Annotated in this window: 109 protein-coding genes, 3 tRNA genes, 1 other RNA gene and 1 pseudogene (1 of these 114 running past the window's edge); 54 read left to right on the top strand and 60 right to left on the bottom strand. The window is 53.4% G+C overall.

The features are described 5' to 3' along the window. The 17 genes from lpxC to rsmI form a co-directional block, all read right to left on the bottom strand. A protein-coding gene (gene lpxC / locus Q1A69_RS06235; RefSeq protein WP_299582699.1) for a UDP-3-O-acyl-N-acetylglucosamine deacetylase crosses the window boundary here: on the bottom strand, window positions 1-76 show its start. It extends 836 nt beyond the left edge of the window; the window shows 76 of its 912 coding nt (coding positions 1-76); the start codon lies at window positions 74-76; its stop codon lies beyond the left edge, outside the window. A gap of 391 nt (window positions 77-467) precedes the next feature. After that, the gene (gene ftsZ, locus Q1A69_RS06230) at window positions 468-1,718 is read right to left on the bottom strand and encodes a cell division protein FtsZ (RefSeq protein WP_299582696.1); all 1,251 of its coding nucleotides are present in this window, start codon (window positions 1,716-1,718) and stop codon (window positions 468-470) included. A gap of 88 nt (window positions 1,719-1,806) precedes the next feature. After that, the gene (gene ftsA / locus Q1A69_RS06225; protein WP_299582693.1) at window positions 1,807-3,042 is read right to left on the bottom strand and encodes a cell division protein FtsA; all 1,236 of its coding nucleotides are present in this window, start codon (window positions 3,040-3,042) and stop codon (window positions 1,807-1,809) included. A 113-nt stretch (window positions 3,043-3,155) separates the two neighbouring features. Beyond that, the gene (locus tag Q1A69_RS06220; protein WP_299582690.1) at window positions 3,156-3,962 is read right to left on the bottom strand and encodes an FtsQ-type POTRA domain-containing protein; all 807 of its coding nucleotides are present in this window, start codon (window positions 3,960-3,962) and stop codon (window positions 3,156-3,158) included. Window positions 3,963-3,968: 6 nt separating this feature from the next. After that, the gene (gene murC, locus Q1A69_RS06215; RefSeq protein ID WP_299582687.1) at window positions 3,969-5,432 is read right to left on the bottom strand and encodes a UDP-N-acetylmuramate--L-alanine ligase; all 1,464 of its coding nucleotides are present in this window, start codon (window positions 5,430-5,432) and stop codon (window positions 3,969-3,971) included. Between the two features lie 34 nt (window positions 5,433-5,466). Continuing rightward, window positions 5,467-6,564, bottom strand: a complete 1,098-nt coding sequence (gene murG, locus Q1A69_RS06210; protein WP_299582684.1) for an undecaprenyldiphospho-muramoylpentapeptide beta-N-acetylglucosaminyltransferase — start codon at window positions 6,562-6,564, stop codon at window positions 5,467-5,469. Next, a complete protein-coding gene (gene ftsW / locus Q1A69_RS06205; RefSeq protein ID WP_299582681.1) occupies window positions 6,564-7,787 on the bottom strand; it encodes a putative lipid II flippase FtsW in 1,224 nt (407 codons plus the stop codon). The genes murG and ftsW overlap by 1 nt, the downstream gene beginning before the upstream one ends. Beyond that, entirely contained in the window at window positions 7,784-9,166 is a 1,383-nt protein-coding gene (gene murD, locus Q1A69_RS06200; protein WP_299582678.1) for a UDP-N-acetylmuramoyl-L-alanine--D-glutamate ligase, read from the bottom strand. Before murD ends, ftsW begins: the two co-directional genes overlap by 4 nt. 7 nt (window positions 9,167-9,173) lie before the next feature. After that, window positions 9,174-10,259 (bottom strand): phospho-N-acetylmuramoyl-pentapeptide-transferase, encoded by a 1,086-nt coding sequence (mraY, locus tag Q1A69_RS06195; RefSeq protein ID WP_299582675.1) that lies wholly within the window; start codon window positions 10,257-10,259, stop codon window positions 9,174-9,176. After that, window positions 10,259-11,638, bottom strand: a complete 1,380-nt coding sequence (murF, locus tag Q1A69_RS06190) for a UDP-N-acetylmuramoyl-tripeptide--D-alanyl-D-alanine ligase (protein WP_299582672.1) — start codon at window positions 11,636-11,638, stop codon at window positions 10,259-10,261. The genes mraY and murF overlap by 1 nt, the downstream gene beginning before the upstream one ends. Next, window positions 11,635-13,164: a UDP-N-acetylmuramoyl-L-alanyl-D-glutamate--2,6-diaminopimelate ligase gene (locus Q1A69_RS06185; RefSeq protein WP_299582669.1), complete on the bottom strand. Its 1,530-nt coding sequence runs from the start codon at window positions 13,162-13,164 to the stop codon at window positions 11,635-11,637. The genes murF and Q1A69_RS06185 overlap by 4 nt, the downstream gene beginning before the upstream one ends. Next, a complete protein-coding gene (locus Q1A69_RS06180; protein ID WP_299582667.1) occupies window positions 13,161-14,921 on the bottom strand; it encodes a penicillin-binding transpeptidase domain-containing protein in 1,761 nt (586 codons plus the stop codon). Before Q1A69_RS06180 ends, Q1A69_RS06185 begins: the two co-directional genes overlap by 4 nt. Window positions 14,922-15,102: 181 nt before the next feature. After that, window positions 15,103-15,378 carry a cell division protein FtsL gene (ftsL, locus tag Q1A69_RS06175; protein ID WP_299582664.1) on the bottom strand — a complete coding sequence of 92 codons (276 nt, stop codon included), beginning with the start codon at window positions 15,376-15,378 and terminating at the stop codon, window positions 15,103-15,105. Window positions 15,379-15,382: 4 nt separating this feature from the next. Beyond that, window positions 15,383-16,315, bottom strand: coding sequence for a 16S rRNA (cytosine(1402)-N(4))-methyltransferase RsmH (rsmH, locus tag Q1A69_RS06170; RefSeq protein ID WP_299582661.1), 933 nt, complete (start codon window positions 16,313-16,315; stop codon window positions 15,383-15,385). 11 nt (window positions 16,316-16,326) lie between these two features. Then, window positions 16,327-16,770: a division/cell wall cluster transcriptional repressor MraZ gene (mraZ, locus tag Q1A69_RS06165; protein ID WP_299582771.1), complete on the bottom strand. Its 444-nt coding sequence runs from the start codon at window positions 16,768-16,770 to the stop codon at window positions 16,327-16,329. Window positions 16,771-17,242: 472 nt separating this feature from the next. After that, window positions 17,243-17,596, bottom strand: an RNA gene (gene rnpB / locus Q1A69_RS06160) — RNase P RNA component class A. A gap of 69 nt (window positions 17,597-17,665) precedes the next feature. Continuing rightward, window positions 17,666-18,508 carry a 16S rRNA (cytidine(1402)-2'-O)-methyltransferase gene (gene rsmI / locus Q1A69_RS06155; protein ID WP_299582658.1) on the bottom strand — a complete coding sequence of 281 codons (843 nt, stop codon included), beginning with the start codon at window positions 18,506-18,508 and terminating at the stop codon, window positions 17,666-17,668. Between the two features lie 39 nt (window positions 18,509-18,547). Between rsmI and Q1A69_RS06150 the strand changes: the two genes are divergently transcribed. From Q1A69_RS06150 to Q1A69_RS06135, 4 genes are all read left to right on the top strand, one after another. After that, on the top strand, window positions 18,548-20,461 hold the full coding sequence (locus tag Q1A69_RS06150) for a penicillin-binding protein activator (protein WP_299582655.1): 1,914 nt from the start codon (window positions 18,548-18,550) through the stop codon (window positions 20,459-20,461). Further along, window positions 20,448-20,810 (top strand): YraN family protein, encoded by a 363-nt coding sequence (locus Q1A69_RS06145; protein WP_299582652.1) that lies wholly within the window; start codon window positions 20,448-20,450, stop codon window positions 20,808-20,810. Before Q1A69_RS06150 ends, Q1A69_RS06145 begins: the two co-directional genes overlap by 14 nt. 64 nt (window positions 20,811-20,874) lie before the next feature. Further along, window positions 20,875-21,465: an SIS domain-containing protein gene (locus Q1A69_RS06140; protein ID WP_299582649.1), complete on the top strand. Its 591-nt coding sequence runs from the start codon at window positions 20,875-20,877 to the stop codon at window positions 21,463-21,465. Window positions 21,466-21,468: 3 nt separating this feature from the next. Beyond that, a complete protein-coding gene (locus tag Q1A69_RS06135) occupies window positions 21,469-22,059 on the top strand; it encodes a BON domain-containing protein (RefSeq protein ID WP_299582646.1) in 591 nt (196 codons plus the stop codon). Window positions 22,060-22,163: 104 nt separating this feature from the next. Here Q1A69_RS06135 and Q1A69_RS06130 read toward each other — a convergent pair whose 3' ends face one another. Then, complete coding sequence (locus tag Q1A69_RS06130) at window positions 22,164-23,354, bottom strand: acetyl-CoA C-acyltransferase (protein ID WP_299582643.1); 1,191 nt, start codon at window positions 23,352-23,354, stop codon at window positions 22,164-22,166. Between the two features lie 180 nt (window positions 23,355-23,534). Here Q1A69_RS06130 and Q1A69_RS06125 point away from each other — a divergent pair, with 180 nt between their 5' ends. Then, a complete protein-coding gene (locus Q1A69_RS06125; RefSeq protein ID WP_299582640.1) occupies window positions 23,535-24,131 on the top strand; it encodes a LemA family protein in 597 nt (198 codons plus the stop codon). 3 nt (window positions 24,132-24,134) lie between these two features. Further along, window positions 24,135-26,024: a M48 family metallopeptidase gene (locus Q1A69_RS06120; protein WP_299582637.1), complete on the top strand. Its 1,890-nt coding sequence runs from the start codon at window positions 24,135-24,137 to the stop codon at window positions 26,022-26,024. A 28-nt stretch (window positions 26,025-26,052) separates the two neighbouring features. On the opposite strand, the gene Q1A69_RS06115 is transcribed toward Q1A69_RS06120, so the two are convergent. From Q1A69_RS06115 to Q1A69_RS06105, 3 genes are all read right to left on the bottom strand, one after another. After that, window positions 26,053-26,676, bottom strand: coding sequence for a Yip1 family protein (locus Q1A69_RS06115; protein ID WP_299582634.1), 624 nt, complete (start codon window positions 26,674-26,676; stop codon window positions 26,053-26,055). A gap of 359 nt (window positions 26,677-27,035) precedes the next feature. Next, the gene (locus Q1A69_RS06110; protein WP_299582631.1) at window positions 27,036-27,224 is read right to left on the bottom strand and encodes a PLDc N-terminal domain-containing protein; all 189 of its coding nucleotides are present in this window, start codon (window positions 27,222-27,224) and stop codon (window positions 27,036-27,038) included. Window positions 27,225-27,259: 35 nt separating this feature from the next. After that, window positions 27,260-27,439 carry a DUF1328 domain-containing protein gene (locus Q1A69_RS06105; protein ID WP_299582628.1) on the bottom strand — a complete coding sequence of 60 codons (180 nt, stop codon included), beginning with the start codon at window positions 27,437-27,439 and terminating at the stop codon, window positions 27,260-27,262. 430 nt (window positions 27,440-27,869) lie between these two features. Here Q1A69_RS06105 and Q1A69_RS06100 point away from each other — a divergent pair, with 430 nt between their 5' ends. The 6 genes from Q1A69_RS06100 (at window position 27,870) to Q1A69_RS06075 (ending at window position 33,899) form a co-directional block, all read left to right on the top strand. Next, window positions 27,870-28,061, top strand: a complete 192-nt coding sequence (locus Q1A69_RS06100) for a hypothetical protein (RefSeq protein ID WP_299582625.1) — start codon at window positions 27,870-27,872, stop codon at window positions 28,059-28,061. A gap of 345 nt (window positions 28,062-28,406) precedes the next feature. Further along, window positions 28,407-29,750 carry a sigma-54 dependent transcriptional regulator gene (locus Q1A69_RS06095; RefSeq protein ID WP_299582622.1) on the top strand — a complete coding sequence of 448 codons (1,344 nt, stop codon included), beginning with the start codon at window positions 28,407-28,409 and terminating at the stop codon, window positions 29,748-29,750. Continuing rightward, a complete protein-coding gene (locus tag Q1A69_RS06090; protein WP_299582619.1) occupies window positions 29,747-29,938 on the top strand; it encodes a hypothetical protein in 192 nt (63 codons plus the stop codon). Before Q1A69_RS06095 ends, Q1A69_RS06090 begins: the two co-directional genes overlap by 4 nt. Then, window positions 29,925-31,472, top strand: a complete 1,548-nt coding sequence (locus tag Q1A69_RS06085) for an ATP-binding protein (protein WP_299582768.1) — start codon at window positions 29,925-29,927, stop codon at window positions 31,470-31,472. Before Q1A69_RS06090 ends, Q1A69_RS06085 begins: the two co-directional genes overlap by 14 nt. A gap of 11 nt (window positions 31,473-31,483) precedes the next feature. Continuing rightward, complete coding sequence (locus Q1A69_RS06080) at window positions 31,484-31,945, top strand: response regulator (protein WP_299582616.1); 462 nt, start codon at window positions 31,484-31,486, stop codon at window positions 31,943-31,945. 52 nt (window positions 31,946-31,997) lie between these two features. After that, window positions 31,998-33,899, top strand: a complete 1,902-nt coding sequence (locus Q1A69_RS06075; protein ID WP_299582613.1) for a response regulator — start codon at window positions 31,998-32,000, stop codon at window positions 33,897-33,899. Here the strand turns inward: Q1A69_RS06075 and Q1A69_RS06070 are convergent. The 4 genes from Q1A69_RS06070 to Q1A69_RS06055 all read right to left on the bottom strand — a co-directional run bounded on the left by Q1A69_RS06070 (window position 33,894) and on the right by Q1A69_RS06055 (window position 36,243). Next, on the bottom strand, window positions 33,894-35,030 hold the full coding sequence (locus Q1A69_RS06070; protein WP_299582610.1) for an AI-2E family transporter: 1,137 nt from the start codon (window positions 35,028-35,030) through the stop codon (window positions 33,894-33,896). The genes Q1A69_RS06075 and Q1A69_RS06070 overlap by 6 nt on opposite strands. A 117-nt stretch (window positions 35,031-35,147) precedes the next feature. Further along, a complete protein-coding gene (locus Q1A69_RS06065) occupies window positions 35,148-35,486 on the bottom strand; it encodes a hypothetical protein (RefSeq protein WP_299582607.1) in 339 nt (112 codons plus the stop codon). Continuing rightward, entirely contained in the window at window positions 35,461-35,895 is a 435-nt protein-coding gene (locus Q1A69_RS06060) for a hypothetical protein (protein ID WP_299582604.1), read from the bottom strand. Before Q1A69_RS06060 ends, Q1A69_RS06065 begins: the two co-directional genes overlap by 26 nt. Before the next feature lie 3 nt (window positions 35,896-35,898). Continuing rightward, entirely contained in the window at window positions 35,899-36,243 is a 345-nt protein-coding gene (locus Q1A69_RS06055) for a DUF883 C-terminal domain-containing protein (protein WP_299582601.1), read from the bottom strand. A gap of 463 nt (window positions 36,244-36,706) precedes the next feature. Here Q1A69_RS06055 and Q1A69_RS06050 point away from each other — a divergent pair, with 463 nt between their 5' ends. From Q1A69_RS06050 to Q1A69_RS06040, 3 genes are all read left to right on the top strand, one after another. After that, window positions 36,707-37,273 (top strand): porin family protein, encoded by a 567-nt coding sequence (locus tag Q1A69_RS06050; RefSeq protein WP_299582598.1) that lies wholly within the window; start codon window positions 36,707-36,709, stop codon window positions 37,271-37,273. Window positions 37,274-37,356: 83 nt separating this feature from the next. Further along, window positions 37,357-37,716, top strand: a complete 360-nt coding sequence (locus Q1A69_RS06045) for a DUF4398 domain-containing protein (RefSeq protein WP_299582595.1) — start codon at window positions 37,357-37,359, stop codon at window positions 37,714-37,716. 58 nt (window positions 37,717-37,774) lie between these two features. Next, complete coding sequence (locus tag Q1A69_RS06040; protein ID WP_299582592.1) at window positions 37,775-38,587, top strand: OmpA family protein; 813 nt, start codon at window positions 37,775-37,777, stop codon at window positions 38,585-38,587. Window positions 38,588-39,101: 514 nt separating this feature from the next. Here the strand turns inward: Q1A69_RS06040 and Q1A69_RS06035 are convergent. The 7 genes from Q1A69_RS06035 to zapE all read right to left on the bottom strand — a co-directional run bounded on the left by Q1A69_RS06035 (window position 39,102) and on the right by zapE (window position 45,479). Then, a complete protein-coding gene (locus Q1A69_RS06035; protein ID WP_299582765.1) occupies window positions 39,102-39,497 on the bottom strand; it encodes a ClpXP protease specificity-enhancing factor in 396 nt (131 codons plus the stop codon). A gap of 25 nt (window positions 39,498-39,522) precedes the next feature. Further along, a complete protein-coding gene (locus Q1A69_RS06030) occupies window positions 39,523-40,149 on the bottom strand; it encodes a glutathione S-transferase N-terminal domain-containing protein (RefSeq protein WP_299582589.1) in 627 nt (208 codons plus the stop codon). A 106-nt stretch (window positions 40,150-40,255) separates the two neighbouring features. After that, window positions 40,256-42,490: a ubiquinol-cytochrome c reductase gene (locus Q1A69_RS06025; RefSeq protein ID WP_299582586.1), complete on the bottom strand. Its 2,235-nt coding sequence runs from the start codon at window positions 42,488-42,490 to the stop codon at window positions 40,256-40,258. Next, on the bottom strand, window positions 42,487-43,086 hold the full coding sequence (gene petA / locus Q1A69_RS06020) for a ubiquinol-cytochrome c reductase iron-sulfur subunit (RefSeq protein WP_299582583.1): 600 nt from the start codon (window positions 43,084-43,086) through the stop codon (window positions 42,487-42,489). Before petA ends, Q1A69_RS06025 begins: the two co-directional genes overlap by 4 nt. 302 nt (window positions 43,087-43,388) lie before the next feature. Then, entirely contained in the window at window positions 43,389-43,781 is a 393-nt protein-coding gene (gene rpsI, locus Q1A69_RS06015) for a 30S ribosomal protein S9 (protein WP_299582580.1), read from the bottom strand. Between the two features lie 15 nt (window positions 43,782-43,796). Next, a complete protein-coding gene (rplM, locus tag Q1A69_RS06010) occupies window positions 43,797-44,225 on the bottom strand; it encodes a 50S ribosomal protein L13 (protein WP_299582577.1) in 429 nt (142 codons plus the stop codon). 129 nt (window positions 44,226-44,354) lie between these two features. Continuing rightward, a complete protein-coding gene (gene zapE, locus Q1A69_RS06005) occupies window positions 44,355-45,479 on the bottom strand; it encodes a cell division protein ZapE (protein WP_299582762.1) in 1,125 nt (374 codons plus the stop codon). Between the two features lie 355 nt (window positions 45,480-45,834). Between zapE and Q1A69_RS06000 the strand changes: the two genes are divergently transcribed. After that, entirely contained in the window at window positions 45,835-46,275 is a 441-nt protein-coding gene (locus tag Q1A69_RS06000) for a DUF1043 family protein (RefSeq protein ID WP_299582574.1), read from the top strand. A gap of 73 nt (window positions 46,276-46,348) precedes the next feature. On the opposite strand, the gene sat is transcribed toward Q1A69_RS06000, so the two are convergent. After that, window positions 46,349-47,539, bottom strand: coding sequence for a sulfate adenylyltransferase (sat, locus tag Q1A69_RS05995; protein ID WP_299582571.1), 1,191 nt, complete (start codon window positions 47,537-47,539; stop codon window positions 46,349-46,351). Window positions 47,540-48,191: 652 nt separating this feature from the next. On the opposite strand from sat, the gene Q1A69_RS05990 reads away from it, so the two are divergent. Continuing rightward, complete coding sequence (locus Q1A69_RS05990) at window positions 48,192-49,334, top strand: trypsin-like peptidase domain-containing protein (protein ID WP_299582568.1); 1,143 nt, start codon at window positions 48,192-48,194, stop codon at window positions 49,332-49,334. Window positions 49,335-49,363: 29 nt separating this feature from the next. Further along, on the top strand, window positions 49,364-49,810 hold the full coding sequence (locus tag Q1A69_RS05985) for a nuclear transport factor 2 family protein (RefSeq protein WP_299582565.1): 447 nt from the start codon (window positions 49,364-49,366) through the stop codon (window positions 49,808-49,810). Window positions 49,811-49,828: 18 nt separating this feature from the next. On the opposite strand, the gene Q1A69_RS05980 is transcribed toward Q1A69_RS05985, so the two are convergent. The 6 genes from Q1A69_RS05980 to Q1A69_RS05955 all read right to left on the bottom strand — a co-directional run bounded on the left by Q1A69_RS05980 (window position 49,829) and on the right by Q1A69_RS05955 (window position 55,336). Continuing rightward, the gene (locus Q1A69_RS05980; RefSeq protein ID WP_299582562.1) at window positions 49,829-50,992 is read right to left on the bottom strand and encodes a hypothetical protein; all 1,164 of its coding nucleotides are present in this window, start codon (window positions 50,990-50,992) and stop codon (window positions 49,829-49,831) included. A 48-nt stretch (window positions 50,993-51,040) separates the two neighbouring features. Next, a complete protein-coding gene (gene hisD, locus Q1A69_RS05975) occupies window positions 51,041-52,348 on the bottom strand; it encodes a histidinol dehydrogenase (RefSeq protein ID WP_299582559.1) in 1,308 nt (435 codons plus the stop codon). 15 nt (window positions 52,349-52,363) lie between these two features. Continuing rightward, on the bottom strand, window positions 52,364-52,999 hold the full coding sequence (hisG, locus tag Q1A69_RS05970; RefSeq protein WP_299582556.1) for an ATP phosphoribosyltransferase: 636 nt from the start codon (window positions 52,997-52,999) through the stop codon (window positions 52,364-52,366). A 57-nt stretch (window positions 53,000-53,056) separates the two neighbouring features. Beyond that, a complete protein-coding gene (murA, locus tag Q1A69_RS05965; RefSeq protein ID WP_299582553.1) occupies window positions 53,057-54,319 on the bottom strand; it encodes a UDP-N-acetylglucosamine 1-carboxyvinyltransferase in 1,263 nt (420 codons plus the stop codon). Window positions 54,320-54,361: 42 nt separating this feature from the next. After that, window positions 54,362-54,595 (bottom strand): BolA/IbaG family iron-sulfur metabolism protein, encoded by a 234-nt coding sequence (locus Q1A69_RS05960; protein ID WP_299582550.1) that lies wholly within the window; start codon window positions 54,593-54,595, stop codon window positions 54,362-54,364. An 87-nt stretch (window positions 54,596-54,682) separates the two neighbouring features. Continuing rightward, a complete protein-coding gene (locus Q1A69_RS05955) occupies window positions 54,683-55,336 on the bottom strand; it encodes a phospholipid-binding protein MlaC (protein WP_299582547.1) in 654 nt (217 codons plus the stop codon). Between the two features lie 410 nt (window positions 55,337-55,746). On the opposite strand from Q1A69_RS05955, the gene Q1A69_RS05950 reads away from it, so the two are divergent. From Q1A69_RS05950 to yjgA, 12 genes are all read left to right on the top strand, one after another. Next, window positions 55,747-56,718, top strand: a complete 972-nt coding sequence (locus Q1A69_RS05950; RefSeq protein WP_299582544.1) for a KpsF/GutQ family sugar-phosphate isomerase — start codon at window positions 55,747-55,749, stop codon at window positions 56,716-56,718. A gap of 65 nt (window positions 56,719-56,783) precedes the next feature. Beyond that, window positions 56,784-57,320: an HAD hydrolase family protein gene (locus tag Q1A69_RS05945; protein ID WP_299582758.1), complete on the top strand. Its 537-nt coding sequence runs from the start codon at window positions 56,784-56,786 to the stop codon at window positions 57,318-57,320. After that, complete coding sequence (lptC, locus tag Q1A69_RS05940) at window positions 57,320-57,886, top strand: LPS export ABC transporter periplasmic protein LptC (protein ID WP_299582541.1); 567 nt, start codon at window positions 57,320-57,322, stop codon at window positions 57,884-57,886. Before Q1A69_RS05945 ends, lptC begins: the two co-directional genes overlap by 1 nt. Then, on the top strand, window positions 57,873-58,421 hold the full coding sequence (gene lptA, locus Q1A69_RS05935) for a lipopolysaccharide transport periplasmic protein LptA (protein ID WP_299582538.1): 549 nt from the start codon (window positions 57,873-57,875) through the stop codon (window positions 58,419-58,421). The genes lptC and lptA overlap by 14 nt, the downstream gene beginning before the upstream one ends. 95 nt (window positions 58,422-58,516) lie before the next feature. Continuing rightward, window positions 58,517-59,242: an LPS export ABC transporter ATP-binding protein gene (lptB, locus tag Q1A69_RS05930; protein WP_299582534.1), complete on the top strand. Its 726-nt coding sequence runs from the start codon at window positions 58,517-58,519 to the stop codon at window positions 59,240-59,242. A 192-nt stretch (window positions 59,243-59,434) separates the two neighbouring features. Continuing rightward, window positions 59,435-60,880, top strand: a complete 1,446-nt coding sequence (locus Q1A69_RS05925) for an RNA polymerase factor sigma-54 (RefSeq protein ID WP_299582531.1) — start codon at window positions 59,435-59,437, stop codon at window positions 60,878-60,880. A gap of 187 nt (window positions 60,881-61,067) precedes the next feature. Then, window positions 61,068-61,358, top strand: coding sequence for a ribosome-associated translation inhibitor RaiA (raiA, locus tag Q1A69_RS05920; RefSeq protein ID WP_299582529.1), 291 nt, complete (start codon window positions 61,068-61,070; stop codon window positions 61,356-61,358). Beyond that, window positions 61,359-61,823, top strand: coding sequence for a PTS IIA-like nitrogen regulatory protein PtsN (gene ptsN, locus Q1A69_RS05915; protein ID WP_299582755.1), 465 nt, complete (start codon window positions 61,359-61,361; stop codon window positions 61,821-61,823). A 135-nt stretch (window positions 61,824-61,958) separates the two neighbouring features. Continuing rightward, entirely contained in the window at window positions 61,959-62,819 is an 861-nt protein-coding gene (rapZ, locus tag Q1A69_RS05910) for an RNase adapter RapZ (protein WP_299582526.1), read from the top strand. 20 nt (window positions 62,820-62,839) lie between these two features. Beyond that, the gene (locus Q1A69_RS05905) at window positions 62,840-63,109 is read left to right on the top strand and encodes an HPr family phosphocarrier protein (RefSeq protein WP_299582523.1); all 270 of its coding nucleotides are present in this window, start codon (window positions 62,840-62,842) and stop codon (window positions 63,107-63,109) included. A gap of 132 nt (window positions 63,110-63,241) precedes the next feature. After that, window positions 63,242-64,585 (top strand): magnesium transporter, encoded by a 1,344-nt coding sequence (mgtE, locus tag Q1A69_RS05900; protein ID WP_299582752.1) that lies wholly within the window; start codon window positions 63,242-63,244, stop codon window positions 64,583-64,585. 63 nt (window positions 64,586-64,648) lie between these two features. Then, window positions 64,649-65,164 carry a ribosome biogenesis factor YjgA gene (yjgA, locus tag Q1A69_RS05895; RefSeq protein WP_299582520.1) on the top strand — a complete coding sequence of 172 codons (516 nt, stop codon included), beginning with the start codon at window positions 64,649-64,651 and terminating at the stop codon, window positions 65,162-65,164. 144 nt (window positions 65,165-65,308) lie between these two features. Here the strand turns inward: yjgA and msrB are convergent, their stop codons facing one another. From msrB to Q1A69_RS05860, 7 genes are all read right to left on the bottom strand, one after another. Beyond that, window positions 65,309-65,842: a peptide-methionine (R)-S-oxide reductase MsrB gene (gene msrB, locus Q1A69_RS05890; RefSeq protein WP_299582517.1), complete on the bottom strand. Its 534-nt coding sequence runs from the start codon at window positions 65,840-65,842 to the stop codon at window positions 65,309-65,311. Between the two features lie 107 nt (window positions 65,843-65,949). Further along, entirely contained in the window at window positions 65,950-70,128 is a 4,179-nt protein-coding gene (locus Q1A69_RS05885; protein WP_299582514.1) for a YhdP family protein, read from the bottom strand. Between the two features lie 81 nt (window positions 70,129-70,209). Beyond that, window positions 70,210-71,697 carry a ribonuclease G gene (gene rng, locus Q1A69_RS05880; RefSeq protein WP_299582511.1) on the bottom strand — a complete coding sequence of 496 codons (1,488 nt, stop codon included), beginning with the start codon at window positions 71,695-71,697 and terminating at the stop codon, window positions 70,210-70,212. After that, on the bottom strand, window positions 71,694-72,305 hold the full coding sequence (locus Q1A69_RS05875) for a Maf family protein (RefSeq protein WP_299582508.1): 612 nt from the start codon (window positions 72,303-72,305) through the stop codon (window positions 71,694-71,696). The genes rng and Q1A69_RS05875 overlap by 4 nt, the downstream gene beginning before the upstream one ends. 96 nt (window positions 72,306-72,401) lie before the next feature. Next, window positions 72,402-72,881 (bottom strand): rod shape-determining protein MreD, encoded by a 480-nt coding sequence (gene mreD / locus Q1A69_RS05870; RefSeq protein ID WP_299582505.1) that lies wholly within the window; start codon window positions 72,879-72,881, stop codon window positions 72,402-72,404. Continuing rightward, the gene (gene mreC / locus Q1A69_RS05865) at window positions 72,868-73,710 is read right to left on the bottom strand and encodes a rod shape-determining protein MreC (protein ID WP_299582502.1); all 843 of its coding nucleotides are present in this window, start codon (window positions 73,708-73,710) and stop codon (window positions 72,868-72,870) included. The genes mreD and mreC overlap by 14 nt, the downstream gene beginning before the upstream one ends. Window positions 73,711-73,843: 133 nt before the next feature. Next, entirely contained in the window at window positions 73,844-74,878 is a 1,035-nt protein-coding gene (locus Q1A69_RS05860) for a rod shape-determining protein (protein WP_299582499.1), read from the bottom strand. Between the two features lie 358 nt (window positions 74,879-75,236). Here Q1A69_RS05860 and gatC point away from each other — a divergent pair, with 358 nt between their 5' ends. From gatC to Q1A69_RS05830, 6 genes are all read left to right on the top strand, one after another. Then, on the top strand, window positions 75,237-75,524 hold the full coding sequence (gene gatC, locus Q1A69_RS05855; protein WP_299582495.1) for an Asp-tRNA(Asn)/Glu-tRNA(Gln) amidotransferase subunit GatC: 288 nt from the start codon (window positions 75,237-75,239) through the stop codon (window positions 75,522-75,524). A gap of 72 nt (window positions 75,525-75,596) precedes the next feature. Further along, window positions 75,597-77,042, top strand: a complete 1,446-nt coding sequence (gatA, locus tag Q1A69_RS05850; protein WP_299582492.1) for an Asp-tRNA(Asn)/Glu-tRNA(Gln) amidotransferase subunit GatA — start codon at window positions 75,597-75,599, stop codon at window positions 77,040-77,042. Between the two features lie 11 nt (window positions 77,043-77,053). Then, a complete protein-coding gene (gene gatB, locus Q1A69_RS05845) occupies window positions 77,054-78,505 on the top strand; it encodes an Asp-tRNA(Asn)/Glu-tRNA(Gln) amidotransferase subunit GatB (protein ID WP_299582489.1) in 1,452 nt (483 codons plus the stop codon). Window positions 78,506-78,572: 67 nt separating this feature from the next. Beyond that, the gene (locus Q1A69_RS05840) at window positions 78,573-78,872 is read left to right on the top strand and encodes a PA4642 family protein (protein ID WP_299582486.1); all 300 of its coding nucleotides are present in this window, start codon (window positions 78,573-78,575) and stop codon (window positions 78,870-78,872) included. A gap of 32 nt (window positions 78,873-78,904) precedes the next feature. Further along, window positions 78,905-79,747, top strand: a complete 843-nt coding sequence (gene cysZ, locus Q1A69_RS05835) for a sulfate transporter CysZ (RefSeq protein WP_299582483.1) — start codon at window positions 78,905-78,907, stop codon at window positions 79,745-79,747. A gap of 237 nt (window positions 79,748-79,984) precedes the next feature. Next, on the top strand, window positions 79,985-81,013 hold the full coding sequence (locus Q1A69_RS05830) for a glycosyltransferase (protein ID WP_299582480.1): 1,029 nt from the start codon (window positions 79,985-79,987) through the stop codon (window positions 81,011-81,013). A 236-nt stretch (window positions 81,014-81,249) separates the two neighbouring features. Here the strand turns inward: Q1A69_RS05830 and rhlB are convergent, their stop codons facing one another. Together rhlB and Q1A69_RS05820 are read right to left on the bottom strand one after the other, a co-directional pair. Next, window positions 81,250-82,785: an ATP-dependent RNA helicase RhlB gene (gene rhlB / locus Q1A69_RS05825; protein WP_299582477.1), complete on the bottom strand. Its 1,536-nt coding sequence runs from the start codon at window positions 82,783-82,785 to the stop codon at window positions 81,250-81,252. 49 nt (window positions 82,786-82,834) lie between these two features. After that, the gene (locus Q1A69_RS05820; protein WP_299582474.1) at window positions 82,835-83,452 is read right to left on the bottom strand and encodes a DoxX family protein; all 618 of its coding nucleotides are present in this window, start codon (window positions 83,450-83,452) and stop codon (window positions 82,835-82,837) included. A gap of 137 nt (window positions 83,453-83,589) precedes the next feature. On the opposite strand from Q1A69_RS05820, the gene Q1A69_RS05815 reads away from it, so the two are divergent. From Q1A69_RS05815 to Q1A69_RS05805, 3 genes are all read left to right on the top strand, one after another. Then, the gene (locus Q1A69_RS05815; protein ID WP_299582471.1) at window positions 83,590-84,306 is read left to right on the top strand and encodes an alpha/beta hydrolase; all 717 of its coding nucleotides are present in this window, start codon (window positions 83,590-83,592) and stop codon (window positions 84,304-84,306) included. A 214-nt stretch (window positions 84,307-84,520) separates the two neighbouring features. Beyond that, window positions 84,521-85,909, top strand: coding sequence for an MATE family efflux transporter (locus Q1A69_RS05810; RefSeq protein WP_299582468.1), 1,389 nt, complete (start codon window positions 84,521-84,523; stop codon window positions 85,907-85,909). Between the two features lie 86 nt (window positions 85,910-85,995). After that, a complete protein-coding gene (locus Q1A69_RS05805; protein WP_299582465.1) occupies window positions 85,996-87,495 on the top strand; it encodes a succinylglutamate desuccinylase/aspartoacylase family protein in 1,500 nt (499 codons plus the stop codon). A 4-nt stretch (window positions 87,496-87,499) separates the two neighbouring features. Here Q1A69_RS05805 and Q1A69_RS05800 read toward each other — a convergent pair whose 3' ends face one another. From Q1A69_RS05800 to hemA, 4 genes are read right to left on the bottom strand one after another with little or no spacing between them, the layout of a single operon-like run. Beyond that, a complete protein-coding gene (locus tag Q1A69_RS05800) occupies window positions 87,500-88,405 on the bottom strand; it encodes a cation diffusion facilitator family transporter (protein ID WP_299582462.1) in 906 nt (301 codons plus the stop codon). Between the two features lie 37 nt (window positions 88,406-88,442). After that, window positions 88,443-89,279: a peptide chain release factor N(5)-glutamine methyltransferase gene (gene prmC, locus Q1A69_RS05795; RefSeq protein WP_299582459.1), complete on the bottom strand. Its 837-nt coding sequence runs from the start codon at window positions 89,277-89,279 to the stop codon at window positions 88,443-88,445. Window positions 89,280-89,331: 52 nt separating this feature from the next. Continuing rightward, window positions 89,332-90,414: a peptide chain release factor 1 gene (gene prfA, locus Q1A69_RS05790; protein ID WP_299582456.1), complete on the bottom strand. Its 1,083-nt coding sequence runs from the start codon at window positions 90,412-90,414 to the stop codon at window positions 89,332-89,334. Continuing rightward, window positions 90,411-91,688, bottom strand: a complete 1,278-nt coding sequence (hemA, locus tag Q1A69_RS05785) for a glutamyl-tRNA reductase (RefSeq protein WP_299582453.1) — start codon at window positions 91,686-91,688, stop codon at window positions 90,411-90,413. Before hemA ends, prfA begins: the two co-directional genes overlap by 4 nt. Window positions 91,689-91,921: 233 nt before the next feature. Here hemA and Q1A69_RS05780 point away from each other — a divergent pair, with 233 nt between their 5' ends. The 11 genes from Q1A69_RS05780 to Q1A69_RS05730 all read left to right on the top strand — a co-directional run bounded on the left by Q1A69_RS05780 (window position 91,922) and on the right by Q1A69_RS05730 (window position 100,732). Beyond that, on the top strand, window positions 91,922-93,736 hold the full coding sequence (locus Q1A69_RS05780) for a tetratricopeptide repeat protein (RefSeq protein WP_299582450.1): 1,815 nt from the start codon (window positions 91,922-91,924) through the stop codon (window positions 93,734-93,736). Beyond that, on the top strand, window positions 93,720-94,358 hold the full coding sequence (lolB, locus tag Q1A69_RS05775; protein ID WP_299582448.1) for a lipoprotein insertase outer membrane protein LolB: 639 nt from the start codon (window positions 93,720-93,722) through the stop codon (window positions 94,356-94,358). The genes Q1A69_RS05780 and lolB overlap by 17 nt, the downstream gene beginning before the upstream one ends. A gap of 64 nt (window positions 94,359-94,422) precedes the next feature. Then, the gene (ispE, locus tag Q1A69_RS05770; protein WP_299582445.1) at window positions 94,423-95,325 is read left to right on the top strand and encodes a 4-(cytidine 5'-diphospho)-2-C-methyl-D-erythritol kinase; all 903 of its coding nucleotides are present in this window, start codon (window positions 94,423-94,425) and stop codon (window positions 95,323-95,325) included. Window positions 95,326-95,335: 10 nt separating this feature from the next. After that, a tRNA-Gln gene (locus Q1A69_RS05765) sits at window positions 95,336-95,410 on the top strand. A 364-nt stretch (window positions 95,411-95,774) separates the two neighbouring features. Next, window positions 95,775-96,704 (top strand): ribose-phosphate pyrophosphokinase, encoded by a 930-nt coding sequence (locus tag Q1A69_RS05760; protein WP_299582749.1) that lies wholly within the window; start codon window positions 95,775-95,777, stop codon window positions 96,702-96,704. 202 nt (window positions 96,705-96,906) lie between these two features. Continuing rightward, entirely contained in the window at window positions 96,907-97,527 is a 621-nt protein-coding gene (locus Q1A69_RS05755) for a 50S ribosomal protein L25/general stress protein Ctc (protein WP_299582442.1), read from the top strand. Window positions 97,528-97,532: 5 nt separating this feature from the next. Next, on the top strand, window positions 97,533-98,129 hold the full coding sequence (gene pth / locus Q1A69_RS05750) for an aminoacyl-tRNA hydrolase (RefSeq protein ID WP_299582439.1): 597 nt from the start codon (window positions 97,533-97,535) through the stop codon (window positions 98,127-98,129). A gap of 205 nt (window positions 98,130-98,334) precedes the next feature. Next, a complete protein-coding gene (gene ychF, locus Q1A69_RS05745; RefSeq protein WP_299582436.1) occupies window positions 98,335-99,426 on the top strand; it encodes a redox-regulated ATPase YchF in 1,092 nt (363 codons plus the stop codon). A gap of 70 nt (window positions 99,427-99,496) precedes the next feature. Further along, window positions 99,497-100,453, top strand: a complete 957-nt coding sequence (locus tag Q1A69_RS05740) for a DMT family transporter (protein WP_299582433.1) — start codon at window positions 99,497-99,499, stop codon at window positions 100,451-100,453. An 88-nt stretch (window positions 100,454-100,541) separates the two neighbouring features. Next, a tRNA-Met gene (locus Q1A69_RS05735) sits at window positions 100,542-100,618 on the top strand. 39 nt (window positions 100,619-100,657) lie between these two features. Continuing rightward, window positions 100,658-100,732 (top strand) — tRNA-Gln (locus tag Q1A69_RS05730). 116 nt (window positions 100,733-100,848) lie between these two features. On the opposite strand, the gene Q1A69_RS05725 is transcribed toward Q1A69_RS05730, so the two are convergent. From Q1A69_RS05725 to Q1A69_RS05705, 5 genes are all read right to left on the bottom strand, one after another. Beyond that, window positions 100,849-101,931, bottom strand: a complete 1,083-nt coding sequence (locus tag Q1A69_RS05725) for a sulfite exporter TauE/SafE family protein (RefSeq protein ID WP_299582430.1) — start codon at window positions 101,929-101,931, stop codon at window positions 100,849-100,851. A 150-nt stretch (window positions 101,932-102,081) separates the two neighbouring features. Further along, window positions 102,082-102,789: a SapC family protein gene (locus Q1A69_RS05720; protein WP_299582426.1), complete on the bottom strand. Its 708-nt coding sequence runs from the start codon at window positions 102,787-102,789 to the stop codon at window positions 102,082-102,084. 453 nt (window positions 102,790-103,242) lie between these two features. Beyond that, window positions 103,243-104,619: a S41 family peptidase gene (locus Q1A69_RS05715; RefSeq protein ID WP_299582423.1), complete on the bottom strand. Its 1,377-nt coding sequence runs from the start codon at window positions 104,617-104,619 to the stop codon at window positions 103,243-103,245. A 141-nt stretch (window positions 104,620-104,760) separates the two neighbouring features. Then, window positions 104,761-105,567 (bottom strand): alpha/beta hydrolase, encoded by an 807-nt coding sequence (locus Q1A69_RS05710; RefSeq protein WP_299582420.1) that lies wholly within the window; start codon window positions 105,565-105,567, stop codon window positions 104,761-104,763. A gap of 53 nt (window positions 105,568-105,620) precedes the next feature. After that, window positions 105,621-106,802: an MFS transporter gene (locus tag Q1A69_RS05705; protein WP_299582417.1), complete on the bottom strand. Its 1,182-nt coding sequence runs from the start codon at window positions 106,800-106,802 to the stop codon at window positions 105,621-105,623. A gap of 810 nt (window positions 106,803-107,612) precedes the next feature. On the opposite strand from Q1A69_RS05705, the gene Q1A69_RS05700 reads away from it, so the two are divergent. Then, window positions 107,613-108,245: a hypothetical protein gene (locus tag Q1A69_RS05700; protein ID WP_299582414.1), complete on the top strand. Its 633-nt coding sequence runs from the start codon at window positions 107,613-107,615 to the stop codon at window positions 108,243-108,245. 1,394 nt (window positions 108,246-109,639) lie between these two features. Here the strand turns inward: Q1A69_RS05700 and Q1A69_RS05695 are convergent. Next, complete coding sequence (locus Q1A69_RS05695; RefSeq protein WP_299582411.1) at window positions 109,640-110,038, bottom strand: hypothetical protein; 399 nt, start codon at window positions 110,036-110,038, stop codon at window positions 109,640-109,642. A gap of 45 nt (window positions 110,039-110,083) precedes the next feature. Further along, entirely contained in the window at window positions 110,084-110,989 is a 906-nt protein-coding gene (locus tag Q1A69_RS05690; RefSeq protein WP_299582408.1) for a zinc metalloprotease, read from the bottom strand. 479 nt (window positions 110,990-111,468) lie between these two features. Here Q1A69_RS05690 and Q1A69_RS20345 point away from each other — a divergent pair, with 479 nt between their 5' ends. The 3 genes and pseudogenes from Q1A69_RS20345 to Q1A69_RS05680 form a co-directional block, all read left to right on the top strand. Continuing rightward, window positions 111,469-112,080 carry an MAPEG family protein gene (locus Q1A69_RS20345; RefSeq protein ID WP_366525552.1) on the top strand — a complete coding sequence of 204 codons (612 nt, stop codon included), beginning with the start codon at window positions 111,469-111,471 and terminating at the stop codon, window positions 112,078-112,080. Between the two features lie 564 nt (window positions 112,081-112,644). After that, on the top strand, window positions 112,645-113,409 hold the full coding sequence (locus tag Q1A69_RS05685; RefSeq protein WP_299582406.1) for a tetratricopeptide repeat protein: 765 nt from the start codon (window positions 112,645-112,647) through the stop codon (window positions 113,407-113,409). A gap of 601 nt (window positions 113,410-114,010) precedes the next feature. Beyond that, window positions 114,011-114,346: pseudogene (locus tag Q1A69_RS05680) on the top strand (transposase); the annotation flags it as partial. 559 nt (window positions 114,347-114,905) lie between these two features. Here Q1A69_RS05680 and Q1A69_RS05675 read toward each other — a convergent pair. Further along, a partial coding sequence (locus Q1A69_RS05675) for a hypothetical protein (RefSeq protein ID WP_299582403.1) occupies window positions 114,906-115,343 on the bottom strand: 438 nt, incomplete at its 5' end.

Raw genomic sequence — 115,343 nt, 5'->3', positions numbered from 1 at the left:
GAATAACCTTTTTGCCAGTGTGCAGACCTACGCCAGTGGCGCGAATAGCATTTTTAAGCGTGCGCTGTTTGATCATGAAACTATCTTTTCCCAGTCGGTGGTCTACGCATAATGCGCAGCAAGCCGCCGATATTAGCATAATTGCGACGCCAATACCAATTGTGAGCGTGTGGTCAGATCAACACACCGCCACCTTCCTTGAAAGGATAGTTTAAGCAAAGATTGGAGCGCCACACCTCAGTCGCTGAAACAGCATTCTAAGACCTCTAGCTCCAGGTTCACTGTAAAAAATTGTTAATTAAACTTCTTTTCCTGACCAAAAAGTCAAAATAAATCCCTTTTAAGTTGTCCGCTCTCTACCAGTAACAGTTGACTGGCCTTCCTGGAACAAGCCACACCGCAGAGGCGACACCCAGCCCAGGGGCTGGGCGGACATGAGCAGTGTACTGCCTCTGCGGCGGCTCTCCTCAATCGGCTTGGCGACGCAGGAACGCTGGAATATCCAAGTACTCCATGTCCGCATCTGCCGAGTTCAGAGTCGGAGCCGGGCGCTTTGGACGCTCGACATCCACCCGGGGGCGAGGGTCCGCAGTATTTTCGCGAGAGACCAGCCCCGCCGCGCCGTGGCTTTCACGCATTTCGCGCATATCGCGGGCTTCTCTCGTCTCACGGGGCTCGCGCATATCACGAGACTCCGGACGACGGGTGTTGTCCACCACCTTGGCCGGACGCGCCGTAGGGGTTCCCTCTCCCAGACCCGCGGCCACAACGGTCACGCGCATCTCATCACCCAGCTTATCATCCACCGCGGTGCCAATAACCACCGTGGCTTCATCTGAAGCGATCTCCTGCACGATCTCACCGACCTCTGAGTATTCCCCCAGCGTCAGCTCCTGGCAGCCGGATTCTTCACTGCCGGTAATAATATTGACCAAGATACCGCGGGCACCGGCAAGGTTGACGTTATCCAGCAGTGGGCTGCGAACCGCCTTTTCCGCGGCTTCACGGGCTCGATTCTCGCCAATTGCGGATCCGGAACCCATCATTGCCATCCCCATCTCAGACATCACCGTACGCACATCGGCAAAGTCCACGTTCATAATACCTGGGCGGATCATCAGATCGGCAATGCCCTGCACCGCTCCGAGCAGTACGTTGTCGGCCTCTTTATAGGCAGACTTCATGGTGATCTTGCTGCCCAATACCTCCAACAGGCGATCATTGGGGATAGTGATCAGGGAGTCCACTTTATCGCGCAGCTCGAGAATACCCTCCTCAGCCACAACGGTGCGCTTGCGCCCTTCGATCTTAAACGGACGGGTCACCACAGCCACGGTGAGAATACCGAGTTCTTTGGCAATCTCGGCCACAATCGGTGCCCCACCGGTGCCGGTGCCACCACCCATGCCAGCGGTAATAAAGACCATATCGGCACCGCTCAGGACCTCAGCGATCCGATCGCGGTCTTCCAGGGCCGACTCTCGACCAATATCGGGATTGGCCCCAGCACCCAAACCGCGGGTAATGGTATTACCAAGCTGCAGAATGGTTTGCGCTTCAACATCTTTGAGCGCCTGAGCGTCGGTGTTCGCGCAGATAAAGTCCACGCCCTCCACGTCACTGACAATCATATGCTTTACAGCATTGCCACCGCCGCCGCCGACTCCTATTACCTTGATGACAGGTTTATCCTGTACGCTATCAACTAGCTCGAACATCGCTGTTCCCCTTTCTTGCTCATGTCGAATATTACAGCCACGCTTAAAAAAAATCCCTTATGGGATGGCTAATTCTGGTTGCATGCTATTACAAATTTCCGCGAAACCAGTGTTTCACTTTATCCCACCACTGATTATCGTTGCGCACGGGCTGAGTTTTACCCCCGGCAGACTCGTCTTGCTGCATCGCATACATCAATAATCCAACTCCGGTGGAGTAAATTGGATTACTTACAATATCAGTTAAACCGCAAATTCCCTGAGGCACCGCGAGGCGCACAGGCATATGGAAAATTTCCTCAGCCAGTTCAACCGCACCCTCCATTTTTGAGGAGCCTCCAGTTAAAACCACTCCTGCTGCGCACAGGTCCTCAAATCCGCTGCGACGTAATTCCGCCTGCACCAAAGTAAATAACTCGTCATAGCGGGGCTCCACCACTTCGGCCAGGGCCTGACGAGATAAATCCCTGGGCTCTCTGTCTCCCACGCTCGGCACCTTAATGGTTTCACCTTCCCGCGCAAGTTTTGCCAGTGCACAGGCATACTTTATTTTTAAGTCTTCAGCGTGCGGCGTCGGTGTGCGCAAAGCCATGGCAATATCATTGGTCACCTGATCCCCGGCAATCGGAATGACACCGGTATGACGAATCGAACCTCCAGTAAATACGGCAATATCGGTAGTACCCCCACCAATATCGACCATACATACTCCGAGTTCTTTCTCATCTTCAGTCAGAACCGCATAGCTGGAAGCGAGCTGCTCGAGGATGACATCCTCCACCTCAAGCCCACAGCGACGGATACACTTTTCAATATTTTGCGCGGCATTAACCGCACCACTTACCAGGTGTACCTTCGCTTCCAATCGCACACCCGACATTCCCAGTGGCTCCTTCACGCCCTCCTGGTTGTCGATCAGATACTCTTGCGGAAGGGTATGTAAAATCTTCTGATCCGCGGGAATGGCAACCGCACGGGCCGCATCGATAACCCGATCCAAATCCTGCTGAGTTACCTCACGATCTTTAATCGCCACAATACCGTGTGAATTAAGGCTGCGAATATGGCTACCCGCGATACCGGCGTAGACAGAGTGGATTTCACACCCCGCCATCAACTCCGCCTCCTCTACTGCGCGCTGAATAGATTGCACAGTGGACTCAATATTGACCACCACACCTTTTTTCATACCAGTGGAGCGGTGCGAACCTATACCGACAATATTGAGTGCCCCGTTAGCGCCTACCTCGCCCACGATGGCAACTACCTTGGAGGTGCCGATATCCAGCCCAACAATCATGCGCTGATCGGATACTTGTGTCATTTTTGTTCCAACCTCGCTGGGCCATGCTCCGGGTCTCTTTTTTGAGTATCCGCCGGACCACCGCCTTCGCTTTTAAACTTTATTTTCAACAGCGGCTATCACCGCATCCCTGTTTACTCTTGCTCGCTCTTCCATTGAACCGCTACCGCGTTGCCATAACGGGTATCTACCCCGGCCACTTTTTGTAAATACGGAGCGAGTAAGCCGCGGCTCAATGAGAGAAAGCGGTTAACTCGCTCCAGCAGTGCATCATGCCCGAGTTTTAATTCAATTCCCGACACTAACTCCAGGTGCCAGCCACTAAGGTCATCAAATGACAACCGTTTGACCTCCATGTCCCGTGTAGTCAATAGACTCGCAAGCGCTTGGTACTGAGACATGATTTGCCCCACCAGTTCTTCATCCCCGGCGAGTTCAGGCAAATTACCGACCTGCATTTGCACCGGTCGCGGCAATAATGCCCCACTGGCCACCAGTAATCGGTCGCGCCCCCAAACGGCAAGAGGCTGCGCCTCGCTGACCTCAACAACAACACCCTTAGGCCAGCGCCTATTTATCGATGCCCGAATAACCCACGGGTGCTCCAATAAGGCAAAGCGCATCGCGCGGATATCAGCAGAAAAAAAACCTGCATGCAAATAAGGCAGTAAGATTTCTTTTATCTGCTCTTCAGTCACCGCATTGAACGTTCCGCGAACCTCAACCTGCTCCAGCACATCAACTTTGCTCAACTGAAATGCCGGTAAACGCTGCCACAACCAATAACCGCCGGTGGCCAGTCCGCTGGACAAAAGCACCAATGCAACCAGCAGCAACCAGGGGTGCCAATGAACTCTGCTTTTCGTCGCCTCCCCGAGAGGACTAGCCCCGCGTACAGATGTGCGCTTTGTTCTCGCGGATTTTTTTTCTGAGGGTCTCACTGCCACTCAATCCTCGGTGCTGTTCTCACCCAGACGCCACTGTGCCAGCCTTTGTGAAAGAGCCCCCACATTACCCGCCCCTTGGGTCAAAACCACATCGCCGGGTTCTAGCAAGTCAGCTAGAATCGGGGGCACCTGATCCACGGTCTCAACAAAAATCGGATCGACCTGGCCACGATTGCGCAGGCTGCGCGCCAGCGTTCGACCATCAGCTCCGGCTATCGGCGGCTCCCCGGCACTGTACACGTCCAATAAAATTAATTTATCCACTTCGGAGAGAACCTGAACAAAATCTTCAAAAAGGTCCCGGGTGCGCGTATAGCGGTGCGGTTGATAAATCATAACCAGGCGCCGCTCCGGCCAGCCATCGCGCACGGTTTTAACTGTGGCTGCCACTTCCCGAGGATGGTGGCCATAATCGTCCACCAACATCACTTTTTCTGCGTTACCGTCGTCACTAACAGAGAAATTTCCATAAATTTGAAAACGGCGACCCACCCCCTGAAAACCCTCGAGGCCCTTCTGAATGGCCTCATCGCCGATGCCCTCGTCACTAGCCACGGCAATCGCTGCAGTGGCATTCAGCACGTTGTGAATACCTGGGGTATTTACCGAGACCTCTAGCAGGTCTCCACCGGGGCGCTGCACCGTAAAGTGACTGCGCAATGGCTCCTGATTTACCTCGACGATGCGAAAGTCATTACCCTCAGCAAATCCATAGGTCAACACCGGGCGGGAGAATTTCGGAATCACCTCCTGCACATTGGCATCATCCCCACAAACGACAGCGAGGCCATAAAAAGGCAGGTTGTGAACAAAATCAATAAAGATCTGTTTGACCTTTTCGAAGTCCCCGCCATAGGTCTCCATATGATCCGCATCGATATTGGTTACCACCGTTACCATCGGCTGTAGGTGGATAAAAGACGCATCGCTTTCATCCGCCTCAGCGATCAGGTAGCGGCTCTCGCCAAGCGCGGCATTGGCACCAGCCGCATTGACCAGCCCACCAATCACAAAAGTGGGGTCTTTTTTATCCGCCGCAAAAATCGAAGCGATCAGGCTGGTTGTTGTGGTCTTGCCGTGGGTCCCCGCCACGGCTATGCCATAGCGGTAACGCATCAATTCTCCGAGCATTTCTGCACGGCGCACAATTGGGATACGATTTTCCTGGGCGGCGACCAGCTCGGGATTATCCCCATGCACCGCAGAGGAATTCACGACCACATCCACACCACGAATATTTTCCGCACTGTGCCCGATTTGCACGTTTACCCCGAGCTTGCGCAGCCTATCTGTCACGGTTGACTCGCGCAGGTCGGAGCCGGAAACCTCATAACCCTGGTTCTGCAGCACCTCAGCGATGCCACTCATACCCGCACCGCCAACACCAATAAAGTGGATGCGACGGATGCGACGCATTGCCGGTACCGCGTAACTTTTTTTCGCATTGGCACGCTCAGAAGACATACTCTCTAACCTTGATCCACTTTTGTTGCGTTTATTATCTGGCAAGCGCCAGCTCTTCGGCACAGGCACCAACTACCTGCTCCGTTGCATCAATCTTTGCCACACCCCGTGCAGCTTGCGCCATGGCCAATAATTTCTGGGGGTCAGAGAGCAGTTTCTCTAATAGCTCTGACAGCCCCTGCGCATCCATGGCACTCTGCTGGATAACCACTGCTGCACCAGCATTTTGCAGCCACTCTCCATTGCGTGTTTGGTGATCGTCGATCGCAAATGGAAAGGGCACCATAATCGCTCCGACTCCGGCGGCAGCGATTTCCGATACCGTCAGCGCACCAGAACGGCAAATGATCAAATCCGCCCGGCTGTAAGCATCGGCCATATTCGCAATAAAAGGCACAACTTCAGCTTCTACCCCGGCGGCACTATAGGCTTCTAGGGCCAGCTGTAAGTGGCGCTCTCCAGCCTGATGAACCACTTTCGGGCGCACTGGCGACGGCAACAAGGCAATGGCTTTAGGGACTAATTCATTAATTGCCACAGCGCCGAGACTGCCACCGAGGACCAGCAGTCGCAGAGGCGATTCACTCCCAATACGCTGCTGTGGATCTGGAAGGCCCGCGATCTCAGCGCGCACCGGATTGCCAACCTGTTTCGCACCAGGCAGGCCACTGGGGAAAGCCTCTAGTACCCTGCTCGCAATTCGAGCAAGCAGGCGATTGGTCGTGCCGGCTACCGCGTTTTGCTCATGAATAATCAGGGGAATTCCACTGAGCCTTGCAGCCACTCCGCCGGGACCTGTTGCAAAACCACCAAAGCCCAGCACCGCGTCCGGCGAAACTTTTTTAATCACGGCGCGGGCCTGGGCCACTGCACGCAATATCTGCACCGGCGCCTTCAGGAGGGCCAACTTACCTTTTCCGCGCACACCCACCACGCGAATACAGTGCAGAGGTATTCCAGCCTCAGGGATCAAACGCGCCTCAATGCCACGCTGGGTACCCAACCACTCGACACAGCCCCCTTCCTCTTGCAAAGCCTTTGCCACTGCAAGTGCGGGGAAAACATGTCCACCTGTACCACCGGCCATCATTAAGAATTTCTTGCCGGCAAATATGTTCTCATTATGGGCCATCAAGCCACCTCCCCACGGGCCACTCCACCGCTAGTCCGGCGCCGGATAAAGATGGGAAGGCGGCCAAACAAACCCGGATTTTCATCGCCGCTAGTCAGTGGCTCACGCAACTCGGTGCGAATTCTCAAAGCCAATCCCAGCAGGGCGCAGCACACAATCAAGCTACTGCCGCCAGAGCTGACAAACGGCAGAGTCAAACCCTTGGTCGGTAGCAGCCCTGAGGCCACCCCCATATTCACGAATGCCTGCCCAGCCAGCTGAACCGCCATGCCAAATGCCAGTAAGGCGGCAAAGAATTTCTGCTGAGTTAACGCTTCACGCACCAAGCGCAGCAGTGAACAGGTCAACAATACAAAGAGCCCTACAACAACAAGACCACCAAACATGCCCCACTCTTCCGCGAGGATGGCAAAAATAAAATCGGTGTGCGCCTCGGGGAGATAAAACAGCTTCTGCACGCTGTTACCCAGGCCTACCCCAAACCACTCGCCGCGACCAAATGCGATCAGCGACTGAGTAAGCTGATAACCACTGGCAAATTGATCTCCCCAGGGATCTAAAAATGTCAATAAACGCTGCAGACGATAGGGGCTCATTAGTGCCATCAGCGCAAGTCCACAGGCCGCAGCTGCCACCAACAAAAATGTGTGAGGTAAGCGCGCGCCCCCCAAGAAAACCATGGCCAGCACTGTGCCAGAGAGCACCACAACAGAACCAAAATCCGGCTGTAATAACAGTAGGAAAGCGACAACTGCAAGAATCACCACAGGCACCATAAAGCTGCTCCAGTGATGTAGTTGTTTGCTGCGACGCGTTAAAAAACTGGCAAAAAAGACCAACATACAAAACTTGGCCACTTCTGCAGGCTGGATAGTGATACCCGCAAACACCAACCAACGCCGGCTACCGTTCACCTCTCGCCCAATACCGGGCACCAGTACCACAATCAGCAACAAGCAGGAAAATAAAAGAAGTGGCCAGGACAAACGCGACCAAATGACCAAAGGAATCTGGCTTACAAGTAATGCGGCCATAGCGCCAATTGTCAAAAACACCAAGTGGCGCTTAAGGAAGTACCATGGGTCCGCATAAATATCTGTAGCAAAAGCAATGGAGGCCGAGGCCACCATCACGACACCAATACTCACCAGCGCCAAAACACTAAACGGCAACAGATTGTCGAGGAAGTTGCGCCTACGATTCAGGGAGGGTAATTCACTCATTGCCCCGCCTCTGCGTTCTCACTCAGCGCCGTCACGATTTTACGGAAATCATCACCGCGGGCCTCAAAATTGCGGTACATATCAAAACTCGCACAAGCCGGCGATAGAAGCACATAGTCTCCACTGTGGGCCATTGTGCGAGCCTTGACCACCGCATCGGCCATGGAGTCCGCTCGGATAGTTGTGCATTGATCGGCAAATACCTGGGCGATCTTATCGCCGTCCACACCGATTGAAATCATCCCGCGCAGCGTATCGGCACTCTTTCCCAGGGCGGAAAAGTCCGCGCCTTTGCCATCACCTCCGGCAATTAATACGATTTTTCGTACTGGGGTAGCCAGCCCATTGAGCGCGGCCTGGGTTGCCCCGACGTTAGTGCCTTTAGAATCATTGACATAGGTAACGCCATGCAAATCTGCCACCCGCTCGCAGCGGTGTGTCAGGCCTGGGAAAGTGCGCAATACCGAGAGCATTGCATCCATCGGCAATCCAACCACACGGCCCATTGCCAGCGCAGCCAGAGCGTTGGCAATATTGTGCTTGCCCACCATGGCCAGCGCACCGACGGGCAATAAATTTTCGTTACCCTGCGCCAGCCAACTTTCTCCACCAACTTTGCGCACCCCGAACTGTTTGAGGTCGGGTTGGTCCAGACCGAAACTCGTCTCACGCCGGTCTCGCGACAGCGGCCCCTGACTCAGCGGGTCCTCACGATTGACCACAAACGCCTCAGCACCGCGATAAATACGCTGTTTAGCCCGATGATACTCCACCATGCTGGGGTAGCGGTCCATATGGTCCGCGCTCATATTCAATACGGTAGCCACCGTGGGCGCGAGGGAGTAAGTGGTCTCCAACTGAAAGCTGGACAGTTCCAGCACAAACAATTCGGGCAGCGGGTCATCCAGTAAATCGAGTACCGGCACACCGATATTGCCTCCTACGCGCACGGGAACTCCGGCAACCTCAGCCATCTTCCCAAGTAGAGTCGTTACCGTACTTTTGCCATTGGAGCCCGTAATCGCTGCCAGTTTCGCGGTCGACTGCTTGCGCAGCAGAGCCTGCGCAAACAATTCGATATCCCCCACCACCGGTATACCCTCGGCAATGGCCTGTTGTAGAACAGGCTCTGACAGGGAAATGCCTGGACTGGCAATAATCAAACTGGCGGCAAGCAAAGTGTTCACACTCAGGGGCCCAGTTTCCACCGATATCTGTGGGAACTCCCGGTTAAACGCAGTCAGTCCCGGCGGATTATCGCGGCTATCCACCACCAGCGGAGTGTGACCGTGACGCAGCAGGTAGCGCACCACCGATTTTCCGGTAGCGCCCAACCCAATTACCACTTTGTGCTGCGATGAAGTCGCGATCAGACTCATTGTATTTTTATCGAAGTTTCAGTGTTGCCAATCCGGCTAAAACCAGAATGACCGTAATAATCCAGAAACGCACAATCACGCGCGGTTCAGGCCACCCTTTTAATTCAAAATGGTGATGTAGTGGTGCCATACGGAAGATACGTTTGCCGGTCAACTTGAATGAGGCCACCTGCAAAATTACCGATACCGTCTCCATCACGAACACCCCGCCCATGATAAACAGCACAATTTCGTGACGAGTAATCACCGCGATGATGCCGAGTGCCGCGCCCAGCGCCAGGGCACCTACATCCCCCATAAACACCTGAGCAGGGTAGGTGTTAAACCATAGAAACCCGAGGCCGGCGCCACACAATGCCGCGCAAAAAACGGCCAGTTCACCGGCGCCGGGGATCGAGGGAATGTGCAGGTAATCGGCAAACTCAGCATGTCCTGACAAGTAAGCGATAACCCCCAGGGCTCCTCCCACCATCACCGTGGGCATAATCGCCAAGCCATCGAGACCATCGGTGAGATTTACGGCATTACTCGATCCCACTACTACAAAATAGGTCAATAAAATAAAAGTGACCGGCCCCAAATTAATGGCGACATCCTTAAAGAAGGGCACAAAAAACTGAGTCTCCGCCGGGCTCGTCGCGCTCATAAACAAATAAATTGCCGCGCCCAGGCCGGCAATGGATTGCCAAAAATATTTCCAGCGCGCGATCAAGCCGCGGGGATTTTTGTGTACGACCTTTTTATAGTCATCGACAAATCCAACGGCACCGAAGACAAAAGTCACCAACAGGGTAACCCACACATAACGATTGCCAAGATCCGACCACAGCAGCGCCGAGGCAAAGATCGAGGCAAGAATCAAGGTGCCGCCCATCGTGGGAGTACCGGACTTACTCAGGTGAGTTTGTGGACCATCGTCGCGGATCGCCTGCCCAACCTGCAAACGGTTCAACCAGGTGATCATGCGCGGCCCAACGATCAGGGAAATACCCAGGGCCGTCAGGGCTGCCAGAATGGCGCGCATGGTTAAATAGTTGAACACCGAAAAGGTGCTCACATGTTGTTGTAATAATTCCGCCAGCCAAAGCAGCATTACTTCTCCCCTCTGCTGTTGCCAAGCAGGGCCTCAGCGACCAGTTCCATACGGGCACTGCGAGAACCCTTCACCAAAATGGTGGTATTGTTATCCAGTTCGTGAGTCAGAGCTGCGATAAGCGGCTCCCTGTTCCGGTAATTTCGCAAGGACTCACTGCTCCCCTGATTAAACGCCAAGCTGGCAGCGGCACCCAACGGTCCCAGAGTAAATAGCGCATCGAGCCCGCGCTCCCGCGCCAGGTCTCCGACACTGCGGTGCATCTCCTCAGCATCTGGGCCAAGCTCAGCCATATCCCCCAGCACCAGGATTTTCTTACCCGAGCGCTGCGCCAGCAGTTCAATAGCAGCCCCAACCGAACCCGGGTTGGCGTTATAGCTGTCATCAATGACGGTGGCCCCGGCGATGCCGCGCTGTTCCTGCAGGCGGCCGTCTACGCCTTTCAAAGTACTGAGCCCCTGGACAATTTCTGCTGCAGACAAGCCAGCAGCAAAAGCGCAGGCCGCGGCTACCAGCGCATTGTGCACATTGTGTTCACCGAGTAACTGTAATTGCAGCGGGTGCGCAAGTCCTTCGATAACCAGGTCAAACGCGGCACATCCGGATTTATCCAGAACAATATTATCCGCATAAATTTCACACTGGCTGGCCAGGCCTACTTCCAGGGTTTCTACGCCTTCAGGCATCCGCCCCCGCCAATAATCGGCATAATTATCGTCGGCATTAATAATTGCCGTACCGCCAATATCCAGACTGGTGTAAATCTGTCCCTTTGCCTTCGCAATTGCATCAATAGAGCCAAAGCCCTCTACATGGGCAGGCATTACATTATTAACGACGCTGACCTGCGGCTTCCCGATACTGCACAAGTAGGCAATGTCGTCAGGCCCGTTGGCCCCCATTTCAAGAATCAATACATCGTGCTTTCTAGAAAGACTGAAGAGCGTTAGGGGCAGACCGAATTGATTATTCAGGTTGCCCCTGGTCACACAGGGTGTGTGGCTAAGGGAAAAAATCGCCGACAACATTTCCTTGACCGTTGTCTTGCCACAAGAGCCGGTAATGGCAATAACCGGCCCGCTGAATTGCTCGCGACACAGCAGACCAATTTGGCCGAGCGCCACGGTAGTGTCTTCCACCCGCCACTGGGGCAATCCGCAGTTCGGCACTTCCCGATCAACCACCAAACCCAGTACCTGGCCATCCAGCTCACCGACAAAATCGTGAGCATCGAAGTTATCGCCCACTAGGGCGACAAACAGGGCCTGGGGACTCAGCTTGCGAGTGTCACTACACACCTCGGAAAACTCGACAGAACCATTCACCAGTTCGCCACCAAAGCGCTTCTGCAACTGTTGTAGAGTCAGCGACCCAATCACTCGGTTTCCCCCTCTACACCTTCGCCCTGGGCGGATTTGCCCGTGCGCCGGCGAAGCGCCGCTGCAGCTTGCTCACGATCGCAAAAGTGAATTTTTTCGCTACCGATAATCTGATAATCCTCATGGCCCTTGCCAGCAATCAATACGATGTCGCCCGGCTGCGCCGCAGCTACCGCTCGATCAATGGCCTTGGCCCTATCAATTTCCACTTCAATATTGCTCGCGGCACCCTCAAGGATATCGTCAATAATTTTTTGCGGTTCCTCGCTGCGCGGGTTATCACTGGTTACGATGGCGCGATCGGCCATTTCGGAGGCTATGCGCCCCATAGAGGCGCGCTTACCGGTATCGCGATCGCCACCGCAACCGAACACACACCACAAATTGCCACGGCAATAAGGGCGCGCAGCGGCGAGTGCAGCGCGCAGCGCATCCGGGGTATGAGCGTAATCGACCAGTACGCCCACTTCGTCAGCATCCTCAACCTGCACCCGCTCCATACGACCGGGCACCGCCTGAATAGAGGGGAAAGCCGCAAGAATTTCTGCAAACGGCATCCCCGCAGAACCCGCTGCAGCCACTACGGCAAGAGCGTTATATATATTGAAATCGCCAATCAGTGACGCGTTGAGCTCTCCACTTCCCCATGGGGAGCTGAGCTGCACAGAAAACCCTTTTTCGTGGCGACGCAAATCTGTCACATGCAGGTCACCCGCCTGCAGACCATAAGTCAGTACACGCAGCCCGCGTAACCTACAACGCTCAGCCAACTGCGCACCGAATGGATCATCCAAATTAATAATGCTGCGCTTTAATTTCGGCAGGCCAAAAAGCTTCTCTTTGGCCGCGCCATAGGCCGCCATATTGCCGTGATAATCGAGATGATCGCGGGACAAATTGGTAAAAATTGCCGTATCGAAAATAAGGCCATGTACCCGCCCCTGAGACAGGGAGTGGGAGGAGACTTCCATCGCCGCCGCGCCCACATCGCGATCGCGAAAATCGGCAAAATCCTTCTGCAAGCGCACCGGATCCGGCGTAGTGAGCCCAGTTTCCTGCAGCTCAATCACGCCATTATTCCAAATGCCATTACCAATGGTGCCTATCAGTGCGGCACTGCCAAAATGCTGGGCGAGTAGTTGGGAAGTGAGATAGGCGCAGGTGGTTTTACCATTCGTGCCAGTCACCCCCACCAGATGCATTTTTCCACTGGGATTACCGTGGAAGCGTGCGGCAATCTCCCCCACACGCTTGGCGAGCCCCGGCACAGTGACCACTAGAATATCTCGGTATTCTTTACTCTCCAGCTTATCCCCATCGGCTAGTACCGCTGCAGCACCAGCATCGATAGCCGCATCAATATAGGCCCGCCCATCTACAACTGAGCCACGCAATGCCATAAAAACATCGCCCGCCGCCACTTGGCGGCTGTCGAGCGCCACTCCACTGACCGGCACATCGGGAATACCCGCATAGCCGGGCACCAGCTCCTGCAGGGAAATAAATAATTGTTCGCGCTGAGTCACGACTTTGAACCCCTTTCGCTTAACTGCGCGGCCAGCTGCCGCTCCGCCGACGACTTACGCTCCGGCGGTACCTGCAGCAGGCGCATGGCCCCAGTCATCACAGCGCCAAATACCGGCGCGGCCACTTCACCACCGTAATATTTCGCCTGACTGGGATCGTCTATTACTACAACCGCGGCGAGGCGCGGCTTATCTGCGGGGATAAAACCCGCGAATACTGAACGGTAGCGATTATCGGCATAACCACCACGGCCAACCTTGTGTACTGTGCCGGTCTTTCCCGCCACCCGATAACCCTCAACCGCCGCAAGGCGGCCGGTACCACGACTGCCAATGACCGTCTCCAACATGGCGCTCACCTGCTTAGCGAGGGGGCCTCCGACCACGCGCGCCGCTTCAACGTCCGTTTTGTCACCGGATAAAACCAAAGACACCGGGCGTTTGAGCCCACTGTTGGCCAGTACACTGTAAGCCTGGGCCAGTTGCACCGCATTCACTGTTAAACCGTAGCCGAAGGCAAAATTGGCCCGCTCGATTGGATGCCAGCGACTGCGGCTGGGAAGGATTCCCGGGGTCTCTCCAGGGAAGCCACTACCAATCGCCTCTCCCAGCCCCAGGCGGTAAAAGAGTTCCCGTAACGTATTTGGTTCCAAATCCAGGGCAATTTTTGTAATACCCACCTGGCTCGACTTGGTAATAATGCTGGTCAAATCCAGCTTGCCGTAGTTAACCGGATCCACCAGGGTTTTGCCGGGCACACGGATATAACCCGGACTGGTATCAATTTGGGTGTGGGGTTTGTAGCGCCCGCTCTCAAGGGCGGCCAGTACCGTCAGGGGTTTCACCGTAGAGCCGGGCTCAAACTGATCGATCAGGGCGCGGTTGCGCATTGCCGCGGCCTTCACTCCCTTGCGATTATTGGGATTAAAAGAAGGTTGATTGGCCATCGCCAGGACATCGCCACTGCGGGTATCCAAAATAACCATAAACCCGGAGGCTGCACCGTTTTCCCCCACGGCACGTTTCAACTCCCGATAGGCGAGGTATTGCAGGCGCATATCAATCGACAGGCGCAGCTCTTGCCCCGGCTGGGCCTCCCGCCGAATAGCCAGCTCCTGCACCGTACGGCCTTTCAGGTCCTTGACCACCTGCTGGGCTCCAGGCTCACCGGAGAGCCAGCTGTCATAGGCGAGTTCAATACCCTCCTGCCCCCGATCATCGATATTGGTAAATCCCAGTAGCTGCGCAACCACTTCTCCGGCAGGGTAAAAACGGCGGTATTCCTTTTTACTGTAAACGCCGGCCAAATCGAGAGACAACACCTGCTCCGCCTGCTCGGGCGTCAGGTGGCGCTGCAGGTACATAAATTCTTTATTGCGGTATTTTTCCAGGCGAGCAGACAACGCTCCCGGCTTTATCTGCAGAGCCCGTGCAAGTTCGCTTACCTGGGCAGGACTGCTTTCACGCAGCAGCTTGGGGTTGGCCCAAAGGCTGTGTACAGGGGTGCTCACCGCCAACAGCTCGCCATTGCGATCGACAATGGAGCCTCGGTAAGCCGCTATCTCCTCAGTGCGGATGGTACGCGCGCGCCCCTGGTCCTGCAGAAAACGGTAACCCCGCTCTGCTGCGGGCACGACCTGTAGACGCGCCAGGTGCAACACCAACGCCAGGGCGAGCAGACACAACAGGGCCGCCACCAGCACAAAGCGCCAGCGAGCGATTCCCGGTTGAGTTTGCTTTTTCTTTACTGCGCCCATAATTTTCCAATTGGCGTTATATTTTCATCCTGAGGGCAAACCTCTTCGCGGGAGCATTCGACCACCACCCCCGATTGCGCATCGGCACATAAAATTTTTATGGTTATTTTGCCGCGATTAGATAGAAATCCATTCGCGCCTATAAATACAGAAGCGCAGTGCAAACCCCTGCGCTAAAGCATCACTCTGCCGGAACCAGCACCTGCTCCGAGGGGCTCGGCATATGCATTTTTAACCCTTCTCGCGCCACCTTCTCCACACGGCTGTAGGCAGACCAGGCGCCTCGCTCCAACAACAAGCGCTCCTGTTCATAGCGCAACTCATCGCGGGCCTTTTGTGCCCTACCTAATTCGGCGGTCAACTCCCGATTGCGCTGCGTCGAATACACCACCGCCAAAGCCGAGGCAATTGCAGCGACCCAAAGTGCGGCCAAGGCCAATAGCGATCTAGTGGACACCAGATCAACTCCCGCCCAATTTTTCCGCAACCCGCATTACGGCACTGCGCGATCGCAAATTTTCATCGATTTCCACGGTATTGGCTTTCACCGCTTTACCCAGCGAACGCAGGGTTTTAATAATTTCGCTATCCATCACCGGAAGCCCGCGAGGCAGCTTTGGCCCGCGCTCTTTGTCGCGGATAAAGCGCTTAACCATGCGATCCTCCAGGGAGTGGAAGCTGATAATGACCAACCGCCCTCCAGGTGCCAGCAACTGCAGAGACTTTTCCAGTGCATTGTGCAGATCATCCAGCTCGCCATTCACGTGAATGCGAATTGCCTGAAAGACCCTGGTAGCGGGATGCTTGCCCTTCTCCCAAGCCGGGTTGGCCGCCTTGACCACCTCGGCCAAATCCAAAGTGCGCGCAAATGGTGTTTCCACTCGGCGGCGCCCAATCGCAGCGGCAATACGTCGGGCAAAGCGCTCCTCACCGTATTCTTTAAATACCCGCACCATCTCGGCCTCGGCTTCGGTATTGACCCACTGGGCGGCACTGATACCTCGACTGGTATCCATGCGCATATCCAATGGCCCATCCTGCATAAAACTAAAGCCGCGTTCGGCCTGGTCCAGCTGAGGTGAGGAAACCCCCAAGTCCAGCAGGATGCCACTGACCTTGCCGGCCCGTTCGGCTACGGCGAGATCCATATCGGCAAAAGAACCGTGCCAAATCGAAAAACGCGCCTCACCAGCAAAACGCTCGTGCGCGTAGTCAATCGCCTGGGGGTCTTTATCCACCGCCAGCAGATGCCCGTTAGGGTCTAGCTGTTCGAGGATCGCGGCACTGTGTCCACCGCGCCCGAAGGTTCCGTCCACATAGAAACCCTCCGGATCAGTCACCAAAGCGTCCACGGCCTCACGCAGCAACACACTGCGATGCAATTCTTGAGACACCCGGTGTGCTCCTATAAAGAGAGGGAAGCCATTTCCTCAGGCATTCCCTCCTCGTCTTCACTGTCATCGAGCCAGGACATCCAGCGTTCCTCGCTCCAAAGTTCTAATTTCTTACCCTGCCCCACGAGCATCAATTTTTTCTCCAACCCCGCGTACTCACGCAGGGTGGGGGGAATCAGCACACGGCCATTAGCATCGACTTGCAGCTCACAGGCGTAGCCAATCAGTAACCGCTGGGCACGCCGTGCCACCTTGTTAAAACTGGGGAGAGCCTCCACCTTCGGTAGGATTTGCTGCCATTGAGGCGCCGGATATACCAGCAAGCAGCGCTCTTCCGTATGGGCAGTCACCACCAGACAACCGGCACACTCATCCAGCAAGCGGTCGCGGACCCTCGCCGGAATCGCCAGACGCCCCTTGGCGTCCATATTGATTGCATGGCTACCCAGATACACTTTGTGATATAGCTCGCTTGTTTCGCACTTGTCGCGGCAGGCCTTATTTTGGCGGGCCGATAGCAGGAAAAATTCAAACTTTACCCGCGCGGTGTAAATACCCACTCACCCGCAACGAATAAACCACAAAGTTCCACGATTTTCCACTTTTCCCCACCTTCGACACTATAAAACTGGTCGACACAAAGTCAAGGAAATCGACCGCAAAGTCCCCATAAACCCCAGTAAATTCGCGGTCTGCAGCCCAGATGGAAGCAATGACATAAAAATCACTCCCACAACCCAGCCAAATAGTGCGAGCGCTCACTCACAAAATAATCGATCATCTTAAACCAGCCGCCACTGTGCCGATGCCTGCGCCAACGACAAAAGCCCAAACTTCCTCACTAAATCGCAATGGGGATTCGCGCCAACCAACCAGCGCCAAACTGGGGCCAAAACAAAAAGCCCGGCGGATGCCGGGCTTTAGAATTGTGTGAGCTGGCCTGTAAGCCGGGTTCTGTCGAGGACAATCATTCATCTGGGATGCCTGTCGCCAGACACCTCAAGCGACCTACCCGCCCTCAGTGCGGGTCACACCTATTGAGGGCCTATTTGGTCTTGCTCCGAACGGGGTTTACCATGCCGCGAACTGTTGCCAGCCGCGCGGTGCGCTCTTACCGCACCCTTTCACCCTTACCTGTGCCCGCAAGCGGGCCATCGGCGGTCTACTCTCTGCTGCACTTTCCGTAGGCTCGCGCCCCCCAGGCGTTACCTGGCGTTCCACCCTATGGAGCCCGGACTTTCCTCCATCGCACAAGGCGACAGCGATTGCCCAGCCAGCTCGCCGCGAAGAGTAATGAGGCGACAGCCGGATTGCAACAGCGATTTCCCCACAAAGCGAAAAGATTGCGCCTTATTTCTGTTCCAGGCTCCAGTTATACAGAACCTTCTTGTTCACCCCTGTGATCTCAGCGGCAATAGCGGCGGCCTTTTTGGGTGGCAGCTCGGCCAACAACAGGGACATTACCCGCTGCGCCTCACCATCCAGCTCTGTGTCGCGACGGCGCTCGGCACCGCGCACCAGCAAGACAATCTCACCGCGCTGCTGATTGCTATCGGAGCGCACCCAGCTCACCAGCTCCCCCAGGGGTAGTAACTGGAAAGTTTCGAACGCCTTACTCACTTCCCGCGCGATGACCGCCTCGCGTTCGGCGCCGAAAACCTCTGCCATAGCCTGCAAAGTATCGGCCACCCTGTGCGGGGCCTCGTAGAAGACCAGAGTACGGGTATCCCCCGCCAGCTCCTGCAGTGCCCGCTCCCGCGGGCCGGTCTTGGCGGGCAGGAAACCTTCAAAGCTGAATCGATCACTGGGCAATCCCGCCGCACTCAGTGCCGCCACGAAGGCACAGGCTCCGGGAATCGGCACTACGCGGATGCCCCGTTCACGCGCCTCGCGCACCAGGCGGTAGCCGGGATCAGAAATCAGTGGCGTGCCCGCATCGGAGATCAGCGCCACCGTTTGCCCCTGCTCCAAACGCTGCAGGATCTGGCCGGTGCGCTTGTCGTCGGAGTGATCGTGGTACGCCATCAGAGGCGTATCGATATTGAAATGAGAAAAGAGTCTCTGACTGTGACGTGTGTCCTCTGCCGCAACCAGATCGGCACATTGTAGAACTTCAATGGCTCGCGGTACCATATCGGCCAAATTACCGATGGGCGTAGCGACAATATAAAGTAGCGCCTGATCCGGCCCCATAGCTGTTCACTCCAAATATAAATTTTGCGGGAGAAGAATATGTCCGCCTCTTCCCGGCGTACCTCTACTGTGATAACCAGTGTGGCAACCGCCACACTGGCACTGGCACTGGCTGCCTGCCAGACTCCGGCCTCACGACCAGGGGGCTACCAGCCAACACATCCGGCCAGCCACCAAGCCAGCCGCAGTGATGCCGTGCGCCTGCTGCGCAGGGCAGACACCCTGCCGACACCCGCACGTGATCAACAGCGCCTGCAAGCGGCGGCCATTCTATACGAGCTGGGCGACAAAGAGACGGCCAAAGAAGCTGTTACCAAAATTATTCCCGAGCAGCTCGATAACACCCTCTTTGCCAACTACGCCCAGGTGTACGGCAGCCTGCTAGTCGATGATGACGATTTCTTTGAGGCCCTAGATCTGGCGACTTCACCCCGCCTCGAGGGTGTCTGGCCGCAACTGCCGCGCGACACAGCGCTGCCACTGCGCAACCTGCGCGCCGATCTCTGGGGGCTCTTGGGCAACCTGGACAGCGCCATCAGTGAGCGCCGCGAGATTTCCTACCTGACCCAGTCCGACAAGACCATTACCGAAAACAACAACGGTTTTTGGCAACTGCTGACTCAACTCCCCTCCAGCGAACTCCAGCAGCGCGCCAACACCAGTAGGGACACACAGATGCGCGGCTGGTACCAGCTGGCTCTGCTGGGGCGCGACACCCAGTCCGATATCAGCTCGCAGCTCTCTGCCCTAAGCCGCTGGCGCGAACGCTGGCCAGCCCACAGCGCCAATACCCATCCACCTCAAGCACTGCAGCTACTCGAGCGCTTGGCGGATCAACGCGCCAATAATATCGCCCTGCTGCTACCACTTAGCGGATCACTCGGCAGCGCCGGTCGCGCAATTCGCGACGGCTTTATGGCGGCCCACTACACCGCCCTGACAGCCGGTGCCGCAACGCCAAAAGTAATGGTGTACGACACCGGCACCGAGCAGCCTTTCGAGGAAATCTACCAAGCCGCGGTGGATGCGGGGGCCCAAACCATTATCGGCCCTCTCGACAAAAGCAAGGTCGCCAACCTGTTGGCCACCGAAAAGCTGCCCGTACCCACACTCGCCCTGAACTACGGCGACCAGGGCCGCCTCACTGGCGATCTGGTTCAGTTCGGCCTGGCCATTGAGGATGAAGCGCGCCAGATCGCCCAACACGCCTACCGCCAAGGCCACCGCCAGGCCATGATCCTGACCAGCGATAGCAGCTGGGGGCAACGCGGTGCCGAGACTTTTGTGGAGGCCTGGCAACAACTCGGCGGCTCGGTGAGCATCAACAAAACTTTCACGAAAAGCAGTAAGTTTTCCAATCTGGTTAGTAATGCTTTACTGATCCCCGACAGCAACGCGCGCAAGAAAACGCTGCAGGGCCGCCTGTCCGCACCGCTGGAGTTCACTCCACGCCGGCGCGGCGATGTGGATATGATCTTTGTCGCCGCCCTACCGCAGCAGGCCCGACAGATTAACCCCATGCTGACTTACTACTACGCCAATGACCTGCCGATTTACGCGACCTCACACGTATTCGCCGGCAAAGCTAACCCAAACCGCGATCGCGACCTCAATGGAGTACGATTTACCGCTCTGCCCTGGCTGTTTGAAGACAATGCGACCAAACAGGAGATCGAACAACAGGCGGCCCCACCACCGGCTTTTGCGCGCCTTTACGCCCTCGGCGCCGATGCATTCCGCCTCTATCCGCGCCTGCCCATGTTGCGCCAATTCCCCGCACAAAAGATGCACGGCCTCACCGGCGCGCTGAGTCTAAGTGCGGATGGCCGCATAGTGCGCGAACAGATGTGGGCGCAAATTGAAAAGGGGATACCCGTCCCGGTAACCACTATGGAGCCCCACTTTCCCGCACAACAACCCAGCCTGCAGCCCGGCGAAAGTGAAGCTTTTTAAGGGCTCCGCGGGGAGCGTCGGCGCCCAGATGGAGGAGGCCGCAGCACACTATTTACAGTGTGCTGGACTCTCTTTGATCGAACGAAATTACCGCAGTCGTCACGGAGAGATAGACCTAATCGCTCGCGAAAGCGATACTGTAGTGTTTGTGGAGGTGCGCTTTCGCCGCAACAATCGCTTCGGCGGCGCCGGGGCCAGTGTGGATATCCGCAAGCAACAGAAGCTGCTCGCCACCGCCCAAAACTATTTGCAACAACACAAACTGGACTGTCCATGCCGCTTCGATGTCCTTGCCATAGAGGGCGATGCGCAAAACATTCAGTGGATAAAGAACGCCTTCGAAGCTTGAGGCAAAACCGAGATTTACCTTGCCAAGTTATGGCGAACTGCAGTTCGCCTGTATTAAGGACACAATGGAACAGCGAGTCGTAACCCTTTTTCACCACAGCCTGGAAGCCACCATGAACGCCGGTGAAATACTGGCGCCCCTGATTGCGGAAGCCAGTGAAATGGTGGTGCACACACTGCTGGCAGAGAGCAAAGTGTTGCTCTGCGGCAATGGGGTCAGCGGTGCCCTGGCACAGAGTTTCTGCTCGCAACTGACTGGCGGCTTTCAGCGGGAGCGCCCCGGGCTGCCCGCCATGGCGCTCAACAGCGACGGGGTCTCGATGGGCACAGTGGCACAGAATCACGGCAGTGCGGATACCTTTGCCCATCCGGTGCGCGCCCTTGGCCAACCCGGCGACCTTCTGGTAATTATTAGCAGCGACGGCCGCGATTCCAATTTGGTACAAGCCATGCGCGCTGCGCGGGATCGCGATATGGGCATACTGGCATTGACCGGCGGCGACGGCGGCGACTGCGCAGCCCTAATCGATACACACGATATTGAACTGCGCGTACCATCTGATGTCGCAGCTGAAGTACACCAGGTACACCTTCTGACTATTTTTTGCCTGTGTGACTTAATCGACAGCAGCCTGTTTGGTGGCTACGAGGACTGAACAATGAAAAATAACCGACTTTCCCTGGGAAAACGTCTTCTCTCTGCACTCGCCGCAACCGCGCTTCTGAGCGGCTGCAGCACCGTTATGGAGGCCACGCACGATGGCCCCATTCAGCAAGACCCGGGCAAGCGCTCACTGGGCACTTATATCGATGACGAGAGAATCGAAACCATAGTTACGGTCAATATCAATAAAGCACACCCGGACCTGAAGGCATCGAATATCGATATCACCTCCTTCAATGGTGTGGTACTGCTTACCGGACAGGTGCCCGATCAGGAATTGCGCCTGCTCGCCGGGCGCACCGCAAGCCAGGTGCAGAATGTGCGTCAGGTTTATAATGAGACCCAGGTGCGTGGCAAAGTCACCCTGCTCGCCTCCACCAGCGATACCTGGCTGACCACCAAGGTAAAAACCAACCTGCTCGCGCACAAGGAAATCGATGGTGCCCGCATCAAGGTTGTGACAGAAAACGGCGTGGTTTACCTGATGGGCCTACTGACTCCGGCCGAAGCCGAACGCGCCGCGGACATCACCCGCTCTATTGGCGGAGTTCAAAAAGTGGTCAAGGCCGTAGAGTACATCAACTAAAACTGAAGCGTCGTCGCCGGGCTCAGATGCGACCCGGCGAGAATCGGCAGCATAAAAAACGGAGGCTCAAGCCTCCGTTTTTTATGCAAAAGAGCGCGAGCGATTTATACGCGCTCTATCGCGACCGCAGTGGCCTCACCACCACCGATACAGAGGCTCGCCACCCCTTTTTTCACATCGCGTTTTTCCATCGCCGCCAGCAGAGTAGTCAGGATTCGGGCACCACTGGCCCCGAGCGGATGCCCCAGTGCGCAGGCACCGCCATTGATATTGACCTTCTCCCAGGGCAGGTCCAGCTCGCGCATAGCCGCCATGGTCACCACAGCAAAGGCCTCGTTGATTTCAAACAGATCGACATCGCTAGCAGACCAGCCGCTACTCTCCAGCAACTTGTGCATGGCGCCTACGGGGGCGATGGTGAACCACTCGGGCTCGCGGGCAAACTGGGCCTGGGCCTTGATCACCGCCTGCACTTTAAGGCCGCGCTTCTCCGCCTCGCTTTTGCGCATCAACACCAAGGCCGCAGCGCCGTCGGAGATAGAGCTAGAGTTGGCCGCTGTCACGGTGCCATCCTTGCGGAAAGCTGGCTTTAGCTGGGGAATTTTGTCCGGGCGAGCATTGCCCGGCGCCTCATCGGTGCCAACCTGCACCTCGCCTTTGCGCGAAGTGATAGTGACCGGGGCGATTTCGCGCTCGAAGCCACCGCTCTCGATAGCCGCCTGGGCGCGGGCGAGAGATTCCAACGCGAAGGCATCCTGCTCCTCACGAGTAAAACCGTATTTTTCTGCCGTAGCCTCGGCAAAGGTCCCCATCAACTTGCCATCGGCCGCATTCTCCAAGCCATCGAGGAACATAGAGTCCTTGATCTCACCGTGTCCCAGACGCATGCCGGAGCGGGCCTTGGGTATCAGATACGGAGCGTTGCTCATACTCTCCATACCCCCAGCGACGATAATTTTCCCCTCGCCCAGCAACAGGGCGTCTCGGGCCATCATCACGGTCTTCATACCGGAGCCACAGACTTTATTCACCGTGGTAGCAGGTGTGCCCTCGGGAATGCCCGCCGTCAGTGCCGCCTGGCGTGCAGGAGCCTGACCAACACCAGCCGGGAGCACACAACCCATCAGTACTTCATCGACATCGGCGGGCGCCACGCCGGCGTCCTCCAGGGCTGCGCGAATCGCTGCGGCACCCAGCTGCGGCGCGCTCAGCGCCGACAGGCTGCCCTGCATAGCACCCATCGGGGTGCGCGCCATTCCAACGATCACTACCGGATCTGAGGTTACATCGCTCATTCTGTCTGCTCCCAATTCTGCGCCGCCATCATTGTTGTGGCGGCAATTGTTTTTAATGTCGCGCCATTATAGCCGAAGCTACCCTCCGCTTCGCCAGGGTCGCGCAGTGGTGCATCTCAATTGAAGCAAGGGCCGTGTTACTATCGACGCCAATCACATGAGAAAGTGGCGAGAGAGTATATGGAGATTTCGAGTATCGTCGTGTTGGTTGTTTTGGCCGCGCTACTGTTTTACGGAGTCGGCATCTACAACCGATTGGTCTCTCTGAAAAACCGCAATGAAAATGCCTTTGCGCAAATTGAAGTGCAACTAAAGCGCCGTCACGACCTGATTCCCAATCTGGTTGAAACTGCCAGGGGTTATTTGAAGCACGAAAGGGACACCTTGGAAGCCGTGGTCAGCGCGCGCAACACGGCCATCAGCGACCTAAAAGCCGCGGCGGCCAGCCCCTCCAATGCCGGCGCAATAGAAAGTCTCGGTCGCGCCGAAAGTGCTCTGAATAGTGCATTGGGTCGCTTCAGTGCTGTTATAGAAGCCTACCCGGACCTCAAGGCCAATCAAAACATGATGCAGCTGAGCGAAGAGCTGAGCAGTACCGAGAACAAGGTTGCCTTTGCCCGCCAGGCTTTCAACGACGCCATCACCAGTTACAACATCTACAAACAGAGCTTTCCCCCGGTTCTGCTCGCGGGATTCTTCGGTCACCGCACCGACGGCCGCCTGCTCGAGTTTGCCAACACCGAAGCCATCCAGGTAGCCCCGCGCATAGAGTTTTAAACCATGAATTTCTTTGAGTACCAGGATAGAGCGAGGCGGAACAGCGGCTTGTTAATCGCTCTATTTTCTCTGGCGGTAGTCTTGCTGATTGGATTGACCACCCTGATCGCCGCTGCCGCTGTGGCTTACTCCCGCGGCCAGTTTTTTTCTCCGCTGGACATTGAACAACTGCTGGGCTGGCAAACGGTAGGCTCCATTGCCCTCACCATTACCATCATTGTAGGCCTGGGCAGCCTGTACAAACTGCACCAGCTCGACACTGGTGGCATTGCTGTGGCGGAATCGCTCGGCGGGCGCAAACTCAATATTGCCCCACAGAGTCCCGCGGAGCAGCGCGCTCTGAATGTGGTAGAGGAAATGGCGATCGCTTCGGGCACCCCGGTGCCGGATGTCTACCTGATCGAAGATCAGGCCATCAACGCCTTCGCCGCGGGCTACAAGCCCTCCGACGCGGTAATCGGTCTCACCCGAGGCTGTATCGAGAGGCTCAACCGAGATGAGCTGCAAGGCGTAGTGGCCCATGAATTTAGCCACATCCTCAATGGCGATACACGCCTGAACATTCGTATCGTTGGTTTGTTAAATGGGATATTGATCATCGGCCTGCTCGGTCACTGGCTGGTGCGCGGTATCTATCCGAACCGCAACAATCGCAGACGCGCCGTTTTATTTGGACTCGGCGTCGCCTTGATAGGAGTGGGTTACACCGGGACACTGCTGGGCAACCTGATCAAATCCGCCGTGAGCCGCCAGCGGGAGTTTCTCGCCGATGCCTCGGCCGTGCAATTCACCCGTAACAATTCGGGCATCGCCGGCGCACTGAAAAAAATTGGTGGCAGCAGCGCCGGTTCCAATCTGAGCAACGGCAGAGCAGCGGAATTCAGCCATTTGTTTTTCGCCAGCGGTCTAAAGCGCTCGCTTTTCAACCTCTTTTCCACGCACCCCCCGTTAACCGAGCGCATTTTGCGGCTCGACCCCACCTGGAACGGCCAGTACCCCAGCGGCGCCAGCCCAACCCCACAATTTCAGGGGAGAGAATCGAACCGGCCACAGGCGGCAGGTATCGCAGGGACTGCCTCATTTCAAATGACTCTGGATGCGGTGGACAACAGTATTGCAAACCCCAGTGAACAACAGGTGCAATACGGCCGTCAGCTATTGCAATCCATCCCGGTCAGTCTCCAGCAAGCCGCACATGATCCCTTTATTGCGCGCGCCTTGGTTTATCACTTGTTATTACACAACGAAGCGCCTAAGCAGCGGGCCCAAATGGCACTTCTGAAAAAAATTGCCCACCCTGCCGTTGTGCGGGAAATGGACAAGCTGGCACCGCAAATAAAGGCCCTGCCCGACAATGCTCGCCTGCCACTGTTGGATCTCTGTATCCCTGCGCTCAAAGCGCTGGTTCCTCAGCAGTATCAAATATTCAAAAGAAACCTGATCAAGCTCTTGCGCAGTGATGGAATTATTGAGACCTGGGAGTGGGCACTGTACCGGGTACTAATGCACACTCTGGAACAAACGCCCGATCGACAGCGCCTTTCCAATAAAAAAGGGGCCAGCAAGGATGCCTCCCGCTTTCTTCTGGCCGCTATCGCTCACGCGGGCAACAACCAGTACCTGCCGGCGAAGCGCGCCTACGAACAGGGCCTAAAGTTTTTGTCCCTGGATGTAACGCCACTACCGAGCCGCAAAGACATCGGCCTGCAGCACCTCGATAAAGCCATCGCAATAGCCGGTCAAATGAAACCGCTGGAAAAGCCCGCGCTCCTGAAGGCTATGGTTCATACCCTGAACCACAATGGCGTTATCAAAGCGGAGGAAATTGAATTGTTGCGCGCGGTGGCCGACAGCCTGGACTGCCCTATGCCGCCCTTGCTGCCGGTGAAATAACCAGCGGTGAAACCACGCATCAAATGCCTTAGTGAATATGGTGCTGGTAAATGGGGCCTATACCCACACTCCACAAAATTACAGAGGTAATAAGTACCGTCACCATCATGACCAAGGCGACGGTCAATACCGCACAAGCATAAAGAAATGCCCGGTCCTTATTCATATTCATTAAAATCGGAATGCCAGCAAACACCAGGTAAATAGAGTACATTCCGGCAATCCCCACTGAGGCCATGGTCAGCCAGGGATGGGGAAACAACACCACGATGCTGGCGAGAAAAATTGGCGTACTAATAAATACTGCAAGCGCTGTACCCTCATAATGCCTAGTGGGCTCATCGCCCTCCACCCCGTAAGATCTTGCCATCCAGTTAATAAACTCGCCCAGGCAATAAACGCCAACCAATAGCGCAAAGTAGGTAACGATAGACAAAACCGCTGCGCTCCCCGGGGTCAACCTTGCCAAGTGACCGCCCACCTCAAAACCTACACGGGTCACGCCAAAATAACCGGCGACTGTGGGTATCAACGCCAAAAATGGCACATGGGTCAGGAAAACCTGGAAGAAAGAGTGACGATCCGCCCGTATAGCTTTCCACTCTTTTTCCGGATTGGTCAGAATACCAATTGTGTGACTGAGTAACCGCACGCTAATGCTCCCTTTTATACCCTGCTTTGCAGTATCGGGGGCCGGCGCGGAATTAACCAATGCGAATAAGAAATTAAGCGCCACTTTCAAATCAGGTTGACTTATATCAAGCCTGGGCACACAGGCAGGTAGGCTCTGCAGGCGAATGCCTATGGGCTCTGGCTGCCACCCGGAAGCCTTGTCATCATCTTAAGATCAGGGCCGATACCTCGCCACTCCGAGGAAGAATATACGCCCAAATACCTAGGGAGATGCCACGGCGATTAGAGGATGAAAAGCGTCGCAGCTCTAGAAAGAGCTGCGACGCAGCAATAAGGTCCATCAAAACCTTCTGAAAAAACTACCAAAAGCCTCTAAAATTAAGCCCTGGCACTCTTGGGACCCAAAAGGAACCATAAAATCAAACCGATCACCGGCAAAAACAAGACGAGTAGAATCCAGATCAACTTCGAACCCGTACTACTCCCCGACTGCACAATATTTAAAATGGCCCAAATATCAGCAACCAAAATCAGAAAACCTAATATGCCACCTACTTGAATATCCATGTTTCTTCCTTCTTTTTAATACTGGCAAAAACGAGTTAATCGGCCGGGGGTTCACGCTTCGTCATAAAATGTGCTGCCAGCGAAATTACATACAGTAACGCAAATACCGCAAACAGCACCTTCGCAAAATCAAGAGAGCCGCTGGCAAAGCCAGAGAAACCTATAATCCCGGCAATAATTGACAGCACTAAAAAGGTATTAACCCAAATGAGCATAGGAGACCCCTACTCTCTTTCTAGCAAACAATAAATTTATGACCTCAACTGGTAAAACACTCCACTCAACTTTTATAAAATTGAGCGTTCCTGTGTTTTAGTGAGCAGATTCAGCACCGCCCTCCTTTGACAATGGGTAATTTGCAATCCCCATGCCAACGAATTTCCAAGTATTTTTGCTAAATTTCGAAGGTTTTTTGTAGCTATTACAATTTCAAGCCCAATTGCCAGCCAATTTTTACAGTATGGGCAACTATTACCCACAGCCAAAACGAGAGAATCCAGCGCAACCGCGCAGAATCACTGCATCCCACAAAGTTGGCACACTCCTTGAATAACATTTTATGTAAATGCAGAAAATTGATTTTTTACAGAATAGTTTTCTAGCAATAAAGTTGAAATGTAACTACTAAGAATGAGGACTTACAAAATGACCAAGTTGACCCTGATTTTTTCAATCATGCTCTCCGTTTTTGCCCTGGCCGCTTGCGATATTAACGAAGGCCCTGCTGAGGAGCTGGGTGAGTCTGTAGATCAGACAGCCGATAAAATTGGCAACAGTGTTGAGGACGCCTGTGAAGAAGTAAAAGAAGGCGTGCAAGCTAAAGATACCAACTGCTAATCGATTGGTCTAAGTGGCGCTCGCCGACAAGCTATCGCTGTCGGCAGCCCCGCAATCCTTCCAGCACCCCTCCCTCAGGTTTTCGCTTAACCGCCAAGACATGTCATTGTTGGCACTGCAGTGCTTCACCGCAAAGTCTCAGAATACAAGCCCAATCCGATCAGAAACCCAAAAACTCGCTTTAAATAAAACTTCGAGCCCAGGGGTTGAGTTCGTAAATTTCATCCCAATCTAGACATTCCTCTCAAGATGACGATTTTTTGTATCAACTGCTTGCGGCACGCTCTGCAATCACCGCAAACTACGTTGCCTTTATTTAATCCCTAATCGATAGGAGTTGGGACTTTGCAACGGGTATTATTGGTAGATGACGACAAAGATTTCACGAGCGCAGTTTCCCCCCTAATTGAAAATATGGGATTTGCGGTAGATGTGGCTGACAGGGTAAGCGAAGCCCGCAGTTACTTGGCCCGCAATCGCTACCACACGCTTTTGCTTGACCTAATGCTTCCTGAAGGCAGCGGCTTTGATGTGTTGGACGCCCTCCCCCTCGATCGAACCCCCGATAAAGTCGCTTTTGTCACTGGGCATAGCGCCATCAGATCCATGGTGGATCACCTGGCCGGTCCGAACATGACTTATCTGGTTAAACCGATTGAAATCCAGCAGCTGCAAGATTTGCTACTGCGGAAAAGGGAATCGGCACCGGCAACGTATGAACGGCACTTTGGTGTTTTAGTCGGTGAGTCTCCAGCCATGCAAGCTCTTTACGATATGATCGGCAAAGTCGCGCAAACCCAAGCCAATGTGTTGATCCAGGGAGAAAGTGGTACAGGTAAGGAGCTGGTCGCCCAGGCGGTCCACAATGCTTCTGCCGCACAAGGCCCTCTCGTAGCAGCCAACTGCGGGGCCATCTCCGCGGAGTTGATCGGTAGCGAATTATTTGGTCACGAAAAGGGGGCTTTTACCGGTGCGGTAGCGCGTAAGCCCGGCCTGTTCGAGCGCGCCAATGAAGGCACCCTCTTCCTAGATGAAGTGACTGAAATGCCGATCGATCAGCAACCTAACCTACTGAGGGTGCTCGAGACCGGTAAGGTAACCAGGCTGGGGGGTACCACAGAGTTAGATGTCTCCTGCCGGGTAGTATCCGCAACCAACCGCAGCAATGAAAATATTGCCGATGGCGGCCATCTACGTGAGGATATCTATTTTCGCCTCGCGGTGTTCCCTTTGCAGCTGCCACCCTTGAGGGATCGAAAACAAGACATCCCCCTACTGGCCCAGTCATTTATCGATCAGATGAACGAAGAGTACGCAACCGCCTACGCTCTGGATGACAAAATATTGGCGTCGTTGCAGAGTTACGACTGGCCAGGCAACGTGCGAGAATTGCGCCATACCTTACACCGCGCATTTATTCTGTCTGACCGCAATCAGAATACCCTCAGTCTCCCTCCACAACTGGGCTCTCCTTTTGGGCGTTCCGCCACAACTACGGAACAGACACAGAGCTCAGACTCTTCCAGTAATCTACAGGCGGGCACGACCATCGAGGCCATGGAAAAACGCTTGATCGCGAATACCTTAGAAGCGGTAGATGGCAATAAGAAGCAAGCCGCCGATATGCTTGGGATTAGCTTAAAAACGCTTTACAACCGTCTCAATCAGTACAAGCAGAGTGAGTCATGACCAAACAAGATATTCATCACAAGCTGCGTAATTTGATGAACAACATTGCCATGAATGCGGAGCTGGCCAAACTGCAGATAAGCCAGCAAGCGCCTGCTGAAAAAATCCTGGTCAGCCTGGAAAAAGTCACCGAAAGCTGTCGAAGCTGCGCAGAGGTACTGGATAGTGAGCCGCATGATCATGGATAGCAAACCGTCCAAGCTGCGTTATTTCTGGTCGGCTTTGATCCTGGGACTATGCCTCCTTTTTGCAGCAAACAGCTATTATACCTACCGCAACCTGAATGAGCTCGGGGAAAATGCGGCACGCTCCGGTGAGATTAAAGATATCCTTCAGCTGGCCAGCGATACTTATTTTGCCGTGCATACCGCCGAACTCCAGTTGCGTGAATTCAAACAAAACGAAAATGCTGCAAACTTTACCAAGTATGAGGCCGCAGTTGCTCACGCCTCAGAACTGGTCAACGAACTGCAAGCTCAAAATACCAAAATCCCCAAGTCGGCATTTCGTTTTGACGAACTCGAGCGGCTGCTAAGCAGTCATTACCGAGCAATTGACACCGTGACGACGCCTGCTGATAGCAACCAAAGCTCACAGCTTGTAACAGATTTTAACGCCGCCCAAGATAAGCGCGAAGTGAAAAGTCTTGCGCGAACGATGGAGGCTAGCCACAAGACTCTGGAGATGCTCTCACAGTTTATCAGCACCATCGAAGAGGAAGAATTCCAGCACATTCAATCGCTAATGGATGATTCCGCCCTCCGACGCCGAGAGGTTACGCGTGCCGTTTTATTCGCCAACTGCCTGGGTATAGGCTTAATTTTGGTCATCGCCATGCTTACCAACCGGTCGATGCGGCAACAAAACGAATATGCACAACTTCTGGAACTGAGGGTCACGGAGCGAACCCAGGAATTGGAATTGTACTCACAGGAATTAACACGCAGTAACCGCGAGCTGCAAAACTTTGCTTTTGTCGCCTCCCATGACCTGCAAGAGCCGCTGCGTAAGATTCGTGCATTTGGCGACCGGCTAACGGCTCGGTATAGCGAAAAACTAGGCGACGGCAAGGACTATGTGGAGCGTATGCAAAGTGCTGCAAAAAGAATGTCCAAGCTGATTGAAGATCTGCTCGCCTTCTCCCGTGTTTCTACACGAACGACACCTTTTGAGACAGTCGACCTCAATCTTGTGGTCGAAGAAGTACTGGATGACCTACAAATTAAGCGCGAAGAAACCAACGCACAAATTGACATTCAGCCTCTACCAACGATCCATGCTGATCCGACGCAGATGGCCCAACTGTTTCTCAACTTGATCGGTAATGCGCTTAAATTTATCAAACCCGAATGCCCGCCAATTATTCGGATCCAATGTGAGAAAACAGAAATTTCCCATGTGGACACCAAGGTACCAGGCTATCGCATCACTGTTAGTGACAATGGAATTGGCTTTGACGAGCAGTTTGTCGACAAAGTGTTTTCAGCCTTTCAGCGATTGCATGGTCGCAATGAGTATGAAGGTACAGGTATTGGCCTTGCGATTTGTAGAAGAATACTGGAGCGCCACTGCGGCGAAATTCACGCTGCCAGCGCACCAGGTGAAGGGGCAACCTTTGAACTGCTGATACCGGAAAACCCGCCGGTACAAGTGGAATACAATGATTCTGAACCTCGCTTGCTCGATACGAGTGCGCAGTCACAGCAAGGTCTCAACCTTTAAGAGAACAATTTATGCAAGCAAGTAAATCCATCAGCATCGTCCTCGCAGACGATGACAAGGATGATCAATTGCTCACCCGAGAGGCTCTCGAAGAAAGCCTCGTAAAAAGCGAACTCTCCATCGTTAGCGATGGTGCCGAGTTGCTGTCCTACCTAAAGCGAGAAGGCGAATTTGAACATCTGGCTAATGAGCATCTGCCCGACTTGATTCTGCTCGATTTAAATATGCCTCGCATGGATGGTCGACAAGCTCTGGCAGCGATAAAAGCAGACCCCAATTTACGACGTATTCCAGTCGTCATTCTCACAACCTCCAAGGCCGAAGAGGACATGTTCAAATCCTACGACCTTGGCGCGGCCTCCTATCTATCCAAGCCTGTAACTTTTGAAGACCTGGTGGAATTGATGCGCTCACTGGGGCGTTATTGGGTCGAATTTGTTGAATTCCCTGGTAAGCAACGCAGCTATCAGTAGTAGTTCCCCGATATAAGTTTCGATAAGATAAACAGCAAGGTAGAGTTTTAAGATGGGCGTCACCAGATTACTTCTGGTAGAAGATGACGAAGATGATTTTATTATCGCGAAAGATCTTCTTCAGGATATAGACCCTGAGGGCTACCAGATCGAGTGGGCACGCTCGCCGGAGGAGGCCCACAAATACTTTGCCTCTAATAATTTTGATGTATGCCTACTCGATTACTCTCTGGGTGCATTTACTGGCCTGCAGATTCTCGCTGAGGCGCGACGCCAGGGTTTCGATGCCCCTATCATCATGCTCACAGGCCATGACGATAGCACCCTGGATGCCGAAGCCCTCTCTGCAGGCGCAGTCGATTATTTGGTCAAAACCCAACTTACCGCAGCCCGATTGAGTCGGGCTATCCGCTACGCAGTATCACGTAGGGATATGGAGCGGGAGCGCTTGGAGCGTCTCAAAGCGGAAGCCGAGAACAAATCCAAGAGCGAGTTCCTCGCGCATTTGAGCCATGAATTGCGCACGCCTTTAACTTCTATATTGGGCTATACCGACCTTCTCCTACAAAATCACAAGGGCCAGCAACAGCTCGATCACTTAAGTATTATCAAGCGTAACGGCTATCATTTGTTGAGCCTCTTGAACGATGTACTCGATTTATCCAAAATCGAAGCGGGTCGCCTGGAGGTGCAATTCAGCGAACTGGCCCTCCCCGGCTTTCTTGCCGAGCTCTATCAATTAATCGCAATTAAGGCGGAAGATAAGGGGATCCGCTTTAGTATTGATATTCAGACAGAACTCCCATCGCAGATCATCACGGATACAATCCGCTTGCGACAGATTCTACTGAACTTCCTCAGCAACGCTGTGAAATTTACCGATACCGGTGAAGTCCGCCTCGAAGTTGACGCGACTCGACTTGAACACAGTTGCCAGCTACGCTTTCGTGTCATCGATACCGGCATTGGTATCCCTCCCGCCGAACAGGAAAAACTGTTCACCCCCTTTGTCCAGGCCCACGGCGGTGCCCACCGTTCCGAACTCGGGTCGGGCCTGGGGCTGGCCATCAGCCGGCAGTTAGCCCAGCTGTTGGGAGGGAAAATCTCTTTGCACAGCGAGGAGGGATCGGGCAGCTGTTTCACCCTGACATTAGAGTGCAAGCACCCTGCGCAATACCAGTATCAGACCTGGGATATTCAGCAACCCTCTTCTGCGGTGCATATCCAGACCCCAAGCCTGTCTGGGCAGGTATTGATTACAGACGATCTCAGGGAAATTCGCGAACTGGTAGCCCACTTGCTTGAAAGCGCAGGTTGTAACGTCCAACAAGCAGCGAATGGCCAGGAGGCAATCAATCTATTACTAGCGGCCCGCAATAATGGCAAACCCTTTGATTTAGTCGTAATGGATGTGCAGATGCCCGTTATGGACGGTCTTACCGCCACTCAAGAGCTACGCATGCTAGGGTTCGAAACGCCGGTCATTGCGCTCACAGCTCAGACGATGCTCGGCGAACGCCAACGCTGCCTGGATGCCGGCTGTACCGATCACTTAGGCAAGCCAGTGCAGCCAGATCAGTTATTTGATCTTCTTACTAAGCACCTGCCAGCCCCTGCAATCAATAAAAAGCTGATTCTGGTTGAGGACGATGAAGATGCGCGCAGTGCGACACAGCAACTACTCATCGCTTTAGGCTGGGAAGCTAAAGCCTGTGGCGATGCCCAATCAGCCCTGGAACTCTTCGCAACCTACCAGCCAAATCTGATATTAATGGATATTAACCTTCCAGATATGGATGGTTTCACGCTTGCCAAAAGAATCCGCAAACTGTCTTACACGGGGCGATTACTCGCCGCCACAGGCGAAAGTCCGAATTCTGATAAGCTCACTGAATCGGGGTTCGACGGCATCCTCAGCAAACCCTATGACCTTATCAAGCTGGCCCAGCTATAGTGCTAAGGGCCTCAACGCTTCTTCTTTCGATTCAGCTCTTGGTGGAGCGGGGAAGAGGTTTTCATGAAATATTTTCAGACAAGCCAGAATTGGCGCTGCCATCAAAGCTCCGCCGACACCCCAGATCCAAGTCCAAAAAATTACTGCCAAAAAAACTGAGATGGGCGATAGTTTCAATCTTTGCCCAACCACTGAGGGGGTGATCAATTGCCCTTCGAGCATTGTAATTCCCATAAATGCCGCTGGCGCCAGCAGGCCTGCCCAGAGTGTATCGTAAGAAACCAAGCCAACGATTGAGAGCAAAGAAACAGTAATCAAAGGCCCTACATAGGGGGCAAAATTCAAAAGGCCTGCCAGGCATCCCCATAGAAAGGGATTGGGAAAGTTCAGAGCCCATAAGACTAGTGACGTAACAATCGCCAATGCCAAGTTCACTAATGCGATCGTGTTTAGGTAGGTTGAGATTTGCCTTCTCACCTGGGTAGCAATGCCCATAAGATGTCGGCGCCCACTGAAGTCACGGCCAAACTGGCCAATGTGCCGAGCAATACTTCCGCGGCTTGAAAGCAGGAAAAAGGTCAGAACAATAATCATTAACGCCTGACCAGACAAAGTTGGAATATCATCCGTAACAATACTTTTCAGCCAGCTTTCCTGCTTTACCGATACCGTTACATGACTTTCATCGTTTGACTTACCGAGCTTCACCACCTCGTCACCCGCCTTACGCAAATCGACTAAGGGTTTTTGCACCATATTGAGTTTTTCCTGTACCTCTGCCGTTTTTTGCGGCCAACTTTCTACCCATTCGCTAGCGGGCTCCGCCAGCAAACGCACAGCGAGAAATAACATGGATACGGCAAACAGAACCAAAAACCCCGCTGAAATAGGGTTGGGTATGCCCTTTTGAGATGTCCAGCGCACGAGGGGTGAGAGCAGCAGCGAACTCATCCATGCGAGGGTAAAAGGCAAAAGAATCGTACGCCCTAGGTAAAGGGCTGCGATAATTGCCAGGGCGGTCAGGATGACCGCACAAGTAGCTAGGATCTTAAACTGACGATGGCTCCTAGATTCACTGCTCATTTTAGGTGCTTGTATTGATTCTTGTTCAGGGCTGTCTTGTGCATTCACTCGGGTATCTGCCGTACTTGAATATTAAAAGTGCAAGTTGCCCCATCCCTCAAGGTGACCGGCACTCGCTCACAACAATGCAGTTGCATCTGAGATTTTATTAGACTTGGGGAGTGGTCAAATCTGAGAGGCTTCTGCCTCGCCGGAAGTTTTATCTTCACCGGGTTTTTCATCGGCATAGTCCGACCAAAACTGAAAACCATACTCTGCGAGGGCACTGTAACTGAGCCCTGAAAGCAGGACTTTAAGTCTTTGCTTCCCTACATCGGCAAAAGCCCTGTCCGAAATAAATCCAGCTGCAACCATGGCCGCCAAACTGACTGGCTGTACAGCAACTTTGGCGGAGTAAGTCTTAAGTGAATCTAGGGCCGCTTTGGCACTTACTAGACCTTCTCGCTCAGTTTTGCGTGCTGCCCGCACAGCAGCCTTCTCATTCTTTAGCAGGAGATCCAGCACCAGAAGCCTCACTTTCAAAGATATTCAGGTCAATGGAAATCAACTGTAACAGGCGTCGACTTTGCTTCCATAATAAAAATACGGCCAATAGCTGCATACACAGCACCACGAAAAGTGCCCAGAGCCAGTGATCAAGAAATTTCCAAATGGCAAAACCTGCCCCGAGGGAAATAGCAAACCAACTTAATGCGATGACACAGCCAAGGCTGACCAACATGACAAGTGACAGCGAGATAGCAACAAGACTGAGTCGCCACTGCGCGCCGATCAATGCCAAGCGCCCGCCGGCCACTTGCTGCAATGCTGACAGCAGCGCCTGGGCGCTCACGCCCAGACGCTGCCAATCCGACGCTTCGCCAGAGCCCTCTACCCCGGAGTCGCATTGCTGAGTATTTTCAACGTCCGACATAAATTAGCGACGACGAATTAGTGCGCTGACAATCGCACCTGTAGCGAACGCAATACCCGCAGCAGCCCATGGATTTTTTTTCGCAAAGCCTTCTATGTCTGAACGGGTCTGGCTAGCGGTCTGCTTGATCTGCTCCTGCTTTTGCGAGAGTGACTCAGATGATTGCGCTGCAGATTCACGGATCTTTTCTTCCGTAGCAGCCGCTTTATCAGAGACGCTGTCTACCGCCGAGTGGGCTTTCTCTCTCGCCATTTCGGATAAAAGAACCTCTTCCTGCACCGCATCCTTACCAACTGCACTTTTATTACCGCGGCTTGAGTTTGTTTTTGAGTTAGCTGCTGTAGCCATGAGAATCTCCTAGTTTGCAAAGTTCATTAGTGAACCTGCAGTTAGCATGCCAACTTCTACTTTGACATCTCTCCCTTCTTTATAGGTGCGAAATGGGCATTGTTCTTTTAAATACCCAACGTCAAATTGCACTTTGTATAAATTTTTACAAAACAGAAATAGAACTCTTTGCAATTTTTACATACCAAAAACATTCCTACACCGTAAGAACACCCCTGGAAGCCATCAGTTATTGACCGATATTAAAAAATCTCAACAGTACCTGCCCCCAAAAAAACTCAGCACCCATGCGGCTTAGACACACTTTTGAAATATTTTTCTTCCCCATGCAAAAAAGTTGGCATACCGGTTGCAACCATCAACAACAAGCTTCACAGCTTAGAGATTCGAAACTGAATTCGGTTTTACTCCCAAGAGAAAATACCGAGAAGTAACAAAATATTTTCACATGAGGATTACTATCATGAACTACGGAAAACTAATCGCTGCAATTGCAATGACCACTGGCCTTACTGGTCAAGCTATGGCACAGGATATCTTTGATCGCTCGGAATCAGAGTTCTTTGTAGGCGGCGGCTACGGCCAGTACTCCGTTAAATGGGATGACGAAGAAACGGAATTCGATGAAAAATCTGAAGTCGTGAAAATTTTTGGTGGTATCAAACTGAATGAATACCTCGGTGCCGAAGTCGCTTACTTAAACTTCGACGAAGCCAACGACTTCGACACCAATGCTGAAATTGATGGTTTTACCTTCGCCGGTATTTTGTCTGCCCCCATCCATGAGCGCGCATCTGTGTATGTAAAAGGTGGCTGGTTTACCTGGAATGCTGAAGTGAAGGCTGACCTGCCTGTACTCGGTGGGGTTTCTGAAGATATGGACGGTGGCGACTGGTTCTATGGCGCTGGTGTAAAAGTTGGTCTGCTTGAGAACCTTGACCTGCGTTTAGAGTATGAGCGCTTCGAAATTGAAGATGATATCGAACCAAAACTTGATGTCGCCTCCGCTTCTCTGCAATTCGCTTTTTAAGGACCCGGTAAATATTTAGCCAGAGAGGTACAGGGATGTACCTTCTCTAGCGAACTCTCTATCCACTACAGAAGGAGAAGGAAATGAAGTCAACAAAGCTATTTGGCAGTCTGGTACTGGTCACTGCAATTTCAGGCTGTGCCACCGGAAACATGCCCACAAATGAGATTGCAGAAGCAAAAATACATATCTCCACGGCTGAAGCAGACAAAAGTGAACAGTTTGCCGCTCAACACTTGACTACGGCAAAAGAGCACCTGGGAAAGGCACAGACTGCTGTAGACAAGAGTGAATTTAATAAGGCACGCAGGTTTGCAGAGAAAGCCACAGCCGATGCCAAGCTCGCCAGCGCACAGGCCCGCTCCGAATCCACCAAGCAAAAACTTTATGAATTGAATGCAACCCTCATTCAGCTCAAGCAGACAATCGATCAGGACTCTTAATCTAATCACCCTTCGCAAACTACGCCCACATTTGCCATTTAAAATACAGGATTTGACCATGAATAAGTCGTTAATCGCTCTTGGCATCGCCACTGCAGTAGTCAGCGGCTGTGCCACCACAGAAATGCCAAAACCTCTCGCCGAGGTTGAAGATCAGTACCAGGCTATGAGCCGTAATGATCTGGTTAATCGCCATGCGACAGTGCCGCTCAGAGCTGCGGGTGATAGCGTGAGTGAAGCCAAAACGGCATGGCAGGAAGGCAATGAAACCGATATGGAGCATCAAGTTTACTTGGCGCAAAAAATGCTGGGCGTTGCAAAATACGAAGTTGATATTGCCAAGATGGAAGCTCAGTTTGAAAATGCCGATATGGTGCGTGCAGGTCTAGTACTGCAAGATAAGAATTCAGAGCTGGCCCAGAATCAGCAGGAGCTCAAGATGCTGAAAAAAGAGCTCGAAAAAATGGGAAGCAAACAAAATGCAGATACTAATGTGCTAACTCTTGGTGACGTACTCTTCGCCTTTGACGACCACGAGCTGCAACCCGGTGCCAAACCCACAGTGAAGAAATTAGCTGATTTCTTGAGCGCACATGAGAATACCAAAGCGGTTATTGAAGGTTATACCGATTCTCTAGGCAGCGAAGCATATAATTTGGAATTATCCAAAAAACGCGCGCGGTCGATCCAAAATGTTCTGATCAATTCCGGTGTTGCAAGCGACCGTATTAGCGTTAAAGGTTATGGCGAATCGAACCCCGTGGCCAGTAACGATACTCTCGCAGGCCGACAGCATAACCGCCGTGTAGAAGTTGTATTACTGGGCAAAAACGAAGCCTATGAATCTCCGACCGTTGCCAGCATGAATTAATCCTCCCCGCTACCCCCCCAAGGTAGCCCCGAAGGCCTCCATCCTTCGACCCTTTGCCACGGACATTAAATATCCGTGGCTTTTTTCTATTTATTACCAGCTCCACAGCAAAGCCGTCCGCGCTTTCAATTTGATAAGCTAATTTTACAGAAGCGCCTTCAGTGGCTCTGATCGGCATTGCGTCTCGAAAATCCCTTTAATGACAGCAGCCCCTTACTTAGGCATTTCAACGTTCAAACCGCAGGCTGTATCAGGCAACACCTGAAAAATCTAAAAGTAAAATTAGCGTCAAAATACGATCACTGAATTGAGATTTCTGAGAGAGGAAAAATTAGTCGGTACATTGCTTAGCTGTGAAAAAGCTAGAGTATGAATTTAATGAGAGAAGGAGAAGGAGAAGGAAAAATAGTCCAGGCAATACGGGATGAAATATAGGCCCCAACTGGACATACAGGCTCAGGCCAGTGATACAGAAGAAAAAAAGGAGGCCTAATGCCTCCTTTTTCCAGTGAAGTTACTTCACAACCCGCAACGCGGGCTTCTTCACCGACTTCTTACCCAGGCTGGTGGGTGGTGTGGGCTCTGGTGGCTCTGGAGTTTCCTCCGCCTCAAACACCATTCCCTGACCATTTTCACGCGCGTAAATACCGACCACGGCCCCGACCGGAACCTGAATATCGGTGGGTACCCCGCCAAAACGCGCATTGAAGCGAATCGCGTAGTTATCCATCGTCAGGCCAGCGACAGCACCCTCGGAAACGTTCAGTACAATTTGACCGTCATCGTTGACATGCTGTTGGGGTACCAGTACCCCGGATAGGTGGGTATCCACAAGAATATAAGGAGTGCACCGGTTGTCGGTTATCCACTCATAGAATGCCCGTAAAATATAGGGGCGATTGGATGTCATAGCCGGCTTACTCACAAAAGTATCCTCAACGCATTTCCCGCTCGTACTCGGTCAGGCTCTGCTGGAAGGCTTCGCGAGCGAACAGGCGATCCATATAATCCAGCAACGGCTTAACCTGCTTGGTTTTGGGCAGGCTGATTTCAAACTGCTCAAGACGCCACAACAGCGGTGCCATGCAGCAATCCACCAGAGAGAACTCTTCGTTAAAGAAGAACGGCAGTTCGGTAAACATCGGTGCGATGCCAACGAAGCTATCGCGCAACTCTTTACGAGCCGAAGCCACATCCTTGCCACCGGCAAGAATTTTATCGACCAGAGGGCACCAATCTCGCTCGATGCGGTGCATGATCTGGCGGCTCTGTGCGCGAGCAACCGGATAAACCGGCAGCAGTGGCGGATGAGGGAAGCGCTCGTCCAGGTACTCCATCATTACCTTGGTTTCGAACAACACCAAATCGCGGTCCACCAGAGTCGGCAGCGAATTGTAGGGGTTGAGGTCAGCGAGCTCGGCTGGTTTATCGTCAGAATCAACATCTATGATATCGACGGAAACTCCTTTTTCTGCAAGCACAATACGCACGCGGTGGCTGTAGTGGCTGCGACCATCGGAGAAGAAGGTCATAGAGGAGCGCTTGTTGGTAGGCACACCCATGTTCAAACTACCTCAAACTTTTGGTTAGCGAGTGCCAACCTTTTTATTCAAAATATAAAAGGGTGGAGGACTAACTCCACCACCCATCAGAGAAAAACTGCCACGCTTAGTGTTGCACGTCTTTCCAATACTCCCGGTTCAGTAACCAGGCAAAGATAAAGAACACAAATATAAACGCCAACACATAGAAACCGATGCGCTTGCGATCTTCTGCCATAGGCTCAGCAATATACTCCATAAAGTTAACCAGATCATACATAGCCTGGTCGAACTCGTCTGGAGTCATGGAGCCTTTGATTTTGCCAACCTGCAAGCTGCCACAATCCGCATCCATAATCGGGTTACCCAGCTCATCACGGACAATTTTTCCGTGGTCACGCTTGGGGCCCGGAGCACATTCAGGCAAGCCTTGCAGCTCCATCAACACGTGGGGCATAGCAACGCTGGGAAATACCAGGTTGTTCACACCGGTAGCCCGACTGTCATCCTTGTAGAAACTGCGCAGATAAGTGTAGAGCCATTCCGGGGAGCGTGAGCGAGCCACCAATGTCAGATCCGGCGGCGTGGCACCGAACCATACTTTGGAGTCGTCCGAGCGCATGGAGATCTCCATCAGGTTACCGATCTTATCGTTCCCCAAAATCAGATTCTCCATCATCAACTCTCTGGGGATATCCAGATCAGTAGCAACGCGCTCCCAGCGGGAATAGTTGGCACTGTGACAACCCATACAGTAGTTGACGAAGTACTTGGCACCGCGCTGTAAGGACGGCTTGTCCTGCAGGTCGATATCAATGTGGTCCAGCTCAACACTGGACTCAGCACCCACGGCCTTGATCGGAATAAAGGTCAGCAGACCCACAACAACGATACCAATAAACAGGATACCGAAAGTCTTACCGCCAGACGGGCTGGTGACACGCTCTGGCTCCGGGTATACCTCATCGCGGTTGGTAATCCACGGTAGCGCAGCAAAGAAAGCAGCAAGTAACAGAGCCGAAATACCAACAAAGGTATTCACAAAGCCATTCTTGTCTTGATCTTCATGACCAAAGGTAAAGTTTGCGAATGCCATCCACAGGAACAGGATACCAAAGCCAATACTCACAACCCATGAACCGATCCCTTTGCGCCCCTTTGGATTCGTCCAAACCGGCATAGTCAGGAAGAAGGCAAAGTAGAACAGAGTCGCCAACTGGGAAAGGAAGTTGCGATCCGGAGTTGGAGACTTAACCCCCAGGTAGCCCAGGATAATAAATACCGCTGCGAACAGGAGCAGCAGGCCTTTGGGCAGCCAGCCTTTATAGCGAATCGAACGCACTGGGCTCTTATCCAGCCAGGGCAGCACGAACAGAACAGCAATAGCTGCGCCCATAGCCACCAGGCCGAGGAACTTAGCTGTAAGCGGGCCAATATCCATCGTTACTGCACGCAAAATCGCGTAGAACGGCGTAAAGTACCAAACCGGCGCGATATGCGGCGGGGTCTTCAGCGGGTTCGCCTCTTCGAAGTTAGCGTATTCTAGGAAGAAACCGCCCATCTCCGGGAAGAAGAACACCACAGTGGCGAAGATAAACAGGAAGACCGCGATACCCACCAGGTCGTGGACCGAGTAGTAAGGGTGGAAAGCAATTCCATCTTTAGGAATGCCATTCTCATCCTTGTTCTTTTTAATTTCGATGCCGTCAGGGTTATTGGAGCCCACTTCGTGCAGGGCAAGAATGTGCAATACCACCAGCAGTACCAATACCAGTGGCAGAGCAATCACATGCAGGGAGAAGAAGCGGGTCAGGGTAATACCGGAAATCAGGTAGTCACCGCGAATCCACTCTACCAGGCTGTCCCCAATACCGGGTATGGCCCCAAACAGAGATACGATCACCTGGGCGCCCCAGTAGGACATCTGTCCCCACGGCAGCACATAGCCCATAAAGGCTTCCGCCATCAGCACCAGGTAGATGCACATACCGAATATCCACACCAGCTCGCGCGGTGGCTTGTAAGAGCCGTACATCAAGCCGCGGAACATATGTAGGTACACCACTACGAAGAATGCAGACGCACCTGTCGAGTGGAGATAGCGGATCAACCAGCCCCATTCCACATCGCGCATGATGTATTCAACGGAGGCAAAGGCTCCTTCGGCGGAAGGGGTGAAACTCATCACCAGCCAGATACCTGTCAACAGCTGGTTGACCAGTACTAGCAGGGAGAAAACACCGAAGAAATACCAGAGGTTAAAGTTTTTGGGCGCATAGTACTTGCCCATATGCTTATCCCAGGCCTGGTAGATCGGCAGTCGCTGATCTACCCAGTCACCGAAATTTGCTAGCCATTTCATGCAGCGCCCTCCTGGTCTACACCAATCACGATTACGTCGTCGCTCTCATAGGAATAAGGCGGAACCTCCAGGTTCGTCGGTGCCGGAACACCGGCATAGACCCGACCAGCCATATCGTACTTGGAGCCGTGACAGGGACAGAAGAAGCCGCCCATCCACTCGGCACCACCCAAATCAGCGGCGCCGACTTCGGGGCGGTACATCGGGGCGCAGCCCAGGTGTGTGCACAAGCCAACCAGGACTAACAGCTTCGGTTTGATAGAGCGGTTTTCCGGATTTACATAAACCGGCTGAATGGATTCCTCGGAGTTGGGGTCCCGCAACAGCGGCTCCACTTTCTCCAGGTCCTGCAATATCTCGTCTGTTCGACGAACCACATATACCGGCTTGCCGCGCCACTCAACGGTGACCATCTGGCCCGGCTCGATTTTGCTAATGTTGTACTTAACCGGAGCGCCCGCAGCTTTTGCCTTGGCACTCGGATTCCAGGAGGCGACGAAGGGCACGGCAACCCCAACCGCACCCGCACCACCAACGACAGAGGTAGCAGCGGTCAAGAAACGACGCCGTCCTACATTTACACCGTCATCACTCATGACGTAGTTCTCCCATCACAGCGATCCCGGGAAAACCGGAAATGCGCTGGCCCAAACCCAAAAAGTCTTGAAAGAAGTCCCGCTCCGGCAGATTGCCCGCGCGAATAAACCCCACAAATCAAGCGGATACAAATCCGCGCAATGTTAAAGAAAATGCCATTTTGATACAAGGCAAAGACATGGGGAACGTCAGGAATTGCGTGGTGGAACCATGAGAAATCAAGCAAAACCCAGAACGGCCGCTCAAATCCTCAAACACAGGACAGAAAAAAGCCCGGCAGAAGCCGGGCCAAAAAGAAAGCTTAACGCTTGGAGAATTGCGGTTTCTTACGCGCTTTGCGCAGACCGACTTTCTTACGCTCAACCTCACGAGCATCGCGGGTAACATAACCAGCGGCGCGCAGGGTTTGACGCAGCTCCTCATCGTACTGCATCAGGGCGCGGGTCAGGCCGTGACGGATAGCACCCGCCTGACCAAAAGAACCACCACCTTTTACAGTTGCGATGATGTCGAATTTTTCGACCAGATCAACCTTTTCCAGCGGCTGACGCACGATCATGCGAGCCACCTGGCGACCAAAGTATTCGTCCAGGGCGCGACCATTTACGCTGATCTTGCCTTCACCAGGCACGATAAATACACGAGCGGTGGAGGTCTTGCGGCGGCCGGTACCGTAGTATTGAGTAGTTGCCATCAGATTTATTCCCGTTTAGATCGCCAGTTCAATCGGCTGTTGTGCCGTGTGAGGATGTTCACTACCGCCGTATACTTTCAGCTTTTTGAACATGGCTCGACCCAGAGGACCCCTCGGCAGCATACCTTTAACGGCGCTTTGGATGGTGCGCTCGGGCGCTTTCTCGATCAACTTTTCAAAGCTGATCGACTTCAGACCACCGGGATAGCCGGAGTGGCTGTGGTAGATCTTGTCTTTGGCCTTGTTGCCGGTCACGCGAACCTTCTCGGCATTGATCACAATAATGTAATCGCCAGTGTCCACGTGGGGCGTGTATTCAGGCTTGTGCTTGCCACGCAGGCGGTGCGCGATCTCGGCGGAAATACGGCCGAGGGTCTTGTCCGCAGCGTCAACAATGTACCAGTCGCGTGTTACCGCTTCCGGTTTGGCACTGTATGTCTTCATGTTATAAACACCTGTAATATGACCCCCTGGTATTAGGGGCCGTCCCACAAAAGAGCGCGGATAGTACAAAAGGAGTGCTCGCTTTTCAAGCGGTTTATAGCCCCTAACCTAGGGCCGTATGCACCGAAATCACTCTGGGCGATGTGCCCTCTCCAGGTACTCCCGAGACTGCATTTCCAATAGCCGGCTGACCGTTCGCTCAAACTCAAAACGGAGGTGCTGTCCAGCGTATAATTCCTCAGCCGGCGCCTCCGCAGAAATCACTAACTTGACACAGCGGTCATAAAATTCATCTACCAGATTGATAAAACGGCGCGCCTGGGCATCCATACGCTCATCAAACCTCGGTACCGCGGCCAGTAGAACCGTCTGGAACTCTCGCGCCAACTCTATATAGTCATTCTGGGAGCGGGGACCGTCGCAGAGGTCCACAAAATCAAACCAGGCAACGTCATCGGCCACTTTCAAGGCCCGAATCGGGCGCCCCTCGACCTGTAGCTCCACGTTGTTGCGCATCTCACTGCCATCCACACTCAGACGAGCGAAGCTGCGGGACAGATTTTCATCTGCCTCTCTATCGAGAGGTGCGTGGTACAACTCCAACAACTCCAGAGTGCGCAGGCGGTAATCGGTGCCTCCATCGACATTCACTACCTTGGTGTGACGCTGCAGGAGTTTAATGGCTGGCAGGAAGCGCGCCCGCTGTAAGCCATCCTTATAAAGCCCCTCCGGCTCAATATTGGAAGTGGCCACCAGTGCCACTCCGCGGCGGAATAACGCCTCCAACAGACCCGCCAAGATCATGGCATCGGCAATATCTGACACAAAGAACTCATCAAAACAAAGCACCCGGGCCCGTCCCGCGATCTTATCCGCCACTTTTTCCAGGGGATTCTTCTCCCCGGCATACTCTTTTAGGTCCCCGTGTACCTGGCGCATAAAACGATGGAAGTGTGTTCGTTGCTTCTGGGCAAATGGCAGGGATTCATAAAATGCATCCATAAGGTATGTCTTGCCCCGTCCGACCCCCCCCCAAAAATAGATCCCTCGCTCCGGACCGGTATCCGTACGGCGCAGTCGTGCGAGCATATTTGCCACAAAGCCCCGCTCCCCCCTGGCCACTAAACGTAGATGCAAGTCTTGCAATTCCTGCACGGCCGCCCGCTGGGACAAATCCTCAATAAAGTCGGGACGTTGCAAATCGCTTTCATAGCGCTCAAGAGGAGTAAATCGTTGGGGTTTAGCGGGCAACATAGAGGAAAATATCTTTAACAACTGGATTACTGGCGCGCACTCTACCAAATTCAACACAGAGCCGCCTAGGCGGCAAAGACTCGACGAGCTGAGAGTACTTTTCGCCGCCACCCAGGCTTGATTCGCCAGGCGACACTGGCGATTCGGAATTGTCAGTAAATCGGTGTATCGCAAACCACCAACAATCTTAATTGTCGGATTAATAATCGCGTATACTGGGCCCGCTAACAGGGGGCATCAGCCACTTTAAGGGGCTTCCCGGGGCCTGGGGCGACAATACTCCCCATATACACCGCCATCCATCATGCACCAGGGATCGCCAGTGCCATATAAGAGCAAGTTCAGGAGGTAGGAAGTGCACTCTACATCGGTATTAATTCTAGTTGGCATCCTCGGCATGACGCTGGGTGCATTCTTGGCGTACCTCGCTATTCGCGGACGCTCCAGTGTCGATCGCTCGCAAGAGTTGGAACAGCGCCTACACGAAGCCAATGACAAGCTCGAAGACTTCCAGCTTCAAGTCAATGAACACTTCGACCAGACCTCCCAGTTGGTTCACAACCTGACCGAAAGCTATAAAGAGATACACGAATATCTGTCGAATAGTGCCTTACGCCTATCCAATCAGGATATAGGGCGGCAAATGCTGGAAGCCGGTAGCGGCAAGCTGAAGGAAGATGACACACAGCTTCAGGATATGGGCCCACCAAAAGACTGGGCCCCCAAAGAACCCGGCGCCAAAGGCACCCTCGCTGAAGACTACGGCCTAGAAAAAGAGGCGCACGTAGGTAACTGAGCAAACCTGTCGGGGATCAAAGAAAAAGGCGGGTGATCCCGCCTTTTTTAATGTGTCCGTGTAAATTTAAAATTTACAGGCTCTGGTAGTAATCCATAAGGATCTGAGCCACTTCCGGGCGGGAAAACTCCTGCGGAGGCGCAATACCATCCCCCAGCATCTCCCGCACCTTGGTACCGGACAACAGAATAAAGTCTTCCTTGGTATGATCCGGCACATCCCGCATCATCACTACCTTATTGAGCTTCTTTGAATAAGCGGTGTGGTCGGCACGGAAGATTTCAATTTCCAAAGCACCCTCGGGGACTTTTTCATCAAAGATTGTCTGCGCATCAAAGGCGCCGTAGTAATCGCCAACACCGGCGTGGTCGCGACCTACGATGAGGTGGCTACAACCGCAGTTTTGGCGGAACACCGCGTGCAGAACCGCCTCGCGGGGACCTGCATAGAGCATATCAAAGCCATAACCGGTCACCATTACCGTATTGGCCGGGAAGTAGAGCTCCACCATCTTGCGGATCGAGGCATCCCGTACCGGGGCGGGAATATCGCCAGGCTTCAGCTGCCCCAGTAACATGTGAATCAGTACACCGTCAGCCTCAACCCCATCCAGGGCCATCTTACACAGCTCTTCGTGGGCACGGTGCATGGGGTTGCGGGTTTGGAATGCCACCACCTTACTCCAGCCGCGCTCAGCGAATTCGTTGCGAATTTCCACTGCGGTGCGGAAGGTATCCGGGAAATCATTCAGGAAGTAGCTGAAATTAAGCACTTCGATTGGGCCTGAAATCACCTTGCGACCAGCAGACTTAAACGTGGCGACACCGGGGTGCTTGTCATCCAAAGTACCGAAAACCTGCTCGGCCATCGTATCCATCTGCCCATCGGAAACGGTTTCAATCGCCTCCACATCCATCACCGCCAGTACCGGGTTACCCTCAACATTTGGGTCGCGTAGGGCGATACGGGAGGCGCCTTCAATTGCACGGGTATCCTCTACAACATTCAATACCGGAACCGGCCAAAAAAGCCCATCGACAGTGCGCAGGGTCTCCGCCACACTCAGTGCATCCGCCAAGTTCATATAACCGTGCAAAGGATTAAAGTAACCCGCACCCAGCATTACCGCGTTGGCAGCGGCAGCGGAACTGACCACAATAGAGGGCAGCGATTCCGCTTCATGCATCAACTGGTGATGCCGCTCGCTGTCATAAACAAAGCGAGGTTGCGGCTCAACACTGCCATGGGGGCGAACAAGGGACATTTTGGTCTCCAAATACTTAGGTTGCCGGTTAGTCTTAAAATTGCGACTGGTTATTATACGCATCTGTGCTGGCCGACCAATGTCAAACCTATACAGGATGAGAGAGTATAGCCCCCGCCTGCGGTCAACCTGAGGACCAAATTTACCACCCACCGATATTGACTCGATGAATAAAACAGCCTGAACTCGCATTCTGCGAAAAAGACAATGTCTATGAGCAGCGTCATTGATTAACCACAAAAACACTTATCCCCACCAAGGCTATTCAAACGGCTCAAACAAAATGTCTAAAAACAAGTTATTTAAAAGAGCCTCAGATCCATTCTGTGATAAGTCTTGAAGCCGTAATGAACCTCAGGCAATGAAGAGCCCGTGTGGCAGCCCTGAACAACAACGCCCACTTTTTAAAATGCATTCGCCCAACCAAAATCCATCCAACGACCAGGAATACCAGCGGAGCCTCACGCTCCCCCGAAGCAATACCAATCTGCTGGGAGCTAATCGGAAGCACCGAGAGGGTTACGCTGCGTAAAAGTCGAACGCAGGCTCTTTATCTCCCCTTACTGAGCCCCCAGCCAACAGAGTCGAGCCTCCCCTACTCGGCGAATCCCCGGCAAGACGTGTGTATAATCAGCGCAAAGAGGAGTCTCGAGTGTCCCAAAATCGCTTTTTACAGGACTGGGCCCTGCCTGCCCTGATAGGCCTGACCATGGCCGCCCTGCTGCTGGTGCTATTTCCGCAGTTGCGCGGTGCAAACCCCACCCCGCCGCAGGAGAATTGGCAGGGGCCGGTATCCTATGCCCAGGCCGTCAATATGGCCGGACCTGCTGTAGTGAATATCTATACGCGCATGGCACTGCCACAGCGGCAACATCCGTTATTTAACGACCCCCTTTTTCGCCGGCTGTTCGACAATATGAACGTCCCGCAGAGGGAGCGCATGCAATCGAACCTGGGCTCCGGGGTTATCGTCAGCGACAATGGTTATATTCTCACCAACCACCATGTTGTCGATCAGGCCGCTGCTATCGTTATTCTGCTGGCTGATGGCCGCGAAGCACACGCCCGCATGGTCGGAAGCGACGTCGACTTTGACCTGGCCGTCTTAAAAATTGAACTGGACAATCTCACCTCAATCTCTGTGGGCGAGCCTGAATCTGCCCAAGTGGGCGATGTAGTACTCGCAATCGGAAACCCCTTTGGGGTCGGTCAGACCGTCACCCAAGGTATTATCAGCGCCAAAGGCCGCCACCTGGAAAACTCCGGCACCGGCAGCCACCTACAAAACTTTCTGCAAACGGATGCGGCGGTCAATCCCGGCAATTCAGGGGGGGCGCTGGTAGATTCTCGAGGTCGCCTACTCGGCATCAATACCTCCATACTCAATCAATCCGGTTATTCCGGCGGAATCAGTTTCGCGATTCCCGCCAATATCGCCTTCAAGGTGATGCAGGACATCATCGCTTACGGTCGCGTCGTGCCCGGCTGGCTGGGTATTGAAGCCAGTGCCATCAGCCCACAGATGGCCAAAGAGTTTAAGCTGGCCTCCACCGGGGGCGTTATGATTACCGCAATTTACAATGAGAGCCCAGCCCACAGCGCCGGACTCAAGCCAGGGGATGTGATTACCCATATCGACGGGCTACCCATTGGCGATGGAAAGCAGGGAGAGGCCACCATGGCAACTCTGCGACCAGGAGACACCATCTCCATAACCTTTACCCGCGAGGGTGCATCCCACACCGTAGAGGCAACGGTGTCAGTCAAACCTGACACGACAGCGCCCGAAGAATAATCAATTAACGCAACACGGAAGGTAAATCTATGCGCGCAGTCATCCTCTGTATTCTCTTGGTTTTGACAGCTGGGCAATCCCGAGCGGACGATAAGGAGGAGCTATCACAACTGCTGCATCACTTTATTGAAAATGCAGCCAGCAGTGCCGAGGTTCATCGGCGCTTCTGGGCCGAGGATCTGATTTACACCAGCTCTGCCGGCAAGCGGTTTGGCAAAACACAAATTATGCAGGGAATGGAAGTCTCACCCGACGAGCCGGTAACAGTGCGTTATGCAGCGGAAGATGTCGATATCCGCCTACTGGGCGATACGGCAATCGTGGCTTTCAAACTGGTGGCTAACGACAGAAGCAACGGGGTGAAGAACTATTACTTCAATACCGGCACCTTTGCCAAACGCAAAGGCGATTGGTACGTAGTCGCCTGGCAGGCAACTCAAATTCCCAACGAGGGAAAACCCAGTGAGAAAAAATAATACACGGAGCAGACCCGGTTAATCCTCCACCTGGGCCTCTCGCCAGTTCTCACGAACATTTAGCATAAATTGAGATTCACTGGGGACATCCGCCTGGGCGATCAGCCCCCGCGCAAACGCCTCCACGTCTTGCCTGCTTCTGCCTTGGCCGGAAAAAGAGGCACGTACTTTTATAAACTTATCTTTGCGCACAAACAGGTAAGTATGGGTATCAAACCGCTCCCCATCGGCAGAAAGGAAATAGCCAGAAAGTCTGGCCACCGGGGTGTCCCGCCCTTGAATACGCCAACTTTCTGACGCTTCCTCACTGAGATCCAATACCTGCCACTGCGCCTCCCTTTCCACCAACTGAAGCTCCTCGCGCACTCTGTCCAGTTCGCGCACCTGCGTTAACGCCAAATCCTCCCACTGCCAGTTGGGAATCGGGTACACAAAAACATCTACTGAGTCGAACTGAAAATGGCGATGTATATACCGGGCCTGAGCGCCAAACAAAGGGTGGCTGGCAAGCTCCAGTGGATTGCTCACATATTCGCCGACAGAATCCGGTAAATTCAGCGCAGAATGGTAATCACTTGCACCGATTGAGCGGTAGAGGTACTCCGGAGCCATGGCCCCACTCTCTTGCACGTGGGCAATCAACTTCGATGCCACCACTTGAGCCAGCCCCCTCTTCGCCGCTTCCGGGGGAGTGAATAAATTGACCGTAGTGGTGAAAGGGAATTCCAGCTGATAGCGCTGTAAAGGCAGACCGTGCCAAGTGAGGATTGCATCGACATGAATGTCCCGAGTTGTGCTCATAGGAGCCAACATCATGGTAGCTCCGGCAATCACCGCCTCACCGATATCTTCAACGCCCTCTTCGGTATATCCGGCCGAGGTTATCAGTAATTGATAGGGAACATCCTCATTACCAAGCTGTACCGAACGAAAAGCAGCGGCCCCCTCCAATGCCCGGAGTAACTCGGCATAATCCAACACACCAAACTGGCAGTGCTTCAACAGAGAACTGTCGCCATAGTCATTACAGCGCTGCTCAAAATCCGCCTCAGGCATTTTTGCGAATAGCGAAATGGGCGGGAGGTTCTGCTCGGCCCGGGTGTAATCCGCGGTACTGTACTCATTGTTGACCACACAACCGGTCAATAACAAAACGATTAAAGCCAATAGTATTTTACGCATGATGTGTCTTGCTGGCGCTGATGCCGAAGCGGTGCGCAATGCGCACGCTTACTTCTTGACTCGAAATGCAGCCGAGCGCGCATGTGCCTCCAGTCCCTCACCACGAGCGAGGGTAGCAGCCACACGACCGAGTTGATCGGCACCTTGCGGTGAACAAAAAATAATTGAACTGCGCTTCTGAAAATCGTAAACGCCCAGGGGGGAGGAGAAACGCGCTGTACCACTGGTGGGCAACACGTGGTTGGGACCAGCACAATAGTCCCCCAGAGCTTCAGCAGTATAGCGGCCCAGGAAGATGGCGCCTGCATTACGAATTTGCGCTAACAAAGGCTCTGGATCAGCTACAGAAACTTCCAGGTGTTCCGGTGCAATACCGTTTGAAATTTGCAGTGCCTGCTCGAGGGAGTCCACCAGAATCAGGGCTCCACGATCCAATAGAGATTTGGTCGCTATCTCAGCCCGGGGCAGATCCTCCAGCTGGCGTAGTAGGGATGCCTCCACAGCATCGAGGAACTCACTATCGGGGCATAACAGAATTGACTGCGCTTGCTCATCGTGTTCGGCCTGAGACAGCAGGTCCATCGCGATCCAATCGGGGTCTGTAGCACCGTCACAAATCACCAGGATCTCTGAAGGCCCGGCGATCATATCGATAGCCACATGACCAAAGACAGCACGCTTGGCGCTGGCGACAAAGATATTGCCGGGGCCGACTATTTTATCCACAGAATCAATGGTTTCGGTGCCATACGCCAGAGCCGCCACTGCTTGTGCACCGCCAATAGTAAACACCTGATCGACCCCGGCAATAGCCGCCGCCGCCAAAACCAAATCACTGATTTCGCCCTGGGGAGCAGGGACTACCATGGTCACCGAATCCACACCCGCAACCTTGGCCGGAATGGCATTCATTAACACCGAGGACGGATAACTGGCTTTGCCACCGGGAACGTAAATACCAACGCGCTCCATTGGCGTAATCTGCTGTCCCAATACCGTGCCATCGGCCTCGGTATAGCGCCAGGATTCTTGCTTCTGCCGCTCGTGGTAACTACGCACTCGCCGAGCGGCAATTTCCAGGGCTTCGCGCTCTTCGGCACCAATACGCCCGAGCGCCTGATCCAGCTCCAGTGGCGCCAATAAAAAGTCTTCAGCCACAACAAGATCACGCCGGTCAAACCGGTTGGTATATTCAACTACGGCAGCATCTCCACGGCTGCGCACCTGCTGCAGGATCTCCGCAACGGTTGCCTCAACCTGCTCATTGGCCACCGCCTCCCAGGCGAGCAGCCGTTTTAATTGCGTGTCGAAATTTTTTTCAGCGGCATTCAGCCTGCGAATAATCTTGCGAGTCATGACTTCCGGGGACTTTTAGTTTTGTGCGACCGCCGCTGATAATTTTTCGATCAGCTCACTAATGGGCTGATACTTCATCTTCATCGCGGCTTTATTGACGATTAGGCGACTGCTGATATGGGCAATCATTTCGCGGGCCTCAAGGCCATTGGCTTTCAAAGTATTGCCACTGTCGACAATATCCACTATCTCATCGGCCAGATCCATTAATGGAGCCAGCTCCATAGCGCCATACAATTTAATGATATCCACTTGGCGACCCCGAGCCGCGTAATGACGCTTGGCACTCTCGACAAACTTTGTCGCCACTTTAATCCGACCCGACGGCAGTGCCGCACCCTTCACGCCTGCTGTCATCAGGCGACAGCGTGCGATCTCCAAATCCAGGGGTTCATAGAGGCCATCGGAGTGATGTTCCAGCAAAGTGTCTTTTCCGGCAACGCCGATATCGGCCGCCCCATGCTGCACATAAGTAGGGACATCAACACCGCGCAAAAGGAGTAGTCGAACCCCCTCACGGTTGGTGGGAAAAATCAGCTTGCGACTCTTCCCCAGATCTTCCAGCGGCTCCAGGCCCGCAGCGGCGAGTAGCGGTAAAGTTTCTTGCAGAATGCGCCCCTTGGTCAGGGCGATAGTGATTTGCATAGTCATTATTCAGCCGGCTTGTCTTCGACAGCCGCCCTATTCAAAGACGGCCTTCTCCACTTACTAGCCGGGCACTCGGCGAATATTCGCCCCCAGCTGCTGTAATTTTTCCTCGATACACTCGTAACCCCGGTCAATATGGTAGATACGGTCTACGATGGTCGTACCTTCCGCCACCATACCCGCAATAACCAAACTCGCCGACGCACGCAAATCCGAGGCCATCACAGGCGCTCCCTTAAGCTTTTCCACGCCAGTGACAAACGCGGTATTGCCCTCGAGGGTGATATCAGCCCCCATGCGATTCAGCTCGTGTACTTGTATCAGTCGGTTTTCAAAAATCGTCTCGACCACCGCGCCCTTGCCCTCTGCCACCGCATTCATAGCGGTAAACTGCGACTGCATATCGGTGGGAAATGCCGGGTAGGGCGCCGTGCGGAAACTGACCGCTTTGGGGCGATTACCCTTCATATCCAACTCGATCCAGTCATCGCCGCAACTCAGATGGGCGCCCGCCTCTTCGAATTTCAGTAAAACAGCATCCAGGATATCCGCGCGAGTGTGCAGGAGACGTACCTTGCCTCTGGCGGCTGCGGCCGCTGCGAGGAAAGTGCCAGTTTCGATGCGATCCGGCATAACTGTAAAGGTACAGGAGTTCAGCTTGGGTACGCCGTGAATACGCATAGTGTCGGTGCCGACACCCTCTATTTGCGCCCCCATGGCGATGAGGAATTCTGCCAAGTCGACAATTTCGGGCTCCCGTGCCGCATTGTGCAGTACCGTGGTTCCCTCAGCCAGGGCCGCAGCCATCAACAGGTTTTCTGTCCCACCAACCGTTACTTTCTCCATAACGATATTGGCGCCTTTTAGGCGGCCATTTGAGCGAGCGCGGATGAAACCACCATCAATGGTAATTTCGGCCCCCATCGCCTCCAGCCCCTTCAAGTGAATGTCCACAGGACGACTGCCGATCGCACAACCACCGGGGAAAGAAACATTGGCCACACCGTGACGCGCCAGCAGTGGACCCAGCACCAGAATAGAGGCGCGCATGGTTTTCACCAGCTCGTAGGGTGCTGTCAGATCGTTAACCGAACGCGGGTCTATTTCGACACCCAGTTTTTCATCAATTGTGACTTCGCACCCCATACATCGCAGCAGGGTGATCATCGTAGTGATGTCGTTAAGGTGTGGCAGATTATGAATATGCACTGGGCCATCGGCCAACAAAGTTGCGGCCAATATTGGCAGTGCGGAATTCTTTGCACCAGAAATTCGCAAGGTGCCAGAAATTGGGCTGCCACCCTCTATTATTAACTTATCCATTCGGTCTCGTATATCGGGAGTCGCCTGGTTTCAGGCGACGGGTTAACGACTGGCTTCTTCTGGAGTAAGGGTCTGCATTTGCACGGCGTGTAGAGTGCCATCGGCAATCTTTTCATTCAGTGCTGCATAAACGAGCTGTTGCTTTTTTAAGCGACTGAGCCCTTCGAAGGCACTACTCACCACGGTTACCATCACGTGGCTGCCTTCAAAAGTGACGTCTACATTACTCTCGGGGATATGACCCTCAATCAGGGTTTTGATTTCATCTGGTTGCATAGGTGGGATTTGCGTTAGTTAAAAAACAGCACGCAAGTGTACTTGAATCGAAGAGGGTGCGCAGCTGCACACCCTGAAGTTCACCGACTAGCTCACTTTATCAGCGACATCTTGCCCGGCGGACCAATTGGAGATGACCTTGTCGATATCGCCATAGGTCTGCATAGACTGGGAAAACTGGCTGCGGAAGGTCTTGCCCAGGTTAACGCCGTTTAAGATGACATTGATTAACTTCCACTGGCCCGCGCGATTACGCACCAGGGTATAGGATACTTTGGTAATACCCTCTTTGCTACGCACTTCCTGCAGCACATTGACACGGTTACCGCTGGGTTGCGTTCCAGGGTTAACCACCTTCACATCAAGGTCGCCAAAATTCGCTACGCCGCGAGCAAATGTTGCCACCAGATCACGCCGGAAAGCGCTGGCAAAGCGGGAGCGCTGGGTTGCCGTGGCCTGTTTGGCATAGCGCCCCATTACACCGCGGGCGATAAAGTCAAAATCCACAACCGGCGTCAGCACACCCTCTATTGCACTGTAATATCTCTGTGGATCAGTGTTGGCATATTGCCCATTTGAGCGAATCACACCGAGAAGTTTTTCGGAAACCCCTTCGATCATTACATAGGGGTTTTGATCGGCATTCGCAGCGGGAACCACAGCAGACACCAGTACTGCGCAAAGTAAGAATCTTAGCCATCGGGAAAAACCGTACCGACCAATCCAAAATGATGTGTTCACAAATACTCTCCAATTAGCAAATCATTCCTTGGACGCACACAGCGAAAATAAGTGCCATGACGAGACTACTGGCATTTGCTCCCAGGGAAATGGGAGCTTGTCGTTCATCCTCTGAGTGACATAGCTGACAGCAGCGGCGGCAGACTATACCATGGCCGCGTCCGGTGGTGTGGCAGTGTACGAGCGTGTCATTTGCCCCATCGGCTGGCGGCTGGCTTTCTGAAATGCCTGTTACGGGCTCACAATCAGATTAGCACGACAACAGTGGATCTACTGCGGCCAGGCTCAGGATCTAAAATCTGCATCCCATAACGTCCATGCACGCGAATAACTTGGGCGAAGGAAGCGATCAAAGATACCGAGTAAAATGAGAAGTTATTAAATTAGAAGTCAGTAACCAGAGGCACCCAATGACCCGAGAACTAATAATGGAAGCTGGGCAACGCACTGTTCGCATGGAAACAGAAGCTGTTGCCGCACTGGAACACAGGATCAATGGCGAGTTCCAACGCGCCTGCGAAATGATCCTACAGTGCCCCGGCCGCGCCATTGTGACAGGCATGGGCAAGTCGGGGCATATCGGCCGCAAAATAGCAGCCACCCTCGCCAGCACCGGCACGCCGAGCTTTTTTGTGCATCCCGGCGAAGCGAGCCACGGGGACCTGGGAATGATCACTCGCGACGATCTGGTAATTGCCATCTCAAATTCCGGCTCTTCCGCCGAGGTTCTGACCTTGCTGCCCCTACTGAAGCGCTTGGGCATCCCAATGGTGAGCATGACCGGCAAAGCCGACTCCCCTCTGGCGCAGGCGGCAGAGGCCAACCTGGATATCTCAGTGCAAACAGAAGCCTGCCCCCTTAACCTGGCCCCCACATCCTCGACAACCGTCACCCTGGTAATGGGTGATGCCCTGGCCGTTGCCCTCCTCGAGGCGAGAGGGTTCACCGCCGAGGACTTCGCTTTTTCCCACCCGGGTGGCGCCCTAGGCCGACGCCTGCTACTCAAAGTGGAAGACGTGATGCACGCAGGAGAGGAGTTGCCGCAGGTTCACCCAGAAACCCTCCTCTCCAAAGCCTTACTGGAAATGACCACCAAAGGATTTGGTATGACCACTATCGTTGATCAGAAAGGGGAGTTGCTCGGTGTGTTTACCGATGGCGACTTGCGCCGTGTCATTGACCATAAAATCGAGCTGGATAAAGCCACCATGGAACAGGTTATGAGCCACCGCCCCAAAACAGTTTCCGCCGACACATTAGCCGCAGAAGCGCTGCGCATCATGGAAGACTACAAGATCACGGCTCTGGTGGTGGAAGACGAAGCCCACTTTCCCGTCGGCGTATTGCATATGCACGATATACTCCGCGCCGGCGTAATCTGAGATAATCGAAGAAATTGCGGGGAGAATGAGCACCCCGCTATAAGCAATTAAGGAAGACCCTGGTGATTTCCGAAGATGCATTAAAGAGCGCTTTGCAGAAAGTGCGCTGGTTGGTATTGGATGTAGACGGCGTCCTCACCGATGGCAAACTCTATTTCGACAATAATGGCAACGAGCTGAAAACCTTTAATACTTTAGATGGGCACGGTATTAAGATGCTGCAGAGTTCGGGGGTCCGGGTAGCGATTATCACTGGGCGACGCAGCTCTGTGGTCGAGCGCCGCGCGCACGACCTCGGAATCACCAAACTTATTCAGGGGCGCGAGGATAAATTTTCCGCCCTTCAGGAGCTGTTAGTTGACGAATCCTGCCGCCTCGAAGATATTGCCTATATCGGCGACGATTACCCGGACCTGCTGGTTATGACCCGCATCGGCTGTCCCATCGCTCCCCCAAATGCCGCCCCGCCCGTTCGCGAGCGCGCCCTATGGATCACCCACGCTCGTGGTGGCGAAGGTGCCGTGCGCGAAGCCTGTGATCGCATTATGCAGGTACAGGGGACATTTGACTCGGCACTGGCGCCCTACATAGGAGAGCAGTAGTGCGCACCTGGCTACCACTGTTGCTGGTGGTATCCCTAATCAGCGCCGGACTCTGGCTCTCGGAAAGCCCCCCAGAACAGCTTCTGGGGATGCGCCCCACTCCACAGCAGCATGATAAAGCCGCGGAACTGATCATCCGAAATGCCAAAACGCGCCATTTTAATGAAGCCGGAAACCTGGCTTACCGGGTGGATGCGGAGCAAATAACCTACTACCAGTTTAAACGTCGTGACCGGGCAGACCTTACCGAGCCCCGCATGCTCTTTTATCAGGATGACCAGCCAAAGTGGCGCACCGAATCCCGCCGGGGGGTGGCCCACAATCGTGGCGAGCGGGTTGTTTTACGCGGCAAGGTAGAAATTGATGAACTACCGACCCCTGGTGGTATCAAATTGGAAACGCCAAGTCTTACGATTTTGCCCGGCAAGGAATTCGCCGAGACAGACAAAGTTGTTACTATTAGTTCCGGCCCCAACCGCACCACAGGAAAGGGGATGCGCGCTTACTTAAATGAAGATCGGGTGGAAATACTGTCCGACGTAAAGAGCATCTATGACACTGACTAAATACCGCCATCTGTTGAAAACCTCCGCCATTGCAGCCCTGGTACTCACAGCCTCTAGCGCTGTAGCCCTCCCTGAAGATCGCCAACAACGGATCAATATCAGCTCTGATGCAATGAACGCAGGTCTCAATAATAACTTGGTGGTATATAATAAGAATGTTGTTATAACTCAGGGATCTTTAAAGATTCAGGCTGATCGCGTCGAGGTTTACTTCACCCCGGAGAAAGAGATCAGCCGTGTCGTAGCCATCGGTAAGCCCGCACATTTCCAGCAAAAAATTCTACAAACTGAGCGCCCGGTGAAGGCCAAAGCCCAGAAAATCGTTTATCGGGTAAGCTCTGAGGAACTCCAGCTCACAGGCAAGGCCCATGTGGACCGGGAAGGCAACACGCTGGCCGCCGAGAAAATTGACTACGACCTCACCACCGAGCAAATGAGTGCCCAGGGCCAGACAGGCAAGGGGCGCGTGGAAATGACCTGGAAGCCCGAGAAAAAAGAAAGTACACCCAGTAACGGTGATAACAAGGGACAGTAGGGTCCCTGGGCACCACTCGGGCACCAAAGCTCTAGATATAATTGCACCGGCGGACATTACTATGTCCGCGGCATGGATAGATTTCGGTACACACTATGCCAACGCTCAAAGCGTTACACCTCGCCAAGCAGTATAAAAAAAGAAAAGTTGTCCAGGATGTCAGTGTCAGCGTTTCCAGCGGGCAGGTCGTGGGCCTTCTCGGACCCAACGGCGCTGGGAAAACCACCTGTTTCTATATGATTGCCGGTCTGGTACAGGCCGACGCTGGGCGGGTGATGATTGACGACGAGGATATTACCCGACTGTCCATGCACGGTCGGGCGCGCAAGGGAATAGGCTACCTCCCCCAGGAGGCGTCCGTTTTTCGCCGCCTGAGCGTTAAAGACAACATCCTGGCTATTCTTGAAACCCGCAAAGACCTCTCCAGAGCTGAGCGCCAACAACAGGCACAAGAGCTACTCGAGGAGTTCCACATTACTCACATAGAGCAGAGCCTGGGCATGGCCCTCTCTGGGGGAGAGCGCCGCAGGGTAGAGATTGCTCGTGCCTTGGCCACCAACCCCAGCTTCGTCCTTCTGGACGAGCCCTTCGCAGGGGTAGACCCCATATCGGTCAATGATATCAAAGGGATCATCCGCCACCTTCGGGATCGCGATATCGGAGTCCTCATCACCGATCACAATGTACGCGAGACTCTCGATATCTGCGAGACCGCCTATATTGTCAGCGAAGGCCACATCATTGCTGAAGGCACCCCGAATGAAGTTCTTGCCAACCAGCAGGTTCGCGAAGTCTATTTGGGACACGAATTCACTATTTAAAGTGAATCACCGATCACTGTCCTCTCTCCTGCCAATTTGCATTAAATGAGTCATCAATCCGAATCAAGACCCCCAGCATTCGCTCCGGGGTCGGCACGCTTATTGCTTGTAATGGTTTGGAGAGAAAGGTAGTCTGCGCCATCTCAGGACAATTTGATAATCACTCTGTCGTATGGCCTGCGGCTCTCTATTATGAAGCAGTCTCTCCAGCTCAAACTCGGCACTCAGCTGACAATGACTCCCCAGTTGCAGCAGGCAATTCGCCTCCTGCAACTATCCACTCTCGACCTGCAGCAAGAGGTCCAGGCAGCACTTGACAGCAATCCAATGCTGGAGGCGGATAGTGAAGAACTGCCAGCAAAAACAGAGGACCCGCAGCCCCAAGCAGAGCAAGCGCCCGAAAGTGCCGCTCAACCGCTAGAGGAAAGAGACCTCACTGAGAGGGACTGGGAGCAAAACCTCCCCGATGAACTTCCCGTCGACTCCCGCTGGGATGACATCTACACCAGCCACAGCAGTGGCCACGATGCCGATTCGCCAGCCTTTGAACGCAACGCCACCTCAATCGACCTACAGGACCACCTGCGCTGGCAGCTCAACCTGACCCCCTTATCCGAACAGGATAAGTGGATTGGTGAGAACCTCATAGACGGTATCACCCCCAGCGGTCTGCTGAGTACCCCGCTGGAGGAGGTCACCTCTTCGGTGAATGTCGAGGAAGATGAGGTGCTTGCGGTATTAAAGACCATCCAGCAGTTCGAGCCCGCAGGGTGCGGCGCCAGGGACCTGAAGGAGTGTTTACAACTACAGTTGAAGCAGTTACCGCCAGAAACCCCGTGGCTCCAGCAGGCGCACGATATTGTTGAGAAACACCTGGATCTGCTCGGTAAAAGAGATTTTCGCCAGCTGGGGCGGCGCACCCGCCTCAGTGAGGCTCAGCTCGGGGAGGCAATTCGCCTTATACAAACGCTCAACCCAAGCCCTGGGGAGAGCTTCGGCGGGCAGGAGCCGGACTATGTGATTCCGGATATTATTGTTTCCCGCAAAGCTCTGCACTGGCAGGTGGAACTGAATGCGGAAATCACTCCAAAAATCCGAATCAATGACCACTATGCCTCTTTGGTCAAGCGCGCCGACAACTCTAGGGATAACAACTTCCTGCGAGACAACCTACAAGAGGCGCGCTGGTTTATGAAAAGCCTGCAAAGTCGCCACGAGACCCTGCTGAAGGTGGCCAACTGTATTGTCGAGAAACAACAGGGTTTCTTTGAAGAAGGCCCTGAAGCTATGCGCCCCATGGTGCTCGCAGATGTCGCCGAATCAATCGGTATGCACGAATCGACCATCTCCAGAGTAACCACTCAGAAGTATATGCTCACGCCCCGTGGGGTCTTCGAGCTGAAGTATTTCTTTTCAAGCCACGTGAGCACAGACTCAGGCGAAGATGCCTCCTCTACCGCCATACGCGCATTGATTCGAAAACTGATCGACTCGGAAACCCCGCGTAAACCCTTATCCGATAATAAGATTACCCAGGAACTGGACAAGCAGGGGATTAAAGTGGCCCGCCGAACTGTGGCCAAATACCGGGAATCCATGGGCATCCCCTCCTCAAGCGAGAGAAAGCGCCTAGTCTAAGCGGTCACGGTGTTTGTGGCCAGCCAGCTAACTGCCACGGTCACGCTCTATTTGGCGCCTGTAGCTGCGCCTTCGCAACCGAACTCCGAACTTTGAGTGTATCCTTCCATTCTGGGCCACTTCCTAGTAGGGTTGCGACCCGAAAGGAGGCTCGCCGAAATGTGATGCACCCAATAAGGAGAAATCCATGCAGATCAACATTAGTGGTCACCACGTCGACGTTACCTCGCCAATGCGCAACTATTGTGAAAACAAGCTGGAAAAGCTCACACGTCACTACGACAACATAACCAACGCGCAGGTCATTTTATCGGTAGAAAAACTGATCCAGAAAGCCGAGGCCCGAGTACATATCAATGGTCACGACCTCTGTGCCGGTTCAGAAGATAAAGATATGTACGCGGCCATCGACTCGCTCACCGATAAGTTGGACCGCCAACTGAAAAAACACAAAGAGAAGTTGCAGAACCACCGCTGAATTATGACACTGGAAGCCCTACTCTCTCCCCGCCTCAGCCTTTGCCACCTGGCGGGGAGCAGCAAAAAGAAATTGCTGCTCAATATCGCCCAGGCTATCGCCGAACAATATCCACAGCATGATTCCGACACAATATTCAACCAATTGATTGCTCGCGAGCGTTTGGGCTCTACTGGAATTGGCGAGGGCGTGGCCATACCCCACTGCCGCCTCCCCGGCTGTGAGGAGCCCATAGGCGTGCTCTGTACTATCGAGCCGGCCGTAGATTTCGATGCAATTGATCGCCAACCTGTCGACTTGCTCTTTGTCCTCCTCGTTCCGGAAGACTCAGAGCAACAACACCTGGACACCCTGGCAGAAATCGCCGCGCTCTTTTCCAGCAGCCAGGTTCGGGACAAATTAAGGCAAGCCGATAGTAGTGATGCTCTCTACGCACTGGCCATAGACTCTGCCGCAGCGGCCTGATCTCTGCACTGCACGTCCACCCAAATGCCATTTGCAATATTTTACTGCGTTGCGACGTTTCAATTACCGTTAGGAATAAAAACACTTATTGTTGAATGAACTAGTGGTATAAAGAACAAAAAAGAGAGGGTCTTTATGCGCTTGGTAATTATCAGTGGCCGCTCCGGCTCCGGCAAAAGCTCCGCACTACAGCTACTTGAAGACGCCGGATTTAACTGCATCGACAATCTGCCGACCAGCCTGCTGCCGGAACTCATCAAGCGCGTCGAACAACAACCGCCGAAAGGGGATGCCCGCCTCGCCCTGGGAATAGACGCACGCAATCTCTGGCAGGATATCAAACAGGCTCCGCGAGTAATCGAGTCCCTGCGCGCCAGCGGCGTCCAGTGTGACATCATCTATTTGGATGCACGCGAACCCGTACTGGTACAGCGCTTTAGTGAGACACGCCGAAAACATCCCCTCAGTAATGACTGCACCCATTTACTGGAAGCCCTCAACCAGGAAAGGGAGTTATTAACGCCAATCTCTGCCATGGCCGACATGGTAATTGATACCAGCAGTCTCGGCCTGCACGAGCTGAGGGAGCTGATTAAAAACCGCGTAGTGGGCGGGCACTCGGAGGGAATGGCAATACTGTTTCAGTCCTTCGGCTTCAAGTATGGGATCCCTGTGGACGCCGACCTAATGTTCGACTTACGCTGCTTGCCAAACCCTTACTGGGAGCCAAGCCTGAGAAAAAAAACCGGGCTAGATCCAGAGGTCGCTGAGTTTCTACGCTCGCACCCCGCGACCGGTAAAATGGAAGCTGACATCACCGGCTTTTTGGAAAATTGGCTGCCCTCTTTCCAGGAGAGTAACCGAAGCTACACCTGTATCTCCATCGGTTGTACCGGTGGGCGACACCGCTCTGTATACATGGTTGAACAACTGGCCCGTACTTTTCTACACAAGTTTGGCAATATCCAGGTCCGCCACCGCGAACAACAGAGATAACCCCACACCCTCCGGCCCCTATGCAAAAACAGCGCCTTACCATCATCAACAAGCTCGGCCTACACGCCCGTGCAGCCAGTAAATTCGCCCAGACCTCCGCCCGCTTTTCCTCCAACATCAAGGTGCACTGTGACGGGCGCTCAGTGGATGGCAAGAGCGTGATGGCGCTGATGTTACTCGCCGCCGGCCAAGGTACTGAGCTGGAGCTGGAGATTGAAGGTCGGGATGAGAGCGCCGCGCTCGACGCTATTTGCGCCCTGGTCTCCGAGCGCTTTGGCGAAGCGGAGTAATTTGCAATGGTTAGCCGCTCTGGATAGAGTCCCGCCATGAGCATAAAATCGCCACCGTTCTCCAGTGGCCATCGCCTCCCAATTATCGCTGAGCAGTAAGGATTTATCGTGTCCAGCCCACCCCAAGCCGAAATCAAGTTCCGCGCGCAAAACCAGCTCAGTGAGCTGTTCGCCGCTCTGGATAGTGGCACCGGGCAGGAAGTCCGGCGCATGCTTAAAACTCTGACCCCCCAGAGTATTGCGCAACTCCTGGAGAGCTCCCCCCCGCGTATCCGCCAAGTACTGTGGAACCTGATCGACCGGGATGTCGAAGGTGAGGTTCTGCAGGAACTGACCGATGAGGTGCGCAGCCAGATCCTCGATACCTTGGACACCGAGGAGATGGTCGAGATTATGGAGGGGCTGGACGCGGACGATATTGCCGATATCCTCCAACAACTCCCCGAGCGCGTCGTTTCGGAAGTCCTCTCAGCAATGAGCGAAACAGACCGTCTGCGGGTAGAAAGCGTTCTCGCTTACGATGAGAACACCGCCGGCGGTTTGATGGACACCGATACCATCTCTGTGCGCCCCAATCTAAGCCTGGACGTAGTCCTACGCTACCTGCGCCGCCACGAACAGTTGCCAGAATCCACCGACAGCCTCTTTGTGATAAATCGCCAGGGGCAATATATTGGGCTACTCCCTCTTTCTAAGCTACTGACAACGGACCCCTCCGTTACCGTTCGCGAGGTGGTGAGCACCGATGTAGAGCCCATTCCCGCAGATATGCGCGATACCGAAGTGGCCCAGCTTTTTGAGAAATACGACTGGATTACCGCTCCGGTCGTGGATGAGAATAACCGCCTGCTGGGCCGAATCACTATCGATGACATCGTCGACGTAATCCGCGAGGGGGCCGACCACTCTCTGATGAGCATGGCTGGTCTCGATGAGGAGGAGGACACTTTTGCCCCGGTAAGGCGCACTGCCCGCAGGCGCGCTCTGTGGCTCGGCATCAACCTGCTTACTGCCCTGCTCGCCTCCTGGGTAATCAGCCTGTTCCAGAATACGCTGGATAAGGTAGTAGCCCTGGCCGTTTTGATGCCAATTGTCGCAAGTATGGGCGGGGTCGCAGGGAGTCAGACCCTCACAGTTGTGATCAGGGGTATGGCGCTGGGGCAAATTGGCAGGAGCAACCTGCGCTGGCTCCTCTCGCGGGAACTCGGCGCAGCGGCGATGAACGCCCTACTCTGGTCCCTGGTCATGGGGGGAGTAGCCGCACTCTGGTTTGACGATATTACTATTGCCGTCATTATTGTTGCGGCGATGCTTATCAATTTGATTGTGGCGGCAATGGCAGGGGCAATTTTACCAGTTGTATTACGCGCCATGCGCATCGACCCGGCCCTAGCCGGCAGTGTCGCACTGACAACAGTCACCGATGTGGTGGGGTTTATGTCCTTCCTGGGACTCGCCACCTGGCAATTTAGCTGAGCGGAAATACGCAACCGTCTCAATTAGACCGGGGCGACCCGGAACCAATACACGGAACTCGAGATGTACGAATACGACGACCACGATGAAGATCTGCCAAAAAGCAAGACGCAGCTAAAGCAAGAAATGCACGAGCTGCAAGCCCTGGGGAAACAGTTGACCGAACTGTCCAAAGCCCAGCTGGCCGAGGTGCCTATTGATGAAGACATGCGCGAGGCGATTGAGACCTTCGCACGAATCAAATCAAACGAGGCACGCCGTCGCCAAATGCAATATATTGGCAAACTGATGCGCAGCGCCGACCACGAGGCGGTAGAAGCTGTCCTGAATAAGTTCAAAGAGCGGGATCATCAGCACCTGCGTTTTGACAAAATGGCGGAGGAGTGGCGCAAGCGCCTGCTCGAAGAGGGCAACACTGCCCAAGGTGCCTTCTTTGATCAACACCCCCAGATAGACCACCAACACCTGCGTCAGCTGGTAAGGGATTCCCTGCGGGAAATTAAAAACAGCAAGCCCCCCAGCAATCAACGCAAGCTATTTCGCTACCTGCGAGATTTCTTTATTCAGATCTCTGAGTAAGTCGATCTCTAAGACTCTTATTTCAGGGCGGCCCGCTTACCGCCCTTCATTTCACTTTCTCACGGCCGCAACGCATTCGGTCTATCCAAGAGGGCTCCGTTAAGCCGGGAAAATTCCAGCCGCCAAATTATCTCGACAAGCTAACTACTGTTTAGCGCTGGGCGCAGATTCGAAATCCAAAGCCAGGGAATTTAAGCAGTAACGCAGGTTGGTGGGCGGAGGACCGTCCTTAAAGACGTGCCCTAGATGCTCACCGCATTTGGATAATACTTCCGTGCGCTTGAGCCCCCAGCTGAAATCGTCTTTCAAAACAATATTTTGCGGATAGGCCACATCCCAGAAACTGGGCCAGCCTGTGCCCGATTTATATTTGTGTGCAGAACTGAATACCGGCAGGCGACAACCCGCCGTAACGTAGACCCCTTCCTTTTGGTTGTAAAGCAACTTGCCACTGAAAGCCCGCTCCGTATCTCCCTTCCAGAGAACCTTGTAGCGGTCTTCAGGCAATATCTGCTTCCATACCGACTTGGGTATCTGGTCCAAGCCACGCCCTTCAGCAATGCGGGTTTTGGCTTCTGCCACCGTCATACCCTGGAGCCGCTGATCATCAGCCTCAGTACAAGCCGACAAGATCAAGACTAACAATATCAGGGGCCATAGGATTCTGGACTTCACCATGCCGCAAACTCCTGTCCTCAATAGGTAAACACCTTAAAGATTAGAGTGCTGCGGGCAAAAGCGGTTCAAGACCTATGCCAATATCAGAATATGGCTAAATTAGAAGGTTAGGAGCCGCCCTCGCGAGTGCCAGAGTTACGGCTGGCATTCGCCACCCCCGAATCCGGCCCGGCCTCTTTACCTGATGCGCCGGAGGCCGCGCCCTGGCGTTCAGCGCCATCTCCATCAAAAAGCCTTTCGAAGCGCATTTGAGGATCAGCCCATTCGCCACTGATGCGGTAACTGACACTGGCCATTTTCTTCACCTGCTTCTTAAAAGCTTTACTGATGAGGTAAACACCTGCCGCAGCCGGGAGCCCTCCCGCCAAAGCGGCAACCAGAGCGAGGTTGTTACTCACAGGAAGAGTAGCCACCAGGGTTAAATCCAAGTCTTCACGCAACAGATTGACTCGCCCCGCCATTTGCAGCTCACTGGTGGGCCCCTCGACCTGTATAGGCACGGCGATCAGTAGCTGTCCATCCCCCTCGAATACCACTTCTCCACGCACACGGTCGAAAGCCATACCACTCTTGTAGAGATCGGAAAAATCCAGGCGTAGGCGGCGTGCCCAGGTATCGAAATTAAACAGCGACAGCAGGCGTAAAACGGTAGAACCCGCAGTACCCGTTGAGCGCAGGAAGCGGCCATCGCGAATATCAATTTTCAGATCCCCCGAAAGCAGACTGCCTTTAACCTGGGCCGGCGAGCCATCCCAGCGCAAAGCGGTGTCAAAAGCGGCAGACTGACTTTCAATCAGGGGTTCATGACCCATTTCGCGCTGAATATCGGCGAGGTCATCCGCGGCAAGGCGCCCTATAAACTGGGACGAGTTTTTACCTTCCGCATCGCGCATCCACATGAGCTGCGCCCCCAAGGCTTTTTTGCCACCACCGCGCCCTTCCAGGCGAAGGCCGCGCACGCCGCCACGAATGTCGCTCAGAACTAGGCGCTCCTTGGAAGGCCGCACATCAAAGGACCAACGTCCAAGCTCCTCATCTCCCAAACGCAGGCTTTCTGTACTGAAATCAATAGCCGGCAAACTCTGGAAATCAAACTTCGCCCAGGGGTCGGCGGGCTCTTCCGCAAAGGGATCCTCTTCCGGGAGTGACGTCTCTTTCTCTGGTTCAGGCAGGCGTAAATGGGCCAGCTTCAGGCTGAGGGGCTTTTTCCCCCCGAGGGTTCCAGAGAGCTTTCCCGCCGCCATCACACTGTCAAAGTCCAATTGCCACTTAGATCCTACGCCCCGACCAGCAATATGGATATGCTCGATGGCCGCAGAACCTAGCTGCAGGTTGTCAGTACTGAGATCCAGATTTATCGGCAGCGGACTGGATGCCTTGGCCTCAGCCGTATTCGCCCGCAGTTGCTCCAATGCCTCAGTCTCTGGTTGCCCCGAGGGGCCAGGACTTACAGCAGTTTCCTCACGGTAAACACCCAACAGGCTTTCCCAGCGGGGCAGATCAACACTGGATATATCGCCCAGGACACTCAACCCCCTCTCTTCGGGGAGCTTAGCCTCGGCATTCAGAGCAATGGCTGCGCGCTCGAGGGCCCCTTCGACCAACCAAAACTGTCCCTGAAGGTGCTCCCCATAACTCAGGTGGAATAAGCTGCCCTGATCACCAATAGGTGCACGCAGTACAAAATTTGTTTTTTTCTCGGCGCTCTTGCCAAGAGGCTCAGGCAGATTTACCGCCACGCCTTCAAGGTTCGAGGTCAACTCGAAAACTGCCGCGTAGGGAGCCTCTTTTGATTTTGCGGGAACCGTGACCAGTGCCCGGTAGTCCATGTCGCCATCCATCCATTTGAGCTCAGGGCGCCGACTCCAGGTATAAATTGATTCTGTAGCGGCATTGCCCTCCAGCACCACCTGAGTATCCTGCGAAACACCCTCGCCAAAGTGACGAATGCTGGCCTTTACGGGTCGCCCCCAAAGCTCGCCGCTCAGCTGCGTACCGGTAAGGCCACGATCACTGTCGTAGACTACATCCCCAGTCAATGCCTGTGCGTGTAAGCGCAGGTTCTGCAACTGTAAATCCCCGCGGCTCAGCTGTAACTCAACGCTATGGCTGGGCGATACAGCCGCACCACCGAGAGGTTGGGTTAAATTCAGGTACCCGCGAATATCTCCAGAGAGCTGCCAATCATCAAAGGCACTGCCCAGCTTCGCTCTCAACGGCGACTCCCGCAGCAAACGCAGCCCATCAGCGGCGGGACCCTGTAGCTGGGCCGACACGTCCAGACGCGAGCCATTGCCAGGCTGTGGAGTTACCTCGACAATAATATCTCGAGCATCCACCCCCCATAAACCAGCCTTATTGGCGCTGACAGATACATTTCCATCATTCAGCAACAGGCGGCCATTCACCCCCTTTACTCCGGGCCAATCGTCCGCATATTTCAGGTCGGCACCGGCAAATTCCGCGGCCAACTGCGCGGTGTGACGCTTGTTATGGGTACCCAGGGCGCGCAGGGATTCTTCCTCACCATTTTTGCTGTAGCTGCTACCGCGATAGATAAACGCGGCAGTCTCAACCCTACCTGGATTTTTAGCGCCCAACCCCTCATTTAGCCACTGGCGCAAGTCCTCACTGACCGTGGTCGGCACCAGTTGCTCCTGGACACCCACTTCGGCATCGCGCAGTGATAGGGCCAAGACCAAATCCGCCGCGCGGCTGTGCGGGCGGAACGGCAGAGATAACAAAAACTGCCCCTGGACATCCCCCACTGCGCCATTTAAATGCAAAGGCCCTGAAAAAATGCTGATTTCATTCTGGTCTCTGTCCAAGCTCCAGGCCAGGGTGCCGCTGGCCTGCTCAAAAGAAAATGTATCCTGGTACAGGTTCGGAAACCCGGCTTGCAGGCTCGAGCCATCCAGCTCTACCCGACCATGGCTCCCTGCAAATTCCAGGTAGCCACTCAAACCGGCAATCGAAGGAGCACCGCGATAGGCCTGCGTGCCAATATTCTGTAAGTTGGCGCTCAGGCTCATTGAACCCCCCGCCCCCTTTCGCAGCTGCAAGCGGCGCAACTGACCCGTGGGCTCCAGAGCCCGCAACCAATCACCCGCGGCACCCTCTAATAAATCCAGGCGCCGGAGAATATCGCTCCAACCTGCCAGATCGATCACATCCGCCGATAGTGCGACCCCCTGCTGATCGCTGCTTACCTGTAGGTTCAGGGGGGGCATTTGCAGGCCCTGCCAGTCAATCTCGGTGCTCTGCAGTGCCAATCGCCAGTGTTCACCAGGCAGCCAGCGCCCTGAAATGTCCCCGGAAAGTGCACGCAAAGGGGCCATGGTGTGATCACCTGCCAGGTTCTGTTCACCCTTCTCTTTCTGGGAATCACCGAGGCTTGCCACCTGGGCAAGATCCACTCGTCCCACCAGTCGATAGCCACTCTTGCGATCACTGTGCAGCCAGAGGCGTCCATCAGCCCACTTGCGCCCGTGCCAATGAAATCGATCGGGCAATGGGGTCAATTGATGCAGTAGGGAAACGATATCCCGATCCAATAGCAGCTCATTAAGTTGCATGTAGCCACGTACAGAGAAGTGCTTTTTCTTACGCGGATTGCCCCGACCCTCGAGTACTAGGCGAAGCGTTTCCGTGCCGGCCTTGTGTTCCTCCCCTTCGCGGGCAATAAAAGCACGGGCCGTAAGGCGGTGGAAATCACCGCGATTTTCCAGGGAGATCTGCGGTAAGTTGATCTCCGCAAGCTGCTCCCCGGGAAGCCTGACTGTGATTGCCGCATCGCGAATCTGTACCTTGGGGCTCAACTGGAAAAGCCGGGCCGGATCAGCCGCCTTGGGGTTGGATACAACCCGGCCATCGGGCTTCAGGGATATATCGGGGAAGCCATCGAGTCGCCATTCCCCCTGTTCATTGCGGCTGAGACCCGCCGCAAAGGCGTGCATTTGCAGGTCCTTCCACACCAACTCCCGGTTCCACAGGCTGGAGAGCAGATCCAGTTGGAACAGACCGTGCCCCATGCGCAGTTCACCATTTTCCCCCAGGCGCAAGCCGTCGAGCTGCAAAGCCACTTGCAGCGCCTCCCAGCGTAGGGAAATCCGGTCCATCTGCACCGGCACACCCAGCTGACCGGTGAGCCAGCGGCTGATCTGTGGGCGGTACTCCTCCACCTGGGGGGACAAGAGCCGCCCGGTTTGCACGAGGATCGCCAGGGCGATCACCAGGCTCACCGATAACAACCAGAACTTTCGCGTGAACCAGCGCAGCAGATTCATTACCACCTTCCCCCTCTCACGAGACAGCTGCAAGCATCGCAACAGCCGGCGCCGACAAACTGTGGGAAAGCGGATAATGATTTACACAAGAACAATGTCGTACTGCTCCTGGTTGTAAATAGGCTCCACCTGAAACTGTATGGGCCGGCGAATAAACTCCTCCAGATCGGCAACATTGGCCGACTCCTCGTCCAGCAGCAGGTCTATGACCATCTGGCTGGCCAGTACCATAATCTTTTCACTGTCGTAAGCCCGTGACTCACGGATAATCTCCCGAAATATCTCGAAGCAAACGGTCTCAGCACTTTTCAAAGTCCCACGCCCCTCACATACCGGGCAGGGCTCGCACAAAATCTGACCGAGGGACTCCCGCGTGCGCTTGCGCGTCATCTCCACCAAACCGAGCTCGGAGACACCAGTAATACTCGACTTGGCGTGATCCCGCTCCAGGGTTTTTTCCAGAGTTCGCAGTACCTGGCGCTGGTGCTCCGGGTCTTTCATATCGATAAAATCGATAATGATAATCCCCCCGAGGTTGCGCAGGCGCAGCTGGCGAGCAATGGCAGTTGCCGCCTCCAAATTCGTTTTGAAGATAGTCTCTTCCAGATTGCGATGACCCACAAATGCGCCGGTATTCACATCGATAGTACTCATCGCCTCTGTTTGCTCGATAATGAGATAACCGCCAGACTTTAATGTCACCTTATTCTGTAAGGCGCGGCGAATCTCCTCCTCAACACCGTAGAGATCGAACAGAGGGCGCTCCCCCGGATAGTGCTCCAAACGACCGGCGATTTCCGGTGCGTACTTTCCGGCAAACTCCGCTGCTCGGCCATGGGCCTCGCGGGAGTCTATACGAATCTTCTCAGTGTAAGGGCGCGCAAGATCACGCAGGGCCCGCATAAAGAGTGGCAAGTCCTCATAGATCACCGAAGGGACGGCCCGCTCCTTGATTCGCTGCTCCAGTTCCCCCCAAAGCTTGTAGAGAAAGGGGATATCCCGCAGCAGTTCATCCTCACTGACACCCTCCGCCACGGTGCGCAAAATAAATCCACCGTCTGCGGAGAGGCCATCCTCCGCGAGTCGCGACGAAGCGGTCTCCACCAACTGGCGCAGGCGCTCCCGCTCCCCCTCGTCCTCGATACGATTGGAGATTCCGATATGGCGAGTCTGCGGCATGTAAACGAGATAACGAGCAGATACCGATAAGTGTGTGGTTAAGCGTGCACCTTTACTACTAATAGGGTCCTTGACCACCTGTACCACCAGGGGCTGCCCTTCGCGTACCAGGGCGCGAATATCTGCCACTTCGGCATCCCGCGCCTCCATACCCTCATCATCCAGGGGAGCGATATCGGAGGCGTGAATAAAGCCAGCACGCTCCAGGCCAATATCCACAAAGGCCGCCTGCATCCCCGGCAGCACCCGGATCACCTTGCCTTTATAGATATTACCTACGATACCTCGGCGCGCACTGCGCTCCAGATAGACTTCCTGGAGCACACCGTTTTCCACCAGTGCGACGCGAGTCTCTGTAGGTGCGACATTGATCAGCAACTCTTCGCTCAAGATTGGGCCTCCTGCCAATAAGAAATGCCCGCCTGTTCGAGCATCGGAATTAGTGCCTCCAGGGGTAGACCAACAACATTGCTATAACTGCCGCTAATAGACGCCACCAAGGCGGCCCCCATCCCCTGAATGCCATAGCCACCGGCCTTATCCACAGGCTCACCTGTGCGCCAATAGGCATCAATCTGTAAGCGGGACAAATTGCGAAAACTCACGCGGGTCTCAACCAGGCGGCTGAATTGCTTCTCCCGATTGCGCAGACAGATGGCGCTCAATACAGAGTGCTCCGTGCCCGACAGGGACAGCATCATGGATTCAAAGTCACGGTAATCTCTCGGTTTCTCCAGGACGCTCTCACCACAAAGTACAATGGTGTCCGCCCCCAGGGCCCAGAGCCCGTTTATATCAGGCGCTGCATGCAACCCTGCGGAAGACTTTTCCTGGGCCAGTCGCTGAATATAGTCCTGTGCACTTTCACAGGACTTCTTCTGCTCGGGTACCGAGGGAGTCAGCTGAGAAAATGGAACGCCTATCTGTGTAAGCAGTTCGGCCCGACGCGGGGATCCCGAGGCCAGGAGGAGATGATTAAAAGCGGTGGTATTCGTCACTGTACTACAAATTCCCTGTGGGCCAGCGGCTGATTATAGCGATACTGATCGAAAAATGATCAAAATTTTACATTGATTTACAGACTGGTAGGGCGATCAACGAACCTGTAATCGACCGCAAAGGCGATGCAACAGGGGCGCTACCCAAGGCCACAACAGGGCTGTAGTGAGTGCCGGCCATAAAAAAGTCAGCCCGGGCACGGTTTTTCCCTCCAAACCGTGTACCCAGTTCCCCACCACCTGATTAATCCCCACCAGTACAAAAACCCACAGAAGCTGCTGTGCCGGATTAAAAGCCCGGGTGCGCTGATAAGTGAGTAGGCTGAAATAGGCCAAAATCGCCAGGGCCAGAGCGTGAGTGCCGAGACTGGCCCCACTGATCAGGTCCTCTAGGATCCCCACCAGCCAGGCAAAGCCGACTCCCAGAGCCTGTGGCATGCGAGTAACCCAAAAAATGACCAATAAGGCTGGAAATGCCGGGCGAAACCAAAGCCACTGCTGGGGCAGTGGCATCACCACAAGCAGCATGGACAGAAAGAGAGTCAGCGCGATAAACCAGCGATTATTCGCTTGCAAGGCCCCGCCTCCCGTTCCCGATGACCGCCAGAACAAAACGACTGCGGCTCATACGGCCACGGGGGAGCACCTCGGCCTCGGCAAAGGGTTTGCCGGGATCGCGGGTAACCGACATGACCTCACCCACTGGATAGCCCGCTGGGAAGCGTCCGCCGAGACCGGAACTGAGCAGCAGGTCCCCTTCGCGGATATCACTGGTATTCGCCAGATGCCTGAGTTTAAGGCGATAGAGATCGCCGGTACCCTCAGCGACGGCTCGCATACTGTTGCGCAGCACCTGCACGGGAATCGCGTGACTGGAATCGGTAATCAGGAGAATTCGGCTAGAGGTATCTCCGGCTTCGATCACTTGCCCAAGCAGGCCACTGGCATCCATCACCGGTGTGCCCACATCAATACCGTGATCGCGCCCTTTATCGATCAATAACACATGTTCGAGAGGATCGGGGGAAACGCCGATGACCTGCGCTACCAGCACCCGATCATCAACCATCTCCGCCGAATTCATCAGCTCTTTAAGTCGAGTATTTTCCGCCTTGACCGCAGCCAGTAGCTGACTGCGCTGCTCCAGCAGAAGCACCTGACGCTTGAGGCGATCATTCTCTTCCAAAAGCTCTTCGCGGGAACGAAATTGCTCCCCAGCCCAGTCGCCCACGCGTTCCGGGGCACCGGTGATCCAGTAGAGGGGGGCTGTAATGCCGGACAGTCGCTCGCGGGATGACTGAAACCAGTTGGTATAGTGGTCGGCAACGATCAAGGCGATAGCCAATGGTACCAACAACAGAAGGCGGAACTCGGGGGAGGGGCCGCGGGTAAATAGCGGTTTCAAGAACAGCCCCCTTTGTACGGGTCAATGATTATTGGTCTCACAATATATCGGATGTCACTGAATCGTGAAACCAGGCGCCGCCAGCGGCTCGCCCACCGGGGGCGACAGGGAGCCACTTCCAACCTCAATCAACTCAGTTCGACATCAAATACAAACGGTTGCGATCCAGCATATCCAAAGCCTTGCCGCCACCGCGCGCGACACAGGTCAGGGGGTCATCGGCAACGATCACCGGCAGACCCGATTCTTCCATCAACAGTCGATCCAGGTCCCGCAACAGAGCGCCGCCACCGGTCAATACCATACCGCGCTCGGCGATATCGGAAGCGAGCTCCGGGGGCGATTGTTCCAGCGCACTTTTTACTGCCTGCACAATACCGGTCAGTGGCTCCTGCAGGGCCTCGAGAATCTCATCGGAATTCAGGGTAAAGCTGCGCGGCACCCCTTCCGCCAAGTTGCGACCACGCACATCGATCTCACGCACTTCACTACCCGCGTAGGCGCAGCCGATTTCCTCTTTAATTCGCTCAGCCGTGGCATCACCAATCACACTGCCGTAGTTGCGGCGCACATAGTTGACGATGGCCTCGTCGAAGCGGTCACCGCCGATTCGCACGGAGTCGGAGTAAACCACGCCGTTCAGGGAAATAATGGCAATCTCAGTGGTACCACCACCGATATCCACCACCATGGAACCGCTCGCCTCTTCCACATTCAGGCCCGCACCTATCGCAGCGGCCATCGGCTCCTCGATCAGCGACACCTCACGGGCGCCCGCACCCAGGGCAGACTCGCGAATTGCGCGGCGTTCAACCTCCGTAGACTGGCAGGGAACACAGACCAGCACACGGGGGCTCGGGCGCATCCAGCTGTTTTCATGCACTTTCTTAATAAAGTGCTGCAACATTTTTTCGGTTACCTGGAAATCGGCGATTACCCCATCCTTCAGCGGGCGAATCGCCGTGATATTGCCAGGGGTGCGGCCCAGCATACGTTTGGCTTCGACTCCGACCGCCTCAACGATTTTCTGGCCATTATAGTGACGGATAGCGACGACAGAGGGCTCGTCGAGTACTACGCCGCGATCGCGAACGTAAATCAGCGTATTGGCGGTTCCCAGGTCGATGGAGAGGTCACTGGAGAACATACCCCGCAAACGTTTAAACATGGAATTCGATTACCTTGTACTAATTGTCAGCCCCCAGGTCGGGCACTGCGGGCGCGGCTTATTTTATGGATGCAAATCCTAGTTAGTCCGCGCAAATAATTCTGAGTTCCGAGCCGCATTTCGAATCGGAGTTCACGCAATACACCGGAGTCACTCAGCAGCCGGCAGGATTGCGCAAACTCTAACAACGGCACCGGTCCAGGGCAAGGCTGAAGCCCGGCCAATCGATTGCAGATTACCCGGTTCAGCGGAGCCGATGAGAATAACAGTCTATTGTGCTAAATTTGCCGACCCTGCCCGGTCTCTATATACGGGACAGAAATAGATTCGCAACGCAAGCCGGAGGAGCCCCATCGCCATGGCCGTGGATACGCAAACCGTAGAGAAGCTGGCAGAACTCGCCCGCATCGCCATATCCGAAGAAACCATTGAGGAAGTCAGTGGACGCCTCGGCGAGATCCTGCAGCTGGTAGACCAACTTCAGGCCGTCAACACCGACGGGGTCACGCCAATGGCGCACCCACTCGATGAGGTACAGACCCTGCGCGTCGATGCCGTGACAGAATCCGACCAGCGCCAAAGCTTCCTGGCCCAGGCACCGCAGTCGGAAGAGGGCCTCTACCTGGTACCCAAAGTGATCGACTAAACAGGGTCGCAGAAAAAGCCCAAACAATCCCATTCCGCCCTAAGCCCGCCCAGAGCCTTTTAAGGGAATAACATGCATCAGCTTACTATTGCCGAGATAATCCGCGGACTGCAAAGTAAGGCATTCTCCAGCACGGAGTTAACCCGCCATTTACTCACGCGTATCCAGCAGCTGGACAATAGCTATAACAGCTTTATCACCGTCACCGAAGAACTCGCCCTGTCCCAGGCAGAAGCTGCCGATCGGCACCTGGCTTCTGGAGAAGCTCCAGCACTGTGCGGTGTGCCTATCGCCCACAAGGATATTATCTGCACCAACGGCGTACGCACGAGCTGCGCTTCAAAAATGCTGGATAATTTTATTCCGCCCTACGATGCCACGTTAGTGGAAAATCTCAATGCGGCCGGCACCGTCACCCTGGGTAAAACCAATATGGACGAGTTCGCGATGGGCTCCTCCAGCGAAAGTAGTTACTACGGATCGGTAAAGAACCCCTGGAATACCCGCTGTGTCCCGGGTGGCTCCTCCGGCGGCTCCGCCGCGGCAGTTGCGGCACTGCTGGTGCCCGGCGCCACCGCCACCGATACCGGCGGTTCTATCCGTCAACCCGCGGCACTAACGAATACCACTGGCCTCAAGCCCACCTACGGCCGGATTTCCCGTTGGGGCATCGTCGCTTACGCCTCCAGTCTGGATCAGGCCGGCCCCATCGCACGCAATGCGGAAGATGCGGCCTACCTGTTGTCCGCCATGGCCAGTCATGACCCGAAAGATTCCACAAGCCTGGATTGCCCGCAAACAGACTTTACCGCAGAGCTGAACAACTCCATTGCCGGCCTCAAAATCGGTGTGCCCAGGGAATATTTTGGCGAAGGCCTGAATGCCGAAACCGCGGCCCGTGTACAGGCCGCGCTCAAAGAATTTGAGAAGCTCGGCGCACAATTAGTAGATATCAGCCTGCCCCACACCGAGCTGGCCATTCCCGCCTACTACGTCATAGCCCCTGCCGAGGCCTCGGCGAATCTTTCTCGTTTTGACGGGGTGCGCTATGGCCACCGCTGTAATGTGCCCAAAGATTTACGCGACCTGTATAGGCGCTCCCGCGGTGAGGGATTCGGCGAAGAGGTCCAACGTCGCATCCTTGTGGGCACCTATGCGCTATCCGCAGGGTATTACGACGCCTATTACAACAAGGCGCAGCAAGTGCGTCGCCTGATCAAACAGGATTTTGTCCAGGCCTTTGAGCAGGTCGACGTTATTATGGGGCCCACCACCCCCTCTCCCGCTTTCGAGTTGGGCGCCAAAGTCGCCGACCCTGTAGCTATGTACCTGGAGGATATCTATACCATCGCCACTAATCTGGCGGGGCTGCCGGGGATGTCCATTCCCTGCGGACTGGTGAACAATATGCCTGTGGGGCTGCAGATTACCGGTAACTACCTGAATGAAGCACGCATGCTCAATATTGCGCATCAATACCAACAGGTTACCGACTGGCACAAAGCCAGCGCCGTGTAAGGAGATCGATTGTGGAATGGGAAATCGTTATCGGGCTGGAAATTCACGTACAGCTATCGACCCAGTCAAAACTATTTTCCGGTGCAAGCACCCGTTTCGGCGCAGCACCGAATACCCAGGCCTGTGCCGTGGACCTGGCTATGCCCGGTACCCTACCGGTACCCAATCAAGAAGCTTTTCGCTTTGCCGCCATGTTTGGCCTCGCAATGAATGCGGAAATTGGCCGGCGTTCGGTTTTTGAGCGCAAGAACTATTTTTATCCAGATCTGCCCAAGGGCTACCAAACCACCCAGCTGGAACGCCCCATCGTCGGCCCTGGAGTAGTCGAAATCCACCTGGAGGACGGCAGCAGTAAAAAGGTCCGCCTGCATCACGCCCACCTAGAGGAAGACGCGGGAAAGTCCCTGCATGAAGACTTTCACGGCATGTCTGGAATCGATTTGAACCGCGCTGGAACTCCGCTAATTGAGATTGTCTCAGAGCCGGATATGCGCAGCGCTGCCGAAGCCGTCGCTTACCTGAAAAAAATTCACAGTATCGTGACCTACCTGGGCATATCCGACGGAGATATGTCCCAGGGCTCTCTGCGCTGTGATGCCAATGTCTCCGTGCGCTTACAAGGCGAAGAAAAACTGGGCACACGCACCGAATTAAAAAACATCAACTCCTTCCGCTTTGTTGAGCGCGCGATCAAAGTCGAGGCCGAGCGCCAAATCGACATTTTGGAAGATGGCGGTCACATTGTGCAGGAAACCCGCCTCTATGATGCGGATAAAAATGAAACGCGCTCCATGCGCAGTAAAGAAGTGGCCAATGACTATCGCTACTTTCCCTGCCCCGACTTATTACCCGTTGTTCTCAGCGAGGATTACATTGAACAACTGCGTAAAGAGCTACCGGAGTTACCAGATGCCAAAGCCGAGCGTTTCCAGTCGGAGTACGGCATATCTGCTTACGATGCTGACCAGCTCACTCAACAGCGCGCCAGTGCTGACTACTTTGAGGCCGTGTGCAAAACCTGTCACGAACCCAAATTGGCCGCAAACTGGATTGCCGGTGAGCTGGCTGCGCTACTCAATCGCAGAGAAATTTCCATCCAGGAATCTCCGGTTAGCGCACAACAACTAGCCGGCTTGATTATTCGCATCAAAGACAACACCATCTCCAGCAAGATTGCCAAACAGGTTTTTGAAGCTATCGCCAATGGTGAAGGCAGCGCCGACGAAGTCATTGAAAAGCGTGGTCTCAAGCAAGTATCCGATAGCGGCGCTATTGAACAGATGGTAGAGGCGGTAATTGCAGCAAGCAGCGCACAGGTAGACAACTACCGAAAAGCCGATGAATCCAAACGCCCTAAAATGATGGGTTATTTTGTCGGCCAAATTATGAAAGCCTCCAAAGGCCAGGCAAACCCGCAGATGATCAATAAGGTCCTCAAGGAAAAGCTGGATGCCCTACTTTAAACCACACTGACATAAACACCGCGCTGGGTCGCCGCCCGGCTGCACGCATAGAAATAAGGATTAGATTTTGAGCCTGAAAAAAGACAAACAAAAAGTTCTCGGTGAAATTTTCGATGAAGAGCGTATTGCCAGTTTCCTGGAAGGAGAAGCCCCGAAAAATATCAATCGGGATTTCCACCTTCTCGAGCGCGCCTATCGCAGTATGAAAGCCGAGAGTTTCGCCACTTTTGTGCAGCTGTTCCTCGCCGAGGGACTCGATTTGGATAGTGCTGGCCCCGATGGGCAAACCCTGTTAACGCGCATTGGTGAACACCGCCAAAGCAGCGAATACATCGAAATACTGAAAGCCGCCGGTGCCAAGCACTGAGTGGAGACTGCGCACCAGCGTGAGGTAATGCTATGACTTCAAACCCAACCCACGGTATCGACGCGCTGGTGCGCGGTGCCCGCTTGTTAACCCGGCGCGAGCTGCGCCCTTTTATTTTGGTTCCCCTACTGATTAATTTAGTGCTGTTTATCGCGATCAGTGGCCTCATGATTTCACAACTGGGTGGTCTCAGTGACTATATTACCAGCCTGTTGTCACACACCCCGGTGGACACCGCAAACATGTCCTGGTGGGAGGCCATCATGGCCAAAGGCGCCGCATGGACTGCCAGTATATTTCGCTGGCTCGCCTGGATTATTGCGATCTTGGTACTGTTTTTGTTCTTCCTTGCTTACGGGTATCTCTTTGGTGTGATCACCAATATTATTGCCGCTCCTTTTAACGGACTCCTCGCCGAAAAAGTCGAAGAATTACTCACCGGTAAAGCCCCACCGACAGAACCTATGTTACAGATGGTATGGCGCACCCTTGGCCGGGAGCTACGCAAGCTCGGTTATTTTATTTTCTGGGGTTTAATCATTTTAGTGATATCCACCCTCACCAGCTGGACCATTGTGATACCCGCCGTATTGGCTGCCTTATGGGGTTCTTGGTGCATGGCCATACAGTACGTAGACTACCCTATCGACAACCATCAGCGCCCTTTTGATGAATTAAAAAGTGTGCTGCGCCGTCGCAAATTGACTAGCCTCACTTTTGGCGGAACGGTCATGCTCGCCAAGATGGTGCCGATCTTAAATATCTTTGTGATGCCCGCTGCAGTCGCCGGTGGTACCGCACTGTGGATAGAACGGCTGCGCAGGGAGGGGGACCCAGGAACAGCCTCCACTAACTCCTATCCGACCAAAAGCTAAATTTTCTGTTACAACCATGCTGGGCAATGGCAAGTTCAGCAAATCCACATAATTAGTGTACACGTATGCTTAAGCCAGCCGCGAAAAAGGGACTTTTGCGGAGAACATACCAGCAAAGATCAGTAGTGGCTCTAAGGGTAAGCAGCCACTCAATATATTTTGGGGCTACCACTTGAGAAGGAAGGCAGAGTGCTCAGCCTTCTGTAACTCTGGAGGGCCCTGACGGAAGTAGAGTTTATGAGAATCTGTCAATTACTTGCCTCCAATAGCTCAGGCGGCCTTGCCAAGCACTTCATAGAGCTTTCAAACGCACTCAGCCAGATACACGATATTGTTGTTATCTGCCCGGCAAAATTCAAAACGGAATTCAATAGCAACATTATACATATTGAATTTGAACCCAGAGGTTCAAGCAACAACCCCCTGAACCTGTATAAATTTTTGCAGGCGATCAAGAAAGCACAACCAGAAATCATTCACGCCCACGGAAATTCTGCTGTTAATTTTGCCGCAAAAGCTAAGCTTTTCTCAAAAATAAAAACCATCGGTACCATTCACTGGAACCTAAAAAGAAAGAAAAATAGAAAAGGTTACGAAAAGCTCGACAGTGTAATTGGTATAAGTAGCGGTGTGCTGAGAGACATCAAAAATCCCAATCAGCGTATTATTCACTTGGGGATAACCCCAACCGGCGATCCAACAGATCACCGCAACCAGCTCCTCTCAGACTACGGCCTCTCTCGCGATAAGCCCATCTGCCTAGCTATTGGACGCCTGGTTAAAGGCAAAGGATTTGACCTGCTTATCCGTGCGTGGCAAGGGGTGGACGCCAACCTGCTTATTGTAGGAGATGGCCCATTACGCAAAGACCTGGATAACTTACTTAAAGAACTCAATGTAACTAACACTCATTTATGTGGCCCCATCCACAATGCCTCCCGATTAATCCCTTCGGTAGACATGGTGGCCATCTCCTCACATTCCGAAGGTTTTAGTTACGTTTTAGCCGAGGCTCTAATAGATCGAAAACCTGTGATAGCCACTGAGGTGTTTGGCCCCCTGGATGTCCTGCCCAAGTTTGCCCTGGTGCCCATCGGGAATGAAAAAATCATGCACGAGAAGCTTTCCCAGGCAACAGCAAATTTGGAACAGTGGAACCAGGATTTTTCAGACACATACGCATGGGCCACAAAGCACCTTTCCATGGAAAGCATGATCAGGCAAACCGTCGAGGCTTATCAAGATCTTCTCGAGCCACAGCCCTAAACCCGCTCCACAAGGGTTGCGATAGGGCAGATAGGGCAGATAGGGCAGATAGGGCAATAAGCGTGTTTTAGCAGCAAATAAGATACAAGGACGTATCGCCGACACAGGCCTAAGTAACACCAGCACACCTTGGTAACCGTGCCAGTTATCGCAGATACCGATCAGTTAATGCCGAATTTTATTTTTTGTAGCGTGGAAAGCCGATAGGCCCTTGCGGCCTACCGGCAATGATTAGATCAGTAACGTGAACGCCCACGGCCTCCACTGCGGTTATGACCACTGCGGCCTCCGCGCTGATTTCTGTCACCGCCACTGTGGCGGACATCAACTTTGGGCGGCTCCTGCAAAAGCGCCTCGGGGGGAACTTCACACTTCAGCTTCTGCCCCAGCAACTGCTCGATCGGTTCCAATCGCATGGCATCATCTTCACAGGCAAAGCTGATAGAGGTACCGGTCTTACCGGCACGGCCCGTGCGGCCGATACGGTGTACATAGTCCTCGGGCTCTTCCGGCAGGGTGAAGTTCACCACATGACTGATACCGTCGATATGGATACCACGGCCGGCAACATCTGTGGCTACCAATACCTTGGTTTTACCCGACTTAAAATCATCGAGAGTACGCACCCGCTTGTTCTGTGCCACCTCACCCGACAGCAGGCCGGCAGAGATACCGTGGGCGAGCAGATGTTCATGCAGACGGCGGCACTGGTCGCGGCGGTTGGCAAAGACAATCAGGCTGTCTACTTCATCCCGCCGCAAAATGTTATACAGCAGTGTGTACTTCTCCTCGCTGGCAGCCAGGTAGACATGCTGTTCCACACTATCGGTGGCCACTCGCTCCGGCTCGATCTCCACAACCACAGGCTCTTCGGTCCACTGTTCCACCAGATTATCGACTTCTGGGGTGAAAGTAGCCGAGAAAAACATGGTCTGGCGATGTGTCTTGCGGGGAGTTTGGCGTACGATGCGGCGAACCTGGGGAATAAAGCCCATGTCCAACATGCGATCGGCCTCATCGATCACTAACACTTCTATCTGATCGAGGAAGCAATCGCGGTTGCCGACAAAGTCCAATAGGCGTCCCGGCGTGGCCACCAGAATATCCACCAGGCGTTCATTGAGATTGCGCTGCTGCTTTTCGTAATCCATTCCCCCCACCAGGGTATGAATTTCCAGATCGGTATATTTACACAGGGCCTTGGCATCATCGGCGATCTGCATTACCAGTTCGCGAGTTGGAGCGATAATCAGGGAGCGGGCTTCACCGGCGTAGCGCTCGCCGTCAAAGGGGTTGCGCAGTAAGTCGTCGATAACAGTAACCAGGAACGCCGCTGTCTTACCGGTGCCGGTTTGGGCCTTGCCCACCAGATCGTGGCCGTTCAGCGTGTGGGGCAGTGAACGCCCTTGAATTGGCGAGCAGTATTGGAAACCCAAGTCATGGATGCCGCGCATCAATTCCTCGGGCAGGTCCAGGTCATGGAATCGAACCTTTCCCTCCTCTACAGGAACCTGGAAATCTTCCAGGGCCCAGGGCGTTACCGCCGCTTCCACTTTAGGCGTGCGGTTGCGCTGGCGGCCCCTATGGGGGCCTTTGCCGCCGCTCCGGCGTGAATTCCCCTCACCCTGGCCAGATTTTCCCTCGGCTTTTTGGCCCTTTTGAGACCTGTTAGCGGGACCTTGGCCACTCTTGCGCTGCTGGGAGCGCTCGTCTCCCTGGCGGGGATCCTTGTCCTCGGAGGAGGAGGCACGGCGGAACAACTTTCCTATCAAGTGAAATACTCGCTCAAATGTTCAAATAATCGACGAGTATACTACCACTCTATGTGGATTCTCGCCCACTACAGTGGCGGCAGAGCCAATAATCAACGCTAAAGAAGCGTCCCGCTCCGCTGCACAGCAGCGCCAACAGCATAATGAAGTAGGTTGCAGAAAACTCTATGCCGTTCTTCACTACGGTGAATCCGCCTGTTTCAGACAACCATTCATAGTCACCGTGTTCTTTAAGCAGCTCAATGGCCTTTTCCTTGCGAGTCAGCGCCTGATCAATCAGATCCTCGCGCCACTCCCAGGGAGCCACCAGGGTTTTATCCGGCAGGGCTGACCAGCCATTCTCCCAATGGGCGGTGGCCGCCGCCACAGCCATTACAAACATCAGGGGAATGGCCACCAATCGGGTAGCGAAACCGAAAAGGATGGCAATACCGCCGAGAAACTCTGTTAACGCGGCCGCCCAGGCCATAAACAACGGTGCTGGCAGCCCCAGCCCCCAGTCGGGGTTGCCAAACCAGGCGGCCACACTGTCAATATCCCCCATTTTATTAAGGCCAGCCAAAATAAAAATTGGCGCCAGATAAATACGCAGAGCCAAAGGCCCCAGCCAGTCAATTTTTTGTACAAAGTGCACAAAGCAGCCATACCAACGACCCAGGGTATTCATAGGAAATTTATCCTTTCCGCTCTCTATTTGGTGTATTTGTTCACTTTAGTCGAGCGATCAAGGCATCTGTTACACAGGCCCAAGCTAAGCTTGTTTCTCCGATTCTTATCTCTCCGGATACTGGAACGAGCTAGGCGGTGTTGAATACCTATTTGCTGGTGCATGGTTTATTCCTCGGGGGCTGGTGCTGGGCACCTGTGGCCAGGTTACTGTCTGCCAGAGGGCACCGTGTATTCACCCCCACTCAGACAGGCCTCGGGGAGCGACATCATTTACTCTCCCCCTCTGTAGGCATAGACACCTTTATCCAAGACCTGATGAACGTCATTGAATTCGAGGAATTAGATCGGGTCATTTTGGTGGGCCACAGCTTTGGCGGTATGGCGGCCGCCGGTACTGCCGACGCCCTCCCCAAGCGCATTCGCCATCTCGTTTATCTGGATGGGGCCATCCCCAGTCCGGGCCACGCTTTTGCCGAACAGCTACCAGAGAATATCCGAACAAAACGCCTGGCCGCGGCAAAAGAAATTAACGGCACCCGCTGCTTTTTACCGACAGACCCGGCTCAACTGGGAATCAGTAACCAGGAAACCCTAAACTGGTTGCGCAGACACATGACCCCGCACCCGGTGAAAACTTATCTCGATCCGATTCAATTGCGGCGGGCACCGGAACAGGGGCCAGCCTGCACTTTTATCCGCTGTGCCAATCCCTATTATCCCCCGGCGAATACCAGTGGAGAGCGCGCACAAAAGATTCCGGGATGGCACTACCGGGAAATTGCCGCAAGCCATGGCTGTATCTTTCTTACCCCGCATATAGTTGCGAAATTATTACAGGAAATCCCCCTGTAGCCGCTGGGCGAAAAAACGATTTAAACGTAGAATATCCTGCCTTTTTGGCAACGGGATATCCGTGCTGTACATTCCCATCCAGCCTCCCGCTCTGCTTGGAAGACCCTTTAACCAACCATCGCTTCACCAACTTTTAAAGCCCAGTTTTTGGCTGAAATTGGCTGATATACCACAATCATCGACAGGCACAGCCTGAACAAACCTGGTTTTTCCCTTGCTCAAGATTTACCGACGCGCCATCTCCACCGAACTCTCCCATCTGACTAAACTGGGCGGCCCTCTGGTGGTCAGCAATCTAGCGGTTGTGAGCATGGGGGTTGTGGATACCATTGTCGCCGGCAATGCGGGAGAGGTAGATCTGGCCGGTTTGGCATTGGGCTCCAGCATCTGGGCGGTGTGCGCCGTCACTTTAATCGGCCTGCTCGCCGCGGTGTCTCCGGTAGTGGCCCACCTGCGTGGCGGACGCAACGAGGAGGGTTGTGCGGCCCAATTACACCAAGCCTTGTGGATTGGATTGGTGGGCGGCCTACTAGTACTTCTCGCCCTGCTCGCCGTTCCGCTATGGAGCCAGTGGATCGATACCGAGGAGCCTGTTCGGCAGGTTCTGCAGGGGTACATCCTGGCGCTCACCGTAGGCACCCTACCCTTCGCCCTGGGCACCGCACTGCGCGGGTATTGCGAGGGAATGGGCCAAGTTCGACCAGTGATGCGTATCTACTTGGCTGCCGCCCTACTCAATATCCCCCTCGACATTCTTTTTGTCTTTGGTGCTGGCCCCATACCCGCTATGGGAGGGGCCGGCTGCGGCTGGGCTACCGCTGCGGTCAGCAGTCTTATCGCTGTAGCCCTGTTCTGGCATGCTGCTACAGATCCGGTTTACCACCACCTCAAACTCAAATGGAAGCTCTCCAAGCCCGACTGGCCCACCCTTAAACATCTGCTGGCAGTGGGGCTACCTGTCTGTGTCGGCGCCGGCAGCGAGGTCACCTTTTTTGCCAGCCTGACGATCTTGCTTGCACCCTATGGCGCTGCAATTGTGGCAGCGCACCAGATCGGCATGAGTATCGGCTCTATTTTTTATCTGGTGGCCCTGGCCCTGGCCCAGGCCCTGAGTATCCGCACGGCACATCTGCTCGGCCAGGGCCGCCCCAAAAGGGCGCTATTCGCCGGCAAGGTGGGCATTGGTGGAGGGGTAGTTTACGCTCTCGGCACCGGTGTTTTGTTGATCACCTTCCGTCACGTATTTGTCCAGGCCTACACCAACAATACAGAGATCATCGCTGTGGCCTCTAACCTGCTGTTGCTCTGCGCCGCCTATCAGCTGGTGGACGCCGCCCAGGCAATGGCCTGGGGCGCACTTCGGGGCTACAAGGACACCCGCGTCCCTATGTATATACAGTTGTTTTCCTACTGGCTGGTAGGGCTCACCAGCGCCTATTGGCTGGGGGAAAATTTCTGGGGGGTCTACGGCTATTGGACCGGCGTCTGTATCGGCCTGGGAACCGCCTCTATCTTGCTGGCTCTGCGCCTGCGCCGCACCAGCCGCAAGGCCATTGCCAAAACCTGGGGGCGATCTGGATCACATTCTCAGGGAACGCTTTGACTATACTGGCGCTCCAAGTCCCCAAGCGTGCCGGGCAACAACAATAACCGGCAGCGCCCGCACCAGTAGTTAACCGGAGTTACCGAATGATCCCGCGCCTTTCCCCCAGCAGGCATCGCCGCTTGCTGAGCCTCGCCCTACTTTTGACCGCTTCCCAGGCCTGGGCCTTAAATAATACCGGCGAGGTGCGGGAAAAAACCCGAGATATAGCCCAGGAGAAGGCACAGGAAGAGGAGCAAACGTCGGCAGTTGCCAAGGCGGAAAATTTAAAACTCGACCACCCGGTAATCACCGAGCTCGGCCCGCCCACCGACGCCGCAGATAAACAGCAGAACACCCCGGCCAACACCCAAGAGCCCCCCCTGCCCCGGGCGGAAAACCTGCAGCTGGACCAACCCATCGGCGAGCTAGAGCCTTCAAGCAAAGAGGCGCCATCCAAACCCGCGGTCAATTCGCCAATTCAGCCAAAGCCCCCTGCGGCAGGCACTGTTTCTCTGGAGATGGAGAAAGCCAAGCCTCTACGTCTGCTCGGCGCCGAAGTAGCCCCCGCGACCTCCACCCGTTTGGCCTGGTCTCCCCGCCAGCACTTCGAGGGGGTCTACAGCCCCACCGCGGTATTAGTCGTCAACGGCGCCAAGCCGGGGCCTGTGCTCTGCCTGACCGCCGCCGTGCACGGGGATGAATTGAACGGCGTGGAGACCGTGCGCAGGGTGATGTACGATCTCGATGCAGAGCAGCTCAGCGGCGCCGTGATCGGCGTACCCATCGTCAACCTTCAAGGTTTCCATCGCAGTTCCCGCTACCTTACCGACCGCCGCGACCTGAACCGACACTTTCCCGGAGACCCCAACGGCTCTTCCGCCTCGCGGATTGCCAACTCTTTTTTCCATGAGGTGATCAGCCACTGCAATGCCGTGGTGGATCTGCACACCGGCTCTTTTTACCGCACCAACCTGCCACAGCTGCGCGGCGACCTGAGTAACCCGCGGATTGTAAAAATGACCAAAGGCTTCGGCTCCACGGTGGTTCTGCACAGCGCCGGGGCCAAGGGCACACTGCGACGCGCCGCCGCGGAGGCGGGCATTCCCACAGTAACCTTGGAGGCGGGCGCTCCTATGGTGCTGGACGAACGTTCAGTCAGCCACAGTGTAAAAGGGATTCGCACCCTGCTGAACCAGCTCGGTATGGTGAGCAAATTTCGTCTGTGGGGTGACCCGGAGCCGGTGTACTACAACTCCACCTGGCAGCGGGCCTCCACCGGCGGCATCATCTTCAGCGAGGTGCAACTCGGTGAATTTGTCAGCAAGGGGGCTCTGCTGGGCACCGTGACCAATCCGATTACCAATGTGCGCACGGAAATTCGCTCGGAACACAACGGGCGCATCCTCGGTATGGCCCTAGACCAGGTGGTACAACCGGGTTTCGCCGCCTACCATATCGGCATTCAGGCCCCGCAGGAGCAAATCAGCCAACCTGAGGAGGTGGTCGCCGAGGATACTCCAGCGCAAAAGCCCCAGTCCCAGGCGAGTAAATCGGCTGCCAAATCCAGCGATAATACCGCCGACTTGGAGGGCGACGAGGACTAATCCTCTATTGCGGGCTAGTCACCTTATCGATAATCCTGGGGCTAGGCTGCTCAATGGGCTCAGGCTGCAGGGTGATATGTTCGATATCGAAGCGCTTGATCAGGGTTTCCCGCAAGCGCTCCAACACTGCCGGCCAGGCTGACAGATCATCCACAACAATATGCGCCGACAGAGAGATGGTGCTGGAGTCCAGGCGCCAGATATGCAGATCGTGCACCGAGCGCACACCAATCACGCCCGCCAACGTCTCCCCCACCACCGGCAGGCTCAACTCCCGCGGCACCCGCTCCATCAATACATCCACCGCATCGCGTAATAGGCGCACGCAAGAGAACAGTATCAACAGGCAGATCAGCAGCGACAACAGTGGGTCGATGGGCACCCAGCCGGTAAAATAAATCACCGCGCCAGATATTAGCGCCGCCACCGAGCCCAACATATCTCCCATCACGTGCAAAAGCGCACCGCGTATATTGAGCGTGCGCTCGCCCCGATAGAGTACCCAAGCTGCAATAATATTGATCAGCAACCCGATAAAAGCGATCAGCATCACCGTGCTGCCGTGAACCGGCTGGGGATTGCGCAGACGGTCGATTGCGGCAATGGCTATACCCACCACGATCAACAACATGATCAGGCCATTAGTGACCGCCGCCAATACTTCGGCGCGCCCCCAACCAAAAGACAACTCCCGGTCCGCCGGCTTTTTGGCCAGCACCGCGGCAACAGCCCCGAGTGCCAGGGCGAAAGAATCCGTGAGCATATGGCCGGCATCACTGAGCAGTGCCAGGGAGCCAGACAACCAACCGCCGATAGCCTCCACAAAGGAGAACCCCAGCGTCAGAATCAGAGCAATCAGCAGCGGACGCAAGGCACCGTTGCCATTGCGGTGGTGAACGTGATCGTGCATAGATTCCCTCCCTTTCAACCCTCGGAATACTCGGCCGCTAAACCGATTGTTTGCGCCCCAAGGTAATTCTCTCCCAGCCGGAGTAGTCTCTGCGACTCTCCACCGCACGGTAACCGGCGGCATTAAAAATTTCGCGCACAGACTCGGCCTGTTGCCAACCGTGCTCCACCAGTAACCAGCCCCCCTCCTCCAGAAACTCACCCGCTTCTAGGGCGATCTTTGTGATATCCGCCAACCCCTGACGCTGTGCCACCAGCGCGGAGCGGGGCTCAAAGCGCACATCGCCCTGAGCCAGATGCGGGTCGGCCGCATCGATATAAGGGGGATTACTGACGATCAGTGAAAAGCGCTGAGACGGCAACTGCGAAAACCAGTCGCTTGCGAGAACCTGCACATTGGCAAAGCCCAGGTGCAGGCGGTTTTCCTCCGCCAGCGCCAGAGCCGCGGGGGATTTTTCCACGGCGACAATCTGCCAGCCCGGCTGCTCCGAGGCCAACGCCAGGGCAATGGCACCGGTGCCAGTACCCAGGTCGAGGGCGCGCAGCGCCCTTTGCGGACAGAGCGCCAGGGCCGTTTCCACCAGCAACTCCGTATCGGGACGGGGTATCAATGTGGAGGGGGCCACTTTTAAACTGAGCGACCAGAACTCCCGCTCGCCGGTCAGATGCGCCACCGGCTCACCATTTTTGCGCCGCATCAACAGGGCATCAAACGCTTCCTGCTCGGCCGCAGAGAGCTCGTACTCCGGCCAGGTGTAGAGCCAGGTGCGCTCGCGGCCGAGGATATGACCGAGCAGCACTTCGGTATCCAGACGCGCCGATTCACTGCCAGTGAGTTCCACATTGCGGGCGACATTGTTCTTAACACTGCTCATCGGGACAAGCACCCTCTCACAGCGCTCCCGGTTGCGACGCATGGATTCACAATTACTGTCCCATCGCTGCCAGTTGGTCCGCCTGGTGCTCGGTGCGCAATGGCTCGATGACCTCTTCCAAGCCGCCCTGCATCACCTCATCCAGCTTGTACAGCGTCAGGCCGATGCGGTGGTCGGTCACCCGTCCCTGCGGGAAGTTATACGTGCGAATGCGCTCTGAGCGGTCACCACTACCTACCAGGCTGCGACGGGCATCGGAAATTTCCTGGGCCGCTGCGGTTTCCTGTGCGTTATTGAGCTTGGCTTGCAGCAGGGCCATGGCCTTGGCTTTATTTTTATGCTGAGAGCGCTCGTCCTGACACTCCACCACAATACCCGTCGGGATATGGGTTAAGCGCACCGCTGAATCGGTTTTGTTGACGTGCTGACCACCGGCGCCAGAGGCGCGGTAGGTATCCACACGCAGGTCGGCCTTACTGATCTCGATGGCATCGCGCTCATCCGGCTCCGGCATCACCGCTACGGTGCAGGCGGAGGTGTGGATACGCCCTTGGGACTCGGTTTCCGGCACCCGCTGCACGCGGTGCGCACCGGATTCAAATTTCAACCTGGCATAGACATCCTCGCCGGCCACACGGCTGATGATCTCTTTATAACCGCCGTGTTCACCGGCGTTTTCGCTGACAATTTCAATGCGCCAGCCCTGCTTTTCGGCATAGCGAGAATACATGCGAAACAGGTCGCCAGAGAAAATTGCCGCCTCGTCACCGCCGGTGCCGGCGCGAACTTCCAGGAAGACATTCTTGCGGTCATTGGGATCGCGGGGCAATAACAGCGCCTGTAATTCACGCTCTAAAGGCTCCACCTGGGCCTCCGCTTCGCGCAGCTCTTCCTGCGCCATTTCACGCATTTCCGGATCGCTCTCACCTAGCATTTCCCGCGCCGCGCTCATGTCCTCCTGCAACTGCTTGAAGCGGCCGTAGCACTTGACCACTTCTTCCAGTTCCGAGTACTCCCGCGACAGTTCGCGAAACTGATCTTGATCGGAAATTACACTGGCGTCGCCGAGCAGGGCTGATACCTCTTCGTGGCGTTCCTGCAGATTATCCAGCTTGTTCAGTAGGGATTCTTTCATTTGTGTTTTTTCTCTAATTCGGTATCGGCGGGATCGTCTAACCCCACCACTTCGCGGGCGATGCGCAGTCGCTCCAGATCGCCCTCCGCAGTGGCCTTTTTGAGGCTGATGGTGGGCGCATGAATCAATTTGTTAGTGAGGGCGCGGGTCAGTTGTTCCATCAGGCGTCTGGGGTCTTCACCTTTATCCAGCTGCAGCAGCACCCGCTCTAACTCGGCACCACTGATTTGTTGAGCGCGTTGACGGTAACTGCGGATGGTATCCACCGCACCGAGGGCGCGGCTCTCTTTGGTAAATTCCGCCGCGGCACTATCCACAATTTCCCTGGCGGCCTCCGCGGCCCGCTCGCGGGAGCGCATGCCTTCGTCGATCACACCGCGCAGGTCATCCACGCTGTAGAGGTAGACGTCATCGAGCTCGCCGACTTCGGTTTCGATATCCCGCGGCACGGCGATATCCACCATAAACATAGGGCTGTGGCGGCGCTTGCGCAGGGCGGATTCCACCGCGCCCTTGCCCAGGATTGGCAGCTGACTGGCGGTGGAGCTGATCACAATATCGGCGCGGGCCAAGTGTTCGGGAATATCCGCCAACAAAATCGCTTCGGCACCGAAATTCTGCGCCAGTAATTGCGCACGACTCAGAGTGCGGTTGGCCACGATCAGCTGCTTAATACCCTGGTCCAATAAGTGGCGCGCCACCAACTCCACCGTCTCACCGGCACCGATCAGCAGCGCCGTTTGCTGCTTCAGGTCGGTAAAAATCCGCGAGGCTAGAGATACTGCCGCATAAGCGACGGATACCGGATTTTCACCAATCGCCGTCTCGGTGCGCACCTTTTTCGCCACGGTAAACACCCGCTGGAAGACCCGGTGCAATTCGCTCCCCACACTGCCACATTCCCGTGCCACTGCGTAGGCCGACTTAATTTGGCCGAGAATCTGCGGCTCGCCCAGAACCAGCGAGTCAAGGCCGCAGGCCACATGCATCATATGGCGCACTGCCTCCTCTTCGCTGAGGATATAGCTGCAACCTCTGAGCTGATCCAGCGGAACCTGGTGGTAGTGCGCGAGCCACTGCAGCAGCGGCTCCGCTTCCGCATTGGCATAGATCTCGGTGCGGTTACAGGTAGAGAGAATGGCGAGTTCCCGGCATTCGAGCGCCTTGCGCGCATCCCCCAGGGCACCGGGCATCACCTCGGGCGCAAAAGCGACCCGCTCGCGCACCTCAATAGGCGCACTGTCGTGGTTGATCCCCAGGGTAACAATTGGCATAGAGTTCCGTCGGCTAAATCTAGAGGCGCGGCATCCGCATTGGGGGCGCATTTTCACGGGCCGCCGCTTAGCTTGCAAGCTGGTGAGGCGGTTTAATTGTGCGCTGATTTGAGCCGCCGGCCCAGGGCCCACGCTCCAAAAGCAGAATCACGGCTAGAATTATATGGCGATAATCGTTTAAAACACGCCACTCTTACACCGCTTCCCGCAGCAGCAATGTATGGATACGATCTATGCTCCCACCCCGCTACCCAGACTCCCGATACGCAACACCCGCACTGCTCTGTGTGCTCTGCTTGCTCAGCGCCTCATTTCTGAGTGCCTGTACCCAGGTCGCGTCTCATCGTGTAACCAACGGGGATACCTCCCCCGAGGCGCAGGCGCAGCAGCAACCCAGCGCGCAGAAAACAGCACCCGAAGCGGAAGAGCGTGAGGCCCGCAGCTTCCCCATCGAAACGTTCTACACACTGCTGGTTGCCGAAGTCGCCGGTATTCGCGAACAGTACGACGTAGCTTTGGCCAACTACTATCACCAGGCTGAAGTCACTCAGGACGCGGGCGTTGCGGCGCGCGCAACCCGTATTGCGCGCTTTCTTAACGTCCGCCACGCCGCGCTGCGCTCGGCGCAGCTGTGGACTGAGCTGGAACCAGACAACGCCGATGCCCAACTGGCTCTCACCGCCGAGCTGACCCTCGCGGGAAAACTTTCAGAAGCTCTGGTGCACGCGGAGAAAGCCCTCTCGCTCGGCGGCAAGGCCCCGATGCAATCCATCGCCGCCACCGCCATCGGCCAGGAGCAACTCAACGAGGAAATCCGTGCGGAGTTCGCCCGGTTAGCTGAGACATACCCCCAAAGCGACGAGGCATCCATGGCCTACGCCATGGTCCTGCGCAACGCCAAACAATCCAGGCGCGCGCTCTCCCTGGTGCGCCGAATCCAGCAACAGCACCCCGACCAACTCGATGCACCGCTACTGCAAAGCCATCTGCTGGTCGATCTCGACAGGCGCGATGAAGCCATCGAATTGCTGGAGAAAATGGTCCGAATTCATCCAGAGGAAACCCGGCTGCGCCTGCAGTACGCGCGCCTGCTCATTCGCGAGGATCTCACTCTGGCCCGCCAGCAATTTGCCGAATTAGTCAAACAGCGTCCCAATGATGGCAACCTGATCTTGTCCCTCGCCTTGATCCACTATGAAACCAACCAGATCGATGCGGCCAAGCCACTGCTTAACCGCCTCCTGGAGTTGGAACAGCACGAATCGGCGGCACACTTTTATCTCGGCGGCCTCGCCCAGAAGCAGGATAAAACCGAAACCGCCGCGGCACATTTTCAGCAGGTAAAGCCCGGCAACGATTATGTGGAAGCCATCACCAAAGGCACCAAACTGCTTGCAGCCAGTGGCAAACATCGTGAAAACCAAGCGTGGTTTGCCAGACTGCGCGAGCGACACCCCGGGCAGGCAGAACATTTTTTCCTGATGGAGGTCGAATTGCTGCGCAAAAGTGGCGAACCACAAATGGCCCTGCAATTGACGGATCGTGCTCTCACCGCTCTGAGCGACAGTGGCCGCCTGATTTATACCCGCGCCCTCCTCAACGACCAACTCGGCAATGCGGCCGCTTTTGAAACAGACCTGCGCACACTGTTGGAGCGCGACCCGGATAACGCCACGGTGATGAATGCCCTGGGTTACAAGCTGATCGACGATGAGACCCGCCGGGAAGAGGCCCTGCAGCTGATCAGCCGGGCACTGGAGCTGGAGCCTGAGGACCCGGCTATTATCGACAGCATGGGTTGGGTACAGTACCGCTTGGGGAATTACCGCGTTGCGGAAAAATACTTACGCCAGGCCTTAGAAAAGCTGCCGGATCACGAAATTGCCGCCCACTTAGGGGAGGTGCTCTGGGTTCAAGGGGAGCGCGAAGCCGCGCTCAAAGTCTGGAACGATGGCTTGACCGCCAACCCTAAGAGCAAGATTATTCCAGCCGCGATGAAACGACTGCAAATCAAAGAAACACTGGAACAACATGCATCCGAAAACTAACGCCGCTACCCGCAAGCTTTACTTTTTACTGGTGACAGCCCTGGCCGTATTGGTCTCCGCCTGTGCCGGCCAGAAAACCAAAGAGCCGCGCGCAGCGGAGGCGCCCTCGGAAACCGGCGCTCCCACCTCGGTAGCCCAGCTCAAGCATTGGACTATCAAAGGCAAACTCGGGGTGCGCTCACCGGCGGATAACGGCAGCGCTAACCTGACCTGGCAACAGAGCGGCGCACAAAATTTTCGTATCCATCTAAGTGGCCCCCTAGGTGCCGGCACCACGGTAATTTCAGGTTCTGCTGGCGGCGTCAGCCTGGTGCGCGGTAACGAGCCACCGGTGGTTGCCCGCGACGCCGCCCAACTCACCCAACAGACGTTGGGTTGGCCTCTGCCCGCCAAAGAAATGTTCTACTGGGTTCGCGGGCTCCCAGCACCCGGTCCCAGGGGGGCAGAAAAACACAATGGCCACGGCGAACTGCAGAGTTTGCAGCAGTCAGGTTGGTCTTTGTATTTCAGCAACTATCGCCAAAACGGCCCCTACCTCCTACCGACCCGTATAAAAGCACAAACTAATGCTGCCGCCGGCCCGGTACAGGTAACCCTGGTCATTAAGGAGTGGGGTTTTTAAATGCCCAAGCGCCAGCGTGCAGGTATGATAGGCCCACTTGAATTAATCGGCCCGGCCCCCCTGCATGCTGACGTTACCCGCCCCCGCAAAACTCAATCTGATCCTGCGCATTCTCGGCCGTCGCCCTGACGGCTACCACGAGCTGCAAACCCTCTTCCAAATACTCGACTACGGTGACAGCTTAGATTTCTCGCCGCGCAGCGATGGCATTATCAGCGTGGAGGCCGGTGCGCTGGATATACCCGAGGAAGACAATCTGGTCTATCGCGCCGCGCAACGGCTGCGACAAAGTATCCAGTGGCAAGCCGGCAGTCTTCCCGGTGTACATATTCGCTTGAGTAAAAAACTACCACACGGGGGCGGTATCGGCGGTGGCAGCAGTGATGCGGCCACAACACTGCTGGGCCTCAACCACCTGTGGCAATGTAACTTGCCCATCGAAACCCTCGCAGAATTGGGCAGAGGGCTTGGAGCGGACATTCCGGTTTTTGTACGCGGGCGCACCGCCTGGGCGGAGGGCGTGGGCGAAGAACTCACACCGCTGAGCATCGAAAATCGTCACTATTTAGTGGTGGCCCCAGACTGCCAAGTGAGCACGGCAAAAATTTTTTCCGATTCACGTTTGACAAGAGATTCCGTCGCAATTACATTAGCGGCCCTTCGCGAGGGGCACCCCACTGAAAAGCCACTCGGCAGCGATAGACTGGAAACATTTTCTGGTAATGACTGCCAGGCATTAGTTGAGAGTCTCTACCCTGAAGTTCGCGATGCCAGAGAGTGGCTGCAGCAGTTTGCTCCAGCACACCTCACCGGCACAGGAAGTTGCGTTTTTACAGCCTTCCCGAGTGCGCAAGCGGCCCGATCGGCACTTGCCAGACTACCGCGAAAATGGCAGGGTTTTATTGCAGCCGGCGTGCAGGTTTCACCCGTACATCGGCAGCTCGCGAAATTAACCTCAAGCGATTGAGGAAAGATACTGGGGCGTAGCCAAGCGGTAAGGCAGCGGGTTTTGATCCCGTCATGCGAAGGTTCGAATCCTTCCGCCCCAGCCATTTTCTTTTTACGCAGTGGCACCAGCAAAAAAACCGGTTCCGACATGTTTCAGTCGACACTGACCCAGCCGGCCATGGCCATTCGTAACGGGCTGCAAAAAGCCTATCCCCGAATCCACAAAAACAATGTCGAAGGCAGTCTAGCTTACAAGCGCTTGTCGGCGACCCGGAGGCTCTGCGAACGCCAAAGTAACCACCACCTGGGTGACCTGGGACGGCCTGCGTATTTTTACGCTTCGCCACCCACTTTGTCCCCCACTATAAAAGTGGTGCTATCGCATCCTAACTGCTAGCAAATATTGCCGGCATCTACACTTCAAATCACTTCAAGACAGAATTAAAGGAACTCGCAGTGGCTGACTTAATGGTCTTTACCGGCAACGCAAACCCGGAACTGGCGCAGAAGGTTGTCGACCATATGGCGATCCCCATGGGCGAAGCCACGGTCAAACGCTTCTCCGACGGCGAGATTGCAGTTGAAATTACCGATAACGTACGCGGCCGCGACGTGTTCGTCGTGCAATCCACCTGCCAGCCCACCAACCGCAACCTGATGGAGCTAATTCTATTGGTAGATGCCCTGCGCCGCGCCTCCGCCGGCCGCGTTACCGCAGTGGTACCCTACTTTGGCTACGCCCGCCAGGACCGTCGAGTAAGATCCCAGCGCGTGCCGATCTCCGCGAAGGTGGTGGCCGACATGATGGTAAGCGTGGGTATCGACCGCGTACTGACCGTCGACCTGCACGCGGAGCAGATCCAGGGCTTCTTCGACGTGCCTGTGGATAACGTTTACGGCTCTTCCGTACTGCTCGACGATATCGAGCGCCAGAAGTACCAGAACATGGTGGTGGTATCCCCGGATATCGGTGGTGTTGTGCGCGCCCGTGCCGTGGCCAAGAGCCTCGACTGCGACCTGGCCATCATTGACAAACGCCGCCCCGCGGCCAATGTCGCCGAAGTGATGAACATCATCGGTGAAGTTAGCGGCCGCACCTGCCTGCTGGTAGACGATATGGTCGACACCGCCGGCACCCTGTGCAACGCCGCCAACGCCCTAAAAGAGCACGGCGCCGAGAAAGTAGTGGCCTACTGTACCCACCCGGTTCTGTCGGGCAATGCGATCAGCAACCTGAATAACTCCGTACTGGATGAGCTGGTCGTCACCGACTCCATCCCGCTGCTCGACAAAATGGAAAAAGCCCCGAAAATTCGCCAGCTAACCCTAGCTGCGATGCTGGCCGAATCCATGCGTCGTATCAGCAACGAGGAATCCCTCTCCGCAATGTTCCGCTAGAGCCTCACCGGAGGCGCTCTCTAGCAGCGATCAAAAGTGCCCCGCTCCGCCGGGGCGCTTTGCGTTTAGGTCCGATTCCCGTAGAATACGCGCCCGCCCGGTACTGCCGGGCAATTACTTTTGGGCCAAAAGCCCAATTTACTGAAACGCCAGAGCGGTCCGGTCGCAGGTCTCTCTGGACAGACAACCCGAGGTTTAACCTATGTCTGATATCAAACTGAACGCCATTGCCCGCAGCGATGAAGGGAAAGGTGCGAGCCGCCGCCTGCGTCGCCTGGAAGGCCGTGTACCCGGCATCATCTACGGTGGTGAAGCAGAGCCAACTTCTATCTCTGTTCTGCAGAAAGACCTGTTCAAAACCCTGGAAAACGAAGCTTTCTTCTCCTCCATGCTGACTGTCGATGTTGACGGCAAAGAAGAGAAAGTGATCCTGCGCGACCTACAGCGTCACCCCGCCAAGCAACAGCTGCTGCACATCGATTTCCAGCGTGTATCCGCCACCACCAAGGTCCACGTGAAAGTGCCGCTGCACTTCCTCAACGAAGAAAACTGCAAAGGCGTTAAGGCCGGCGGCATCGTTTCCCACACCCTGACCGAGCTGGAAGTTAACGCTCCTGCCGGCAAGCTGCCCGAGTTCATCGAAGTGGACCTGGCCGACCTGGAATTGGACGCGATCCTGCACATCTCCGACCTGAAACTGCCGGAAGGTGTTGAATCTGCGGACCTGAGCCACGGTGAAGACCACAACCTGGTTGTAGCTTCTATCCACAAGCCTCGCGGCGCCGTGGAAGCTGAAGCCGAAGCTGGCGAAGGCGAAGAGTAATCGCCTTGGCTGCGGCACCGGATACCCCGATTCAGTTGATCGTCGGCCTGGGAAACCCCGGGCCGGAGTACGACCGGACGCGGCACAACGCCGGTGCCGACTTTGTTGTCGAGCTGGCCCGCCAACACGGCACCCAGCTCAGCCTAGACAGCAAATATCACGGCCTTACTGGCCGTGTGCGGATCGGCAGCCAGGATATACGGCTGCTGATCCCCACCACTTATATGAATCGCAGTGGCCAATCTGTCGGCCCACTGGCGAACTTCTTCAAGATCCCACCGCAAGCTATCCTGGTCGCTCACGATGAGCTGGACCTGGCCCCGGGTATCGCGCGCCTGAAAGCTGGCGGCGGACACGGCGGGCACAACGGCCTGCGGGACATCATTGCTGCCCTGGGCAACAACCGCGACTTTATGCGCCTGCGACTTGGCATTGGCCACCCCGGCAGCGCCAGTGAAGTCTCCCGCTTTGTTCTACAGCGGGCTCCCAGAGCGGAACAGGAAACACTGGCTGACGCGATCGATCTCGCGATCGACGTACTGCCCAGCGCCGCCGGCGGCGACTGGAGCTCAGCCATGAAAACGCTGCACACCAACAAGTAGATCCCCCCGGCCGGCTTGCCTTTTGGCCCGGAAATACTGATAGTGTGCTGCGCCAAATTGCCGGTATTTTTTCGGCTGGCCCGGATTATTCGGTGGCCGCGCTATCCGGCCCGCCCAGACTCCCGCCAGCGCAATCGCTACCGGACTTCAAACGCAATTAGCAGAGCGCGCTCTTCGCGCCTCAGGCAAACGGAAAATTATCACCATGGGTTTTACTTGCGGTATTGTCGGCCTGCCTAACGTGGGCAAATCCACCCTTTTCAACGCGCTGACCAAGGCGGGAATCGACGCAGAGAACTTCCCCTTCTGCACCATCGAACCCAATGCCGGCGTAGTGCCAGTGCCGGACCCCCGCCTCGACAAGCTGACGGAGATCGTTCAGCCTCAAAAAGTGATTCCAACCACCATGGAATTCACCGATATCGCAGGGCTGGTTGCGGGCGCCTCCAAGGGTGAGGGCCTGGGCAACAAATTTCTCGCCAATATCCGCGAAACTGATGCCATCGCTCACGTAGTGCGCTGCTTCGAAGACGACAACGTTATCCATGTCGCCAACCAGGTTCACCCAGTGGCCGATATCGAGGTGATCAACACCGAGCTGGCCCTGGCCGACCTGGACACCGTGGAAAAGGCCCTACAGCGCTTTACCCGCGCCGCCAAGGGGCAGGATAAACACGCCATCAAGATGAAGGCGCTCTTGGAGAAAATTCAGCCGCATCTCGACGAAGCCAAGCCGCTGCGCTCCCTCGACCTTTCAGAAGATGAGCTTGCGGATCTGCGTGAACTGAGCCTGCTTACTATCAAGCCCACCATGTACATCGCCAACGTGGATGAAGACGGCTTTGAGAACAACCCGCACCTGGATGCCGTCGCCGCTATCGCCGCCGAAGAAAACGCGGTACTGGTGCCCATCTGTAACAAGCTCGAAGCCGAGATCGCAGAGCTGGATGACGACGAAAAACAGGAATTTCTGGAAGAATTGGGCATGGAAGAGCCGGGCCTGAACCGGGTAATCCGTGCCGGCTATCAGTTGCTGGGCCTGCACACCTACTTCACCGCCGGAGTCAAAGAGGTGCGCGCCTGGACGATTCCTCTGGGTGCAACCGCCCCGAATGCAGCCGGTAAAATCCACACCGACTTTGAAAAAGGCTTTATTCGCGCCGAAGTGGTTAGCTACAACGATTTCGTCAGCAACAATGGTGAAGCCGGGGCCAAAGAGGCCGGAAAATGGCGCCTGGAAGGCAAGGACTACATTGTCGCCGATGGCGATGTAATTCACTTCCGCTTCAACGTCTAAGACCTCTAAGCCCCCTCCCCGACATTGCACCTCCCCACCCCGGGGAGGTGCTCCCTGCGACGCAAAACTTATGGCGCAATCAAACTGGAAGATCGGACTGCCTCTGGCACTGATAACAGTCTTTATGTGGGCAGCCCTGCCCATTGCCCTCAAAGGGCTTCTGAAGCATATCAGCCCGGAAACCGCCACTTGGTATCGCTTTGCTGGCGCAGCACTGCTTGCGGGGCTCTACTACGGCCAGGCTCGACAGCTAAAGCTCAGAGCGCTGTTCAGTCGCGGATTGCTACTGTTCACTCTGCTCGCTGTGGCCGGGCTGCTACTTAACTATCTCACCTACGCCAGCGGTCTCAACTACATAACCCCTGGCGCCGCACAGATTGTTATCCAACTGGCTCCTTTACTGTTGTTAACCTCGAGCGTGCTGTGGTTGGGAGAGCGCTTTTCGCCACGCCAGTGGAGCGGTGTAGCGCTCGTGGTGATCGGCCTGCTGTTGTTTTTTAACCAGCGCCTGGATGAACTGGTTAGCGGCGTGGACAGCGACTACCTGCTTGGGCTCGGCTTTATCCTCATAGCCGCCGTTTCCTGGGCGGTCTACGGTTTCTTTCAGAAAAAAATTCTCGCCCGCGCCACGCCTCAGGACCTGCTGGTATTGATTTATATCGCCGGCACACTGTGCTTCCTGCCCATGGCCGATCCACTGGACGTTGCCCACCTGGGCTGGCTGGAGTGGGCTCTACTGGCGTTTCTTACCGCCAACACCCTTATCGCCTATGGCGCCTTCAGCAAAGCCCTTGCGCATTGGGAGGCATCCAGTGTCAGCGCCACACTGTCACTGGTGCCAGTGATCACCCTGCTGTTCGGTGCCTTGATCAGCAACATCTGGCCAGACTATATTGCCGCAGAGCCACTCAACTGGATCAGCTGGGCCGGCGCGGGCGCCGTAGTCCTGGGTTCAGCTCTTGCCGCTATTCGCTCCGGGCGCCGCTCCAAGCACGCCCTGGGTCCAGATGAAAAAATCGCTAACTAACTGAAAAGAATACAGAAAAGGTGTTGACACACCCGGCCCATCGATTAATAATGCGCGCCCTCGGTAAGGCCGAGGCAACAAAAGAAATGGCAAGGTAGCTCAGCCGGTTAGAGCGCAGCACTCATAATGCTGAGGTCGGGAGTTCGAGTCTCCCCCTTGCTACCATTTCTGATCACAGAGACTATTCTTTGTGAATCTTGAAAATGGGGCGTAGCCAAGCGGTAAGGCAGCGGGTTTTGATCCCGTCATGCGAAGGTTCGAATCCTTCCGCCCCAGCCATTTTCCAGAATTTATCCCGCAGGCCCGATTCAGGGCAGCACTCAAAAAATTATCTTGTTTATTCGCCCACAAGCAAGCGCAGCGCTCTATCGCACAACGCCAGCTATCCAGCGCACCTATTCGACGCCCTGCGCCATCACCATGTCTCCTGCAACCGCTTTACCGTCCCGGTTTGATCGCAGCACGTCCGTCTGCTGCAGATGCTCTCCTCGACGGCGCTCACGGCGCAAACCCAACGCACGCAACCACTCAAACCCTAATAAACACAGCACCAGCGCAGATAGCACCAGGGGGCCACCTATACCGCCCAGCGCCTGCCGCTCTGACACACAAGTCCACACAAGCTGTACAACGCACAAAAGAGCCACGATCAGCAGTGTGGGCTTGCGGCCCAGCAGACTCACCACAAAAACGCCCAGCGGTGCGCCCAGGGCCACCACCGGTGCTGCCGCCAACCAGTTGCCGAAGACCCCCGGCTGCCAGTCCCCAGCCAGTGACTTCACGAGCACACCGAGTACCGAGCAAAAGGCCATAATCACCACCGAGGTGGGAATGGCTACCTTTAAGTCCACACGGCTCAACAGGACCAGCGCTGCATATACCAGCATATCCACACCAACCCCAGTGACAGAAACCACACAAAACCCGGCAAAGGCGCCGAGTAACAGCCCCACACGAAAATCTGTCGGGCACTGGGGATCGCCTTTGTGCGCACAATCGGTGATCTCTGTAAGCCGGTACAAATGAAAAATACCAAAGCTGCCCCAGAGTACCGCGAAGGACAATTTCACCCAGAGTTCTGCAATCAGCGGCGCGAATAACAATATGCCCGCAGGGATAGCCAGTAGAGAGCCCAGTAATGCGCCCCGCAACATCGACCAAGCCAGGGCTTGCCGGCGACCAAGGATAAACAAGCTGGCACTGACCATGCCGATGGACTGCACCGCAAAACTAAAATCACGGCCGAGACTGGCCGGCATATCAAACAGGAGGACCAATACGGGAAATCCAACGGTACCGCCCCCCATCGGGGTGGAGCCCGCAGCGTAACTGCCGATGGCCATAGCCAGCGCCATGGACCAATGTTCCAGTGCCAGGGCCAAGTTATTACCCTGTAAGACAATGAACAGCCAAACCCCGTAAAACAGTAACAACCAGGCAAACCAGTAACGGAGAGAACGCTGCGCTAGGTATTTCATCTTATTATTCGCGAACTAAAACGTCAGAGGAGCTAATAGTGGTACGAGTATAAGGTGGGATCAAGGCGGAACAATGACTGCTGATAACTACATCGCGAAAAAGAGTGTGGGCGGATGGCCCGGCAACCGCAGTTACCGGGCACTACAAGATCAGTTCAGGCGCTTTCTACGGATCAGATTTTGAACCTGCATAGAAGACATCATAGAGGCGTAGATAGCCGGCAGGGCTCCGCGTTTACGCAGCTCCAGGAAGTCTTCATCGGGCAGGTTGTTGAGCTTTTCTTCGTCAATCACAAAGAAACCGGTCAGGTCGTAGGGCTTGTCATCTTCGTTTACGCGAAGCGTCAGCTTCTTCTGAACCAACAGATCCTTAGAAACCAGGAACTCGATAAACTGCTCGGTAACAGACACGCGTTGGGCGGTTTCCACTACAGCCTGAGCACGATTTTTCAGGTAATCGGTCTGCTCACCCTCTCCATCGAACAGCGCCTCACCTTCAGATTCACTCAGCATCTTGGAATCTTCATCGACGCAAAGTACCGCTTGATCAGTATTTTCCGGGTTCTTAACCAGTACGAATGGGTAGGTACGAACCTGCAGAGGTACGTAGCTGCCGTTCCAGCCCTCAGCACCCGAGAACAGGTTTTCGCCGGGACGCAGGCCTGTGAGGGCAACCACTTTGAATTGATCGGTGTTCTGGTCTTTGACGAACAGGATCGGATAGCTCTGGGCCGCCTGTACAATCTCCTGAACCACCAACGGCAAAATGTGGTTGCCGCTTACATGGTCAAAGGTGATGTCCTGGGTGAGTTTCAGGTTGGCATGTGCCTTTTTATCCAAAGCTTTGATCTGTGCCATAAGTACAACTCCTAGCTACTTTTATAGTTACTTAATTTTCAGAGATACCCTAACGTACCACTTTATTGGCTTATACACGATGACAAGCGCTTTCCTCTAGCCGCCGAAAACCAAAGCCCGCATTAAACAGCGAAGCGAGCCAACAGGCAAACAAAGCCTGTTGTAAGCACCTTAATGCAAAAACTCGTCGATTATAAAGATAACTTTCAAGACAATAGTACCGGTTATGATCTCAGGTATCGTACCGAAACGGGAAATAACCAAATAGCTGGCAATTTCTGTACAAAACTCCTGCTACGAGTGCATGCACAACCTCTGAAGCACACTAAATCTGAGCACTCAACTCAAGAACCCCAATCCCCAATAACAGCAAAGTAACTCCCCATAAACATAGAAAGAACTCAGCCGGCTAACCGTATCAATAGCCACCAGCCAGCTCATACCGGAGGTGAGTCAAAGCTTGGCCTGAAGCTCTCTCAGCGCCCTGTCGAGCACCTCATCCTCATTAGAACGCACAGTAGCCAGGGTACTTTCGACCAAGATATCCGGCTTAATACCATAGCCGACGAACTCCAGCCCATCGGGGTATGTATCCCGCTTGGTGCACACCCTGAAAGCCCCCCCCCCAGGGAGATCTACAAAAATTGGCTGGCCGGTGCTGCCATATGTCGGCTCACCAACGGTTGTAAAGTGCTCGAGAGAATCTGCATACACCAAAAAATCTTCAGCTGCGGAAGCCGTATTTCGGCCAATAAGCACATAAGTGGGTACTATATGGTTGCTTTCCAGTTTGGCCTTAAGTACATCTGAAGAATCTTCGCTGAATTCCCAGGAAGTACCCTCTGCATAGGGTCGATACTCCTCAAATTCTTCGAATTGATCAGCAATTGCCCCCAAGGCCTTGTAGGCAGCCACATGCTTGGGCGATTTCCAAATAGAGCCTGGCAAGTTCCGGTTGGCCAGGTAGGAGATAATTTCTCCAGCATTAGTAGTACTGCCGCCCCCATTAAAACGCAGATCAATAATCAGGCCTTTGGATTTGCTGATCTCACCATAGTGAGACTGAAAATGCTTAACGATCTCTTTATCATGGAAGCCATTTAAAGCCACATAGGCGATATCGCCACCTAACCACTTAAATTCGAGCAGTTCTCCATTGGAAGCAGGCTGCTTAATAGAGGTATATTCGATCTCCCTGCTACGGGCATCCCGATTAACCTGAACCTCTTTCATCTTGCCATCCGGAGTCTCAATAGTGAATTCCGCCATGGTATCCGGCTTGCCATCTAGAGCATCCCGAACCGCTGTATCCCAAAGAATATGCTGGGTCGAGCTGGCGATATAGGGGATTACCCGCTCCTTTAAATAAGCCTGTAAATCCTGTCCATTTACCGCAACAATAATTGAGCCCGGTGGGATTTCTAGCTCCAACCCCTTCTCAACCCCTGTGACTATCGCTTGATGCCCAGCCTCAGCCAGGTGAACAGCTGGCCAATCCAAGTACTGGGCTGAGAGCCCCTTAGGGTAATAAATGCTGGTGTGACCATCCTGCAGAAATGCATTTAGCCGCTTTAGTTCACGATAATATTCATACGTATTTTCTGTAGCCAAAACCCGCGGGATAAACTCCTGGTACTTTACATTAAAATCAAGTTCAGGAACCTGATCGAAGAAAGCGAAGTTATAGCTAACCTCTTTCCAATAGAGGGATAAACCATATAACTTTTCTGCATCCGATAAATTTTCTGATACCTCACCTACATTATCTGCATATACAGAGCTGATGGAGGAAGCAGAAATTGCAAAGGCCAATACAATCTTTTTAAGCACAACAAAAACCCTATGTTTGTTAGGGCTTCCATCATATGCATTTAGAAAAAATGGTCAATGTAGACTATCTTTACAAAGCGACTATTTGTCGAAACCAGAAGCATGAAATGTCCTTGTTTGCTCCCTATTTGTCCTTATCCGCTATTTGTAACCTCTGGAAATCAGCGCTAGTACCTCTTTCACTATCATCTCGGGCTCATCATTTTGAGGATAGTGATAGCTTTTCTCAGTTAAAACAGCTTTACCTCGCGGAAACGCTTTGGCCCAATTTGAATGTAACTCCCCCCACATATCCCGGGCTTCATCAGTAAAGAAAAGAAGAGGAGGATTGTCATACTTTTTAATTGAGGCAATTACCGTAACGGGGATATCGGGAATTTTTGGGTAGTCAGACAACGGGCGTTTAGACCAAAAATCCAGATACTGATTCGACATACCGTTCTTCATATCATCCAGTTTTACCTGAGCAATCTGCTTTTCGGCCAACTCCAAATTCAGTGATCGCATAATATCCACATCATGCTCAGAAGACGGCTCTATCAGCATTAAAGCTGCGATTTTTTCAGGGTATTGCGCGGCAAAAGTTCGGGCTACATGAGCACCATAGGAATGCGCAATATAAGTAACTTTCCCTTTAACCCCCAAAACCTCCAATAAAGCCTTGGCCCCTTGAGCATAATCCTCAGAGCTAAAATGTTTCTTAATGGCCGTTGATTTTCCATTGCCGACACGAGAATAACGTATTACTCGTGCATACTTCACCAAGTCATCATAAATAGAGTCCCAATCTTGCATCCCGGCCGAACCACCTGCTTCGAGAAACAAAGTGGCCTCACCAGAACCTTTGACCTCATATTCAATATGATATTCACCAACAGAAATTGCCTCTGAATTCACTAATGCACTTAGCGGCAAAGTAAATATAATTATCAAGAGAGCTACACGCATATAGAATTCCTATTTATTATTAAAAGTCCTGATCAAGAATTATTAGGGCGCGGCTAAATTGCAGCCATCCCCTGCCCCAGGCGCGATTCATTGCCTGGTCCAGGTTGCTCCGGCACTAATTGGGCCAAGCCAAGGGAGACCAAAGCCATCAAAGATCCTGCAAAGAACACCATGGCTGGAGATGTGAGCCAAAGCAGACCGAACAGAACCGGTATAACTACCGCTGCGATATGATTAATGGTAAAGCTGACCCCAGCGGATGAGGCAATATCTCGATCATCGACAATCTTCTGGAAATAGGTTTTGATAGCAATTGCCATAGAGAAGAACAGGTGATCAATAATATAGAGCACCGCCGCCAGCATCGCGCTTTCTACCAGAGCATAACCAGTAAAAACCAGAACCAAACCGACATATTCCAAGGTTAGAATGCGACGCTCCCCAAAGCGCACAATAAATTGTCCAATCTTAGGTGCTATGTATAAATTGAGCAGGTGGTTAGCAGTATAGAGCGCAGCAATTTCCCCCACGCTATAGCCAAACTTTTCTACCATCAGAAAACCGGCAAAGACAATAAAAATTTGTCGGCGTGCACCACTCATCATTGTCAATGCGTAATAAAGCCAATAGCGCTTACGCAGTACCAATTGCTTGCGCTGGCTATGGGGTTGGGGAAACTGGGGAAATAAAATCCAAGCTATAAGAGCAATGACCACCGTAGTGCCACCACCAATGAGATAAACCCAGGTATAGTCCAGATTAGCCAAATTCATCAACCCCCAAACCAACCCGTAAGCCAATAAAGCAGTAAAGGACCCTGCTGCAGCCATACGCCCCATCCAAATAGCGGAGTTTTTTTTAGGGAACCATTGTAAAGCGAGTGATGTTTGCAGGGTTTCATAGAAATGAAAGCCTATGGACATTAACAGCGTAGTAAGTAACAGCCCCGTAAGTGACGGAAAGAACCCAGTCAGCATTACACCCACCCCAGTCGCCACTAATGAGAGAAGCGCCAATCGCTGTTCACGAATTAATAACAAGACAAATATCACCGTAAAGGCGAGGAAACCGGGGATTTCCCGCACACTCTGCAACAGACCAATATCCGCCCCGGTAAATGAGGCCTTGGCTACCACAAAATTATTTAATAGGGTATTCCAAACGGAAAAGGAGAGCGGCATTGAAGCTGCAAGAACCAACAGCAGAATCTCTGGCCGGCGGAAACGTTCTAACATAGCGGGACTCCTACATAGAGAGCGACAATATACGCCATACCACATACGCTAAACCACATTGAGGTGTAGATTTAGTGCACTTTGATAGTGAAGTACTATTAAGTAATCACCTCATGAGGTTGTTGAGAACTAAAATTTCTTTACAAAATAGAATACCCACAGGCCAAAGATTTCAGGCTCTTCTAGAGATTCAGAACGAGTGTTCTATTGATTTGACACCGTATCACTAGCCAGGTACCTGGCGCCTCTTAGTTACACGGAAATTTAGACGTATTCAATCGATATCCTGATGCCGAAGCCAGTCAATAGTTAACCTTGCTTTTATTATCTATGCTCTAATCGAGGCATAGGCCACACAATATTCTATGCTGTGGCATAAAATTCTTCCCAATTGTGGACAAACCTAGCTACCGGAGTCGGTAAATGCGTATCCACTCAAAACTGCTCAGCTTGACGTTCCAATCCATTATTTGCACTATTTTCTACTTATCAGCACCGATATACACTGCGGCCCAAGAAGGCGGCTTGCCAAACAAACTCACTCTAAGAGAATGGAAAGTACCTTGGCAGGGGTTGCCCAGAGATCCCTACGTGGATAACAAACAACGAGTCTGGTTTTGCGGCCAGGCCGGCAACTATATAGCTAGGTTTACCCCAACTGCGGAACAGTTTAAACAGTTTGAAGTGCCCGAGGGGACCCACCCTCACAATCTTATAGTGAGTAAGCAGGGGCAGGTTTGGTATGCGGGAAATCGCAACGCCCATATTGGGCGCTTGGACCCAGAAACCGGAAAGATACACCAGTACCCAATGCCCAAAGGCGTCAACGATCCACATACACTCGTCTTCAATCGCCAGGATAATATCTGGTTTACAGCCCAGCAAAGCAACCGCATAGGCCTTTTGGATGTAGACAGCGGTCAGGTCAAAATTGCCACACCACAAACGGCCAACTCGCGCCCTTATGGCATCAAGGTAGACTCGCAAAATCGCCCTTGGGTGGCCCTATTTGGCACGAACAAACTAGCTTGGGTAGACCCCAAAACAATGGTGGTAAATGAAATCTCGATTCCCCGGCCAAACGCCCGTCCTCGCAGGCTGGAAATCGATCCATCGAACAATATCTGGTATGTAGACTATCCGGAAGGTTATCTCGGCAGATATACGCCCTCTACAAAAGATTTCAAAGAATGGAAACTCCCCACAGAAAACCCTCGCCCCTATGGAACCGCACTGGACAACAGAGGGCGACTCTGGATCGCAGACACCGGAAAAATTCCCAATATCATCTTCGCCTTTGATATAAAAACAGAAAAATTCATTAGTCAGACACCCGTTCCCAGTGGGGGAAATATTCGGCATATGTATTTTGACAGCAAGGATGGTAGCTTTTGGTTTGGAGTGGATTCTGGATTTTTAGATCAGGGGATACCAAAGGACTGACCCCTGGAAAATTAAATATTTTTCCTAACATCTTAAAGTTCAATAAGCGAACAACTCTTCACCATGACCTCCGTCTGACGAAGAGCAGTTTTAGGAACATAAGGGTGAGAAAAGATCCAGAACTGGTTTTTTCAATCCCTTCAATCATTATCTTCACCGCTTCGTTAGGGGCCACACCCTAAATAACAGCTTCCGCATTTTTTTCTTTACATCACGGATTGTCTCGTTCTTTGTATCTTTTCTTCGTATCTCAATCGGCTGATCACGAGTAGCATCGAGCCTATTGGTTTTGATCGCTCCGGGGCAGAATACCGAGATTGTTACAGGTGCCCCTCTCAAACGAACTCACGTCCCAAGCTCTGCATAAGACCTACACCACCAAATTTAGAAACGTTGTAAGCACCTAAAAATCCATCCTATATAGACCGGATTCCGATGCCACAGGTAAGATATAACCCTCTACCTACTTTTCCATACCTGGTAAAAAAATATGAACTCCGCAGATCACCCCCCTATAAATTAAATGACAATATCCATTGCCAATCTTCATTTTAGGTGCCCTCTATATGGTTAAGATTAATGCAACACCAGCGCATTACACAACAAGTGCACTCAACCAAAGCACTCAACAGCAATCTCTGAAAATATATTGAACGCCCACAAACTTGGACACACCCACTTGAACACAAACACACTTAGTCACGCGATCTAAAATTAATTATTCAGTAGCCTCAAGATAATCACAATTATATCCAGACAGTACCAACTATATTCTTATTGGCCAGCTCAACAGCCATTGCTTCACCAGCACCAGCACCAGCACCAGCACAAATGACCACAGCAAACTTTCCAGATAACTTCATGGTGCTTCCGTGAAGTTCATATTCAAGATCATGTCACACCCCCCCAAAAAAGACGGATAGCAAACCGGAAAAACTTGGATTCAACATTGAATGCCACACCATGTAGGCAATTATTTAAATACAACAGAAACTAATCACCTAAATTATAAGCCTCAACAGATGAAAACACTAACGTAAAGCCCAGAAACAAAAACTCTCAACCCTAATAATTTTTTTGGGGGAAAGCTTAAAAACCCCAAAGCAGCGCCAGAAGAAAGATATCAATTGGCCACCACATCAACAAGTTAAGCAATCCTCTGAAAAAAATGGCAACATATAGAAATAAGATCTATCTTCTTTCCATTTATTTCAAACAAAAAACAAGAGATAAAACCCCAGCCAAAAGCGAAAGATCCAGGCACAGACTTTGAACTCACATAAAACTCTCAGGGCAACCTTTCACTAAAGAATCAGGCGCCAAGGAAAGTTCCAAATTAATAAAAATTTCAGACTAAGAGTATGCTGATTTTTTATAAGACATATTACCCAACACTAGAGCGGGGGCTGCCAATTAATAATTGGCGGATACCCTTCAATCTCGCACAACCAAATTACGGCACGCACCCTAGGCTTGAGACTACCTCGCGGATCCACTATTTTTTCCCAGTCACCAGCCTGGAACACTTGCCCCTGCAAACGAAACTGCCCAAGAGTATCTTGCCAACTAGGCATAGTGAGTTTCAAAGATTCACTCGTACCGTAATCAGTAGCAATACCCAATTCAATCCCATTATCTGATTGCCTTAGTTTCGTTACTTCCCCCTGCCAAGAAGTCAATTTATTTCTATCGCAGGTCACAAAGTCTGGAACAGCCAGTCGCTGTGCAGTTAACTCGGTCGCACTCGCGAAACTCAAAACATAGAAGAGAGTAGAATAGAGGATTATTTTCATAAGTCATACTATGTCATGTTGGGGGGCAAGCCCCCCAAGCAATCTTTATAAACCGCGATAAGTACTGCTTTGTTCATCTGCACGGGTAGCCTGCCCGTCAGAGAATTCATACATGCAGCTATCGTCGGTATAATCCATAAAGTTAGTAACCGGGTCTTGTCCTTCCGCATTCCTACCCCAGGTACAGGAATCTCGACCTACAGGGCATCCATAGGCCGGCGATCTTTCCGCCGGCGTATCGGCTACATAGTCGCCTCGACCAAAACAACCGCCTTGGAAAGTATGGTACAGACCCAGCCAGTGACCAACCTCATGAGTCAAGGTATCGCCTTCATTGTAAGGTGCGGCATCTCCGCCGGGCACGGAACCGGTCAATATTACGACCCCATCATCCAGTGGATCGGAGGAATAGCTACTTGGAAAAGTAGCCCACCCCAGTAGACCATCACTGATATTCGCCACATAAATATTAAGATCTCCAGCACCACCAACACGCAAGGAATTCTTCATAGCCTGCTCGGCAGAAGAGTCATACCCCACGTTGTACCAAGCATTATTGGCAGTAACCGATGTAGAGGCCAAATTAAAAGTGAATGGAGTATTTGCATAGGCAGAATTTAATACCGCCATTTGTGCATTTATTTCACTATTAGAGAGCGCACCATTATTAGAGGTATCAGTAATTACATGAAAGTAAACATCAACAGTGACTGAGCCAGCTGGACGTAGTCTGTGACCACCATCAATACTGGCTGATTTACTACGCAGTGAAGTAAAATGCTGCTCCTTTAGTGCCGCTTCTTGAATGGTAGGATGCTTAGTGCCGCAGTGCTTAAACTTTGCAGTATTCTCTGTGTCAATAATACTTTGTGCAACCCCAATAGCAGAGGATGTCAGTAGACATAGTGATAAAGTAGCCTTTATTGAAATCGATCGAGCAGCCTTTCTCATAACCTGAACCTTAACTTTATTATTAAATTGAACACCCCATAAAACCGCATCAACCTTCCACGCTAAGCATGACTTATGTCAACAGTACCAATTCCCAAAGTTGAGATAATGACATCAGTTTCTTTTGTTGGGCGGGAGGTTCAACAACAAGACAACGATAGAATTAAAAAAATACTTTTCGCACTAAGAAATAATGCATCAAAAAATAAATTACTGACGTGAAAATTAGTTACAAGAGAAATCACTTCAAGACAATAACAAATAAACCATTAACACAGATCTACCGAATTATGGTTATATCAGAAACTCTAACCATTAGATTATTTTGAAAGAACTATTAGTCGCAGCAACTACTAAACTGAAGTCAACCCTGAAAGGGTCCCACAAGACACCCATAAATGTAAACATCAGCGCGCACAACATCTAAGACCAAAAGTACACATCAATCTTACACAGCTAAGTAACTGGATATACATGCCATGCCCAAACTATCAACAATACAATGTGAACATGGAACTTCTCAATCGATGAAACTGGACACAAAACAAAAGAAATACATTAATATCATTATTGTCTACCCTTTCGCTATACTCATCTTTTCCACATTGATAAATCTAACCTTCATTAATATTGACAGTCTCCAAATTAGCCTACCCACAGAATGGCATCTACATATCTCAATACTTTCAGCCTTAGTCTTAACAATTAATCACAGCTTATTAATGACAACCACAGAGATAACGAGAGTTAAATTTAGGATGTACGCCACTCCAGAAGAGTTGCATGAACGTGGCTTCAGCGGGAAAGACATTTCTAAAGATGGAATCCAAGAGTTACAACGAAACCATAACGCTCATCGTAATTTGACGGAAAATACTTGCTTTTTCATAGCACTTGCACTTCCATTTATACTGACCACTCCATCTATAGCGGCTACCTTTCTTTGGCTTATGGGGTTCGCCCTCTGCAGATTCGGTCATACTATTTCCTATCTTGTAGGAAGTACTAATTTTCGAAGCATTTTTATGACCCTTAGCCTTTTAGCCATGTATGGAATAGCAAGCCATTTAATTATCAGTTGGATTATTTAATATTCTACCTATAAAGCGTCACTATCGTGCATGACAGAATATTTGAGCAAGCAATAACAGAATGATTTTTAGGTAATACTACACGTTATGAAAACTGGCAAGTTAGAACCTTCACATGATTATTTATGACCACCAACTAAAATTCAATCTAAATGTCGCTTAACACCAATGCCTCTAGAGCTTGGAATTTCTCCGCCTAAATCATTTCTCTCCTTGCAATGTTCATCTCCACAGCCACCTATGTAACTGCTTCCGGAGCCCAGTACAATATAAAAGATAAATCCATGAAAAGTCTTCGGAGGTCACCCGCTCATCAATCAAACAGCTCATATGACCTCATTAAGGTCCGCATATTTCGTGGCATATTAAGAGATAGAATCCTGACGTGAAATATTATGTAACCAACACTCACTACCCTTATAAATATCATTCATATAGAATCTAATAACAACAAACACTTACAGGTAAATAGTCTTTCAACACCATACATAAGAAACCAAAATCTCACACACAATAACAACCCAACACACAACCTTATTGGAACTATAGAAAAGAGATTCCACATTGAACTTTATATACATACTGTCAAAAATAGCGAACCTGCTTGATACAAGCAAAAAGAATATATCAAAAGGAACCATTGAAGAGTCTGAAGAAAATTTAAACCAATTCCAAGGTGAGAAATATCTTCTGGAAAACTCTAAGAAAATTTCACACTACTTATTAACGAAAAATTCGAAAGACGAAAGAGCTTTAATATGTATAGCAGAAGCATACTTTCAAGATGCTTACCTAGGTGGGCTGTCTTATAAGAAAACCACCCTACTAAAAGGTTACATTTGGATCCTAAAGACACTTTCGATAAACCCAAAAAATGAAGATGCCAGATCCCTACAGGCCCTGTTCCTACTCTACCTAAAAGGGCCGCGACAAGCGGCACACTTATTAGATAACATACAAAATTGGAGAGCAAGTTTTGCAAGAGGCATGATTGCCTCGGTAAATGGTGATCCTACACAAGTTGAATTACACTTGGTGAAAGCAAGTGATAACTGCCCCAAAAATAGAAAAGCCTTTCTGGTAAATCATACGGGTGTGACGCTATCCATATTAGGTCAGACCAAAAAAGCAATTTTTTATTACAGGCAAGCGATAACCATTGATCCAAATTTTGCATGGCCATACTATAATTTAGGACTGGATGAGGAAAAAATCGGCAATATGGAGGCAGCTAATAAATATGCAAACGAAGCACTATCCAGAATGGAATTTGAGTATGCCTCAGATTTAGACAATAGAACAAAAAGCAACCAACCAAAACAACTTTAAAAATCACCCTTAGCCTGGCAGCTGTCGCTTCTAAAAAATTACCCAGCCAGGGGTCAGCTAACCTCCTCCTTTACCATGGCTTGGACCGGGCTCTGGCTCCCACTATTAGCTTTGTCCAGCCGAAGTTATTGCAGCTGTCCTTGGGGACCCTAATCCCAGCGGCCAACCAGTCCATTGCCGTTATGACGTTCAGTTTCCCTGCCCTGCTTCTCGTGGATGATTCAGAAGATCTATCGATCGATATCACCTTCTGCTAAACGGCATTGCATACTTTGAAATTTTCCGGCGGGGTTGAAGGCTAAGCTGAGTACTTCACCATCGGACAAGGTAGTGATGATATGGTTACCAGCCGCATCGTACTTATGGGTAAGCCTTGCTAATCCGCGGCCGCTGACATCGTATTCCTATCGCAGTTTACGGTATCTATTTTCCTCCTTTCATTGAAAAAATCTGAGTCTTATCTGCCTTTTCATAGGCATCAGCTCTATTGTAGTTAAGTTCATTCAATAAATGGAAGACTTAACCCTACACCATACCGACATTACTTAAAGCTAATCACTGAGTGGCTCTCTTGGAATCAGAAGCTCCTATTAAGCGCGATGACAAATATCCGATGGTGATAAAATCGTGACGCAGCAAATGGTTAACTCTCTCGGCCTATTTTAAATACCCAGAATATTTCTGAACTCTAATCTACACTACCAATACAGCGTTGGCCGTACATCAGCTGTACCGCAAGTTGACCAAGAACAAGGGTGGCTTTACCAGTGAGAATAACTTACTGAAGTTTCTTTACGCTGATATATTAAAAGCCTCTGAACACTGGGTGCACCCGATTCAAAGTTAGAATCTGACATTATCACAGTTGGCGATCGACTTTCTCGACCGTTTGGAGAAATACATCAGCCTATCGCAGTTTTGTGATCCAAAGTTTTGAATATTCTCATAGCGACAGATATTTCTGTGCCGTTAACACTGGGTTATAGCAAAGTAATTCGGAGTCATTCAAAAAAGTTACAACATTATCAATACTTTTAATCACTTACCCTCTGTAGCCTCCAAGATTGTAACTGCATGCTTTTCATTTTTCGATAGCCCTAGATTTAGTTTTTTCTTGTAACAAGCACTCAGCTATTTGTCTGCACCAATAAGAAACTACCGACGATTTGTTTAACCCATTTTTTTGAAAAATGTCAACCAAAAGTAAAACCTTACCTATTTCAACTGGCTTGGCGCACAAATAACCCAACAATATTTCACATATCAAAACCACTGCTTTCCGCCATAAATATCTCCCCTTTTTTTACCCTACTCTCTCACTAAATTTTTCAACTAGTTTCTCTCCCATTCTTATCAAATCATCTATTTTACTCAAAATTTACCCACCCTATTTTCAATTTTCCAGACATTTACCCGCTGTTAGACTCCTAGAGTTATTTGCAGCATCTTCTTTACCTCCAGCCTTTAGAGCAGCAAAAACATGTGTAAGACAACTATTATTTTCCACAAAATACGCCCCCATCAGGCGTTCCCGCTCGACTTTTCTGACATTCAATTGCGGCCTGGGCATCAGGCAACTTAATGGTTATTATTTTTTCAGGTTCCATTCCCAACATTACTGAGAAATCTTCACCTACAATTTCTGCTGGCCTTCCAAAGTTACCTAGGCTTTGCTGCTCTGTTATCATGATATTTTCATTGTGGTGCACTTCAACAATAAAGTGTACTTGAGCTCCCTCTTTATACATTTTTATTACTGCGAAACCCTCTTTGCAAGAGAGTCCATAGGGATCTATCCATCTAACCGGATTAGGGGCATACCGATAATTATTCGATCTTCCCAGCAAGCGAATAGGTTGCTCTATCTGATTTTCATGGGCCAGAGCAATATTGCCATAACTCTTGTAGGCAACACTCCATACCACTTCACCATC

Origin of the sequence: uncultured Microbulbifer sp. (assembly GCF_947498635.1) — a bacterium.
Taxonomy (GTDB): Bacteria; Pseudomonadota; Gammaproteobacteria; order Pseudomonadales; family Cellvibrionaceae; genus Microbulbifer; species Microbulbifer echini.
This window is presented reverse-complemented; position numbering and strand designations above follow the sequence as displayed.

What these genes read in the sequence shown, in the direction of transcription:
- murD (WP_299582678.1), bottom strand. Translation starts at nt 9,166, where the DNA reads ATGAGTCTGATCGCGACTTCATCGCAGCACAAAGTGGTAATTGGGTTG.
- murG (WP_299582684.1), bottom strand. Translation starts at nt 6,564, where the DNA reads ATGGCCCATAATGAGAACATATTTGCCGGCAAGAAATTCTTAATGATG.
- rpsI (WP_299582580.1), bottom strand. Translation starts at nt 43,781, where the DNA reads ATGGCAACTACTCAATACTACGGTACCGGCCGCCGCAAGACCTCCACC.
- rplM (WP_299582577.1), bottom strand. Translation starts at nt 44,225, where the DNA reads ATGAAGACATACAGTGCCAAACCGGAAGCGGTAACACGCGACTGGTAC.
- ftsW (WP_299582681.1), bottom strand. Translation starts at nt 7,787, where the DNA reads ATGAGTGAATTACCCTCCCTGAATCGTAGGCGCAACTTCCTCGACAAT.
- prmC (WP_299582459.1), bottom strand. Translation starts at nt 89,279, where the DNA reads ATGAGCAGTGTTAAGAACAATGTCGCCCGCAATGTGGAACTCACTGGC.
- Q1A69_RS05985 (WP_299582565.1), top strand. Translation starts at nt 49,364, where the DNA reads ATGCGCGCAGTCATCCTCTGTATTCTCTTGGTTTTGACAGCTGGGCAA.
- Q1A69_RS05885 (WP_299582514.1), bottom strand. Translation starts at nt 70,128, where the DNA reads ATGAATCTGCTGCGCTGGTTCACGCGAAAGTTCTGGTTGTTATCGGTG.
- Q1A69_RS06180 (WP_299582667.1), bottom strand. Translation starts at nt 14,921, where the DNA reads ATGGGCGCAGTAAAGAAAAAGCAAACTCAACCGGGAATCGCTCGCTGG.
- ychF (WP_299582436.1), top strand. Translation starts at nt 98,335, where the DNA reads ATGGGTTTTACTTGCGGTATTGTCGGCCTGCCTAACGTGGGCAAATCC.
- hisD (WP_299582559.1), bottom strand. Translation starts at nt 52,348, where the DNA reads ATGACTCGCAAGATTATTCGCAGGCTGAATGCCGCTGAAAAAAATTTC.
- Q1A69_RS06025 (WP_299582586.1), bottom strand. Translation starts at nt 42,490, where the DNA reads ATGAAATGGCTAGCAAATTTCGGTGACTGGGTAGATCAGCGACTGCCG.
- yjgA (WP_299582520.1), top strand. Translation starts at nt 64,649, where the DNA reads ATGTACGAATACGACGACCACGATGAAGATCTGCCAAAAAGCAAGACG.
- hemA (WP_299582453.1), bottom strand. Translation starts at nt 91,688, where the DNA reads ATGCCAATTGTTACCCTGGGGATCAACCACGACAGTGCGCCTATTGAG.
- Q1A69_RS06035 (WP_299582765.1), bottom strand. Translation starts at nt 39,497, where the DNA reads ATGACATCCAATCGCCCCTATATTTTACGGGCATTCTATGAGTGGATA.
- lptB (WP_299582534.1), top strand. Translation starts at nt 58,517, where the DNA reads ATGCCAACGCTCAAAGCGTTACACCTCGCCAAGCAGTATAAAAAAAGA.
- Q1A69_RS05925 (WP_299582531.1), top strand. Translation starts at nt 59,435, where the DNA reads ATGAAGCAGTCTCTCCAGCTCAAACTCGGCACTCAGCTGACAATGACT.
- Q1A69_RS05820 (WP_299582474.1), bottom strand. Translation starts at nt 83,452, where the DNA reads ATGAATACCCTGGGTCGTTGGTATGGCTGCTTTGTGCACTTTGTACAA.
- petA (WP_299582583.1), bottom strand. Translation starts at nt 43,086, where the DNA reads ATGAGTGATGACGGTGTAAATGTAGGACGGCGTCGTTTCTTGACCGCT.
- mraY (WP_299582675.1), bottom strand. Translation starts at nt 10,259, where the DNA reads ATGCTGCTTTGGCTGGCGGAATTATTACAACAACATGTGAGCACCTTT.
- Q1A69_RS06060 (WP_299582604.1), bottom strand. Translation starts at nt 35,895, where the DNA reads ATGTCGGACGTTGAAAATACTCAGCAATGCGACTCCGGGGTAGAGGGC.
- Q1A69_RS05980 (WP_299582562.1), bottom strand. Translation starts at nt 50,992, where the DNA reads ATGCGTAAAATACTATTGGCTTTAATCGTTTTGTTATTGACCGGTTGT.
- Q1A69_RS06140 (WP_299582649.1), top strand. Translation starts at nt 20,875, where the DNA reads ATGGAACAGCGAGTCGTAACCCTTTTTCACCACAGCCTGGAAGCCACC.
- sat (WP_299582571.1), bottom strand. Translation starts at nt 47,539, where the DNA reads ATGTCCCTTGTTCGCCCCCATGGCAGTGTTGAGCCGCAACCTCGCTTT.
- Q1A69_RS06090 (WP_299582619.1), top strand. Translation starts at nt 29,747, where the DNA reads ATGACCAAACAAGATATTCATCACAAGCTGCGTAATTTGATGAACAAC.
- murC (WP_299582687.1), bottom strand. Translation starts at nt 5,432, where the DNA reads ATGTCTTCTGAGCGTGCCAATGCGAAAAAAAGTTACGCGGTACCGGCA.
- Q1A69_RS06135 (WP_299582646.1), top strand. Translation starts at nt 21,469, where the DNA reads ATGAAAAATAACCGACTTTCCCTGGGAAAACGTCTTCTCTCTGCACTC.
- Q1A69_RS05710 (WP_299582420.1), bottom strand. Translation starts at nt 105,567, where the DNA reads ATGCGTGTAGCTCTCTTGATAATTATATTTACTTTGCCGCTAAGTGCA.
- zapE (WP_299582762.1), bottom strand. Translation starts at nt 45,479, where the DNA reads ATGTTGCCCGCTAAACCCCAACGATTTACTCCTCTTGAGCGCTATGAA.
- lolB (WP_299582448.1), top strand. Translation starts at nt 93,720, where the DNA reads ATGCATCCGAAAACTAACGCCGCTACCCGCAAGCTTTACTTTTTACTG.
- Q1A69_RS05725 (WP_299582430.1), bottom strand. Translation starts at nt 101,931, where the DNA reads ATGAAATACCTAGCGCAGCGTTCTCTCCGTTACTGGTTTGCCTGGTTG.
- Q1A69_RS05720 (WP_299582426.1), bottom strand. Translation starts at nt 102,789, where the DNA reads ATGGCACAGATCAAAGCTTTGGATAAAAAGGCACATGCCAACCTGAAA.
- hisG (WP_299582556.1), bottom strand. Translation starts at nt 52,999, where the DNA reads ATGACTATGCAAATCACTATCGCCCTGACCAAGGGGCGCATTCTGCAA.
- ftsZ (WP_299582696.1), bottom strand. Translation starts at nt 1,718, where the DNA reads ATGTTCGAGCTAGTTGATAGCGTACAGGATAAACCTGTCATCAAGGTA.
- Q1A69_RS20345 (WP_366525552.1), top strand. Translation starts at nt 111,469, where the DNA reads ATGCCCAAACTATCAACAATACAATGTGAACATGGAACTTCTCAATCG.
- Q1A69_RS05695 (WP_299582411.1), bottom strand. Translation starts at nt 110,038, where the DNA reads ATGAAAATAATCCTCTATTCTACTCTCTTCTATGTTTTGAGTTTCGCG.
- Q1A69_RS05755 (WP_299582442.1), top strand. Translation starts at nt 96,907, where the DNA reads ATGTCTGATATCAAACTGAACGCCATTGCCCGCAGCGATGAAGGGAAA.
- prfA (WP_299582456.1), bottom strand. Translation starts at nt 90,414, where the DNA reads ATGAAAGAATCCCTACTGAACAAGCTGGATAATCTGCAGGAACGCCAC.
- Q1A69_RS05950 (WP_299582544.1), top strand. Translation starts at nt 55,747, where the DNA reads ATGACCCGAGAACTAATAATGGAAGCTGGGCAACGCACTGTTCGCATG.
- gatC (WP_299582495.1), top strand. Translation starts at nt 75,237, where the DNA reads ATGGCCGTGGATACGCAAACCGTAGAGAAGCTGGCAGAACTCGCCCGC.
- Q1A69_RS05760 (WP_299582749.1), top strand. Translation starts at nt 95,775, where the DNA reads ATGGTCTTTACCGGCAACGCAAACCCGGAACTGGCGCAGAAGGTTGTC.
- Q1A69_RS05690 (WP_299582408.1), bottom strand. Translation starts at nt 110,989, where the DNA reads ATGAGAAAGGCTGCTCGATCGATTTCAATAAAGGCTACTTTATCACTA.
- Q1A69_RS06045 (WP_299582595.1), top strand. Translation starts at nt 37,357, where the DNA reads ATGAAGTCAACAAAGCTATTTGGCAGTCTGGTACTGGTCACTGCAATT.
- Q1A69_RS06130 (WP_299582643.1), bottom strand. Translation starts at nt 23,354, where the DNA reads ATGAGCGATGTAACCTCAGATCCGGTAGTGATCGTTGGAATGGCGCGC.
- murA (WP_299582553.1), bottom strand. Translation starts at nt 54,319, where the DNA reads ATGGATAAGTTAATAATAGAGGGTGGCAGCCCAATTTCTGGCACCTTG.
- Q1A69_RS06080 (WP_299582616.1), top strand. Translation starts at nt 31,484, where the DNA reads ATGCAAGCAAGTAAATCCATCAGCATCGTCCTCGCAGACGATGACAAG.
- Q1A69_RS05700 (WP_299582414.1), top strand. Translation starts at nt 107,613, where the DNA reads ATGCCCAAAGGCGTCAACGATCCACATACACTCGTCTTCAATCGCCAG.
- Q1A69_RS06105 (WP_299582628.1), bottom strand. Translation starts at nt 27,439, where the DNA reads ATGCTCATTTGGGTTAATACCTTTTTAGTGCTGTCAATTATTGCCGGG.
- Q1A69_RS06100 (WP_299582625.1), top strand. Translation starts at nt 27,870, where the DNA reads ATGACCAAGTTGACCCTGATTTTTTCAATCATGCTCTCCGTTTTTGCC.
- Q1A69_RS05780 (WP_299582450.1), top strand. Translation starts at nt 91,922, where the DNA reads ATGCTCCCACCCCGCTACCCAGACTCCCGATACGCAACACCCGCACTG.
- Q1A69_RS06055 (WP_299582601.1), bottom strand. Translation starts at nt 36,243, where the DNA reads ATGGCTACAGCAGCTAACTCAAAAACAAACTCAAGCCGCGGTAATAAA.
- Q1A69_RS05805 (WP_299582465.1), top strand. Translation starts at nt 85,996, where the DNA reads ATGATCCCGCGCCTTTCCCCCAGCAGGCATCGCCGCTTGCTGAGCCTC.
- Q1A69_RS06040 (WP_299582592.1), top strand. Translation starts at nt 37,775, where the DNA reads ATGAATAAGTCGTTAATCGCTCTTGGCATCGCCACTGCAGTAGTCAGC.
- ispE (WP_299582445.1), top strand. Translation starts at nt 94,423, where the DNA reads ATGCTGACGTTACCCGCCCCCGCAAAACTCAATCTGATCCTGCGCATT.
- Q1A69_RS06030 (WP_299582589.1), bottom strand. Translation starts at nt 40,149, where the DNA reads ATGGGTGTGCCTACCAACAAGCGCTCCTCTATGACCTTCTTCTCCGAT.
- rsmI (WP_299582658.1), bottom strand. Translation starts at nt 18,508, where the DNA reads ATGGGGCCGGATCAGGCGCTACTTTATATTGTCGCTACGCCCATCGGT.
- Q1A69_RS06075 (WP_299582613.1), top strand. Translation starts at nt 31,998, where the DNA reads ATGGGCGTCACCAGATTACTTCTGGTAGAAGATGACGAAGATGATTTT.
- lptA (WP_299582538.1), top strand. Translation starts at nt 57,873, where the DNA reads ATGACACTGACTAAATACCGCCATCTGTTGAAAACCTCCGCCATTGCA.
- Q1A69_RS05830 (WP_299582480.1), top strand. Translation starts at nt 79,985, where the DNA reads ATGAGAATCTGTCAATTACTTGCCTCCAATAGCTCAGGCGGCCTTGCC.
- Q1A69_RS05960 (WP_299582550.1), bottom strand. Translation starts at nt 54,595, where the DNA reads ATGCAACCAGATGAAATCAAAACCCTGATTGAGGGTCATATCCCCGAG.
- Q1A69_RS05860 (WP_299582499.1), bottom strand. Translation starts at nt 74,878, where the DNA reads ATGTTTAAACGTTTGCGGGGTATGTTCTCCAGTGACCTCTCCATCGAC.
- Q1A69_RS06125 (WP_299582640.1), top strand. Translation starts at nt 23,535, where the DNA reads ATGGAGATTTCGAGTATCGTCGTGTTGGTTGTTTTGGCCGCGCTACTG.
- Q1A69_RS06110 (WP_299582631.1), bottom strand. Translation starts at nt 27,224, where the DNA reads ATGGATATTCAAGTAGGTGGCATATTAGGTTTTCTGATTTTGGTTGCT.
- Q1A69_RS05905 (WP_299582523.1), top strand. Translation starts at nt 62,840, where the DNA reads ATGCAAAAACAGCGCCTTACCATCATCAACAAGCTCGGCCTACACGCC.
- Q1A69_RS05705 (WP_299582417.1), bottom strand. Translation starts at nt 106,802, where the DNA reads ATGTTAGAACGTTTCCGCCGGCCAGAGATTCTGCTGTTGGTTCTTGCA.
- raiA (WP_299582529.1), top strand. Translation starts at nt 61,068, where the DNA reads ATGCAGATCAACATTAGTGGTCACCACGTCGACGTTACCTCGCCAATG.
- cysZ (WP_299582483.1), top strand. Translation starts at nt 78,905, where the DNA reads ATGACTTCAAACCCAACCCACGGTATCGACGCGCTGGTGCGCGGTGCC.
- Q1A69_RS06085 (WP_299582768.1), top strand. Translation starts at nt 29,925, where the DNA reads ATGATCATGGATAGCAAACCGTCCAAGCTGCGTTATTTCTGGTCGGCT.
- ftsA (WP_299582693.1), bottom strand. Translation starts at nt 3,042, where the DNA reads ATGACACAAGTATCCGATCAGCGCATGATTGTTGGGCTGGATATCGGC.
- rapZ (WP_299582526.1), top strand. Translation starts at nt 61,959, where the DNA reads ATGCGCTTGGTAATTATCAGTGGCCGCTCCGGCTCCGGCAAAAGCTCC.
- msrB (WP_299582517.1), bottom strand. Translation starts at nt 65,842, where the DNA reads ATGGTGAAGTCCAGAATCCTATGGCCCCTGATATTGTTAGTCTTGATC.
- Q1A69_RS06050 (WP_299582598.1), top strand. Translation starts at nt 36,707, where the DNA reads ATGAACTACGGAAAACTAATCGCTGCAATTGCAATGACCACTGGCCTT.
- gatA (WP_299582492.1), top strand. Translation starts at nt 75,597, where the DNA reads ATGCATCAGCTTACTATTGCCGAGATAATCCGCGGACTGCAAAGTAAG.
- Q1A69_RS05740 (WP_299582433.1), top strand. Translation starts at nt 99,497, where the DNA reads ATGGCGCAATCAAACTGGAAGATCGGACTGCCTCTGGCACTGATAACA.
- Q1A69_RS06150 (WP_299582655.1), top strand. Translation starts at nt 18,548, where the DNA reads ATGTCCGCCTCTTCCCGGCGTACCTCTACTGTGATAACCAGTGTGGCA.
- Q1A69_RS05800 (WP_299582462.1), bottom strand. Translation starts at nt 88,405, where the DNA reads ATGCACGATCACGTTCACCACCGCAATGGCAACGGTGCCTTGCGTCCG.
- Q1A69_RS06120 (WP_299582637.1), top strand. Translation starts at nt 24,135, where the DNA reads ATGAATTTCTTTGAGTACCAGGATAGAGCGAGGCGGAACAGCGGCTTG.